Origin of the sequence: uncultured Imperialibacter sp. (assembly GCF_963974565.1) — a bacterium.
Lineage (GTDB): Bacteria > Bacteroidota > Bacteroidia > Cytophagales > Cyclobacteriaceae > Imperialibacter > Imperialibacter roseus.
The window spans coordinates 57,672-168,239 of record NZ_CAXBCJ010000014.1 but is presented as its reverse complement, the minus strand read 5'-3'; the positions used below and the strand labels follow the sequence as shown (position 1 = coordinate 168,239).

The 110,568-nt window shown below is 47.3% G+C and carries 76 protein-coding genes, 1 tRNA gene and 1 pseudogene (1 of these 78 cut by a window edge); 38 read left to right on the top strand and 40 right to left on the bottom strand.

Annotated elements, in window-relative coordinates; genetic code table 11:
• Window positions 1-300: 300 nt before the first annotated feature.
• Window positions 301-1,236: an NAD-dependent epimerase/dehydratase family protein gene (locus AAC052_RS19130; RefSeq protein WP_339815063.1), complete on the top strand. Its 936-nt coding sequence runs from the start codon at window positions 301-303 to the stop codon at window positions 1,234-1,236.
• Between the two features lie 5 nt (window positions 1,237-1,241).
• Here AAC052_RS19130 and AAC052_RS19125 read toward each other — a convergent pair whose 3' ends face one another.
• The 3 genes from AAC052_RS19125 to AAC052_RS19115 all read right to left on the bottom strand — a co-directional run bounded on the left by AAC052_RS19125 (window position 1,242) and on the right by AAC052_RS19115 (window position 5,942).
• Window positions 1,242-3,164 (bottom strand): AAA domain-containing protein, encoded by a 1,923-nt coding sequence (locus AAC052_RS19125; RefSeq protein WP_339815062.1) that lies wholly within the window; start codon window positions 3,162-3,164, stop codon window positions 1,242-1,244.
• A 136-nt stretch (window positions 3,165-3,300) separates the two neighbouring features.
• Window positions 3,301-5,469, bottom strand: a complete 2,169-nt coding sequence (locus tag AAC052_RS19120; RefSeq protein ID WP_339815060.1) for a molybdopterin cofactor-binding domain-containing protein — start codon at window positions 5,467-5,469, stop codon at window positions 3,301-3,303.
• 5 nt (window positions 5,470-5,474) lie between these two features.
• Entirely contained in the window at window positions 5,475-5,942 is a 468-nt protein-coding gene (locus AAC052_RS19115; protein ID WP_317489793.1) for a 2Fe-2S iron-sulfur cluster-binding protein, read from the bottom strand.
• Between the two features lie 186 nt (window positions 5,943-6,128).
• Between AAC052_RS19115 and AAC052_RS19110 the strand changes: the two genes are divergently transcribed.
• Window positions 6,129-6,530 carry a hypothetical protein gene (locus tag AAC052_RS19110; RefSeq protein ID WP_339815058.1) on the top strand — a complete coding sequence of 134 codons (402 nt, stop codon included), beginning with the start codon at window positions 6,129-6,131 and terminating at the stop codon, window positions 6,528-6,530.
• Between the two features lie 4 nt (window positions 6,531-6,534).
• A complete protein-coding gene (locus tag AAC052_RS19105; RefSeq protein ID WP_151997250.1) occupies window positions 6,535-6,744 on the top strand; it encodes a helix-turn-helix transcriptional regulator in 210 nt (69 codons plus the stop codon).
• 48 nt (window positions 6,745-6,792) lie between these two features.
• Here AAC052_RS19105 and AAC052_RS19100 read toward each other — a convergent pair whose 3' ends face one another.
• The gene (locus AAC052_RS19100; RefSeq protein WP_317489790.1) at window positions 6,793-7,191 is read right to left on the bottom strand and encodes a TerB family tellurite resistance protein; all 399 of its coding nucleotides are present in this window, start codon (window positions 7,189-7,191) and stop codon (window positions 6,793-6,795) included.
• Between the two features lie 211 nt (window positions 7,192-7,402).
• On the opposite strand from AAC052_RS19100, the gene AAC052_RS19095 reads away from it, so the two are divergent.
• The 6 genes from AAC052_RS19095 (at window position 7,403) to AAC052_RS19070 (ending at window position 11,956) form a co-directional block, all read left to right on the top strand.
• Window positions 7,403-8,005, top strand: coding sequence for an ACP phosphodiesterase (locus tag AAC052_RS19095; protein ID WP_339815057.1), 603 nt, complete (start codon window positions 7,403-7,405; stop codon window positions 8,003-8,005).
• 9 nt (window positions 8,006-8,014) lie between these two features.
• On the top strand, window positions 8,015-8,455 hold the full coding sequence (locus AAC052_RS19090) for a hypothetical protein (RefSeq protein WP_317489788.1): 441 nt from the start codon (window positions 8,015-8,017) through the stop codon (window positions 8,453-8,455).
• Complete coding sequence (gene crcB, locus AAC052_RS19085) at window positions 8,452-8,820, top strand: fluoride efflux transporter CrcB (protein ID WP_317489787.1); 369 nt, start codon at window positions 8,452-8,454, stop codon at window positions 8,818-8,820. Before AAC052_RS19090 ends, crcB begins: the two co-directional genes overlap by 4 nt.
• 107 nt (window positions 8,821-8,927) lie before the next feature.
• The gene (locus AAC052_RS19080) at window positions 8,928-9,974 is read left to right on the top strand and encodes a hypothetical protein (protein ID WP_339815056.1); all 1,047 of its coding nucleotides are present in this window, start codon (window positions 8,928-8,930) and stop codon (window positions 9,972-9,974) included.
• 3 nt (window positions 9,975-9,977) lie between these two features.
• A complete protein-coding gene (locus tag AAC052_RS19075) occupies window positions 9,978-10,838 on the top strand; it encodes an HAD-IIA family hydrolase (protein WP_317489785.1) in 861 nt (286 codons plus the stop codon).
• A 71-nt stretch (window positions 10,839-10,909) separates the two neighbouring features.
• Window positions 10,910-11,956, top strand: a complete 1,047-nt coding sequence (locus AAC052_RS19070) for an MBL fold metallo-hydrolase (RefSeq protein ID WP_339815054.1) — start codon at window positions 10,910-10,912, stop codon at window positions 11,954-11,956.
• Between the two features lie 67 nt (window positions 11,957-12,023).
• On the opposite strand, the gene AAC052_RS19065 is transcribed toward AAC052_RS19070, so the two are convergent.
• The 3 genes from AAC052_RS19065 to AAC052_RS19055 form a co-directional block, all read right to left on the bottom strand.
• Window positions 12,024-15,119: a hypothetical protein gene (locus tag AAC052_RS19065; protein WP_339815053.1), complete on the bottom strand. Its 3,096-nt coding sequence runs from the start codon at window positions 15,117-15,119 to the stop codon at window positions 12,024-12,026.
• A 62-nt stretch (window positions 15,120-15,181) separates the two neighbouring features.
• Window positions 15,182-15,907 (bottom strand): hypothetical protein, encoded by a 726-nt coding sequence (locus AAC052_RS19060; RefSeq protein ID WP_317489782.1) that lies wholly within the window; start codon window positions 15,905-15,907, stop codon window positions 15,182-15,184.
• Window positions 15,908-16,060: 153 nt separating this feature from the next.
• On the bottom strand, window positions 16,061-18,475 hold the full coding sequence (locus tag AAC052_RS19055) for a TonB-dependent receptor (RefSeq protein WP_339815052.1): 2,415 nt from the start codon (window positions 18,473-18,475) through the stop codon (window positions 16,061-16,063).
• A 548-nt stretch (window positions 18,476-19,023) separates the two neighbouring features.
• Here AAC052_RS19055 and AAC052_RS19050 point away from each other — a divergent pair.
• Window positions 19,024-20,019, top strand: coding sequence for a helix-turn-helix transcriptional regulator (locus AAC052_RS19050; protein WP_339815051.1), 996 nt, complete (start codon window positions 19,024-19,026; stop codon window positions 20,017-20,019).
• 51 nt (window positions 20,020-20,070) lie between these two features.
• Here AAC052_RS19050 and AAC052_RS19045 read toward each other — a convergent pair whose 3' ends face one another.
• Window positions 20,071-20,400: an iron-sulfur cluster assembly accessory protein gene (locus AAC052_RS19045; RefSeq protein ID WP_151997262.1), complete on the bottom strand. Its 330-nt coding sequence runs from the start codon at window positions 20,398-20,400 to the stop codon at window positions 20,071-20,073.
• Window positions 20,401-20,404: 4 nt separating this feature from the next.
• Window positions 20,405-20,815: a hypothetical protein gene (locus AAC052_RS19040; protein ID WP_151997263.1), complete on the bottom strand. Its 411-nt coding sequence runs from the start codon at window positions 20,813-20,815 to the stop codon at window positions 20,405-20,407.
• Between the two features lie 155 nt (window positions 20,816-20,970).
• Here AAC052_RS19040 and mce point away from each other — a divergent pair, with 155 nt between their 5' ends.
• From mce to AAC052_RS19025, 3 genes are read left to right on the top strand one after another with little or no spacing between them, the layout of a single operon-like run.
• The gene (gene mce / locus AAC052_RS19035) at window positions 20,971-21,372 is read left to right on the top strand and encodes a methylmalonyl-CoA epimerase (RefSeq protein WP_317489779.1); all 402 of its coding nucleotides are present in this window, start codon (window positions 20,971-20,973) and stop codon (window positions 21,370-21,372) included.
• 2 nt (window positions 21,373-21,374) lie between these two features.
• Window positions 21,375-22,409, top strand: a complete 1,035-nt coding sequence (thiL, locus tag AAC052_RS19030) for a thiamine-phosphate kinase (protein WP_339815050.1) — start codon at window positions 21,375-21,377, stop codon at window positions 22,407-22,409.
• Between the two features lie 37 nt (window positions 22,410-22,446).
• Entirely contained in the window at window positions 22,447-22,998 is a 552-nt protein-coding gene (locus AAC052_RS19025) for a Uma2 family endonuclease (RefSeq protein WP_339815049.1), read from the top strand.
• Between the two features lie 70 nt (window positions 22,999-23,068).
• Here the strand turns inward: AAC052_RS19025 and AAC052_RS19020 are convergent, their stop codons facing one another.
• Complete coding sequence (locus tag AAC052_RS19020; RefSeq protein WP_339815048.1) at window positions 23,069-24,025, bottom strand: DUF1080 domain-containing protein; 957 nt, start codon at window positions 24,023-24,025, stop codon at window positions 23,069-23,071.
• Window positions 24,026-24,171: 146 nt separating this feature from the next.
• On the bottom strand, window positions 24,172-27,051 hold the full coding sequence (locus AAC052_RS19015) for a PVC-type heme-binding CxxCH protein (protein WP_339815047.1): 2,880 nt from the start codon (window positions 27,049-27,051) through the stop codon (window positions 24,172-24,174).
• A gap of 181 nt (window positions 27,052-27,232) precedes the next feature.
• Here AAC052_RS19015 and AAC052_RS19010 point away from each other — a divergent pair, with 181 nt between their 5' ends.
• Both AAC052_RS19010 and AAC052_RS19005 read left to right on the top strand, forming a co-directional pair.
• Entirely contained in the window at window positions 27,233-28,045 is an 813-nt protein-coding gene (locus tag AAC052_RS19010) for a LytTR family DNA-binding domain-containing protein (RefSeq protein WP_339815046.1), read from the top strand.
• Between the two features lie 78 nt (window positions 28,046-28,123).
• Window positions 28,124-29,335, top strand: a complete 1,212-nt coding sequence (locus AAC052_RS19005; protein ID WP_339815044.1) for an intradiol ring-cleavage dioxygenase — start codon at window positions 28,124-28,126, stop codon at window positions 29,333-29,335.
• A gap of 159 nt (window positions 29,336-29,494) precedes the next feature.
• Here AAC052_RS19005 and AAC052_RS19000 read toward each other — a convergent pair whose 3' ends face one another.
• From AAC052_RS19000 to AAC052_RS18990, 3 genes are read right to left on the bottom strand one after another with little or no spacing between them, the layout of a single operon-like run.
• Window positions 29,495-30,814 (bottom strand): M56 family metallopeptidase, encoded by a 1,320-nt coding sequence (locus AAC052_RS19000; protein ID WP_339815043.1) that lies wholly within the window; start codon window positions 30,812-30,814, stop codon window positions 29,495-29,497.
• Between the two features lie 24 nt (window positions 30,815-30,838).
• Window positions 30,839-32,188: a M56 family metallopeptidase gene (locus AAC052_RS18995; protein ID WP_339815042.1), complete on the bottom strand. Its 1,350-nt coding sequence runs from the start codon at window positions 32,186-32,188 to the stop codon at window positions 30,839-30,841.
• Window positions 32,181-32,558 (bottom strand): BlaI/MecI/CopY family transcriptional regulator, encoded by a 378-nt coding sequence (locus AAC052_RS18990; protein WP_339786627.1) that lies wholly within the window; start codon window positions 32,556-32,558, stop codon window positions 32,181-32,183. The genes AAC052_RS18995 and AAC052_RS18990 overlap by 8 nt, the downstream gene beginning before the upstream one ends.
• 188 nt (window positions 32,559-32,746) lie before the next feature.
• Here AAC052_RS18990 and AAC052_RS18985 point away from each other — a divergent pair, with 188 nt between their 5' ends.
• Together AAC052_RS18985 and AAC052_RS18980 are read left to right on the top strand one after the other, a co-directional pair.
• The gene (locus tag AAC052_RS18985) at window positions 32,747-33,214 is read left to right on the top strand and encodes a hypothetical protein (protein WP_339786630.1); all 468 of its coding nucleotides are present in this window, start codon (window positions 32,747-32,749) and stop codon (window positions 33,212-33,214) included.
• A gap of 60 nt (window positions 33,215-33,274) precedes the next feature.
• Window positions 33,275-34,549 (top strand): M14 family metallopeptidase, encoded by a 1,275-nt coding sequence (locus AAC052_RS18980; RefSeq protein ID WP_339815041.1) that lies wholly within the window; start codon window positions 33,275-33,277, stop codon window positions 34,547-34,549.
• Here the strand turns inward: AAC052_RS18980 and AAC052_RS18975 are convergent.
• Window positions 34,546-34,908: a hypothetical protein gene (locus tag AAC052_RS18975; RefSeq protein WP_339786635.1), complete on the bottom strand. Its 363-nt coding sequence runs from the start codon at window positions 34,906-34,908 to the stop codon at window positions 34,546-34,548. The two genes, AAC052_RS18980 and AAC052_RS18975, sit on opposite strands and share 4 nt — an antisense overlap.
• A 220-nt stretch (window positions 34,909-35,128) precedes the next feature.
• Between AAC052_RS18975 and AAC052_RS18970 the strand changes: the two genes are divergently transcribed.
• Window positions 35,129-36,172 (top strand): Fic family protein, encoded by a 1,044-nt coding sequence (locus AAC052_RS18970; RefSeq protein WP_339815040.1) that lies wholly within the window; start codon window positions 35,129-35,131, stop codon window positions 36,170-36,172.
• A gap of 28 nt (window positions 36,173-36,200) precedes the next feature.
• On the opposite strand, the gene rlmD is transcribed toward AAC052_RS18970, so the two are convergent.
• Together rlmD and AAC052_RS18960 are read right to left on the bottom strand one after the other, a co-directional pair.
• A complete protein-coding gene (rlmD, locus tag AAC052_RS18965; protein WP_339815039.1) occupies window positions 36,201-37,601 on the bottom strand; it encodes a 23S rRNA (uracil(1939)-C(5))-methyltransferase RlmD in 1,401 nt (466 codons plus the stop codon).
• A 62-nt stretch (window positions 37,602-37,663) separates the two neighbouring features.
• Complete coding sequence (locus tag AAC052_RS18960) at window positions 37,664-39,910, bottom strand: S9 family peptidase (RefSeq protein WP_339815038.1); 2,247 nt, start codon at window positions 39,908-39,910, stop codon at window positions 37,664-37,666.
• A 179-nt stretch (window positions 39,911-40,089) separates the two neighbouring features.
• Between AAC052_RS18960 and AAC052_RS18955 the strand changes: the two genes are divergently transcribed.
• Both AAC052_RS18955 and AAC052_RS18950 read left to right on the top strand, forming a co-directional pair.
• Window positions 40,090-40,314 (top strand): hypothetical protein, encoded by a 225-nt coding sequence (locus AAC052_RS18955; RefSeq protein ID WP_317489764.1) that lies wholly within the window; start codon window positions 40,090-40,092, stop codon window positions 40,312-40,314.
• Window positions 40,315-40,427: 113 nt separating this feature from the next.
• A complete protein-coding gene (locus AAC052_RS18950) occupies window positions 40,428-43,007 on the top strand; it encodes a gliding motility-associated C-terminal domain-containing protein (RefSeq protein WP_339815037.1) in 2,580 nt (859 codons plus the stop codon).
• On the opposite strand, the gene AAC052_RS18945 is transcribed toward AAC052_RS18950, so the two are convergent.
• Window positions 43,008-45,542, bottom strand: a complete 2,535-nt coding sequence (locus AAC052_RS18945; RefSeq protein ID WP_339815036.1) for a DUF5686 and carboxypeptidase regulatory-like domain-containing protein — start codon at window positions 45,540-45,542, stop codon at window positions 43,008-43,010.
• On the bottom strand, window positions 45,529-46,689 hold the full coding sequence (locus AAC052_RS18940) for an aminotransferase class I/II-fold pyridoxal phosphate-dependent enzyme (RefSeq protein WP_339815035.1): 1,161 nt from the start codon (window positions 46,687-46,689) through the stop codon (window positions 45,529-45,531). The genes AAC052_RS18945 and AAC052_RS18940 overlap by 14 nt, the downstream gene beginning before the upstream one ends.
• A gap of 303 nt (window positions 46,690-46,992) precedes the next feature.
• On the opposite strand from AAC052_RS18940, the gene AAC052_RS18935 reads away from it, so the two are divergent.
• Together AAC052_RS18935 and AAC052_RS18930 are read left to right on the top strand one after the other, a co-directional pair.
• Entirely contained in the window at window positions 46,993-47,340 is a 348-nt protein-coding gene (locus tag AAC052_RS18935) for a helix-turn-helix transcriptional regulator (protein WP_339815034.1), read from the top strand.
• Window positions 47,340-48,635 (top strand): type II toxin-antitoxin system HipA family toxin, encoded by a 1,296-nt coding sequence (locus tag AAC052_RS18930; RefSeq protein WP_339815033.1) that lies wholly within the window; start codon window positions 47,340-47,342, stop codon window positions 48,633-48,635. Before AAC052_RS18935 ends, AAC052_RS18930 begins: the two co-directional genes overlap by 1 nt.
• A 9-nt stretch (window positions 48,636-48,644) precedes the next feature.
• On the opposite strand, the gene AAC052_RS18925 is transcribed toward AAC052_RS18930, so the two are convergent.
• From AAC052_RS18925 to AAC052_RS18900, 6 genes are read right to left on the bottom strand one after another with little or no spacing between them, the layout of a single operon-like run.
• Window positions 48,645-49,733, bottom strand: coding sequence for a GTP-binding protein (locus AAC052_RS18925; RefSeq protein ID WP_339815032.1), 1,089 nt, complete (start codon window positions 49,731-49,733; stop codon window positions 48,645-48,647).
• Window positions 49,734-49,783: 50 nt separating this feature from the next.
• The gene (locus AAC052_RS18920) at window positions 49,784-51,952 is read right to left on the bottom strand and encodes an FtsX-like permease family protein (RefSeq protein ID WP_339815031.1); all 2,169 of its coding nucleotides are present in this window, start codon (window positions 51,950-51,952) and stop codon (window positions 49,784-49,786) included.
• A gap of 26 nt (window positions 51,953-51,978) precedes the next feature.
• Window positions 51,979-52,410, bottom strand: a complete 432-nt coding sequence (locus AAC052_RS18915) for a permease prefix domain 2-containing transporter (protein WP_339815030.1) — start codon at window positions 52,408-52,410, stop codon at window positions 51,979-51,981.
• Window positions 52,403-55,042, bottom strand: a complete 2,640-nt coding sequence (locus tag AAC052_RS18910) for an ABC transporter permease (protein ID WP_339815029.1) — start codon at window positions 55,040-55,042, stop codon at window positions 52,403-52,405. The genes AAC052_RS18915 and AAC052_RS18910 overlap by 8 nt, the downstream gene beginning before the upstream one ends.
• Window positions 55,043-55,055: 13 nt before the next feature.
• Complete coding sequence (locus tag AAC052_RS18905; protein WP_339815028.1) at window positions 55,056-57,713, bottom strand: ABC transporter permease; 2,658 nt, start codon at window positions 57,711-57,713, stop codon at window positions 55,056-55,058.
• A gap of 7 nt (window positions 57,714-57,720) precedes the next feature.
• The gene (locus AAC052_RS18900; protein WP_317489754.1) at window positions 57,721-58,047 is read right to left on the bottom strand and encodes a PadR family transcriptional regulator; all 327 of its coding nucleotides are present in this window, start codon (window positions 58,045-58,047) and stop codon (window positions 57,721-57,723) included.
• A 140-nt stretch (window positions 58,048-58,187) separates the two neighbouring features.
• Between AAC052_RS18900 and AAC052_RS18895 the strand changes: the two genes are divergently transcribed.
• The 7 genes and pseudogenes from AAC052_RS18895 to AAC052_RS18865 all read left to right on the top strand — a co-directional run bounded on the left by AAC052_RS18895 (window position 58,188) and on the right by AAC052_RS18865 (window position 65,141).
• Window positions 58,188-58,394 carry a hypothetical protein gene (locus AAC052_RS18895; protein WP_339815027.1) on the top strand — a complete coding sequence of 69 codons (207 nt, stop codon included), beginning with the start codon at window positions 58,188-58,190 and terminating at the stop codon, window positions 58,392-58,394.
• A gap of 1 nt (window position 58,395) precedes the next feature.
• A complete protein-coding gene (locus tag AAC052_RS18890) occupies window positions 58,396-59,784 on the top strand; it encodes a sodium:solute symporter family protein (RefSeq protein WP_339815026.1) in 1,389 nt (462 codons plus the stop codon).
• A gap of 102 nt (window positions 59,785-59,886) precedes the next feature.
• Complete coding sequence (locus AAC052_RS18885) at window positions 59,887-61,248, top strand: glycosyl hydrolase (protein ID WP_339815025.1); 1,362 nt, start codon at window positions 59,887-59,889, stop codon at window positions 61,246-61,248.
• Window positions 61,249-61,528: 280 nt separating this feature from the next.
• Window positions 61,529-61,990: an IS200/IS605 family transposase gene (gene tnpA, locus AAC052_RS18880; RefSeq protein ID WP_339815024.1), complete on the top strand. Its 462-nt coding sequence runs from the start codon at window positions 61,529-61,531 to the stop codon at window positions 61,988-61,990.
• Between the two features lie 123 nt (window positions 61,991-62,113).
• The gene (locus AAC052_RS18875; protein WP_339815023.1) at window positions 62,114-63,559 is read left to right on the top strand and encodes an NADH:flavin oxidoreductase; all 1,446 of its coding nucleotides are present in this window, start codon (window positions 62,114-62,116) and stop codon (window positions 63,557-63,559) included.
• 1 nt (window position 63,560) lies between these two features.
• Complete coding sequence (locus AAC052_RS18870) at window positions 63,561-64,337, top strand: 3-ketoacyl-ACP reductase (protein WP_339815022.1); 777 nt, start codon at window positions 63,561-63,563, stop codon at window positions 64,335-64,337.
• Between the two features lie 90 nt (window positions 64,338-64,427).
• Window positions 64,428-65,141: pseudogene (locus tag AAC052_RS18865) on the top strand (DUF1080 domain-containing protein).
• A 69-nt stretch (window positions 65,142-65,210) separates the two neighbouring features.
• Here AAC052_RS18865 and AAC052_RS18860 read toward each other — a convergent pair.
• The 7 genes from AAC052_RS18860 to AAC052_RS18830 form a co-directional block, all read right to left on the bottom strand.
• Complete coding sequence (locus tag AAC052_RS18860) at window positions 65,211-65,627, bottom strand: hypothetical protein (RefSeq protein WP_339815021.1); 417 nt, start codon at window positions 65,625-65,627, stop codon at window positions 65,211-65,213.
• A 69-nt stretch (window positions 65,628-65,696) separates the two neighbouring features.
• Window positions 65,697-66,881: a VCBS repeat-containing protein gene (locus tag AAC052_RS18855; RefSeq protein ID WP_339815020.1), complete on the bottom strand. Its 1,185-nt coding sequence runs from the start codon at window positions 66,879-66,881 to the stop codon at window positions 65,697-65,699.
• Window positions 66,882-67,128: 247 nt separating this feature from the next.
• On the bottom strand, window positions 67,129-70,236 hold the full coding sequence (locus AAC052_RS18850) for a PVC-type heme-binding CxxCH protein (protein ID WP_339815019.1): 3,108 nt from the start codon (window positions 70,234-70,236) through the stop codon (window positions 67,129-67,131).
• A 133-nt stretch (window positions 70,237-70,369) separates the two neighbouring features.
• Window positions 70,370-70,618 carry a helix-turn-helix transcriptional regulator gene (locus AAC052_RS18845; RefSeq protein WP_339815017.1) on the bottom strand — a complete coding sequence of 83 codons (249 nt, stop codon included), beginning with the start codon at window positions 70,616-70,618 and terminating at the stop codon, window positions 70,370-70,372.
• A gap of 155 nt (window positions 70,619-70,773) precedes the next feature.
• Complete coding sequence (locus AAC052_RS18840) at window positions 70,774-70,959, bottom strand: hypothetical protein (RefSeq protein ID WP_339815016.1); 186 nt, start codon at window positions 70,957-70,959, stop codon at window positions 70,774-70,776.
• A 222-nt stretch (window positions 70,960-71,181) separates the two neighbouring features.
• Window positions 71,182-76,608, bottom strand: a complete 5,427-nt coding sequence (locus AAC052_RS18835; protein ID WP_339815015.1) for an MBG domain-containing protein — start codon at window positions 76,606-76,608, stop codon at window positions 71,182-71,184.
• Window positions 76,609-76,903: 295 nt separating this feature from the next.
• Complete coding sequence (locus AAC052_RS18830) at window positions 76,904-77,542, bottom strand: hypothetical protein (protein WP_339815014.1); 639 nt, start codon at window positions 77,540-77,542, stop codon at window positions 76,904-76,906.
• 204 nt (window positions 77,543-77,746) lie between these two features.
• Between AAC052_RS18830 and AAC052_RS18825 the strand changes: the two genes are divergently transcribed.
• Window positions 77,747-77,819 (top strand) — tRNA-Lys (locus AAC052_RS18825).
• A gap of 72 nt (window positions 77,820-77,891) precedes the next feature.
• Here AAC052_RS18825 and AAC052_RS18820 read toward each other — a convergent pair.
• A complete protein-coding gene (locus AAC052_RS18820) occupies window positions 77,892-78,695 on the bottom strand; it encodes a hypothetical protein (protein ID WP_339815013.1) in 804 nt (267 codons plus the stop codon).
• A 3-nt stretch (window positions 78,696-78,698) separates the two neighbouring features.
• Window positions 78,699-78,920 (bottom strand): hypothetical protein, encoded by a 222-nt coding sequence (locus AAC052_RS18815; RefSeq protein ID WP_317489737.1) that lies wholly within the window; start codon window positions 78,918-78,920, stop codon window positions 78,699-78,701.
• Between the two features lie 291 nt (window positions 78,921-79,211).
• Here AAC052_RS18815 and AAC052_RS18810 point away from each other — a divergent pair, with 291 nt between their 5' ends.
• The 3 genes from AAC052_RS18810 to AAC052_RS18800 all read left to right on the top strand — a co-directional run bounded on the left by AAC052_RS18810 (window position 79,212) and on the right by AAC052_RS18800 (window position 83,861).
• On the top strand, window positions 79,212-81,797 hold the full coding sequence (locus AAC052_RS18810) for a c-type cytochrome (RefSeq protein ID WP_339815012.1): 2,586 nt from the start codon (window positions 79,212-79,214) through the stop codon (window positions 81,795-81,797).
• A gap of 126 nt (window positions 81,798-81,923) precedes the next feature.
• Window positions 81,924-82,934, top strand: a complete 1,011-nt coding sequence (locus AAC052_RS18805; protein WP_339815066.1) for a TIM barrel protein — start codon at window positions 81,924-81,926, stop codon at window positions 82,932-82,934.
• 141 nt (window positions 82,935-83,075) lie between these two features.
• Window positions 83,076-83,861 carry a 3-oxoacyl-ACP reductase family protein gene (locus tag AAC052_RS18800; RefSeq protein WP_339815011.1) on the top strand — a complete coding sequence of 262 codons (786 nt, stop codon included), beginning with the start codon at window positions 83,076-83,078 and terminating at the stop codon, window positions 83,859-83,861.
• A 51-nt stretch (window positions 83,862-83,912) separates the two neighbouring features.
• On the opposite strand, the gene AAC052_RS18795 is transcribed toward AAC052_RS18800, so the two are convergent.
• Complete coding sequence (locus AAC052_RS18795; RefSeq protein WP_339815010.1) at window positions 83,913-85,241, bottom strand: GntP family permease; 1,329 nt, start codon at window positions 85,239-85,241, stop codon at window positions 83,913-83,915.
• A gap of 83 nt (window positions 85,242-85,324) precedes the next feature.
• The gene (locus AAC052_RS18790; protein ID WP_317489732.1) at window positions 85,325-86,731 is read right to left on the bottom strand and encodes a hypothetical protein; all 1,407 of its coding nucleotides are present in this window, start codon (window positions 86,729-86,731) and stop codon (window positions 85,325-85,327) included.
• Window positions 86,732-87,061: 330 nt separating this feature from the next.
• Between AAC052_RS18790 and AAC052_RS18785 the strand changes: the two genes are divergently transcribed.
• From AAC052_RS18785 to AAC052_RS18770, 4 genes are all read left to right on the top strand, one after another.
• Window positions 87,062-90,502 carry a ThuA domain-containing protein gene (locus AAC052_RS18785; protein WP_339815009.1) on the top strand — a complete coding sequence of 1,147 codons (3,441 nt, stop codon included), beginning with the start codon at window positions 87,062-87,064 and terminating at the stop codon, window positions 90,500-90,502.
• Between the two features lie 389 nt (window positions 90,503-90,891).
• The gene (locus AAC052_RS18780) at window positions 90,892-96,228 is read left to right on the top strand and encodes an Ig-like domain-containing protein (RefSeq protein WP_339815008.1); all 5,337 of its coding nucleotides are present in this window, start codon (window positions 90,892-90,894) and stop codon (window positions 96,226-96,228) included.
• A complete protein-coding gene (locus AAC052_RS18775; RefSeq protein ID WP_317489729.1) occupies window positions 96,229-97,143 on the top strand; it encodes a type IX secretion system membrane protein PorP/SprF in 915 nt (304 codons plus the stop codon). It begins immediately after the preceding gene.
• A 1-nt stretch (window position 97,144) separates the two neighbouring features.
• Window positions 97,145-99,349 (top strand): carboxypeptidase regulatory-like domain-containing protein, encoded by a 2,205-nt coding sequence (locus tag AAC052_RS18770; RefSeq protein ID WP_339815007.1) that lies wholly within the window; start codon window positions 97,145-97,147, stop codon window positions 99,347-99,349.
• Between the two features lie 5 nt (window positions 99,350-99,354).
• Here the strand turns inward: AAC052_RS18770 and AAC052_RS18765 are convergent, their stop codons facing one another.
• The 4 genes from AAC052_RS18765 to AAC052_RS18750 form a co-directional block, all read right to left on the bottom strand.
• Window positions 99,355-99,693 (bottom strand): FKBP-type peptidyl-prolyl cis-trans isomerase, encoded by a 339-nt coding sequence (locus AAC052_RS18765; RefSeq protein ID WP_317489727.1) that lies wholly within the window; start codon window positions 99,691-99,693, stop codon window positions 99,355-99,357.
• A 5-nt stretch (window positions 99,694-99,698) separates the two neighbouring features.
• Window positions 99,699-102,332: a GH116 family glycosyl hydrolase gene (locus AAC052_RS18760; protein ID WP_339815006.1), complete on the bottom strand. Its 2,634-nt coding sequence runs from the start codon at window positions 102,330-102,332 to the stop codon at window positions 99,699-99,701.
• Window positions 102,333-102,454: 122 nt separating this feature from the next.
• Window positions 102,455-103,417 (bottom strand): D-2-hydroxyacid dehydrogenase, encoded by a 963-nt coding sequence (locus AAC052_RS18755; RefSeq protein WP_317489725.1) that lies wholly within the window; start codon window positions 103,415-103,417, stop codon window positions 102,455-102,457.
• A gap of 87 nt (window positions 103,418-103,504) precedes the next feature.
• Window positions 103,505-107,398 carry a PVC-type heme-binding CxxCH protein gene (locus tag AAC052_RS18750; protein WP_339815004.1) on the bottom strand — a complete coding sequence of 1,298 codons (3,894 nt, stop codon included), beginning with the start codon at window positions 107,396-107,398 and terminating at the stop codon, window positions 103,505-103,507.
• Window positions 107,399-107,565: 167 nt separating this feature from the next.
• On the opposite strand from AAC052_RS18750, the gene AAC052_RS18745 reads away from it, so the two are divergent.
• Window positions 107,566-110,568 carry the 5' portion of a family 78 glycoside hydrolase catalytic domain gene (locus tag AAC052_RS18745; protein WP_339815003.1) on the top strand. The gene runs 657 nt beyond the window's last position, so 3,003 of the gene's 3,660 nt are visible here — the first part of the coding sequence; the start codon lies at window positions 107,566-107,568; its stop codon lies off the right edge, out of view.

Here is a 110,568-nt window from a genome sequence, read left to right as displayed (position 1 = left end):
TCATGGAGATTTCATCTGTATAAAATTTACTTTTTAGCGGCCAGATGGAATAGCCTGTACCATTAAGGAATAGATCTTAGTCTGTTGACAGATTATTCATTCCGATGGGTAGGGTATTCCTTATGGCTATTTCATGTCAAATGATGTTACGTTCTCAAAGCTACAAAGTGGGCGGTCAATGAATAACATCATTTGACCATTTAGCACTAATCAAGTTTCAGCGGCATAACGACTGTTAACAAAACGATCACTTGGTTTATAAAAAGCGAAGAATTAGCTTTTGACATAAATCAAATTTCCATGCAAACCATACTCGGAGCCAACGGGGCCATAGGCACAGAGCTCGCCAAAAACCTGACTTCATACACCAAAGACATCAGGCTTGTTAGCCGTAACCCAAAGAGGGTCAACGAAAAAGATGTCCTTCATCCGGCAGACCTGACAAGGAGAGACGATGTTTTTGAAGCAGTGAAAGGCAGCGAGGTGGTGTACCTCACCGTGGGCTTCAACTACGACATTAAAGTGTGGAAAGCAGTTTGGCCGCCGCTGATGAAGAATGTGTTGGATGCCTGCGAAGAGTATGGCAGCAAGCTGGTTTTCTTCGATAATATTTACGCCATCGGGAAAGAGCATATTCACCACATCACGGAAGACTGCCCGATAAGCCCATGTAGCAAAAAAGGAGAAGTAAGGGCCGAGGTTGACAGGCTGGTGCTCGCTGCCATGGACAAAGGAAAAGTGCCCTCTATCATTGCCCGCAGCGGCGATTTCTTCAGCACCATGCGAGGCACCAGCATGCTGATGATCATGGTGTATGACAACCTCATCAGGGGAAAGAAAGCCCAGTGGTTTTGCAATGCTAAGGCCAAGCATTCGATGACGTATTGTCCTGATGCAGCCAAAGGCACTGCAATGCTGGGTAATACGCCAACAGCGTTTAATCAAATATGGAACCTTCCCACAGACAAAAATGCGTTGACGGGCGAGGAGTGGGTAAAGCTATTTGCGACCATCATGGGCACTTCCGACAAGTGCCAGGTGCTTCCCGGTTGGGGAATAAAAGCCCTGGGTATTTTCATGCCTATCATGAAAGAGCTTCATGAAATGAGCTATCAGTTTGCATCGGACTACTTCTTCGACAGCGCCAAGTTTGAAAAGTTCTTTAACTATACGCCCACCAGCAATGAAGATGCGGTGAGAGAGACGGTGGCAGCGCTGAAAAATATCAAGGGATAGGTTGCCTAAGAGTAAATCAACTCAAAAGCGCTCTGGTACGCATCGGTGGCCGTACAATGCTCCACCAACTGGTTGTAGAAATTGTTAGAGCCGAGGGTGGCAGAGTCTCCGATCATGATAAGCTGTCGTCGTGCCCTGGTCATGGCTACGTTGGTCCGGCGAATGTCTTTCAGAAAGCCTATTTCACCATCTTCATTGGAACGGGTGAAGCCAATAAAAATACTGTCTCTTTCCTGCCCCTGAAAGGAGTCGACGGTGTTCACGTCAATCAAGTCCATCAGTTCCTTACTTAGCCCCTTCTGCAGCAAAACCTCTTTTAGTAATTCAATCTGGGCCTTATACGGCGCAATCACACCAAATGTAATTTGGTTCGAAAGCACATACTCTTCGCCCATGGTTTCAATATTGGCAAGCAACTGATCGATCAGCAACCGGCCTTCCTCCTCGTTATAGGTACTTCTCGATTCGGGATTTACCTTCTCCTGATAGCCGCAACCAGCTGTATCGATGAACTTCATAATGGCCACATTGGGCAGGGCCTCTCTCTCAATGGCAGAAGGAGCAGCTTGCAACTTATCGTTGTAGAAGAATTTACTGGGAAAAGCCATGATCTCTGGCTTCATCCGATACTGTTCTTCCAGCATCACATCAGTCGAATGATAACCAACGTTCTTTTGAAAAAGGGTGTTCTCCAGCCCTTCCTTGGCCGCCTCAAACGACTTTACCGTAGGTGGCAGCTGCTGGTGATCGCCAGTCATAATCACCCTGTTCGCTTTCAGAATAGGAATCCAGCAAGCGGGTTCCAGCGCCTGTCCGGCCTCATCAATGAAAACAGTTTTAAACACCCGATCCTTCAGGAGATAATGATTGCTACCTACCAGCGTGCAGGCGATTACCTGAGCATTGTCGAGCAGCGAACTGGTGATGTAGTTCTCCAGCATGTCGGCCTCGTCCCTAAAGCGGCCAGCCTCCTGCAGCAACAGCTTTCTCTGCTGGCGCTCCGCATGGCCAAAGTTTCGTTTGTATTTAAAAGCCACATTTCGGTACTCCTCGTACTTCTTGCGAACAGTCCGCAATTCCTTGAAGCTATCGTGCGCCGCTATGCGGGCATCAAGGCTATTTTCTATTACTCTGTTGGTTACCCTGGCCGGGTGGCCAAGTCGAAGTACATTGATGCCTTCCTCCGCCAGCTTTTCTACCATCACGTCGACTGCAGCATTGCTCGGCGCTGTCACCAGCACCTGCTTCTCCAGCTTCACAACTTCTTTAACTGATTGAATGAGCGTGGTGGTTTTGCCTGTTCCCGGAGGGCCGTGGACGATGGCCAAATCCCTGGCCTCTATGATCACTTCAAGGGCTTTATTCTGAATGGCGTTTAACGAGGGTAGCACTGGCGCAAAGGCTGGCTCCCGCTGTGGCGACTTTTTGCCCAGCAGTATTTCACATAGATCAAACAGTCTGCCTGCCTCCTGCTTACCCAGCACTTTAAGTGTTCGCTCCATCTCCCTGTAGGAGGCTTCATCGAACATCAGGTCAATGCCCAGCTTGCCATCATTGATCCAATCAGGCAGGTCATCGTCGTTCAGCACGATACCCATCTTACTTTTGCGCACATATTTAATCACACCCGTGATGGCACTACTGCCCTTGTCCTTTTCACCGGTGTTTGCATAAAAACTGACCGTGCCACCACCCTGGAACATATGGGCTTGCTCAAGGTCGGTCGTTTTTTCCAGCTCCAGTACAAGCTTCTCCCCTGTACCAATGTGGTGAGAGTTCACCACCACAGGATACCAGCAAACCCCTGACTTCTTTTTCTCAGGAATAGCGGTATAAAGAATTTTGTCTTTGTACTGCTGCAGGTCTTCCTGCCATTCTTTTCTAAGGAGAGAGGTGAGGTTGGTGAAGTAAGATTTGGTATCGGTCATTGAAAGCGGATTGACGGGGCAAAAGTAGTGAAATGTTTCCCCCGCCAGGCTTTTTCAACCATTTTTGTCAGGCAATTGCCCCACACCTCACAGAATAGATGGCCCCCAAATCAATTTAACTATCCAGGAATTAGTTTTACCCAATCGCCCCCAAATCCAGCGGCAACTTCCTCACCCTCACCCCTGTCAGATCAAAAATAGCATTGCACAGCGAAGGTGCCACATTGGCCAGGCCGGACTCACCGGCGCCTTCGGGCTTTTCCTCATTTTGAAGGATGTAGGTTTCGCAAGGTGGGCATTCTTCGAAAACAAGCATGTTGTAGTCGTGGAAATTGGATTGCGCTACTGCGCCGTTCTCCAGCCTAATACCGCTTTTGAAGGTAGCCGTTAACCCCATCACTATGGAGCCCTCGGTTTGGGCCCGTACCGTGTCCGGATTGACGCAGATGCCAACATCCACCACGGTGGTGATTTTCACCGGCTTCACTTTTCCATTTTCCTTTTTCGCCTCAATGACCATCCCGGTAAATGCGCCTGACCGCTCAAGAATAGACACTCCACGTCCGACTCCTTCTTCCTTTGGCGCATACCAGTTAGTTTTTTCTGCCAGAGTTTGTAGCACCTTCGTGTATCGGGGGTGGCTTTTAAGCATATCAAGTCTGAAATCCAGCGGATCCTTTCCTGCGGCTATGGCCAACTCGTCGATAAACGACTCGTGAGCAAAACAGTTGGTGGTGTGATACACGGCCCGCCAATAGGTAATCGGCACATAGTGTTTCTGCAGCACACCACTTATCCGGAAATTGGGAATCTCGTACTCTGTATTGATGCCCCCCATGAGCTGCCGACCAGCTTCCATTTTGTCGCCAGTCTGGTTTTGGATTTCCTGAGCCACCACTTTATGCTCCAGCGTCACAACTTTTCCGCCTGCCACTTTTCCCCGGCAAACATTCAAAGACGCTGCCCGGAAAGGCCCCTGCGTGAGGTCGTCCTCTCTGGTCCACACCACTTTAACCGGCGCTCCTACCTGCAACGAAATATCAGCGGCTTCTTCGGCGACGTCCGTCATCGACCGACGACCAAAGCCGCCGCCCATAAAGGTGTAGTTAATGGCTACATTTTCAGGGTCGATGTTGAGCTGACGTGCCAGTTGTGAGCGTATGCCGTTTGGGTTTTGCGTTGAGCCCCAGAACTCTGCTTTGCCATCCTTTACGATCACTGTAGCATTCATTGGTTCCATGCAAACATGGCTCTGATAGGGCGTTTCATAGGCCGCTTCCACCACTTTTCCTTCACCACCAACGCTGCTCACATTTCCAGCTTCCGCCAATGAAACTCCCTCGTTAGCGGCATCGGCTTTATACTTCTTGAGGATAGTAGCTGACGAGTTGTTCTCAAGACCGCCGGTGTCCCATTTGACTTCGAGGGCTTTCCTTCCCTGGTTCGCCGCCCAATAGTTGTCGGCCACCACGGCCACACCCTCTCTGGTATGCCCCCATACATTCCTTTGCGTTTTCACCACCGCCTTTACACCCGGCACCGCTTTAGCCTTTTCGTCATTGAAGCTGATTACCTTTCCCAAAAACACTGGTGACCTTTCCACGGAGGCGTAAAGCATTCCTGGCACCTGAATATCAAGTCCGTAAACAGCAGATCCATTTGTCTTTACCGGAATGTCTCTTCGGGCTGTAGACTGCCCGATCACCTTGAAGTCAGCAGATGCTTTCAACGGAGGGCTTTCCGGCGGCGTCTGTTTTGAAGCCTCCTCCACCAGCTCTCCGTAGGTGAGCTTTTTGCCAGAGTTATGGATGATCTCACCCAGACTGGCTTTGCATTCGCTCACCTCCACCTGCCACCTGTTAGCTGCCGCCTGTTTCAGCATTTCACGGGCGGCAGCTCCCATGTTTCGGAGGTTGGCATATTCTGTCTGAATACTCCTGCTTCCCACGACCATTTGGCTACCATATCTTTTCTCATCAGCGGCCGAGGGCAATATTTCAATTTGCTCCACATCCACTTCCAGCTCCTCAGCCAGTATCATAGGAATAGCCTGAAACGTACCCTGCCCCATCTCTGGCCGATGGTTGTAAAGCAGCACCCGCCCGTTTGTGTTGATAACAACAAACTGATTGAGGGATATGTCGGAGCCCCCGGCAGGGTCAATTGTTGTAATTTTGGAATCGCCACCTACCCCAGGCGAGCAGCCTACTGCCAAAAAAGCTCCTGAAACGGCAGTTAGCCTTAGAAACTCTCGTCTGGGAAGCTTTCCTGACCTTTCTTGTGTGTTAGTTGGTATCGTTTTCATATGGGCTAGGCTTTCTGGTTGATTTCAATGGCCTTGCTAACGGCCTTTTTTATGCGAACGTAAGTGCCGCAGCGACAAATGATGGGCGACATATAAGCACTGACCTGCTCCTCACTGGGCTGCGGATGCTTTCTCAGCAAGGCCGCAGCTGTCATAATTTGGCCCGACTGACAATACCCGCACTGCGGCACCTGCTCTTCCTGCCACGCTTGCTGAACAGGATGGTCGTTATCAGCCGACAAACCTTCGATAGTCGTTATTGATTTCCCCGTGGCGCCCGAGACTGGCGTAACACATGAACGAACCGGCTCGCCATCGATATGGACGGTGCAAGCGCCGCATTGCGAAATGCCGCAGCCAAATTTGGTTCCTGTCAACTGAGCGAAGTCACGAATGGCCCAGAGGAGAGGCATTTGCGGATCGACCTCCATAGGGTAGTCTTTGTTGTTGATGCGAAGGGTGAGAGATGCCATGATCAGACTTTTAGTATGCTTTAAGTTAGCCATTTAACCGGAGAAGTTAAAAACCGTAACCACCCAGTCGCTATCCCTCTCTTTCAGTGTTCACATGTGCTTATCATAATAAAAATCAAATTTATTTGTCTTTATGTAAAGTTAACTTTACTTTTAGTCTTCTTTTAACGACTAAATATGTGAATCATGCAAAAATCGATTGTTCCAAGCTTTCTATATCCGTATTGGACAAAAGCCCTCGGTGGGGTCACCATCCTTTTTGGACTCATCGTCTTTTTTCACAGACTGGCAGAGTATCAAATAATGGACTTTGCAGGACTCAGCTTTCCTCTTGCTATGGGCCTCGTCATGATTTTTTTCTCACGGGAGAAGGTATATGATGAAAGAATTGCTTATCTCAAATTCAGGTCATTAGCAGCAGCTGTTCCTTTAGGCGCTACAGCGACAATGTTGATTAATTATATTCAAAACTACGAGGGCTATTCCATTGAAACAGATAGCTGGTATTCCATTTCGGCATTTGAATATCTTTCAATCACGCTCATAATTGCTATTGGGTGGTTTCAATATTTAAGGGTAAAGGAATAGCTACATGACAAACTCAATAAAAGTAGAGCGAGCCAGGAACAATTTCACCCAGGCTGATCTGGCTGACAAGGTGGGAGTTTCACGGCAAACTATTAACTCTATTGAGACCGGGAAATTTATCCCCTCCACACTCTTATCGCTCAAGATTGCCCACGTGTTCAATGAGAAAGTTGACAATATATTCTCCCTGGAGGACGACGACTGGGAAGAATAGTGCCTTGCAGCTATTTTATGAGTATCGCCAGAGAGACGAAACGGAGTACTAGTCTTTGATGAGGTATTTCTGCACTTTTTTCTTCAATGCATCTTTGTCGGCCGATACGTGGGGGTCGGAATAGATTTTGGTGATGAGATGGTACAGCACATCTTCGTTGTAGCCCATTTTGGAGGCCATCTTGGCGCAATAGGTGATCTCCTCCTTGTATAGTCGACCGTCAATCTTCATGAGTTGCACTACACGGTACATGTACTCGTACTTCTCGTCGTCTGTAAGGTCAGCAAGGTTGCCTACTTCATGAGTCTCGTCGAAGGCAGTGGCAATATCTTCCTCAGTGAGCCCATTGGCTTTTCCTACCTGCCTAATCAGGTCAATTTCATCCTGCGACACGACCCCATCTATTTTGGCCAGCTGCACCAAAATCTGGAGCTGTGAACGGGACATATACTGACTTGTAACGGTGCCCATGGCGGATTGACTAGTACTGCTTAGGTCGAACTAACTCGCTTCCGAGTTGTGAACCAGTAAAAATAACAAATTATGTGAAATTAAAAGGATATCAGCGAACAGGAGCACGTAGTTGTTTTAAAAATGCTTTTCTTTATTCATTAAGTACAAAAACCTAACAGGGGAATGACTAAAATCTGTCAATGAAATGAATTTTTTGGCCCATATACATCTTTCCGGCCCCGAAAGGGACATTCAACTGGGCAACTTTATTGGTGACTTTGTGAAAGGTAACCAGCTCACAGAGTTTCCTACCCCCATCCAGACTGGCATCATGCTCCACCGGCACATCGACACCTATACAGATACCCACGAAGTGGTGAGAGAAAGTAAGTTAAAACTGCGGGAAGATTTTGGGCACTATGCCCCCGTTATTGTTGACGTTTTTTACGACCACTTTCTGGCAAGGGACTGGCAAAAGCATCACTCACAAGATTTGAAATCATTCACTGAAGATTTCTACAAGTTGGCCAAATCGAGAGAAGCTGACCTGCCACCAAGAGCCTCAAAAATGCTGAGTTACATGAGCGCCGATAATTGGCTGTACAACTACCAATTCATAGAAGGTATTAAATGGACCCTTACCGGCATGTCGAGGCGCACTTCATTCAACTCGCACATGGAGCTTGCCCACAAAGCACTTGAAGCGCACTACGACTCTTTCGAAAAAGAATTTAACATCTTTTTCCCTGAACTCATCCATTCATCTAATCAATTCCTTGATGAGCTCAAAAACAGGTTTTCCTTGTAACTTTGCGCCATGATTGTTTGCAAACCTAAAATTAATACTTACTTCAGTATTGCCGTTTTTGAAGTAGTGGCCGGCGGCCTCCTCGGGCTTATTTATTACCAACTGCCTAACATGGGTCAGTGGAAGTGGCTGGGTCGCTTGCTGCTTCCTATTCTTATAGGCATTATGCTGGCTATCCTTATCAAAGTGATTTGGTCGCTCAAAAACGTGAAAGTGGCCAAAGAACGTTTTGAAGTGTTTTTCCCCATTAGGCGAAAAAAATTGACCTACACAGGCAAGAATCTCCAAAAATGGAAGGAGGAGACAATCAAAACGGCAGGAGGGGTTTACAAGGAAGTAACGCTTATATTTGATGACGGCAGGAAAATAAGCGTGAGCCAGCAGGAGCACACCGACTACGCACAGCTGCTAAAATATATGCATCAAAAATTCAGCAGGGCAAAAACATGAAGGAGGTATTACTTGTGGGCGCAGGCGGCTTCGCCGGGAGCATAGGGCGCTACCTTTTGGCTCTTGCGGGCACCAAATGGCTTCCAATGGAGTTTCCTTTGGGCACTTTCACTGCCAACGTGTTGGGTTGCTTTATCATCGGCATACTCATTGGCGCCGGCGTGAAAACTGAATGGATGACCAGAGATATGTTTCTTCTCCTCGCTACGGGATTTTGTGGTGGATTCACCACCTTTTCAACCTTTTCCGCCGAAAATATCAACTTTATTACCACAGGCCATTACCTGATGGCGGCGTTTTATTTTCTTGGAAGTGTGATCATGGGCTTCCTGGCTGTGCTTTTTGGTATGTCGCTGATTAAATAAGTGGCACTGCAACTATCTGCGACAATTACGTTATTATAATACATATGGCTTTATAGGCTGATAAGATTAATCAAATACCATTGTAACAACACATAACCCTAATTCAATTGCAAAAACTTTTTGATTTTACAACGATTATAAGAGAGGCCTGGCACGAATACGATCCCAGCCAATGCATCAAGTCCATTGCGGACATAAGTGCAAAAGTCTCTACCAATTATGTATACCGAGTAAAGCTAGAAGATGACAGCCTGGTGATTGCCAAGCTTTCCTATTTTGGGCGTTACCAGCACTTTGTAGAGGATCATACCATCATCAACGCCCTGGCCAACAACCTGCCCGACCCTTTTGAAAACTTTGTCGCAAAGTCACTCACCAAGCACGGACAGCTATTTACCTACCGGTATCAAAACAGCCTTCTGGATGCATGGGTTGTGTTTTATAATCCCATAAAAATTGATCAAAAGCCTCCCAAAAGACTTAACGAGACTCAAATTGGCATTTTGGGTGAAGAGCTGGCCAAATTTCACAAGGCCTGTAAAAAAGTCAGAAATACGCTACCCCGCAACTTCAAGCAAGCCAAGGACGACCTTGATCAGCTGGTGGACATACTAGACACTGCCCCTGGCCGCTTTGAATACCGTGGTCAAAGAGACACCATTCTTCAGCAGTGCGAAATGCTTTATGAGAACAGCGATAAGCTGAAAGCTCAAAATTTTGATACGATTCCTGTTTTTATCGACTGGAACATCGGAAACTTCTCCGTCACCAAGGACTTTCGGTTTTATTCCCGCTGGGACTACGACTGGTTTAGGATGAGCAGCAGGGTCATGGACTTCTACTTTTTCAGCCGGGTAACGTCAGATATCGGAGATCGTACTATCTTTAGCTATCTGATTGATCCGTTGATGGAAGATCGTTTCTTGATTTTCCTTAAAGCCTATCATGCAGTTTACCCATTATCCAAAGATGAAGTTTTATTCATGAAGGAAGCCTACCGCTTTTTCATCCTCAACTATGTTGTAAAAGATGGTCGCTATTTCTTTCATGAGCTTTATTCCAGTCGCTTGCGACAGGAAGCCTTCGAAATTTATTTTCCCAGCCTGGACAAGACCTTTGATGCTGATAAGATCTGCCGGGCATTAAATCTGTAGTTGATGCGTATTAGAAGTTTTAAGTCAGTTGTTTCAAAATACAAAACGGTCTTTTTCGATGCATTTGGGGTGTTGAAAAACTATAAAGGACTCATCCCTGGTATAGAAAACACCTTCACCTACCTGGAAGAACAAGGCATCAATTATTTCATCCTCACCAACGATGCCTCCCGAAGCCCGCTGCAACTGGCCGAAAAGTACCAAAAGCTTGGTATACCCAATATTACAGAAGACAGGATAGTGTCGTCGGGTATGCTTGCCAAGGAGTACCTTACTCTGAAGGTGAAAAAAGGATCGGTTGCCTTTCTGGGCACGGAAGAGTCGGCTCACTATATCGAAACCAATGATTTGAAGACAGTTCCCATTTCCCAGCTGGATATTGACAACGCCGATGATATTAATGCGCTGGTGTTTCTCGACGACGAAGGATTTGATTGGAACCATGACATCAATAAAGTGGTGAATCTGCTGAGAATGAAGAATATTCCGGCTATTGTAGCTAATACGGACTATGCCTACCCCGTAGCAAAACACGAGGTGGCGATTGCAGTAGGAAGCCTGGCCGATATGGTGGAGACTATTGTGGGCAAACAATTTATAAGGTTTGGCAAGCCTGACGCACAAATGTTCAATTTTGCTTACGAGCATGCGATCAATAATGGTATGAAGGTTGGCAAAGATGAGATACTCATGGTAGGAGACACCCTGATCACAGACATTATTGGAGGTAACAAATTTGGTCTGGATACTGTGCTTGTGCTAACGGGGAATATCTTGCCTGAGCAAGCAGACTTGAGGATCAAAACTACGGGTATCATCCCCACCTACATTTGCGAGTCGGCCGTGATAGAAAAAGAAGAATAGCCGAACACTCTTTAGTGAAAAATAAAGTAAAACCGACCTTTGATCGTCTTCATAAGTAAAACATTGCTAGCATGATAAAAAGCTTCGGTAAAGCCCCCGAAAAAGAGGTCATCAATCGATCAGATCAATTCCAGAAAGGAAGGTTTCAAAACCCGGTAAGCACCACCGCAGCGTCTCTCAAAGACATGCCTCATGTAATGGGGCGGTACATGAGACGAAAAACAGAGAAAGCGCCAACCAGTGCTTACAAATTTGAAGAGGCCAATCGTGACATCATCAATGTGCTGGACAAGACCGGCATTTACCTCAACTGGCTTGGCCATGCAGCTGTGCTCATTCACGCCGGAGGTAAATACTTTCTGCTTGACCCTATGCTGGGAGAAAGGGCTTCACCCTTCCAATGGATGGGGCCGAAGCGCTATGCCCCGTCGCCCATCGACCCGGGAAAGTTACCAGCTATAGAGGCAGTAGTGCTGTCGCACGACCATTATGATCACCTCGACTACCCGACTATCCTGGCCTTGAAGGGTAAAGTGAAAAAGTTTATTGTCCCAGTTGGCGTGTCATCTCATCTGGAGCATTGGGGGGTGCCGAAAGAAAATATTATTGAAAAAGATTGGTGGGAAAGCTTCGAGGGCGACGGCTATACTTTCACAGCGGCGCCAGCCCGCCACTTCTCAGGCAGGCTGTTTACCCGAGACAATACCCTTTGGTGCTCATGGGTGTTGAAGTTCGGAGAAAGCAATATCTACTTTGCGGGAGACTCTGGATATTTTGATGGTTACTCTGAGATCGGGGAAAAATATGGTCCATTCGATATGTCGCTCATGCCGATTGGCGCCTACGACCCAGCCTGGCACGATATTCACCTTAACCCGGAAGAGGCGGTCGAAGCTTTTCTTCAGCTGCAGGGCGGGCAGTTCTACCCCACCCACTGGGGCACTTTTGACCTGGCCCTGCACAGTTGGTACGAGCCCATTAAATGGTTAAACGAATTGGCAGATACACACAAAATAAAAACCGTGACCCCGGCTCCTGGTGAATGGGTGCATTTATTCGACAACCCAACCGATAAGAACTGGTGGCGGAAATACTCCAGTGAGCTAAGTTTAAAGTGAGAAAAGAAGACTAGTGATAAATAACTGCCCTGCTTTCACTTTTGGAGCAAACAGGGCAGTTTTTCATTTATTCACTCGCTTTGAATGCCTCAAAACTCGGCACCTTCAGTGCCTCTGCTCCTGCTTTTTCAACAGCCGAATTTAATTTCTGCAGCTCTTCGCCAGTCAAGGCATCAAACTTCAGCTGTTCGACTTTAAAATCAGCTTCCAGCGTGGCTATTCTATCCAGGTGAGACTGTGAAGGACTGCCGGGATAGCGGGTGATTGTACCATAAATTTGACTTATCTTCTCACTGAGTCGTTCGTCCTCATTGACATAGAAATCCCCTCCGAGGAACACCAGATTGTCTTTAAATGCCTGAACCGACCTGGCGTAGGCTGTTGCCTTCTTTGCCAGCTTAGGCTGGCTCCTGGCCAAATCTTCAGCTTGCTGCTGCAACTTCGAAGACACATCGTATACCCAGGCCATCTGCTCTGTCATGTCATAAAGTTTCCGCACAGTTTGCTCCTGCAGCTTTCGGTCTTCGACAGAGTGCGGCGACTTGGGGTCGTAGCCAACAGTGTAAGTAGTCTCAAACGTTTCCTTGCCCTTCGTCACCACTGCCTTATAGGTGCCGCCAGGCAGGTCAGGGCCAAATACATTACCAATCAGCGACATCCGGTTGTTGGTCGGAGCTGCCTTTGGCTTATCCATTCTGGTGGGCATGTCCACAATATTGACACCGGCCGACTTGCCAGCCGGAAGTTCCTTGATCATATCACCCGCCTCATCAAACACCTGAATGAACATTTTGCCGAATACATGTCGCTTCTGCTGAAAGTAGATAATACGAGGAGCCTCATTAGGGTTCTGCCCCACGAATTCGCCTGCTCCACCAAACCAACCACCACCAAAATCAAAGCCTGAAGTATAGGCTTGAGGACTATCAAAAAAAGTAAAAGGTTTGTCCATGACCTCCGGAGTAAGTGCCCTCAGCGCTGGCAAATCATCGATGATGATAACACCCCGGCCATGGGTTGCTAAAACCAGGGCATTGTCCCTTGGGTGAATCACCATGTCTCTGACGCCAACTTTCGGCACGTTGTTGGAGAACCTACCCCAATTTGATCCGCCGTCCACTGAAATGTAGAGCCCGAATTCAGTGCCAAGAAATATGAGATTTTGATTCACTAAATCTTCCCGCACCGACAAGGCATAGCCAGAAATATCAGGTGTTGCAAGTGAAACCCATGTTTTACCAAGATCAGCACTCTTAAACAAGTAAGGTTGTATATCGCCCATCCGGTGGTGATCGAACGTGACATATATGGTGTTTTTATCGAAGTGACCAGGCTCCACGCTCGTACACCAGCTTTTAGCGGGCAATCCTGAGATGTTGGGAGAAACATTTGTCCATGTAGCTCCTCCATCGGTGGTTACCTGCAGGTTGCCATCATCAGTACCTACCCAAATCAGTTTTTCATCGAGCGGCGACTCGGCAATGGCAAAAATCGTTGTGTTGTTTTCAGCCGCTGAGTTGTCGGTCGAAAGGCCGCCAGATTGCTTTTGTTGTTGACGGGTTGGGTCGTTGGTGGTCAGGTCGGGAGAAAGTCGCTTCCATGATTCTCCCTTGTCTTCCGACATAAACAAGAACTGGCTACCAAAGTAAAGTCGTTTCGGGTTTGACGGGCTTTTGTGAATCGGCGCATTCCAATTGAAACGAAACTCCGCTTCGCCTACCCTTGGGTAAGGTTTGATATCTTTGCTGTCAGCAGAGAGTAGGTTCACCCGGCTTATCTCGCCGCCCTGAGCTTCGGCATACACTACATTTTTGTCTTCTGAATCGACATGGGCAGCAAAGCCATCGCCCCCCAGCACAAACTGCCAGTCTTTGCTGGCTATACCTCCCTGACTTTTGGATGGCCCCCTCCACGAGCCATTGTCCTGAAGCCCACCATAAATATTAAAAGGCTCCTCCATATCAACGCTCACATGGTAGTATTGTGCCAGCGGCAGGTTCATGAACATCGTGTATGTATTCCCATTGTCGAGCGTTCTGTAAAGCCCGCCATCAGTGCCTGCCAAATTGAATTTTGAATCGGTAGGATGAATCCACACAGCATGGATGTCGGAGTGCATGCCGCTGTCGATGATTTTAAAGGTAGCACCGCTGTCTTCCGACATGATCAATTGCAGCCCGCATTTATAAACAATTTTTTCGTTGGAAGGAGAAACCGTCAACCTGGCAAAGTAGAAAGGCCTCACTTTATTGTTAAAGTCGCCATTGACGAGGGTAAATGATTCACCGGCGTTATCAGACCGGTAGAGTCCCTTTTCCTCTTCCCTGTCCGCCTCCACTGATAAGTAGATAATATTGCGGTTAGACGGCGCAATTTCCACTGCCAGCCTGCCCAGTGTGCCTTTAGGCAGGCCCTGGGTTACTTTAGTCCAGGTCTTGCCGCCATCGGTAGTTTTATGTAATCCACTTCCCGGCCCTCCTGATCTAAACGAATACGGCGTACGGCGGAAGTCCCACATGGCTGCATACAGTGTATTTGGATCTTCCGGATCCATTGTGAGGTCAGCACAGCCAGTTTGAGGGTTGACATAAAGCATCTTTTGCCATGTTTCTCCACCATCGGTTGTTTTATAAACCCCACGCTCTTCGTGGTCATTCCAAAGATGGCCCAGCACGCCCACATACACGGTATTTGAATTGGTGGGGTCAACAATAATATCGCTGATCCTTTCGGAGTCTTTCAGCCCCATGTTTTTCCATGAAGAACCTCCGTCAGTGGTTTTGTAGATGCCATCGCCAACCGACACACTGTTTCTTACCCAGGTTTCGCCCGTTCCGACCCACGCAGTGTCGGGGTGGTTTTGATCAATGGTCACCTTGCCAATTGATTGGGTATGCTCGTCAAAAACCGGTGTAAACAAAGCCCCGGCACTCTGTGATTTCCATACACCCCCTCCGGCGGCTCCGACATAAATTACTTCGGGCTTGCTGTTGACCACGTCGATATCAGAAATTCTTCCGCTCATCAGCGCCGGGCCAATGTGGCGTGCCCTGATGTCTCCAAAAAGGTCACTCGTTTTTATAGAAGACTGGGCAAATAGAGAAAACGGAGATATGACAATGGCCGCCAGAACAGGCAACCACACAGATATAAGTTTTTTCATAGAAATGGGGTTAACTGAATGCAGGAAATACAGAGGCCCGCTGGAACGCAGGCCTCAGGATATTATTTAGGAAGTGCAAACACCGAGTCGTCCAATGTGGCATTCAGGTCGTAGCTGTCTACAACTATCTGCATCACAGTTTGACCTTGAAACTTAGTCGTCATCGAAAACGGAAGCATAAAATCACCAACAGCATCGTAGTCACTCATGAAAGTTTCCACTGGCTGACCTTCAGTAGGGCCTGATTTGGCAAAAGTTCTGACCATAATAGGCACGTTATTGTCTTTATCGAAAAAGTGATACTCAATATCCCCACTTTTCTTCGTGAGCTTCACTTTAAAGCAATCAGTTCCTTCAATGTTCTCCTCTCCGTCCAATGCTACAGCGTGTCCTTTGCTTTTGTAGTCAATAAACTCATCTTCCATCTGGTTGTCTTCCATTTCTTTCACCTCTTCGGCAGTAAGCACTTTGGGCTCAGTAATTTGGGCCAGTGGATTGATCATCCATCCTTCTTTTCCGTCGTAAGCCTGAATGATCTTCTTTCCCTGAATGTCGATATCCATTCTAAACTTGTTGGGGTACTTCTGCGACATAACAGCTGGGAATTCCAGGCCACCCTGCAGCATTTTACCGGTCATTTTCATGCTCTTCAGGTTTTTCCAGTTGCTAAGCCCACCCGTGATTTCGAAGTAGCTAGCCAGTATATCGTCAACATTCTGGGCCTGAGCGGTTGAAATTCCGGTGCAAGTGAGGGCCAAAATGATGACCAAATAAGATAAACGTTTCATAATTAGTTTGATTAATGGTTCAGTATATTGAATTAGTAGCCTTTAAATAAAGGATATTACAGCTCAAAAGCTATTTTTTCCGTTTATACCAACTCAACAATTTCTTACCAGCCTTAGACAAAACCCATCAGCCGCCGAGCACGGTCGCTTCGATTAAAGCGAAAAATCTACCCGATAGTAAAACAGCGGTAAAAACCCGAGTTGATATTCCCTGCGAATGGGGTCAGCAGAAGGGTCGGTTTGATCAGGTGCCCAGCTTAACTTCAGCACATTTTTGATGCCCAATATGTTGACAAGGTCCACTGCAATCTCGTGGCTTAGCTTTGGTCTGTTAATGCGGTAGTTGATGCGAATATCGGCTCGAAAATAAGGCGGAAATTGAAGTGAATTTCTTGTTTCGTCAACATAAATCACCTCTTTTTCTCTCTCCGAAGCTACAGGGTCTGCCGGACCATACCTTCTACCCCCAGCGGTGGTGATTTTGGTTCCCAGGCCAATCAAATTGTCTTTCATGATAGTCCATTCTTTTGTGAAAAGTGCGTTGACTGCATAATTCCCATTAAAGTCAGTGTCTCTCAGCACACCATCGCTGCCTTTGTATTTTGATTCAAACAGGGAAGTGGTGAGCAGGAAAAAATAACCACCCGTAAAAGCCCTGTCGAGTGTAAATTCTATGCCATAATTTCTACTCTTCCCTGTGTTTACCAGGGAGTCGGGGAAGAATCGGGAAAAGCCTGCCCCCGTGTTGACCAGAGAAAAAGAGGAGCTGTTTCTCTCAACAGGAATATTAAACAAGTACTGATAATACACTTCGGTTTTGAACCGGATATTGGCAGTAACCATCTTAGCATACGAAGCCACATAATGAATGCTCTTTGTAAAGTCCATCTCCCGATTGTAAAGACCTGAAGCCCCCGGCTTGGAATAAAAATAAAGGTAGGTTGGCTGTATTTGACTATGAAGCCCTACTCCTGCATTGAGGCTCTGACCTTTTCCCATTTGCCAGGCCACCCCTGCTCTTGGTTCTATGGGTGAAAAGCTTTTGCTGAGGCTAAAGTATTGGCTATGCAGCCCCGATACCAAGCTCAGTCTGTCGTTGAACTTGTGCTTCCACTGCACATAGGGCTGAAGAAGGACAGCCTGCTCCTGCGAGTTCCACCTTGTCGTAAACTCACTGAAGTCGACTCCACTATCCTGAAGCACTCTTGCGCTGTCAAGAAAGTTGAACCTGTACAGGTCGTTGTTGAAGCCGTAAACAAGAGAGTTTTTTGCGTTCAGCTTTTGATAAAAGGTGAGAATTGCTGAATATTTTGCCTGGTTGAACTGATAGCCAAGAATCTGAGGCAGGGAATCGACAGCATAAAATCCTTCGGCATCCACATGCCTGTAGATAAAATAGTGCTGGGCATCCTGACTACCAGCAGAGGCCGCCAGCGTTGCCTTCATTAAAGTGTTGCTGCTAAGTGGCTTTGTGTAGCTGAGTCCCGTTACGCCCATTTTGGTACTGAAATACTGATCCCGGTCGTTTTCACCATACAAGTTACGCTCCGGCTTTTTCTGCTCGCTGATCAGGATATCAATGTCGCTATCCCCACCAATGCCAAAAGCTGAGATGCTCCCACCGCCTTTCAGAGGAAAATTCAAACGAAAGGCCATGTCCTGGTATTTGGGGACTGCTGATGTGCCGATATCAATTCCCAAGCTACTGAACAGCGACAAGGTGGAATACCGGTAATTAAAAAGGTAAGAAGAGGTATGCTTCTTCGAAAGTGGTCCTTCCCCAAAAACCTCCGTACCCAAAAAGCCCAGCTGCCCGCTGAACTCGTGCCTTCGGTTGTTTCCATTTCTCATTCTCAGGTCAAAAACACCCGCAATGCTATTGCCATATTCGGCGGGAAAAGCCCCGGTATAGAAATCGGAGTTGGCCAGGATCTTATTGTTTATAATACTCACCGGCCCACCGGCTGTGCCCGGAATGGAAAAATGGTTGGGGTTCGGGATATTGATGCCCTCAAGTTGCCAGAGTACACCCTGTGGGGAATTGCCTCTGATAACGATATCATTCCGTGAGTCGTCGGCACCCTGAACGCCGGCAAAGTTGGACGCCATACGGGCCGGGTCGCCCCGGCTTCCAGCATATCGGTCGGTTTCTTCTACCGTAAAAGCCCTGACGCTGACAACTGCCATGTCGTTCATTGGCTCGTTGCTTGCCGATGCCTGAATGACAACTTCCTGCAGTGCTTCCACCGACTCCTCCATTTCAACAGCAAGTGAAAGCTCTTTACCGGAAGTAACCAGGATGTTGCTGAGTGATGTCTCTTTATAGCCGATAAACGAAAACCTGAAAGAACGCCTGCCAAGCGGCACATTTCTCAAAATAAACACCCCATTCAGATCCGTGACGGTGCCTACAGCTCCAAGCGTATCCGCCAGCAAAACATTGACACCAGGAAGTGGTAGTTTGGTTTCTTTCTCAATCACTGTCCCAGTTACAGTTTGTGTAATCTGCGCTTCAGCAAGCATCACACAAAAAAGCAAAGACAGGGCGCATAGCAATTTCTTTCCCATTCAGATGGCATTAAAATAACCCTTTTGCAATAATAAATGAATTTATGCGGATTAGAGCTTTGTCCTCCGGCCAATACTTGTTAGAAAAACAGCCTGTGAATTTTGAATAATCTGGATAGCTGGTTAAGAAAAAATCTCTGGGGAAAGTGAAATTTAACTACAAGCAACATAGCCATTGCAGCCAAAAAGTAAAAGATCGTCACTACCGAAATATCATAATTAGCTTCCATAATATTTTTGTTTAGTAGCCCGAAACAAAAGGTGCCGGCGGAATAGCTGATAACCTTAGATGGCGGTTTTAAAAAATAAGTGTGGGTTTAAAAAATAACCACTCCACCGGCTTCCTTTTTCGTTTGATGATATCAAAGTAAGGGAATAGCGAAATGAATGTCATCCGGTTGTGTGCTGACAGGAAAAGAATGATTTGCAAAAAATCCAACAGCAGGAGTCAGCAGGAGATAGGATTTGCATTTTTTGCAAATCCATGTCCAAATGGAGATATTAGAGGGTCGAAAACGACAATTTCAATACTTATCAGCCTTCAAACCTTGAGTGAAACACCCAACATACAAGCGTCGTTCCTTGGACAAATCCGACTGAAGCTCCCGGCCAATATCGCCTTTGCAGAAGAACTGGCCGATTTGTTAAATATCAGCAGAGACAGCGCTTACAGGAGAATTCGGGGAGAGACTCTCCTCAGCATTGAAGAAGTCACTCTGCTTTCCAATAAGTTTGGCATTTCGCTGGACGCCCTGCTGGCTCAGACGTCAGAAACTGTCATGTTCCACGTAAGGCAGGTATCCACCACGGGCTTTACTTTCGAAAAATACCTGGAAAGCATAAAAGGCAACCTGGAAACGATCAACAGTTTCCCTGATAAGGAGTTAGTGTATTGCGCCAAAGACATTCCCATCTTCTATTATTTCCCCTATCCTGAGCTGGCTGCATTTAAGATGTTTTTCTGGATGAAGACAGTGCTTCGCTACCCCGAGCTCGAAAACAAGAAGTTTTCTTCCTCCCATGTCTCGGGTGTGCTCAAGGGAATAGGTGATAAAATCTGGTCGCTTTACTCTAAGATACCCAGCACTGAAATATGGAGCGACGAAACGATCATTGTGGTGATCAAGCAGCTTCAGTTCTATCTTGAGTGCGGACTGTTCGAGGACAGCAAGTCTTACAAAGTCATTCTTGGCCAGCTCAATGATATGATAGGCAATATCAGGCATTTTGCGGAGGTAGGATCAAAATCGACTAAGCCTGGAGAACAGGGAGGGGCCTTCAGCCTCTATAAAAATGAAATTCTGATCGCCGACAATTCTATATTTTTCAAAATGAGCGACAAGCGGGTGGCATTCCTAACATACAACACTTTCAACATCCTTTCTACGTCCGACCCTTCTTTCTGCCGGTCTACTGAAGATCACCTGGCCAATTTGATCAATAAGTCTTCCCTGATCAGTAGCACTGCTGAGAAAGAGCGAAGTAAGTTTTTCAATAGAATGGAAAAAGAAATAAAGCTGGCAGAGGAGCACTTGGAGGAATAAAAAAAGCCGTCAATTAACGGCCTTATATTTTCACATTCCAGGCTCAAGGGGCTAAACAGCGAAACTCTCCCCACAACCACAGGTGCGGGTCGCATTGGGGTTCACAAAGTGGAATCCCTTGCCATTTAAACCGTCGCTGAAGTCAAGCGTGGTACCTATCAAATAAAGCAGGCTGCGCTTGTCGACAAGAATCTTAACTCCCTTGTCCTCGAAGATTTCATCAGTTGGTTTCAACTCTGAATCAAACTCCAGGTTGTACATCAAACCCGAGCAGCCGCCGCCCTGCACTGCCACACGGATGTTGTGGTCGTTAGTGTGTCCTTCCTTCTCACGGAATTCAACAATCTTATTTTTGGCTATGTCAGTGATACCTATGTTCATAATTTTAAGTCATTGGGTTCAAAACGCAACTGTAAACTGTCATTGTGTTCACATCTCGTCCGTAATACAATTTGTCGAGCGCATCATACATGTTTTTGGCCCGGAAGTAAGAAGTTTGAAGCTCACGCATTTCCTTGGAAACCCACTGAATGGTGTAGCTGTACTCCTTTTCACGATAGCTCTTGACATAGTCGAGCATTTTGATGAGAGCCTCTACTTTGTCAAGCCCAATCTCTGTGCGAAACAGAAACGACTGATTGTGTCGGGGGTTGACGGTAATAAGATCCAGTTTGGCCTTACCTCCCTCCAACGTAGTATACTCAAAAATCAACTCGCTGCTTTTGAGGCCAAGGTAGGTCTTTATTTCATTTTGTACCCTGGCAGCATCGGCATGCACATCGGTTCTTATTTCCATCCAAACATCAATGTTTGATACTAGCTCCTAACGCATTTTTATAGCAAGTGATCTATAAATCAGCATTACTAGAAACTTTTCCGTAAGAAGAAAAGTTTCTTCAACTTTGCAAAAGTAATCAATCGGCCATCGGTTTCAAACAACCCTCCACTTGAATGACCAACGTAGAACATATTGGAATTGCTGTAAAAAACCTCAGTGAGGGGAATGCTGTTTACGAAAAGCTTTTGGGTGTTGCTCCGTATAAGAGCGAAGAAGTGGCCTCCGAAGGTGTAATGACCTCGTTCTTCAAGGTAGGGAGCACCAAAATAGAACTGCTTGAAGGCACTAACGACCTGAGCCCCATTTCAAAGTTCATAGAAAAACGAGGAGAAGGTATTCACCATGTGGCTTTTGAAGTGAATGACATAAAAACCGAGATGGAGCGCCTTCGAAAAGAAGGATTTGTGCTATTGAATGAAGAACCAAAAAAAGGCGCTGACAACAAGTTGGTGTGCTTTGTACACCCAAAAGGAACAAACGGTGTGTTGGTGGAGCTTTGCCAGGAAATAAGATAATCATGAGTGAACAACCCAAAAGAACAGAACTAGCGGAGCTAGGCGAGTTTGGCCTTATCGACAGGATCAGCGATCGGTTCAAAAATAATAATGCATCAACCTTGAAGGGGATTGGCGACGATGCAGCTATCGTCAAAACGGGCGACAAAGTGATGCTTGTGTCTACTGACATGCTGATGGAAGGCATCCACTTTGACCTTTCTTACATGCCTTTGCAACACCTTGGCTACAAGGCAGTGGCGGTAAATGTGTCGGACATTGCGGCTATGAATGGTATTCCCACGCAGATCACAGTCAACATTGGGCTGAGCAACAGGTTTTCGCTTGAGGCCATCGATGCGCTTTATGAAGGCATCAGGATGGCATGTGAAAACTACAAAGTTGATTTGGTAGGCGGAGACACCACGTCATCAGCATCGGGACTGGTAATTTCTGTTACGGCTATTGGTGAAGCTGACCCGGAAAAGGTAAGCCTGAGAAGCGGCGCCAAAAAGGGTGACATAGTATGCACCACAGGCGACCTGGCGGGTGCTTATATTGGCCTGCAAGTGCTGGAGCGGGAGAAGCAGGTTTTCAAAGCCAATCCGGGTATGCAGCCTAACCTTGGTCCTTACGATTACATTGTCAAGCGGCAGCTTAAGCCGGAAGCACGCATGGACATTATCCATGAATTGAGGGAGCTGAACATCGTACCTACTTCAATGATCGACATTTCAGACGGGCTGGCGTCGGAGCTTTTTCACCTCTGCAAGCAATCGGGGCTGGGCGCAAAAATTTATGAGGACAAACTGCCTATCGACACGCTGACCTATAACACAGCCGTAGAATTCCAGCTTGACCCCATTACCTGCGCTCTGAATGGTGGAGAGGACTATGAGCTTTTGTTCACCATTGGTCAGGAGGATTTTGAAAAGCTGAAAAACCACATGGACATCCACTTTATTGGCTATATGACTGACGCCAAAGAGGGCAGGCATTTGATTACCAAAAACAGCAATGCGGTTGAGCTAAAAGCACAAGGCTGGAAACACTTTTAGATGTTTGCATCGTTTTGTATCTTAGTTGCTCTTGATTATGGAAACAGCAAAGATTGATAAAACGAAAGATTGGACTGTTGATGATTATCTCCTTTTAGGAGAGACAAATACTCCATGCCAATTAATCAATGGAGAACTGATCATGAGCCCATCACCTACCCCTTTACACCAAATCGTATTAAGCAACCTAAATGATGTTATTAAAGCTTGCAGCAAGAAGGTAGGTGGACTGGTTCTATTCTCTCCGCTCGATCTTTATATTGATAATAGAAATGTATTTCAACCTGATCTTATTTTTCTCTCAAAGAGCCAAAGTGCCTATGTAACAGAGCGGGGTATTGAAGGGCCACCTGAGCTTCTGGTCGAAGTAATATCACCCTCCAATAGCTATACGGACAGGTATGAAAAAAAGAACGCCTATCAAAAATTCGGTGTCTTAGAATACTGGATTCTAGATCCAGCCAACCAAACGTTGGAAATTTATTATTCTACAGACTGGGTAAAGCCCACGCTGTACCTGGCAGGCGAAGGCATAGTCACGTCATCCGTGCTCAAAGAGCTGAACTTTAACCTAAAGGATTTATTCTGAAGTAAGAAGAAAAAGCCGTTTCCCCGGTCTGAGAAACGGCTTTTTTATGGCCAGCGGAGCTTTAGTGACCTTACTCTGATTTTTTACCTTCCACCCTGGGAGTAATAATAATGTTTCTGAATTCAATAGCTCCATGATCTCCCTGAAACATTAGCGGTCCTGGTTCAGCCTCGTTGTTATCAAGAGCACCACCGGTCATGCCGGCAATGGCCTGGTCGCTGATAATTGTTTTGCCATTGAGCACTACTGTCACCCTCCTGCCTATTAACGTGATATCGTATGACTGCCAAGTACCGGCCTTTTTCGCCACCATTTGGTTAGGTGTAATCAGGCCGTAAATGCCGCCCAGCAACCCGCTGGATGGATCCATTCCATAGCTATCTACAATCTGTACTTCGTAGCGACCCCGGAGGTACACGCCACTGTTGCTTCCTTCCGGATAACGAAACTCGAGATGCAGTTTAAAATCGTTGAATTTTTGGTCAGACACCAGGTTGGCACCTGACTTTTCACTTGTCAGTACACCAGACACCACCTTCCACTGATTTTCGCCCATGGCATGCCATCCACTCAGGTCACGACCATTGAACAGGGTGATGGGCTCGCCCCATTCGGGGTTGTCTACATAAGCCAGCTTGGGAGCTCTTGTGCCTGTCCAATTATATTTCTTTCCGTCAGTATAGCGCATGGTACCTTTCAGTTGGCCACCCGCTAGCTGACCTTCAAAAGCCATGTCACCTTCGCCCGGCTCCCATTGCACAGGAATAGCAAAATTGAACTTCCCGTCTTTTGCCTTCACCTCAGCAATAGGCCGGGCACTACCAAAAGCATAGCAAAACCTGCCCACCAGCGTATGGCTACCTGAGTGCTCAATTTCCAGCCAGGAGCTGAGCTCTTCTCCATCCTTAGTAATCTTTAAGTTCCATCTTCCCTCAAGTGGATTGGCCTCCTGGGCGTGGGCAGTATCAATAGCTACGAGGAGCACAAGGCTCAATAGCGAAATAGTAAATTTGGATAGTTTATTCATGGTAAAGGATGTTTTAAAGTCTAATGGTACCGTTCTGTAAAAGTCGAAGTTATCGACGGAAGAGTAGAAATCAAACAAGAATGAGCTGGCAGTCACTTTCAGCCAACCAGCTCTCAATGTGTAAATTCCAATTACCAACTAATAGGCTACTTAAGAGTAAGCAAATAACTGGTCAGATCAGCCAAATCTTGTTCATTCAATCCCAAAGCCTGGCCGCTGGGCATAATACTGGTAGCCATAGGCTTTTTGGAGACCACCTCTTTCGAGTCAATAACAGTTGGCTTGCCTGCTACGTCTCTCAGTACGGTCGTTTCTCCTTCCGACACCAAAAATCCGAAATACGAATTGTCGTCTTTGGTTTTCACTTCCACCATCGTATAGCCGAAAGCGAGGGCTGCGCTGGGTTCCAAAATAGCATTGAGCAAGCCGCTTTGATCAAATTTTGACCCTATCTTACTCAAGTCGGGACCAACCTCCATGCCAGTGCTGCCTACTTTGTGGCAAGTGGTGCATTTCTGCACAAAAAGGTCTCTTCCTTTTGAAACAACTCCTCTTAATGCGGTTATCCGCTCATAGGAAATTTCAGAAGTAGCTAATTCTTTGAAATACTCTCCAGCCATTGTCCTCACGGACTGGTCAGGATTGCTGAAGATTGTTTTGCCTGCCTCCGCCATCAAAGGCGCTGTGAGTTGGGCCGCTGATGCAAGAGCGATGAGCATTTTCCCTCCTTCGGCATCTTGCGCAAGCAAGCGGATAGCTGCCTTTTTTTCGTCCATTGTCTTTTCTTCACTGAGAATTATTGCCTTCTGATCAAGCATAACCTGACTTTGCGCAGGCAGTATTTCCCTCTCAAGTTCATCCCAGTTCACCAGTGAAAACCAGCTGTTGGACTTTCTGTAATTGAGCAACCACGCTGCCTCGTCAGCCACTTCCTTCGAGGGTGAGGCTGCCAAATCGGCCATGAGTTTTACAGCATCGGTGTTGTTGATATTGCTCAAAGCCACGAGGGCTTTCGATCTTTGGTCATCTGGCAGGGTAGTCGCCAGCGCCCTTTCAGCAAAGGCAGTTGCCGCCACATCAGGATGCAACCTCCAGGCTATGTTGGCAAAAGCAGGCGACCAGTTGGCTGCCACTGGATTTTGCTTTTCAAGCAGAGCCATGTACAGGTCGGGCTCTTTGCCTAGGGCCCCAATGCCCAACGCCTCTAAATAATAGGCATCTGCTCCATCGTATCGACTTGCAAGCGCCACCAGAATTTCCCGTGATCTATCCCAGGATATGTCTCTCATAGAAATGGCCACTTCTCTCAAAACTGCGAAAGAAGGGTCATCGAGAGCGATCTTTGCGTAAGTCATGATATTGCTCTCGTCCTTCTTTAAAGCTCTGTAGGCTGCTACACGAAGCGAGGGGGATGGATGAGCGGTCAATATGTCTTCGACCTCTTCCACGCCCTCTTCCCCAAGTTGAGCCATCAGCCAAACAGCCCTTGCCTGAACAAATGAGTTACTGTCGCTAAGAAGCTGCTTTACTTCCGGCAATACCGATTCGCCCTGCTCAACCAATTTTACAAATCCCTGATTTCGCACGTTAATGGCCGGGCTTTTCAACGCTTCCATTTGGCCAGCCGTAGTGGTCAAATCATATACAGGCCTGGGAAGTTTTTTTCCTTTGGGTGTAATCCGGTAAATCCTGCCGTAGCCTTTTTCGTCGGTCATTTGATGACCTCCTACAATGCGGTCGTACCAGTCAGCCACATAAATGGCTCCGTCCGTGCCTACCGACACATCGCTGGGTCGGAATAGCTTTGTTTCATCAGGCCCCACATCATTCCACACGTAATCTTCGGTTGATGTACCGACCGAAGAAATTAAATCTTTTCTAGCGAAAGTATAGCCAGCCCCCGTTGGTTTGGGCTGATAGGCAAAAACCTCATTCCTCCCGGCATCAGCACTTAAGAACATGCCCCGAAACATATCGCCAAATGCATCACCCTCATACATCACCACGCCAGTAGGTGCGCCGGCTCCGGTGCGGTCACCCACGGGAAGCACTCCAGGGTCTTCCTGGTGCCAGTGGGCTGTAAAAATCTCCTGGCCGGGTCTGCGATCGGCTTTCCATGTCCGGCTACCGTCGGCACTGAAATATCCCGCATTGCTACCCTCCATGACCCAGCTTACCCTACAGGCCACTACCTCATCATCGTTGTCGTTCTGCCACATATTGCCATAGGAGTCTACCGCCAACTCATAGGAGTTTCTGAAATTATGGGCCAGTACCTCCAGCCCTTTGCCGTCGGGGCCAATTCGCAGCGCCAAACCGCCTACCCACACCTTGCCGTCGTCACTTACCTGAGCTGGCTTATTTTCTTTGTTGTAGGGTGTGCCTCCTGTGTAGATGCTGCCCGACCGAAGCGCCCAACCAGTCTTGTCGGTCACATGGTGAGGTCCGGCATTCCCGGTATTGAAATACCAACTACCATCCGGGCCAGCGACAACGGAATGCAGGCTGTGATCGTGGTCCAATCCACCAAAGCCTGTAAGAAAGATTTCCTTTTTATCTGGCTTGTCGTCGCCATCCTCATCTGTATACACAATGATGTTGGGTGCGCAGGAAACAATCACTTTGTTACCTATCACAGCAATGCCTAGCGGAGCCACCAGGTCTTTGTCCTGCACAAAAACCTTGGTTTTATCAGCCTTCCCGTCGTCGTCGGTGTCCTCAAGGATAACCACCCTGTCGCCCTCTTCAAAGTGAAGGTGCGATTCCGGGTCATTATTGAAGTTTCTATAGTTCACCGCCTCTGTCACCCAAATACGACCTCTGGCGTCAACATCCATATTGGTGGGATTATAAAACTGCGGCGATTCTGCCCACAAGGTAGACTCCCAGCCTTCTGGCAGGAATAGCTGTCCATCAAATTTGGTTTCGAAAGTGAGGGGCGTGTAGGGCTCTTCCGCTTTACGGGTATCGGTGCAGGAAAAGAAAATGACCGAAAGGACGGCTGGAAGCAGTTTGTAGGTGTTCATCGCCAAAAGTGTTGAAACATAAGATAGATCGCTTTCTTACTAAATAAAAGTGCCAGCAGAGCGAAAGCATTTTTTTTGAACAGGAAAGTTCACTTTGAGGCACTTGGGTTCTCCAATTTAGGCGAACGTCTGCCATTTTATTTTTACCTTACTCCGAATGTTGAAAACGGTGATTTTTGATATGGCATCATCAGAGGGTGATTTTTGGGCTTCACAGCGCTGGAAAATAGTGAAGGTCGCAGGGCTGCTGATGGTATTTGCGGTGCTCCTCAGGCTCATACAGGATTACCTTCATGCTTATATAAATGACTACCACTTTTACTTCTCTGAGTCCATCCTTCATAAAGGCTTTTGGTTCGTTTTCTTTCCGGTCTCCGTTCTACAAGGCTACGTTATCGGAAAATTTTCTAACAGATTTTCCAGAAAGGTCAAATTAGCTTTTCTCGCAGTCCTGACCATCCTGGCCACCCTGGTACACCTTGTGTCTTTTGCATTCATCATCTCAACAGCATATTCCATTTTCCTGAATCATTCTTATTCGTTTATCAACCTGCTCAAATATTCATTTTCTGAGGATACCTACCTGTGCCTTCTCATCTATGGCATTTCAACGCTGGTGTTCAGTCGCCTGGATGGAGAGAAGCCAAAAGTGCCATCGGAAAATCGCTATTTATCCGTTGTGATGGTAGGCAGTGGCGCAAAAACAACAGCAGTAAATGTGAATGATATTTTTTACATCAGCAGCGCAAGCCCCTACATCGCACTACACACAGCCACACGGAAGTTTCTTCATTCCGAAACGCTAAAAGCGCTTGGTGACCAGCTCAATCCGGGGCAATTTGTCCGAATTCACAAGTCCACCATTGTCAATATAAAAGAAGTTGAGTCTTACCAATCACGCCTGAATGGTGATTACGATATCACGCTGAAGAATGGTGAGGTAGTACGAATGAGTAGAAATTACTCGACATCGTTCAAGAGTCAATTCAAATAGTCCACGGGTTGAATCAAAAAGTCATCAGGTTAACGTATTCAGGTTTGTTTCCCGGAAAAGGCACATGAAATTGTGGCTATGAAAACTAAAACTTTTTGCCAGGTACTAATAGCGACAACCCTCACAATGGGGTTGTTCAGCTGCCAGGGTCAGCCCAACGTTAGCGGTCAGAAACAAATTGCTAAAAAAGCCATTGTAGGAGGTGGGTGCGACGGGTGCGAGCTTATGTTCGTTGGTATGCCAGCATCCATCGACGCATCCGACACCAGTGCTGGCTGGTTCGAGGAAGGGCAAAAGCTGCTCGTCACCGGCAAAGTCTTTAAAGTTGATGGCATCACTCCTGCCAACGGGGTTGTTATCTACTATTGGCAAACGGACAATCAAGGTTTTTACGCTCCGGTTGAGGACATGCCCGCAGAAGCAAGGAGACATGGACATATCCGGGGCTGGGTGAAGACAGACGAGGCGGGCAGGTATTCGATCTACACTGTGCGGCCCGCCCCCTATCCGGAGACAGACGAGCCAGCCCACATCCACACCTCGATCAAGGAGTCTGCTGTCGACGACGAATATTATATCGACGCATTTGTTTTCGACGATGATCCATTGCTAACAGGTGCCAAAAGAAAGGAAATGGAAAACAGGGGCGGGAGTGGCGTGCTCCGAGTATTGCTGGACAAAGACCTGCAGGTTGCTGAACATAATATTATTCTTGGCCGCAATATTCCCAATTACCCAACCAATGAGCAGCCCGCAGAAGCGTCCGGGCTGAAGATTGGTGAAGACAGCCCCTCCTTCACCCCTTTTCACGCCTGGGGGCCCGACAAGGGAACTAAGGCCTGCCCTGTTTGCAAGTATGGCCGTTATCATGGCATTCTGTACTTCGTGGGCAACAAGCCTGGTTGGGAAGATATAAGAAAGTGGCTGGCCTTTCTGGAGCGGGAAAGCGTGGAACGAGGCAAGTATTTGAAGGTCTATTTCGTGTATGGAAACGAAGCAGCCTACAGCAAAGAAGCAAGGCAAAAGGAATTGGAGAGTATCGGAAGAGAACTTAATTTGAAAAATATCGGCGTTACATTCGTTCCCTCGCTGACCGACAAGCCAAGTGAAGTAAACCTTAACAGCATCAACCCGGACGTAGCAAACACATTTATTGTTTACAGACAGCGAGCTATCCAGGCCAAGTTTGTCGGCCTTGAAGCATCGGCTGAAAACCTCAAGCTTATCTCAACAACCCTTGACAAAACAAAAGGTGAGTATTTCGACTTGCCCGAACCAGCACACAATTAGTCACGAGCTGCACAGCAACAAAAAACCTCCGCCATTGATGACAGAGGTTTTTCATGCTTACAAACACCGAAAACCTGCTTCAAAAAGCTGGTTCTCCGGAAACAAACTTACGTTCTAAACTCCTTTTGTGAGGAGGTGAATCCGATAAAGCTACGGAGCTTACTTACTTGGATAAGACACCATCACTACCTCATTCAAATTCGGTTCCTCAGTGATTTTAATATCGAGATCACCTACTACTCTCTCCTCCCCTTCAGGGTGAGCCAGCTTAAAGCTGATCGGCAAAATCATTCTTGTCTTCACCGCTCGTCCTCCATGTCTTCCAGCGTTCCATTTCGGCGAACCAGCTATCACCGTTTCAGACTCCAGATCGCAACCTGCCCCTATGCCCTTGATGGTTTGGATGTTGGATATCGACCCGTCCTCTTCGACAACGAACTGCACGAAAACCCTCCCTTCAACACCCAACCGCCTTGCTTGTTGCGGATATCTAAGTTCTCTGGCAACATAGGTGTAAAAAGCTTGCATCCCACCAGGAGGGGATGGCATTTCGTCGACCTTGACAAAGACATCTTCTCCACCGGAATGCGAAACGGCCGCAGCCTGAATATTGATTTGGTCTTCTTCTATGCCAGGAAGTTCACAGCTCACTACCCCGAAGACCATGACCATGGCCAGTACCGGTAGCACAAATTTACCCCAGTACACATTGTTGTTTTTGTTTGTAAGCATACGTAATCGTTTTAGTGTTTGCGATTGATTGAAATGGCTGCCTAGCTCCAACCCATACTGGTTGAGTACCTGCTTCGCCAAAAGCTTTTGATAAGCCTCTATGTCCCTGCCCTCGGTAGCCTTGTCGTCAGCTTCAAACTCATGAGTCATTACCAGGGCATTCTTGATAGCATAAACTATTGGGTTGAACCACATGATAGCGTGAGCTATTTCGATGAAAAGGATATCCCCCGAATGCTTCTTGCGGATATGCGCCAGCTCATGCTTCAATATTTGCTGTTGTTCCCTTTCTCCTAGTTCCTGGGTATCGTCCCAAAACAGATAGTGCATGAAGCTAAAGGTGGGTAGTTTGCCCTTGGTTCTGACCAAAACATAGTCCTGATGCGTTTCCTTTTCGGCTGAGATGATCAGTTTCGCCACCGAAATTACTTTCAATACCAACTTGGCTATGAAAAAAACGATACCAACAGTATAAACAACTTCCAGCCACGAAACGCCACTGTAATAGTTGGCATAAGGATCCACGACCATTTCCGGAAGTGTAATCACAGCAGTAACTTCTTCACTCAGCGCCCAGGGCGAATCGATTCTGACCAAAGGAAAAACTGCCGAAAATGCGACTGACAAGAGCAGGTAATACCTGTTGAAGGTGTAGCACGACTCATTGCGTAGCATCAGGTAGTAGATAGCATAGAAAATCATGCTGCACGCTGCCGATTGGAAAAGAAATATGAGTAGGTTGTTCATAATTATTACTTTCTGGATTTTATATTACCACAAGCCAACTAAGAAGTCTGCCCCACGTACTGTGTCAACTTTCAACTCGCCCTGCTTATAATTAAATTGCAGATACGAAAAATCTTTGGATTGATCGAGGTAGTTGCCTTCCTTATCTATGAAAAGCTTGAAATGCACCGGGTAAATGATTCTAGTACGCACTGGCTCATTGTCGACTCTACCCGGAATCCAATCTGGGCAGCTTGAAATCGCCTTAATCACTTCGGTATCCAGCGACTCATGAAGGCCTTCAATAATTTCTGGATGTGAAATGCTGCCATCCTTTTCTACAATAAACTGTACATATACCCTTCCATCAATCTTCTGATCTTTTGCTTCTTTTGGATAAGAAATTTCTGATTGTAGCCAGTCAGAAAGATGTATGATACCATTCGATGGTCTCGGTTGGTCATCAACCATGTCAAAAACATCTTCCTGCTCTTCCGAATCGATTATGCTTTCCAAAGTGCTTACCTTTTCAAAGTCCACCGCAGGACTCTCACAGCTCACCGCCAAAAAAACAAGAGTTACCGCTAGCGAAGGAAAAAAATAAGATCGCCAATGAATCTGATGGCTAGGCTTGGATAGCATCTGTAAACGCTTCATAATGCTGGAGTAGCTAAAGTGACTTTGTATGAATTGCGCCGGGCTGGAAAAGAAAGTCTGACTGACCAATAACTTCATGTATACTTCGGTCGCAGATTTTGATGCCACCTGATCAGCGAGGTATTCATGTGTGTTGACGATGGCTTTTCTGAAAAAATGAATAAGGGGATTGAACCAAAGCAAAATCTGCATTATCTCGATCACTAATAGATCGACACTGTGCTTTTGTTTGATATGAACTAATTCGTGATCAAGTATTTGTTGATTCTCTATTTCGTTCAAATCCTGACTATCATCCCAAAAGAGGTAATTCAAAAAACTGAAGGTTGGGAATCTCCCTCTCGTATGAACCAAAATATACCCAGCAAAAGATTCCTTTTCTCCATTAATGATAAGCCTGGAGATGCTAACAATTTTGATAATCAACTTTATCGAAAAGACCAGGATGCCACAAGAGTATAAAAATGTTAGCCATGAAAAGCCTGCTGATGAGACCTTTTGGAATTCCTCTCCAATCACCGTTTCAGGCAAGATGGTAACAGCCGTTATCTCCTCGCTCAATCCCAAGGGAGAGTCAAACCTCACAAGTGGGAAGACAATAGAAAAAGCTACGGACAGCAGTAGAAAATACCTATTGAAGGTGTAGCAAGATTCATTGCGCAACACCAGATAGTAAACGGCATAGAAAGCCAGGCTACAGGCTACCGATTGGAAAAGAAATAGGAGTAGGTTAGTCATCGTCTTTATGTTTAATGTCTTTTTCTACATACTTCATCAGCTCCTCCATGTCCTTTACATCCAGCTTGTTTTCACTGGCAAAGAAGGAGACGAGCTTCTGAAACGATCCGTTGAAATAATTGCCCATAAAGTTTTGAAGGAAGAAGCTCTTGTATTCATCCTTACCCACTTTGGGGAAATACTGGTGCGTTTTGCCAAATGCTTTGTAGCCAACAAAACCCTTCTTTACCAGTATCCTGATAATGGTAGACACCGTGTTGTAGGCAGGTTTAGGTTCGGGCATTTCTTCAAGCACTTCGTTCACAAACCCCTTGTCAAGCTTCCATAGGATTTGCATGATTTGTTCTTCGGCTTTGGTCAGTTCTTTCATAATGTTCTATACGTATATTCAAATGTAAAACGAATAGTTTAGTTTAACAACTAATAACTTAGTTTTTATTTTTCTTGACTAATTCGTCCGCTCAAAATAGCATTTCGTCGTTTCCGGGATTCGATGTTTGCTTGCGACTAAAATTTAATTCAAATTTACTAGTAACCACCTACTTAACTACCGTTTGAATGCTTTCAATTTCTTCTCTCATTAAAGAATCTAAAACCTACCTTGACAAACCCTACATCAAGGTGGCGTGGCATCCACAACTCAATTTAATCATTCATGACTGGAAAGGCTTTGCGACTTTCGAAGAGATTCTGGAGGTAGGTCAAAGAACACTTTCAGCCGTTCAAATGGAGCATGCCACAAAAGTACTGTACGACACCAGGGACATGGAAGTGCTTGACGACAGATCCAGGAACTACATAGCAGGAGAGTTTACAGTTAAAATGATACGGGCAGGCATCCACTACTCAGCCACCATTCTGCCGGAGGATCCCTTTGCACAATGCACCATTCAGGCCATTAAAGGGAGCATGGAAAGGCATTTACCAGAAAGAGTGCGATACTTTAACGCTGTGAACAAGGCCCTGGATTGGGTAGTTTCTCAACAGGTTATCCCAAAATCCGGCGTTCGCCTGGTGCACCAGTAAATAATTTCGATTTTATTTCTCCCCTCTATTTCGTAGCCTAGCGTACTCAAAGCAAGGCTCATGCAAATACGTCTCTTTCTCATCTTTCTGGCTCTTCCGCTGATTGCCTACCCACAAGAAAAACAATTTCGTTTTCAAGGTCAGGGGCCAACACAAATCGTCGAAACTTCCTCCAAAGCCATCCAGCTCCAGGAAAGAAAAGTTTGGCTATTTGAAGAGGAGGGGATTGGTTTCAGCAATGACTTCAGAGGGGCAAGGCTGAATAACGCAGTACCCACTGACGGTTCAACTTTCCAACTGACCATTGAGGCAGAAAACTACCCGGTCAATCCGAGCCCCTGGTACGCCTTCAAAGTATGGAGCAGCACCGACAAGCAAGTCACGCTGTCGTTCAACTACCCGCAAGGCAGACACCGTTATTTTCCTGTGGTAAGCATGGACGGTAAAAAGTGGGCCAATCTTGATTCCGCCCGTTTTATTGCCAAGTCGGACACCACCATCGCCTTTTATAATTATCGACTGCTACCGAAAGAAGCCAGTATGGTACTTGACCTGACTGCTGGTGACACTTTGTGGGTGGCAGGGCAGGAAATGTGGACTTCCAAAGAGGTATATGCCTGGATGGACTCCGTTGGAGAGGCATACAAGTTAAAACCAAAGACAATAGGAAAAACCACGCTTGGCCGGGACCTGAAAATGATGCGGGTGTCGAAGGGGAAAGACAAAAAAGTGGTAGCGGTCATTAGTCGACAGCATCCACCGGAGGTAACGGGTTTCTTTGCCATGAAGGCCTTTATTGAAAGGATACTCAAGGATGACTCGCTGTCAAATGCCTTTAGGAAACGCTATGATGTGCTGAACGTGCCGCTGATGAACCCCGATGGCGTGGATGAAGGCCACTGGCGGCACAGTGCTGGCGGTGTGGATCTCAACCGTGATTGGGAAGCACAAAACCAGCCGGAGGTAAAACAGGTGGCAGACTACTTCAAAGCGTACATGAAGAAAAGGAAGGGCACCATGGTATTTTTTATGGACTTCCACAGCACCTGGGACGATATCTATTACACCATCGACCCCAGTCTTCCGACCAACACACCTGGGCTTACCACCAACTGGTTGGCGGGTATTGAGGCTGGTATCCCAGACTATTACGTCAATCACCGCCCGTCAAAAGTGGACAATGGTGTGGTGTCGAGAAATTTCTTTTACAGAACCTTCAATACAGACGGACTAGTCTTTGAATTTGGCGACAATACCAGTCGTGCTTTCCTGAAGCTGAAAGGTACTGTTGCCGCCGAGGTATTGATGAGGTTGCTTCTTGAAGAAAAGGGTTAATCCTCAGGATAGGGAACAAAAACGAAACTGGTCAGCTTTTCGTCCACCACAAAAAGGCAGCAAAATTCGTCAGGGTCTTTGTAGGCAGCTTTGAACTCGTCTATGCTTTCAATCAGCTTCCTGTTAACAAACTCATCAATATAGGTGGCGTAGTAATTCCATGACAAGTTTAAATCTTCTCTCGGGATCAGCAATTGGCCAATCGGAATTTCCACCTTGGCAATGGGGAAAATGGGAAATTCTGAAAACCCTTGTTTGCGTATCTGGTAAGAGGCTTCTTTGATGCTGTCGGCCACCACCACGAAGTCTTTGGTGATGGTGCCAAGGTATTTGCCACTTAGTTCGGGATCGTTTTGCATTTTACCTGCTTTTCAAAATTATTTGACTACCCGCAAAAGTACGACATTCTCCAAAATGTATTTGCTGATTCAACAGTCGCCTGTACTGCCTCAACGGGCTTGAAAATAACGCAGGTCAATCGATGTTATTAGCCGAGCAACTAAACCTATCATTTTTCTAGCCTAATCCTATCACTTATGATAGGATTAGGCTAGTTTAGTGATAGAAAAAAGTACAGTGATGAATCTTACTCCACGCCAAAAGGAAATAATTGATATTATAGCTACCCAAGGACGGCTATCTATATCAGCAATCAAAGAGCTGCTTGACAGGAAGCTAAGCATCCCTACACTCAACAGGGACATGGCAAAACTTGTTGAGGCCAACTACCTGAAAAAACTCGGCGCAGGACGAGCAATCACCTATGTTATTTCTCCCGATTATCAACTGTTTGCTCCAGTCGATACTTCTGACTATTTCGATCTTGATCCTGACAGAAGAGGAGCCAGGGTCTTCTTCAACCATGAACTTCTCCAATCATTAAGAGACGTTCGCCTATTTACTGACAAAGAGATGGCTAGTCTTCAAAAGTTAAGGGATGAATATCAACGTAATATCGCAAGCCTTTCGCCAACACTCTACCAAAAAGAATTGGAACGACTAACTATTGAGCTTAGTTGGAAATCCTCCCAGATTGAAGGAAATACTTATACCCTATTGGAAACGGAAAGGCTATTTAAGGAGAAGCAGGAGGCCGACAACAAGACCAAAGAAGAGGCCATCATGCTACTGAACCATAAGGAGGTTATTACATACCTGATGGAGCATAAAAACCTTGCCCAGGCCCTTACTTTACGCACACTGGAAGAAATTCATTCACTACTTATCAAAGATTTGAATGTTGGTTGCAATATTCGTTCCCGTGCTGTAGGGATTACCGGAACAGCTTATAGCCCTTTAGATAATGAATACCAGATCAGGGAAAATCTCGAACTGATGTGTGGCCTGATCAATAGCAAGGACAATGGCTTTGAAAAAGCGCTTCTTGCTGTAGTGCTGATTTCATATATACAGCCTTTTGAAGATGGAAACAAGCGCACGGGCCGGATGATTAGCAACGCCCTGCTCATCGCAGACGATGCTTGCCCTTTGTCTTACCGTAGTGTTGACTCGCTGGATTACAAAAAGGCAATGCTACTCTTCTATGAGCAAAATAATCTGACGGCTTTTAAAACCATATTTATAGAGCAAAACGAATTCGGAGTAAAAAACTATTTTCGTTAGAAAGCTCGACGCCTGATGGAAAATCGTTTTAGTCTCTCAACCTCAATAAACAAACATTCTCCACATGATGCGTATGCGGAAACATATCTACCGGCTGCACTTCAACGACCTTATACCTTTCTGCCAATAGCTGGATGTCTCGTGCCTGGGTGGCAGGATTACAGCTTACATACACAATTCTTTCGGCTCCGGAGTGATACAGAGCGTCTGTCACGTCTGTGTGCATCCCGGCCCTTGGTGGATCGGTAATAATCACTTGGGGACGACCATGCCTTTCCATAAATTCTTCGGTCAGCAAGTCTTTGATGTCACCAGCCTGAAAATGCACATTCTCCAGGTCGTTCAGTTTCGCATTGATCCAGGCATCCTCAATGGCGGGCTCCACGTACTCCAACCCTACTACTTTTGCGGCACTCCGTGCAGCAAACTGGGCCAGCGTGCCCGTGCCGGTGTAAAGGTCGTAAACCAGCTCTTGTGGCTGGATATTGGCCATATCGATCGCCACTTTGTAAAGCTGCTCTGCCTGCTTACTGTTAGTCTGGTAAAATGATTTCGGCCCCACCTTAAAATGCAAGCCATCCATTTCTTCCATGATATGATCTTGCCCATGAAAAAGCTCCACTTCCAGGTCCTGGAAAGTATCATTACCCTTGCTATTGATCACATACATGAGCGAGGTGATCTGAGGAAATGCCTCCTTGATTTTGCCGAGCAGGTTGTCCAGGTCTTCGTTCTTGTAGGCCACTTGCAGAATGACCATTAGCTGCCCGGTGCTGGCGGTGCGAATGATCAGGTTGCGCAGCCAGCCTTCGTGGGTAAGGATATCGTAGAAAGGATAGCCAGCCTTCATGGTTTCTTCCTTCACAAATGTCCTGATGGCGTTGCTGGGATCTCCCTGAAGATAGCAGGTGTCAATATCGACGATCCTGTCGAAGCGCTTGGGCACGTGAAAGCCCAGAGCGTTTTTCTCCAAATCGGCGCCCGATTGAATTTCTTCATCCGTCAACCAACGGTGGTTGGAGAAGGTGAACTCCAGCTTGTTGCGGTAATATTGCGTATCGGGAGAGCCAAGAATAGGGTTGATCTCGGGCAAAGGTACTTTGGCAATTCTTTCCAGGTTGTCCTTTACCTGCTGCCATTTGAACTTGAGCTGTTCGTCGTAAGGCAAGCTCTGCCATTTACAGCCACCACACGTCCCAAAGTGTGAGCAGAAAGGCTCTACTCTTTTAGGAGAAAGCGTATGGAACTTAATAGTCCGGGCTTCCATGAAGCCTTTCTTCTTCCGAAAAACCAGCAAATCGACGACATCGCCGGGCACTACCTGCTCCACAAATATCACCTGCCCTTCATGCCTGGCAATGCATTTGCCTTCTGAAGCTACCGCCTCAATCGTGATACTTTCCAGTATTATGTTCTTGCCTCTACCCATAGGGCCGCAAAATTACGCTTTGCCCAAAAGGAAAACTAAGGATGTAGTAAAAATTGCCTTCTTTACCTTGGGCCTGCAGGCAGATTGTTCTTCAGGTAGTTTGTCAAAATTTCCCTCACGTGTCTGCTGGTATTTCGCCCTTCGTAAATCCCGTGGGATCGGTTGGGGTAGCTCATCATGGAAAAAATCTTGTTGTACCTGATCAACTCATTCACCAGCACCTCGGTGTTTTGATAATGCACGTTGTCATCGCCGGTGCCATGCATCACCAGCAGATTGCCCTTCAGGTTTTTTGCAAAATTCACCGGTGAACCTTTCTCGTAGCTCTCCGGCATCAGCTGAGGCACGCCTGAGTAGCGCTCCTGATAAATATTGTCGTAGAGACGCTGATCAGCCACCGGAGCCACCGACATGCCTGTGTGGTAAAGGTTCGGGTAACGGAACATCATATTGAGTGTCATGGAGCCGCCACCGCTCCAACCCCAAATGCCTATTCTGTCTCCATCTACAAACGAATATGTCTCCTTGATTTTACGGAGTGCTGCCGCCTGGTCTTCAGAGGAAAGCACACCTATCTGCCCATACACGCACTTGCGCCATTCTCTTCCTTTTGGGCCTGGTGTACCTCTGTTGTCGACGCTCATGATAATGTAACCCTGCTGCGCCAACATCAAATGCCACAAATAGCCACTGCCGCCCCATGCATCACGCACGGTTTGGCCAGCTGGCTCGCCATACACATGAAAAAGCACCGGATACTTTTTAGACGGATCAAAACCGACCGGCTTGATCATGTAAGCGTCCATGGTAACGCCATTGTCACCGGTTACCTGGAAGAACTCAGTTTTGTTTTTGCTCAGCGCCTCCACTTTGGCTGTGAGTAGTTTATTAGTCACAAATGTTTTGATGACCTTATGATCGGGCAACGACACCAGGTCCATAATAGGAGGCACACCTTCCCTCGAATAGGAATGCTGAGCATACTTGCCATTGGGAGCAACCTCATAACTATGCGTGCCTGGCTGATCGGCAGGCGACAACCTTTCAGCTTTACCTTTTCCATTGAGCCTTATTCGGTAAAGATAATTTTGAGTCGCATTGTCGGGTGAAGCCATGAAATAGAGCCAACCTCCCTTCTCATCGATCTGCTCGATATTGATCATGTCGAAGTCTGCCGGAGAAATAAGCTTCTCCTCAGAGCCGGTTATCAAATAAGCAGACCGCCATCCGCTTTTTTCACTCACCCAGGTAAAAGACTTCCCTTTGTTCATTAACTGAAAGTCGTCAACGGCATCGAGCCAGGCTGGGTCTTTTTCTTCATACACTTTCTCTACCCTGCCATCGGCCACAAAGCACTTAAGCACCTGGTTGTGATTTTGCTGACGGTTAAGTTGCTGCACCAGCAACGATTTCGAGTCGGCGTTCCAGATCATGCGAGGCACGTAGTTGTTAGTGGGGTCGCCGGCAATGTTCATCCATTGGGTTGGCCCACCTGCTGCACTCACCACCCCAATCTTTGCTTCCGAAGGCTTCTCACCTGCTTTCGGGTACTCTACAGGAATTGTGTATGAGTAGATCGAATCCGTATTGTTAATCATCAGGAAGTTGCGGATAGACCGGGCATCAATGCGCCAATAAGCTATTTTGCTTCCATCGGGGCTCCACTGAAAACCATCACGGCAGCCGAACTCCTCTTCGTACACCCAATCGAAGGTTCCATTGATGATACGGTCAGTGCCGTCAGTAGTAAGTGCAGTAATTTTGCCATCCGCCAGCGATTCCACATACACATTGTGCTCTCTCACGTAACCCACTTTGTTGCCATCGGGAGAGAACTTGGCAAACATCAGGGTAGATGGCTTTGCATTGCTTCCTCCCAACTGTGTCAATTTTTTTGTAGCAAGGTCAAGCACCCAGTAATCGCCTTTGGTATTGAGTCTCCATACCCTGGCAGAATTGGTGTAAATAAGCAGTTTGCTCTTGTCGTCAGACCAGGTATAGTCTTCCACCTCGAGTGGCTGCTGACTTCCGGCAGGCACCAAATCAGATGCTTTTACGAGCACAGACCTTTCGCCAGTCGCCGTGTTGTTTTTGACTATCTCATATCCTCCGGGCACAGCTTCCGACTGCTCCAATGTGGTATAAGCGTTTCCTTCCTCAAACCAGGTAAGCTGCCCAAACCACTCGCCTCTAAATTCATTAGAACTAAATATCCTTTCGAGAGTGAGCGTCTTAGCGTCCTGGGCTTTCGCAGCAAACCCAATAATCAGGAGCATCGACTGGAAAAGCGCACCAACTAACTTCTTCATGGCAATTCGATTTAATGACTCCAAAAGTAGGAATATTCGACCAACAGCAAATGCCAATGATGTAACAATAGCATTTGCTCATTTTATTTTAGATAAATCTAAATAAAATATTAGCTATGACTAAACAAAATAACGTCCCGCTCGTAAATACTTTTAAAAACGCAAACAAAATGAAGGCAATGAAGAATCTTTCCCGTAACACCGTACTTCTAATGGTAGGCTACGTCGTTCTCAAATGGACAATCATCATCAGTGCGGGCACGTACTTGTATTCGTCCGAAAACTGGAGAAATGAGTACTTTCTCGTCTTCCCCCTGCTGGCAGTAATCGTTATTGGTATCAAAAACAGAAAGCGGTTGTTTGGCAAAAAGAAGGCAATGGAAGAGATTGACCAGGGTCGATAGTTACTGTTTAACACAGAGGGGCGAAAAGCTTTCTTCAACTATTGGTCATTATTTGTGGTCTTTCATCTAATTTTAGGTACAGGGGATTCGAAGAGTAGATTGTTTAGCATCTGATGATTAGACCGTTCCACACAGTAAAACTCGCAATAGTTCTTTTTACACTTCTTTGGTGGCTATGTGGTGGGTCGTCATTAGCCAACCACATCGTCGGCGGCGAGTTGGAGTTGGTTCACGTACAGGGCTTCAGGTACAATCTTAACCTTATCCAGTACTTTGACCAGGCTCAAAGTGCTAATCCAGGGCCTGAGCCACAACTGCTGGCTTATATTTACAGAAAGTCGGACAATGTCTTCATGCGGAGAGACACACTCTTCCTGACCGACCAGGCAACTGTACCTTATACAAATATCGAATGCTCTCTGGATGAGCTAAAGACTCTACGGGCGTTCTATACCCGGGAGATTGAACTCCTTCCGGAGAATTTTGACGACCCAAATGGCTACTACGTGGTATGGGAAAGGTGTTGCAGAAATGCCGGAATTGTCAACATCGTTAATTCAATTGGGGCTGGGCAAACTTACTACCTCGAGTTCCCACCTGTGGTGAAAAATGGCAGACCATTCATCAATTCTTCGCCCTCCTTGTTTCCACCGTTAAGCGACTATGCATGTGTTAACCAATTGTATTACACGGATTTTGCTGGTGTTGATCTGGACGGCGACTCATTGGCCTACACACTTGTCACTCCATTGAACAGCTCTGCCTTACAGGCGTTGCCGATCCCCCAGCCAGCCCCACATCCAGAGGTCATATGGTCCCAGGGCATAGACCTGGCCAATGTGATACCCGGCAATCCATCGTTAAGAATCACCAACAGGGGGTTTATCACCGTGAAGCCGGAGAAAATTGGCTTATATGTATTCTCAGTTTTGTGTCAGGAGTTTAGAAAAGGGGTGAAAATCGGCGAGGTGAGAAGGGATTTTCAGATGCTGGTGGTGGATGGGTGCAACCCGGAGCCCCCGCCAAACCTTAAAGTCCGTGTGCCTGGCTCCCTAAGTTTCAATTCCGTGATAAGAGACACCCTGGTATTCCGGGCGGGCGACAACAAATGTTTTGACATACAGGTGACTGACCCTGTTGGGGATAAAAATATCAAAATGAGAGCTGTTGGGGTAAACTTTGAAGGTGAGGTAGAAGGCATATTCACCCTTAAAGAAGGCTATCTGGCTACTGCTGACGACATTTTCAACCTGCAGGTGTGCTTGTCAAAATGTCCTTACGTTAGTGAGGGCCCTTATTTAATCGATATCATTGCGGCTGACGATGCCTGTCCACTGCCACAAATGGACACAGTCAGGCTGGCAGTGATTATGGAGCCACCACCCAACCAGGCCCCCCGCTACGTCAACCAGACAAGCAAAATGATCAACCTGACACTTGATGAGGGAATTAGCTACAGCCTGCCATTGGAGGGGATTGACCTGGATGACGAAACGATGGTGCTTGACATTGTGGCAAGTGATTTTGACCCCGAAGAGTGGGGCATGCAAGTCGCTATTGGTAAAGATGAAGCAGGGTCGATTGAGGCAGTATTTGAATGGGAAACTGGCTGCGGAAGCTTTCCCTTCGGGGTGAAAAATCAGTTTGATTTCACACTTCGGCTGTCGGACAATGACTTCTGCATGGACAACTCCCGGGATGAAATTCAGGTCTCGCTTACTGTCAATTTACCTGTTAACAATCCCCCTGAGCTCTCAACTACGCTGGGCTCTTACGACCTACAGATTCCTGTTGGCACCAACTTATCCTTTCCCGTGACTGCTACCGACGCAGATGGCGATGTGATCGACCTGATAGCAGTTCCCGTGAACTTCAGCTTTGAAGATTACCTGATCAACTTCTCACCCGTATCCGGGCCTGGCGAAGTCAGTAGTACCTTCAGTTGGAACCTGGGCTGCGACCTGATCGACACGGAGGTGCAGGACTACTTTGAATTGAATTTTGTTGCTGCTGACAATGACTTTTGCCTGCAAACGGAAACTGCTGTCATTAGCCTCAAGATCAATGTGTTTCAGGAAACCAATGAATCGCCAGTGATTACCGTCGCTGGTGTTGAAAACGACAGGGTCACTATCAACAGCCTGGAGTCCATTGAACTGGAGGTAACCTCCACAGACCCTGATAATGATTTTCTTTCCATCGACCTACTCGATGGGGTGCCTTTGCCACCGTCAGAAACATTCGAATTCAACCGTGTGGAAGGGCAGGGTCAGGCAAAAGGTTTCCTCCGCTGGGCACCGGAGTGCTTTCTCTTTGATGAAGCCAGGGAGGTTTCCTACAAGGTTTCCTTTCTCTCCTGGGACACCCGCTGCCCCAACCCAAAATTTGACACTTTGTCGATTTTTATCGACCTGATTGATAGAGAAAGTCCCGGCGAATTTCTCCCGGCCAATATCTTCACCCCGAACGGTGATGGTATTAACGACACGTACTCTATCCCCGATTTACCGGTTGACAACTGCGATGACCAGTTTCAATTTTTTAAAGTGATGACCAGGGAAGGAACCAACGTGTATATGACGAGGCAAAGGGATTTTGTCTGGAACGGTGACAAGCTTCCCAGTGGAGTGTACTATTACATGGTAAAGTATTCGCAGCGATCCTTCAATGGTGTGCTATCTATCGAACGTTGACTAGAAACCCAGTCCCCCTTTGAAACCGATAGCCTGGTGTTCTCTGCCAATAAAAGAAGTGTAGAAATCTACCCTGAGAATTTTGAGAATATGCTCAAGTCCGATGCCGATTTCAACGTAGTTGTCGACAGTGCCGGCACGCAGGTAATTGACCGAGCCTACTGCTTGTAGTTTAGTTTTACGAAGAAGGGGGAGTTTATTGACAATGAAGCCGTCAAAGTGATGTTCATACTGGCCCATAAAGTAGGGCTTCAGCGAGCTGTATAGATAGTAATCAAGCAGTTGGAAGTTGCCAGGTTCAAACCTGGCATAGAGCGTTGCGTTACCGTTGAATTGCCTGTAGTCCATGAAGTAGGCTACTTTTTTGCCGGGGAAAAAGCCCGATTCGAGCGTCAGTCTTCCCATGCCAAACAAGCCTTGCGAAATTTCATCGCTGATTTTGGCTGACACCCTGTCGTAGTCGACATCCGATCCCAGCAATCCGTTCAGACCCTTCACGTAATTGAAAGTAAAAGATGGCCATTTGTTGACCAACAATACTTTTTGATCGGGTCGTGAAATATATCGCTGGCCCGGGTGATAAATGATAGACAAATCGACAATGGCTGCCTCATGCGTGGGGAAGCTCGTATCGGCCAGTTCCAAATTTTTAGGAGCGTTCGGGGTAAAAATACGATTCTCTTCTTTCAGAATCGACAGGAACGAAGTGTTGTACAACTGTACTCGTTTTTCCCAGCTAAACCGCCCTGTGAACAAGACGCCGTTCCACAACTCTGTGCGGTATCTCGTGCTTACATAGGTCTTTTCAAATAGCTTTATCAGGTTCCTGCCCCCGACCAATGTCTCGGCGGTATTTACATAGGAAACTATCGGATCGGCCTGATTGAATTGATAGACAAACTGTCCAAAATCCACCTGAGCGCTGGAAAATTTCTTTGGATCATAATAGTAGGTCGCTCCCAGTCGCCCGTAGAGCTTTCCTGAGCTAAATCCGTACCTGACGGCCGGAGTGATTCGGTAAAATTTGTTGTTCTCATAGTATCTGGTATAGTTCACATCCAGATTGGTTACCACGCCTTCAACTGTGTTGTACTGAATAGCTTTGATTAGCGGATCAAATGAAAGGAAATCTCGCTTGTAGCTTCGGTTGTATCTGTAACCTGAAACAAAAAGTTTGACAAGATTAAGATTGTTTCTTTTGTCATCCATAGAGTCTTTAAATGGCTTTGACTCTTTTATCACCAGCAAGCTGTCCTTGATTTTATAGTCCTTCTTTTCGTAGTCGTTGAGGGGTATGGGCCTTATTTTCTCCCAGTACACATCCTCCCGTTTATTGGCATCCTCCTCTATCACCAGCACCTCCTTACCAAAACTCTTTTTTGGCTTAGGAAACAGCTTTACATCATTTTTTGGGAGCGTATCGACCTGTTCGACTGTTGGGCCGGTCAATTTATTTACTGCGTCGAGCTTGTACCGTGGCTCTATCTTATAATTGGAGTATACACCAACAAAATATCCATTGCCATGAAAACCGAATGCCCCAATTCTAAAGTCAAATCTTTGAGACAGCATCATCCAGATGCCCTGATCCAAAGGTGCGTACTGCTGACGGATGCGAAGGCTGTCTACAAATTCGATTTGCTTCTTCTGTGGTAGCACAAGGTCAATGCTATGAATGCTCCAACTGTCTTCCACGATATAAATAAACCCACTGAAAACAGGGTCATTTGCCCTCTTCGGTATTACTTCAATCTTATTGATTAAATAATCTCCTTCCTGAAAGGCACCTCTCAGCTTATAGTCATAAAAGAAAAAAGCGTTGTTGGCAATGGGGGAGACAAAACCCCTTTCAGTAAGGCCCTCCATTCCGAGCAGGTTGTTGTAGAAGTTGACATACATTTCGGAGGCCATATTGAAGCTGAAGGCCTTGCTTTGCCCACTGACCCTCGAGGAGATCATGCGCTCACTGTACTTGTCCGGATAGATGTAAGACAGATCGGAGACGGACTCCGACAAATAAACGATACCGGTATCCAGAGGCACTGTGTACCCCAGCACGCTGTTGGGTATGTCGTCGAGGTGCTGATTGCCTTTGATATAAACCCTGCATGAAAATGCGTTGACCTCGGTCAAATGATATTTCCTTTTCCTGATAGCCTCCCTTATTACAGCGTATGCCGGGTCTCTGTCCTTTGAGTTGACCACCACCTCCAGCAGCTGATAAGCTTCAGGAAGAAGCTGCACATTCAACATGTAGGTCTTCCCGGGAATGACAACAACCTCCTGGATCTGGCGTTTGTAGCCCACATACTGGAAAACGATGTCGTAGGGGCCCGGCGCCAGAGAAAGCTCGTAGTTGCCATCCTGATTGGTGGATACTCCTGTCGAGGTGCCGCCCACATATATAGTGGTAAATGGCAGCGGCGCACCATGCTCGTCAATCACAATTCCTTTAATGCTTTGGGCATACAATGCCCCGCCAACCAAAAGATTGACTCCAACAATAAGGAATGTCAGAACTTTAGATCTTGTCAAACGCTTGCTTTAGGTCAGCTATAAGGTAGTCAGTTTCTTCCAGGCCGACATAGAAACGAATCATGTTTAGTGGTGTTGTAGCATTTTTGTAATTCATTGACGTGACCATGGCAACGGCCGGAAATATCAATGACTCGTGCCCACCCCATGAACAAGCAAGGTAGAAAGTCTTCAAAGAGTCGCAAAAGCGAATGATCTCATCAGGATTTTCAGTTTTTAGCTGAATCGTAAACTGCCCGGTTCCTTGTTTCATCTGCTTTTTGGCCAGCTCATACTGCGGGTGACTAGGGTGGAAAGGATAGTATATTTTGCCTACTTTTTCGTGTGAAGCAAGAAAATCAATGATCGTGGCAGTTGATTTTTCCGCCCTTTCCATGCGGATAGGCAAGGTGCGAAGGCCACGCAGCATCAGCCAGGCATTCATAGGTGAAATGATCCCTCCAAGTGTCATAAACTCTGACTTGAATATTTTGGTGGTCATTTCTTTGGTAGCACAAAGTACGCCGGCCACCAGGTCGCTGTGTCCATTGAGGTATTTGGACGCCGAGTGGGTGACTATATCAACGCCCATTTCAGCGGGATTCATATTGATTGGCGAAGCATAGCTATTGTCGATGATGGTGAGCAGCCCATGCTTCTTGGCTATTTTCACTACCGCCTCTATGTCTTGCAATTCGAATGTCCAGGAATTGGGGCTTTCGAGATAAAGAATCTTCGTAGAGGGCCTGATAGCCCTCTCGTAATTTTTGGGGTCAGTGCCATCTACCATGGTAGCGGTTACACCAAAGCGGGGAAGCAACTGGTTGAGTAATTTGTTTGTCCAGCTGTAAGGCTTTTCGACACACACCACATGATCGCCCTGACTCAGATTGGCCATCACAGCAGCGCCGATGGCAGCGCTTCCGCTGGCGAATATGAGAGCATCTTCCGTCTTTTCCAGCGCAGCAATTTTCTTTTGTAAAATAGCCGTAGTTGGATTTACCCCACGGGTGTAGAATGGAATTTCGTGTTCAAACTCCAGGCTTTCCTGCATGTCTTTGATGTTGTCGAAACAAAAGTTGGACGACATCATGATCGGTGGCGACACGGAACGATAATAGTTTTCTCTGTCTTCGCCTAGTTCGTTGATGATATATGATAAATCCATGGAGCTAAATTTTGGGCTGAAGATAGGAAAAGGAGGTGGGGTTGGAAAGGAGAAATTAGCAGAGTGAAAATAAAGATCACAGTAGCATCTCCCTACCCCCTGGGCTATAAATAGTAAGCCACAGAACCAGACGACTCTCACCTGTGTTCATTTAGCAAATACAATTTTGTTGGATTTAACAAACATTAACAATAGTCAACCACATCAAAGATGGATAAAAACAACAATAGAGCCTTGAGATTTAATCTAACTATCTGTAGATTTGTTGGACATAACCAACATTCTTAATATATTAATAATATAATGATGGATAAAAACAACATTCAATCAAAATACATAAGCGACGCAGCTTTGCTGTCCACCATTGGAGAGTTTGTCAGGCATCATCGGCTGGAGCAGAACAAGACTCAAAGTCAGCTTGCAGAAGAGGCGGGCATCAATCGCACAACACTGGTCGAATTTGAGCAAGGCAAACGATCCAACACCCTCACGCTTATCCAACTGCTCAGGGCGTTGAACCAGCTACAGGTGCTGGAGTCATTCAGGGTAGAGAAAAAGCTGAGCCCACTTCAGCTGGCAAAGCTGGAGCAAACCCAGCGCCAGCGGGCATCTAAAAGAAAAGATCCAGAGCGCTCCTCATCCGACTGGTAATGGTAACAACAGCGTTTGTCAATATCTGGGGAGAAAGAGTGGGTGCCATCGCCTGGGATCCAACCAACGAGATAGGAGCGTTCGAATACGAGCCCAGCTTCCTCTCCCACAACTGGAACCTCGCACCGGTGAAGATGCCACTTCAGGAGGCGAAGGGTCGGATATTTTCATTTCCAGAACTACGAAATACCAGCACATTCAAGGGGCTGCCCGGTTTGCTGGCAGATATTTTGCCCGACAAGTACGGCAATGCGCTGATCAACACCTGGCTTACCCGACAGGGGCGCCCCACCAATAGCCTGAACCCTGTAGAAACTCTTTGTTTTATCGGCTCCCGAGGCATGGGCGCTTTGGAAGTGGAGCCAGCCTTTCCAAAGGCAGACGATAGGGCCACAAAAATAGAGATAGAAAGCCTGATAGAAGTGGCAGAGCATATTCTGTCGGGGCGGCAAAAATTTGGTACCAACGTAACTACTGATGAAGAAAAGGCGCTGGTCGACATCCTTAAAATTGGGTCGTCAGCTGGTGGAGCGAGGGCAAAGGCACTGATCACCTATAACTCATCAACAGGTGAAATCAAGAGTGGTCAAACCAATGCTCCCAAAGGGTTCACGCACTGGATCATCAAGTTTGACGGTGTGACCGACACACAATTTGGCTCATCCAGTGGATACGGCCGGGTGGAAATGGCCTACTACCTGATGGCCCTGGATGCCGGTATAACAATGACTGAAAGTAAGCTACTGGAAGAAAACGGCAGAGCTCATTTTATGACCAAACGGTTTGACCGGATACCTGATCAGGGCAAAGTGCATGTGCAAAGCTTTTGTGCGATGCGGCATTTCGATTTTAATGAGGTGACGATGTACAGCTACGAACAACTGTTTGAGACCATGAGATTTCTGGGGCTGCCTTATCCGCAAGCTGAGCAGCTATATAGAAGAATGGTTTTCAATGTGATGGGGAGGAACTGCGACGACCACACCAAAAACTTCGCCTTCACGATGGATAAAGCCGGGCAATGGGCATTGGCGCCGGCATTCGATGTTTGTCATGCTTACAGGCCCGACAGCGACTGGGTAAGCCAGCACGCCCTGAGCATCAACGGCAAAAGAACAGGTATTACCAAAAGTGATTTGCTATCTGTGGCCTATCAAATGAACGTAAAAAAAGCCAACAGCATCATTCAGGAAATTGCGGAAGTAGTCAGTCATTGGGATAAATATGCTGAGCGGGTTGGCGTGGAAGAAGTGCTGCAATCAGGCATTGGCAAAACCTTGCAAATCATCCGCTGATCGAGTTTGTCAGCTGGTTATCTGATGAGTAGGTGTTGGAAAACCTGGACTAAAAAAAGCAATATTCTCTTCCGAGATAATGGCACCGGCTGTTCTCAGCAACCCAAGCTCAACCTCCAACAGACCTCTAAGGACTTCGGGAGCGGTTTGAACCCGGGCATTCACTGTAATTTGCACTTCATTCGAGTCTCCGAAAAAAGACTTGAGTTCGTTAGTTTCGGCTGCGCCGGATGATACAGTGGTGAAACTAATTTTTCTCTGCGTACCATTCGATGTGATCATCAACTTAAGATGCCCGATAGGAAGCTGCTCTCGTTTGATACCACTAATAAGACCTTCGATGAAATCGATCGCTACTTTTGTTGCCGTGCCGTCGGATGTTTTGATCGTAATCTGCTCATCCAACCAGGCGAGTTCCGCTTCGCCCTTGCCATATTTGGCATAGTCGAGATCAAGTGATATGAGTTCATTGGCTTCATACCTATCTAACTCATCCAGCCATTCACGAACCGAGCCCTCGTGAAGCGAGTTTTGGAAAAGAAACTTTTTATGGGGGTATTTAGCGGTCAGCACCTGCTCGAAAGCCGGAAGATCAGGGGTGTTAATCAGGTCAATTTTGTTAACGACAATTAAACGGGCTTCCTCGATTTGTTTCTCCCAAATGTAGGTGGTGTCGGCGCTAAAGGGCAGTCTTTTATTAGTCGAATGCATCATTAGCATCCTGGCATCAACGAAGCAGGAGAGAGTCATGCCTTCCATTTCTTGTCCACGAAACTTCAGCAGGGGCTTGAGCACCGTGGCAACAAGATCGGTGCAGGAGCCTACTGACTCAGCGAAAATCACATCGGGTGAAATACTGTCGGTCATTCGTTGAATCTGCTCATCGAGCTGGTCGTAGTTACAGCAAAAGCAGCCACCAGTTACCTGTGCCGACGAAATACCCTCGGCATCAAGAAACTCACTATCCACCAGGTATTGACCCTGATCGTTGGTAATCACGCCGACTTTTAGACCTTGCTGCTTGAGGTGCTGACATGCGTTGCCAATGGCAGTTGTTTTGCCGCTACCCAAAAACCCTCCGACAAGGTGAATTTTCATTATTTACATGATTGATACCGAACTTAATGTACAAAGACTCGGCTTAATTGTTACTCATATTTCAGGCTATCCACAGGATTGGCTCTAGCAGCCCTCGCCGTAAAACTCCCTGAGACCAGAAAGGTAATCAACAGCACAACTATCACCGGCAGGGCAAAATGCCACCACTGAAGAGTAATAGTATAGGCAAAATTCGCCAACCACTCTCTCACTGCAAGTAAAGACACCGGCGTTGCAATTGCCACTGCTACAAGCACAAGCCGAAGAAACCTCCAAGACAAGAGACTAACAATTCCATTCACCGAAGCGCCAAGTACTTTTCTGATGCCTATTTCTTTTCTCTTTTGCTCTGCAAGGAACGACACCAGCCCAATGAGTCCCAGGCAGCTGATAAAAATGGCCAATGCTGAGAAAGAGCCAATCAGCAAAACGGACCTCTCTTCGTTCCTGTACATGCTTTGGATGTGATCATCCAGAAATTGGTAAGTAAGGGGATAGCCATTGGCCAGGGCCTGCCATTCATCATCAAGAAGCGCAAGGCCACTTCGACCGCCAGAAAGCTTTATCATGCCATACTGCTCCCAGCCTGCATCGCTTAGCCACATTACCATGGGTTCAATCTTTTCTTTCAATGACCTGGCGTGGAAATCTTTGACCACACCGACAATTTTACCTTCGGGATAGTTTTCGCTCACTAGTCGAAAGCTGGCTCCCACTGCACCCCCAGGTCGTTTATCCAGCCCCAGAAACCTGACCAGTGCTTCATTGACAACATAGGCTTGATTGGCGTCTGTAGGATATTCTTTTGAAAAGTTTCTGCCGTCTGCCAGGTCGATTCCCAGTGCATTTAAAAAATCGTAATCAACCGCTACCGTCGTAAAGGCTTCAGTCCTCTTCGTGTCCCCATCAGGTAGCTCATAAATAAAATGACCGGTGATATTCCCAGGGATGTCGCTGCTTTTCGATACTTCTGAAATGGCAGTGTTACCCAGCAAGCGCTGTTTCAGCACCCCGAAATTGCTCCCACGCATAGCTGGTGGAAGATAGAAATACACCACCTGATCTTTGTCGAAGCCCGGGTCTGTAGCTTTCATATAAGTTGTTTGACTAATGACAACAAGTGTAGCTGTCATGAGAAAGGCTGCGATAGCAAACTGGGTTACTGTAAGAACATTCCTGAAGAGCGAAGATGCATTCCCTGATGCCCTACCTATCCGAAGTGCTCTTGAAGGCGTGAATGACGACAAATAGAATGCGGGATAGCTCCCTGCGACAATTACAGTTACTAAAACAATGAGGCCCAGCTGCCACAAAAAACCCATGTCGGTGAGGGAGGCAAGCGTCAGCTCCATCTCCATTTTATCGTTGAACACCGGAACGGCCAGCCAGAGCAGTCCAAAGCCTGCAATCGCCGCCATCACGACAATCAGGATCGACTCCGTTAGAAACTGGAATACCAGCTGCGTCCTGACCGCTCCCATCGTCTTTCGTATGCCTACCTCCTTTGAGCGCCGCACGGCCCGGGCAGTCGACAAATTCATAAAATTGAAACAGGCAATAAGAACAACAAAAACTGCGATTGCCGAGAATATATAAATGAAGCCAATATCTGACGTTGGTCCGTCACCTCGTATTCCCTGAGTAAAATGGATCTCCGTCAGGGGTTGAAGCCAGTGGTGACCAGCGGCTTCATCAAACCCTACTTCCTTCATCTTTATGGCCATCGCCTCCTGCACTTTTTCAGCAAAAGCGGCATCGTCCTGAATATGTGGCACATACAGATAAGTACTGAAACTCCAGTTGTACATGCTGGTAAGCGCATCAGCACCCTGGTTATACAAGCGTGGCAATGACGACATGGAAAAGAGATAGTCAAATTGAAGATGGCTGTTGGCGGGAATGTCTTCAAATACACCGGTTACCTCAAATTGCAGGTTACGGTCGTAGCTGATGACCTGCCCTATTGGGTTCTCCTGACCAAAAGTACGCTCTGCAATGCTTTTTGAAATCAACATCGACAAAGGTCTCTTGAGCACTTCGTCTTTATCGCCGGCAGTCAGTTTGAAAGAAAAAAGCCTGAAAAAGCCTGAATCTGCGATGGAAACCGTGGCTTGTGGCAGTAACTGCTCTTTCCATTCCAGTTGAGGGAGGTCGTCCCATTCCGTATATCTGACAGCCTCTTGTATCTCAGGAACTGTAGCTTGCAAAAAAGGCGCCATGCCTGGTGCAGTTTGCACCTGCATTGTCATTTTGCCATCCTTGGTGTAGCGGGGAATATATCGGTAGATGTGCTCTCTGTTTTCATGAAAAGCTCGAAGCTCGTTTCGTACCTCACATAAAATCCTATGACGAAGCAACTAGCAAGGCCAAGCGCAAGTCCGATGACGTTCAGCGCTGTGTATCCTGGATTACGGGCAATATTTCTATTGGCAATCGTAAAATAATTCCGTAGCATACCTACATTGGTTAAGCGATTGTTAAACCTATTTCTCATCAAAATCCCCAGCCTGAAAAATCGGAGGACATTCCACTTGAATTTCCAGCTGGCTTTCTTCAACCCAAACTGCTCCGCATCTATTTCATATTGCTCAAGCAAATCCCCTTCTACCCCTTCATAGAGATCGGAAGGGCAAAACCAGCGCAAAAAGCGGAGCCAGTTGGAAGAGGGTTTATTCATAGCGCAGGCTGTCAGCCGGGTTAAGCGCACTTGCTTTCAGCGCATGATAGCTTACAGCTGTAAGAGCAATCAGTACTCCCAGTGCCATGCTGATGGCAAATACCTGCCAGTTTATTTCGATGGCGTAGGCAAAGCCTGACAGCCACTCACTCATGGCATACCACGACAGAGGAGCGGCAAGTATAAACGCTATCAGGGCAAACCCGATATACTGTTTGTTGAGCAGCATAAAAACCTGTGCTACCCTTGCACCAAGTACCTTTCTGATTCCAATCTCCTTTGTCTTGTTGACGGCATTAATCCCGGCAAGACCAAAAAGACCCAGCGCAGCAATCACCACAGCCAAACAGGTAGCAATCAGCATAATATCCATCCAGCGCTTGTACTGTGCGTACTGGCGCTCAATTTTTTCATCGAGGAAAGTGTATTCGAAGGGCTTCCCAGGAGCGGCCTCAGAAAAGTCATCTTCCAAATGGGCCAGCGTGGTTTTCATATCTCCCGGGCCAAGCCTGGTGACGATATAGCCCATGTTAAGATCACGCCCCTCATACAAAAACATCGGTTTTATTTCATCCTTCAGCGAAAGGAAATTGAAATCCTTTACCACTCCAATGACCCTGGCCCCAGGAGCATTGGGCTGTGAGGCATGAAAATTCATCCTTTCATTGAGTGGGTCTGTCCAGCCAAGCTCTTTGACTAACGCCTCGTTAACGATAATGCTCTCTTCCGCATCAGACATCATAGCAGCGTCAAAATTCCTGCCCTGCACAATCTGCAACTCCATGGTTGGAACAAAATGTTCGTCGACCAGGAAGCCGAAAGCGGTACGGGGCACACCGTCAACTTTGTACCCCCCAAATACCATATAATCCTCTCCGAAAGCCACCGGGTTTCCGGATCCGGCAACAGACAATACCTCAGGACGCCGACTGGCCGCTTGTCGGAATCTCTCCAGAATTTTATTGCTTTCATTGTCGTTCCAGCTACCATGCGTTGGAATCACCACGACTTGCTCCTGGTTGAAGCCAAGGTCTTTGGAAGTGATAAAATCCATCTGGCGATACATAACAACAGAACTGATCATCAGAAATGAAGACAAGACAAATTGCAGCACAACAAGTGGCCTCAGCAAATAAGTTTTGGCACCAGAAGCCACGCCGTTCTTCAAGGCCACTGTCGGCAGTAATCCTGACAGAAAAAATGCCGGGTAACTTCCAGCGAGCAGGCCAATCAACAGTGTGGTAGCAAGGCTAAATCCAATTAGTGGCAGCCAGTCAGCGGCAGAAACAGAAATGGCTTTGCTGGTCAGGTCGTTGAACACCGGAAGGAACAGGAAAACAAGACCCAACCCAAACAACATAGCAAGAAAGGTAAGAAAGACTGACTCGAAGGTAAATTGCGCTACAAGCTGTCGCTTGTGTGCGCCGGTTACTTTTCTCACCCCCACTTCCTTCCTGCGGCTTGCCGAACTGGTCATGGCCAGCGAAATATAATTGATGCATGCTATGACCAGGATCAGAAGCGCAATGCCGCCAAGGACGTAAGAATATTGTGGGTCACTCACTTTGTCCCAGCCAATCTCCTTCTGAAAGTGCATGTCTGTCAGCTTTCCAAAACTCAGCTTATAAATCTCGGTACCTTCCGGTGCGTTCAGGTGCTGGCCCCACTCAGTCATCTCACTGCTCATGTAGTTATCCACAATCAACGGAAGCTTTGATGCCATTTCAACAGCAGAAGCGTTTGGATATAGTTGAATAAAAGTTGGGAAGCCCTGATTCAACCAGTGCGTCAGGTTGTGCTCGTTAAACCCGTTCATGCTCTCCACCGGGAGCAACATTTCGAAGTCAAGGCTAGAGTTGGCTGGTGGATCCTGAATGATGGCTGCCACTTTGAAAAGTTTATCACCATTGGCGCCTATTTGCATCACTTTCCCAATAGGGTCCTTCGATCCAAAATATTTTGTGGCTGCTGAGGCCGTCAGTACCAGCTCTTCTTTACTCCCGAACAGGTTGCCGGTTCCACCTTCTATCATGTCGAACGAAAACATATCGAAGAAGTCCTTGCCCACGTAAGCAAACTTGCTCTTGAAAATTGTTTCCTCATGTCTGAAGAAATCTGTTCGCTGAACAAAATGAGTGGCGTACTGAACTTCAGGCACCTCGTCCTTCAGGGTTTGGGCCAAAGCGAGCGACATATAACAATGCTTGTAGTATAACTCAGGCGCATTCTGATCGTACATTTCACCCTGCATCCTGTAGATCAGGTCTTTATTGGCATGAAACTGATCAAAACTTCGCTCGTCCTGAATGAAAAGGTAGATAAGAATGCACGAGGCGATGCCCAGGCTTAGCCCGAGAGCGTTGATCGAAGCATACAGCTTGCGCTTCATGATATTGCGCACGGCTATTTTAAAATAACTTCTAAGCATAATGGTATTGATTAGTCCTTTTGAAAATGAGTTTCGTAGTATAATTCCCGGCCTGAAAAACCGAAGCACATTCCAACGAAGTAGCCACCTTGCCCTTCGTTCACCAAAGACCTCGGTGTCGGCCTCAAACTGCTCCAGCAAATCGCCTTCTACCCCTTCGAAAAGAGAAGGCGGGCAAAACCAGCGCAGGAAGCGCAGCAACATATTTTCCCGATTGTCATTCATCCTTCAGCACCCTGGCAGGATTAGTTGAGGCAGCTTTCAAAGACTGTCCACTTACTGTGAGCATGGCCACCACCAGCACGATCAGTCCCGGAGCAACCAAAATCCACCAGCTTATTTCTGTGTGATAGGTAAAGTTTTCAAGCCAACGCTGCATAAAATAGAAGGCGGTTGGGGCAGCAATCAGGAAGGCAATACCCAGCAGCTTTAGGTAATCACGACTGATCAGCAGCAAAATGCTTGCGACACTGGCACCAAATACTTTCCTCACGGCAACCTCTTTCTTCTTCTTGTGTACTACGAAGGAAATAAGTCCGTAAAGTCCCAGACATCCGATAGCCAAAAAGACCATGGAGAATAGCTGAAATAGCGTAGAAAACTTTTTTTCTTCCTCATAGTAGGATGCCAGGCTCTCATCAAAAAAGTCATACTCAAATACTGAAGCTGGATAGATGTTGGTCCAGTTAGTTTCAAGTTTTGCCAGCGCTGCAGCCAGCGTTTCAGTACTTTTTATTGACAGCTTTACACTGGCCACCCCATACCGCTTTGGAAACTGGGCTAACATCACTTTGTCCATTCCGTCCCGCAGCGATTGTGTGTAGAAGTCCCTCACCACTCCCACAATCGTTCCCCGATCATTGCCCACAACCACCTGCTGGTTGACAGCATCTTCGGGAGTGGCAAACCCCAGCTTATTTGCCAGGGTTTCATTAATCAATACCCTGTTGATCGAATCAGATGCATGAAAGTTTCTGCCTGCAACAATGTCGATACCATACACATCAACATATTTCTCATCAGCCCATTGAAATTCAAAAACAAGATTTTGGCTGGGATCCCAATCAAGCCTCCGGATATCCATATGTGATGTATTTCGTCTTCCTCCTGCAGGTACTGTCGAACTCAGGCTAATTGAGCCGAAAGCCGGATCATCGGCTAATGTGCTTACAAAAAGTTTCTGAGTGGCTTCATCGCCAGGCAAATTGATATTTACTATAGCATCCTTGTCGTAGCCCAGGTCAGCAGAGCTCACAAAGTCCATCTGGTTGATGATAACAAAGGTGGCAATAACGAACACCTGGGTGACAGTAAATTGGAAAACGGTAAGTATCTGTCTTAATTGGAATCCTCCACCTGCCCCTGAAAACTTTGACCTCAGTGCCGCCAGAGGGCTAAAGCGGGAAATAACGAGCGCCGGGTAAAACCCAGCCGTCAGCGTAATGACAAGAATAATAGCTAATAGAGCCGCCATCAGTGTCAGGTCTTGAAAGAGAAACCCGCCAGCCTTCACGCTTAACAAGCCCTGTATGTTGGCCACGCTGAGTTCGGCTACAAGCAGCGCCAGGAGGCTCGACAAAAGCGCCATCAAAAAGGCTTCGCACAGAAACTGCACCATCAAGCCTTGCCTCGCACCGCCGAGCGTCTTCCTGATCCCCACCTCTTTGGCCCGAATCGACGATTGTGCCGTAGCCAGATTGACATAGTTAATGCAGGCTACTAATAAGAGAAACAGTCCAACCACTCCAAGCGTCCAAAGCCTTTCGTCGCTGACAATTCGGCCCTGAAAGCTCCCAAATCGCTGGTCTTTGTGCACCTCGGCCATCGGCTGTAGCCGGTACTTCCGCATGGCTGCTATCTCTTCACTCACGTGAGCAGCGTGCACTTTATCTACTTGAGCTTCAAACTCACTTTTAGAGTATTGGGAAGGAAGTTTAACGTAAACCTGATGGCTGTCGCTGACCGACACCCAGTCGTTTGAATTAAACTCTGCACCTTTTCGGCGAATGCTGGCATATGAAAGAATGACTTTGAAGGGAAATTCAGTATTAGCAGGAAGATCCGTGATCACGCCAGTCACCTTGTTGTCACCGCCATTGATTCGCAGTGTTTGGCCAACAGCCTCCTGACCAGGAAAATATTTTGCAGCAGCGGATCGGGTAAGGACTACAGCATTAGGCTCTTCCAATGCGGTATTTCTATCACCACTTAGCCATTTAAACCCAGTATCTCGATAGTCAAATACGTCGAAGAATGATCCGGAAGCAATCACAAAGCCGGAGTTCTCTTTGAATTTTCTGACAGACGAGCCGTCAGGCCCAACCACATCTATTTGTACACTGCCCCAGCTCCAGTAAAGCATAGAGGTGATATGGTCAAGCCCTGGGATTTCATTTTCCAATGCGACAGGCACAGGGTCGGAAACGCCCGTACGAAACTCGTCCTGGCCTTCCACCTGGCTTACTCGCACCAGTCGGTAAATCCGGTCGGCTCCAGAATGAAAAGAGTCGTACGAAATTTCAAACTTGATGATAGACAGTATCAGCAAAGCAGAGGCTATGCCGATGACCAGCCCAAAAACGTTGATCGCTGTGTGCCCCGGGTTTCTTTTCAGAAAGCGATAAGCAATGATAAAGTGATTTCGTAGCACAACTGTATTGATTAGTCGTATTGTAAATGAGTTTCTGAGTATAATGCCCGGCCTGAGAAACCGAAGGACGTTCCATGTGAGCTTCCGGCGAGCTTTTCGCTTACCAAAGGCTTCAACATCCGCCGCAAACTGCTCCAGCAAGTCGCCCTCTATACCTTCGTAGAGAGAAGGCGGGCAAAACAAGCGGAGGAAGCGGAGCCATCTATTGACTTTTTCGTTGGGCATAATTCACTCAACCAAAGTTCAATTGGGGGATAAGTTTCCAAAGGTCCATTCTCGATTCCTTCATGTCTTTGAGAATAGCCAGCCCCGCATTGGTGATGGTGAATATCCTTTTGCGTCGGCCTCCTCTTTCATTGGTGGCACCGCCCATGTCCGATTTCACATAGCCCTTGTCCTCCAGTCGGTAGAGCGTCACATGCACTGCGCTGAGGTTTACTTCTCTGCCTGCCTTGCTTTTTATTTCGTTAACTATGGCATTCCCATAGGCGTCATCCTGTAAAATGGCTACGATGGTGAGTACCAGCTCTTCAAATTCTCCTATGTATGATTTACCCATTAGTATATAAATTGTAAAACAAATAAAAACATTTCTATATGAATTGTAAAAGAAATATCAATTTAATTTTGTCCCGGTACATAATTGCAAAAGCCCCTTTATTTGCCAATCTTCATTCCGCTTTAAAACCTACTTATATAATGAAATCATTTACCGCCTGGCGAGTCGTTGTCGCCGCAGCCATTTTGCTTCTTCTGTTGAGCTTTGGCATAGTCTTCCAACCGGGCCAGCCTGAGCCCTTTCTGCTCTCCCTGCCTTACGTCCTTTGGAGCAGCATCCTCATCACCGCACTAATGGTGATTCTCACATTTGTAGGCACACGGGTTTTCCCGCACAAAGAAGACTAACATGACCACCTGGCTGATTATTTTCTTCATCATCTTCATTGGCCTGCTGGTGCTGGCCTCTGTGAAATCCTATCAAAAAAACCGAACCTCCGACGAATTTATGCTGGCAGGTTCAGCGATCGGAGCGTTTCTTGGTTTCATGACCTTCGCCGCTGCCCTGTTCAGTGCCTTTACGTTCATGGGCATGCCCGACTTCTTCCGTAACCACGGCGTAGGTGCGTGGATCTTTCTGGCGTTCTCCGATGCGCTCATGGTGTTTTTCATCATTTGGTTTGGATACAAACTTCGTAAGCTGGCCAAAGCCAAAGGTTTCAAGGGCATTGCCGGGCTGCTTGTAAAGTGCTATCACTCACCCTGGGCTGGCTATTTATTCTTCCTCACGGCCTTTTTGTTTCTCATTCCTTATGTCGCCATACAGATCAGGGGCATTTCCATCTTTCTCAACGCAGCTTTCCCCGATGCTATCCCTTCCTGGGGCTGGTCGGCCGGTACGGTGGTAATCATGCTGGTGTATGCGGAAATCGGCGGACTGAAAGCCATTGTGTACAGTGATGCCATCCAGGGGATATTGCTGTTGGTTGTGATCTGGATCATTGGCCTGGCATGCCTCGAAATGTCGGGCGGCCTTGGTCAGATGATGGCGAATGTGGGCACGCAGAACCCAGACCTGCTTACTTTGCCTGGCCCAAAAGGGTTGTTCACTACACAGTTTCTCATCGGCTCTGCCATCGCTATTGTGATGATCCCGGTAACCCAGCCACAGCTCACTACCCGACTGATCGTCATGAAAGACCTGAAGTCGGTACATAAAATGACGTACGCCGTGGGGCTCTTTGCCATTCTGGTGATTCTACCCACCGTATTTATTGGTTTGTATGGAGCGCTGAAATATCCAGATGCATCGACTTCTGATTTTCTTTCGTCCGCTTTGCTTTTTGATCAGGCCAATCCAGTGGCAGCACTGGCAGTAGTTGGACTGTTCGCCGCCTGCCTTTCTACCACCAATGCGCAGATTTTCGCCCTCGGCTCTGAGCTGCGCTCATTGCTTTCCGGCGAAGACAAAATGGTGATGCGTTATACGAAGATTTCGCTGATGGTCTTTTCTCTCGTGGTTTTGGTTTTCTCCATCTATATGAGTGATCAGCTGGTGCTGTTGGCTCGCCTGAGCTTTACCGGCACCTCGGTAATGGCTCCACTAGTATTGGCGGCGGTCATCTTCGAAAATCCACCCAAAGTACTGATGGTCACCTGCGGTCTGGCGTTACTAAGCGTTATCCTATCGATCGCCTCTGTGATACCTGCACAAATCGGTGGATTCAATTTCGATATTGTCCTGTACATGGTGCATGGCGGTTTGAGCGTCTTGATAATGGCTTTACATAAAAAGTAAGCAGGCCACAGCAGGAAAGTCCACTCACGCTAATAGTGGATCTTTGTCGGGCAGTGAAAAGGCTGAACAGCGCCTCGTTTTAAATAAACATACACACACGAAATGAAAATAGACAACCAACTGAAGGTTGAACACTTAGAAAAAAGCCTCACCCAATTTTGGGAATTGTCAGGTCAGAAAATAATAGCCATCGAGAAGCAGTATGATGGACAGGCTGGCACCCCAGTTTTTACTGTGGAGGGGAAGTACACTACAAAAGGCTGGACAGAATGGACGCAGGGATTCCAGTTTGGGTCAGCGCTGCTACAGTATGATGCCACAGGGGAAATGGAATTCCTGGAAATAGGAAGGAAAAATACGCTGGAAAAAATGGCACCCCACCTCACCCACAAAGGAGTGCACGACCATGGGTTCAACAATATCAGCACTTACGGCAATTTGCTTCGGCTAATGCACGAAGGGAAAACCAAGCACAACGAGTGGGAAAAGAATTTCTATGAGCTGGCGATCAAAGTAAGTGGGGCTGTGCAGGCCATGCGTTGGACAACCACCAAAAATGGGGGGTTCATTTATTCTTTTAACGGCCCTCATTCCTTGTTTGTCGACACGGTTCGCTCTTGCCGCATCCTCATGATGAGCCACGCCCTGGGCCACTCGCTGATGGCGGAAAACGACGAGAAAATTAGCCTGCTAAAAAGAACTGTCCAGCATTTGATTTCCACCGCCAACTATTCGGTGTTTTATGGCGAAGGTCGTGACCTGTATGACCTTTGGGGACGCACCGCCCATGAAAGCATTTTTAATACCAACGATGGCAATTTCCGCAGCGTGAGCACACAGCAAGGCTACACCGGCATGAGCACCTGGACAAGGGGGTTGGCCTGGGCCATGTGCGGCTTTCCGGAAGAGCTTGAGTTCTTCGAAAAGGTACCCGAGTCGGCATTGGAAGGCATTATCTCCAAAAAGGAGTTGATGGCATTGATGCTAAAGGCAGCCAAAGCTACCTGCGATTTCTATATTGAAAATTCTTGCGTCGACGGTATTCCCTACTGGGATACCGGAGCACCTGGCCTGGTACACATGGGTGACTTCCTGGCAAAAGATTCAGATCCTTTCAATGCTTACGAACCGGTGGACAGCTCTGCAGCGGCCATTGGCGCACAAGGGCTTCTGAGGCTTGGCAAGTACCTGAACGAACCAAAATATACGCAAGCGGGGCTAACGGCCGCAAAGGCGCTTTTCAGCGAACCTTATCTTTCCACAGACCCATCCCACCAGGGATTGACGCTGCACTCTGTGTACCATCGCCCCAATAATTGGGATCATGTGCCCGCAGGACAAAAGGTGCCGTGTGGCGAATCGAGCATGTGGGGGGATTATCATGCCAGGGAATTGGCCCTGTACATGACCAAACAGCTGAAAGGTGAAGAGTATTATACGTTTTTTAATGGATTAATAGATTGATGTTTCATCCCTACGGGATTATCAAAATTTCGGATGCCCTTGTCAACCGAAGTAAAGTCCCTAACGGGACTGAAAATGATTTGTATGACTTTAAAAGACGGCTTAGCTGCTAACTTGTACACAACGAGGGTATAGAGGTCGCCGAATACGGTCCATCAAGTTTTTGACTATGTATTTAACTAAGCAGAAATGCACTTGAGCTCCGTTAGGAGCCAAAAATCGGTAGACGTTAATAATAAATCAATGTTCGGAAGTCCCTTAGGGACGCAACATTAAATTCATGGCAAATACATACACCCAAATTCATATTCAAGCAGTTTTTGCAGTGAAGAACAGAATCGGTCTGATAAGAAAAGAATGGAAAAATGATCTATACAAATACATAACAGGAATTGTTCAGACTCATAAGCACAAAATGTTATCCATCAATGGAATGCCTGATCACATCCATGTATTCTTCGGAATGAGACCCACACAATCTCTATCCGACCTCATGCAGGATATTAAAGGCTCTTCGTCAAAATGGGTGAACACCAATAAGTTTACCAGAGGAAAGTTTGAGTGGCAGGAAGGTTACGGAGCCTTCTCTTATAGCAAATCTCAGGTGTCGAATGTGATTGACTATATCGAAAATCAGGAAATCCATCATCAGAAAATTACATTTCTCGATGAATACAAAGAGTTCCTTAATAAATTCGAAATCGACTATGATGAAAGATATCTTTTTAAAGATCTTGAATAATGTTTCATCCCTACGGGATTATGAAAATTTCGGACGCCCTATTCTACCGAAGTAATGTCCCTTACGGGACTGGTTGAAGACCCAAAACAGCGCCTTAGATTGTATTTGATTAAATGAATTTAGATGTCTACAAAACACAGACCAACCTACAAACGTATAGCGCAGCTCAAAACTGCCGACGACCTTGCCAGCTACCTGGGAGAAATTGGAGCAGACATTCCATTTGATGCTGAATTGGCCACCACTAATTCTCCATACGGCCAACCCTATTCGCTGAATTCGGGCAGAACCATCGGCAACCGCTTTTGCATCCTGCCCATGGAAGGCTGGGATGGCACCACAGACGGAAGACCTTCGGAGCACACCAAAAGACGCTGGCATCATTTCGCCATCAGTGGTGCTAAACTGCTATGGGGCTGTGAGGCGGTAGCTGTGCATCCGGAAGGCAGGGCCAACCCCAATCAGCTGATGATCAACGATGATACCTTTCCAGAGTTTGTTAGCCTTTACGAGTCGTTAATCAAAGATCATCAGGAGCAGTTTGGCAGCGCCGACGACCTGGTTATCGGTCTGCAGCTGACCCACTCAGGCAGGTTTTGCAAACCTTTCGATAAAAAAAAGCTACAGCCAAAGATACTCTACGCCCACCCTGTCCTGAACAAGAAATTCGGACTGGGCGACGATTATCCGGTAATGAGCGACGAGGACATTGACAGCCTCATTGAAGATTTTATCAGGGCAGCCGTGCTGGCGCAAAAGGCGGGGTTCCATTTTGTAGACATCAAACATTGTCATGGCTATTTAGGTCATGAGTTTCTAAGCGCCATTGACAGGGGAGGCAAGTACGGCGGTTCCTTCGAAAACAGAACCCGCTTTCTCACCTCGATTGTAGAAGGCATTCGAAATGAAGCGCCCGGATTAGAAATTGGCGTGAGATTAAGCGCCATTGATTTGTTACCGTTTACACAGGCCGAAGACAAAGTGGGCGAGCCTTACGAAGTAACAGGCAACTATAACTATGCCTTTGGCGGTGAGAAATCGGGACTCAGCTACAATCTGACCGAAACAAAAAAGTTTCTGCATCTGCTGGAGGAGCTCGACATCGAACTGCTTTGTATTACTGCTGGGAGCCCTTACTACAATCCCCACGTAACAAGGCCTGCTCTTTTCCCTCCTTCCGACGGCTACCTGCCGCCAGAAGATCCCCTGGTAGGCGTTGCCCGTCACCTTGAGGTGGTAGCTGCACTCAAAAAGGATTTTCCCAATCTCGCCATCGTTGGGTCGGGGTATTCCTACCTGCAGGAGTGGCTGCCCAACGTAGGGCAAGCTGTACTGAAAAATGGAGATGTCGATTTTGTGGGCATTGGACGGATGGTGATCTCCTACCCAGAAATGCCGGCAGATGTATTGTCAGGCGAAGGGATGAAAAGGGCGAAAATTTGCCGTACTTTCTCCGACTGCACCACGGGCCCACGCAATGGCATGATCTCAGGATGCTTCCCGCTTGACCCTTACTATAAGCAAATGGAAGAAGCCAAGCTGATCAAAGAAATCAAGAAAGAGCTCTGATATGTCGGATAAAAAAGTAGCGCTGATCACCGGAGGAACACGAGGCATTGGCTTCGGTATTGCGAAATCCCTTGCAAGGGAGGGATATGACCTGGCCCTGAACGGCATGCGGCCGACAGAGGACATCAAAGAAATGATTAATGAGCTGGAAAAGCTGGGAGCAAAAGTTGCCTACGTGCAAGGCAACCTGGGTGTGAAAGAAGACCGGGAAAAAATGGTATTTCAGACCCTGGCTCATTTTCAAAGGCTCAATTTGCTGGTGAACAATGCGGGAGTGGCACCCAGGGTTCGCAAAGATGTGCTGGAGATTGATGAGGACGACTATGATTACATGCTCGACATCAACCTCAAAGGCACCTTTTTCCTTTCCCAGCTGGTGGCCAATCAAATGCTGAAAGAAAAAGCCGCATCGACCGCCTTCGAAGGAAGCATTATTACCATCTCCTCCATTTCAGCCGAAGTTGCTTCCATCAATCGGGGAGAATACTGCATGGCCAAGGCTGGGCTGGGCATGATGACCAAACTGCTGACAATCCGCCTGGGCGAGGCTGGTATTCCGGTTTACGAAGTACGCCCCGGCGTGATCGAAACTGACATGATCAGCAAGGTGAAAGGCAAGTATGAAGACATGATAGCCAATGGTCTGACGGTAGAAAAAAGACTCGGCCAGCCGGAAGACATTGGTCGCATTGTAGCCTCCCTGGCAACCGGCGGAATTCCTTATTCTACTGGCCAGGTGATTACGGCCGACGGGGGGTTGACGCTGAGGAGATTGTAAGACGTAGGCCTTTCAGGGGACAGGCCAAGATGGGCTATACTCGAAAAAGTAGTTATCTTTAAGAAAGCTTGTCCTTGATCTAAAACTACCATGAAGAAATTACTCCTTTTTCTAATTCCTGCCGCTCTAATCTCAGCGTGTACTGAAACTAAAAAAGCAGAACAAAACGAAGTCTCAGAAAATGAATGGGTGGTTCTGTTCGATGGAACATCCACTGACTCATTGAGAGGATATGGAATAGATGTATTTCCTGAAGGAGTATGGCTGGTTGAAAAGGGCATGTTGGTCACCAACCCGGATACTGCCAACCGTGATCTGCTGACCAAAGGTCGTTACAAAAACTTTGAGCTTTAATACGAATGGGCGGTGGACACCGCAGCCAACTCAGGCGTGTTTTTTCATATGCAGGAAAACCTAACCATGGAAGCTGGGAATGGCAATAGCCCCAACTGGCTGGACAACTTTGAAATTCAGGTATTGGACGACATTTATTTCAACGATACCGCAGCAGTTAGGTCTGCCGGATCGCTTTACGACCTTATTATTCCTACCAATAAAAAACTTAAGCCCATCGGTGACTTCAACCAGGCAAGACTTATCCACAACAATGGCCACGTAGAACATTGGCTGAACGGTGCCAAGGTGTTGGAGTTTGAAATCGGAAGCCCTGAAATGACAAAATTGCTGGCAGAAAGCAAATTCTCCAACAACCCGGGTTATGGCTCAGACAAAGAAGGCCATATTATGTTTCAGCATCATGGACAAAGGGTGTATTATAAGAATATTAGGGTGAAGAGGCTTTAACTTAAAAGTCGGACGTGTTGAGAAAAGCCCTGTCGGGGGACAGGCCAAGGGGATTGGAGGAAGTAGAATTTAGAGGTCAACCCCCTCTCTGAGCATCTGTAGGTATTTTAAGTTCAGCCCTTGCATGTGGGCGTATGCGGCCATTGAGTCATAGTTTGCAAGACGATCGAGAATCATTGTTTTAGCATCACTACCAATAATTCCATTCTCATGCAGGTATTGCACATTTGTAAGATACTTATCAAGCCACCCCACTAGTCTGGTACTCAAAGGTACTGCGTAGTATCCATCTTCTCCTGAGAAAAACTCCTTTGATTCCTCCGGCAATTCCTCATATGCGTTGGCAATTAGTAGGTCGAACAATTTTAGCTTGTTAGTAATACTCCCCTGCAAAATCTCCTGCACTAAAAGTTCTGCTGATCTTTCAGACATTATGCCATCTGTCTTAAGGCTACCTATCACTACTAAAAATAAGTTGGTATTCATACAACTTAAGGAGAGTCTGTTTGGCTCTAGGCCTGCCTATTAGTATACACTTTTCAGTTGAACGAAACCCTACTTCTCCCCCTGCACAAACACAAAAATCCCCTTCTTGTTCGCTATCACCACGTCGGTCAGGCCGTCTTTGTTGATGTCTTCAGCTACTACGTTGAGGCCTACGCCTGAGTCGTCATCGATTTCGTGAGCGATCCATTTGGGCTCTTTGCCTGGCACGTATTCAAACCAGTAGAGGTAAGCTGGCTCCAAAGCCCCAGTGCCCTGGCGCATGTGGGCATAGTAGCGCTTGCCGGTGACAAAGTCCTTTTTGCCATCGCCGTTGATGTCAGAGAAAGCTACGGCATGAGTTTCTGACATTTCGTCGGTGATGAGGTGTCGGGTGAACTTCTGATTACTACCGTCTCCTTCGTTTTCATACCACCAGATGCCTCTCTCGTGGGCAGAGGCAGAGAAAACATCCAGGTTTCCATCTTGCGTAAAATCCACAGTATACATGTGGGAGCATGGCTCGCCAAGGTTGGATGGATGCCAGAACCAGGCCGCCTGAGTAACATCGCTCGGCGCTTCCCACCAACCTTCTCTGATCACCACATCCTTCCGTCCGTCACCGTTCACGTCGGCATGACCGAGGCCATGGGAGAAGTTTTCAGAGCCAGGTGTGCCCGGCAAACTAATGGTGTATTTTGTCCAGTTGGTATCCCCTTTTTTACCGGGCGACTTCAGCCAGATCATTTGCTTGTTGGTTACATCTCCGCACAAGATGTCCTTTCGACCGTCACCATCCATATCATAAAATCCGGGAGATTCGTTGCCCACGGTTTCATGGATCATGTACTCCTTCCAGTAGCCTTCCTTTCCCTGGGGGTTCTCATGCCAGTAAACAGCCTTGCCCGGAAAATCGACCCGGATAAAGTCGATCCAGCCATCCTGGTTCACGTCCAGCGAGAAGTTAAGCATGGAGTTGCTCCATTCCTTTTCGGCAACGTAGAGTTTTGGTTCGTAGATTTCGTGCCGGATCCAGTTGGGAGCTTCGAACCAGAACGGCCCGGCCATGATGTCGGTGAGGTCGTCGTTGTTGACATCGCCTACGGCCACTCCTTCAGAGACGAATTTATCGAAGAGGACGGTTTTTTTGAAGGGGATATCGTCGGCCACGATGTGGTCCTTCATGGGCTGGGCATGGGACTGCACCGATACTAATAAAACGAAGAAAGGGATCGTAACTCTTTTAAATGGCTTCATATCATCAATAGTTTCGTTCTATAAGAATGATCACCCTCAAGCCGGGTGGGCTCCTACTTTTTAAAAGACAAAAAGTAGGCAAAAGTCTTTGAAGAATTAAACGCACTGGCCTTTATGCGCATCGGCCCACCAATTCTTCACCTACCCTCCTGGAAGGGCTCGATTCATCCTTAAGATTAATTATACAATCGAGTCTCATTTGCTGCTAACCGAGGTCTGTCCCCTGACAGACCTAAACACAATTGCCTTACTTCTGGGTAAGCAAATAACCAAGCAGCGCATCAAAGTCTGTTTCGCTGATGGACTCACCGAAGGCGTCGGGCATCAGGGTGTATTGCGATGCTTTTTTCTCCTTGATATCGGTTTTGCTTACGGTAAACTCCTGCCCGGCTGCGTTGGCATACACTTCCAGCTCGCCTTCGTTCCGCCTGAACAAGCCGCTCAGCACTTTTCCGTCATTCAAGGTAACTGTGTATGTTTTGAATGCCTGCGAAATGTTCCTGTTCGGATCCAGAATCTTTTCTGCCAATGCTCTCCTGCCCCAGTTGCCAATACCGTCGAGCTGTGGCCCAATCACACCGCCATCGTTATTGATCTGATGGCAGACATTGCAGTTGTTCATAAACACAGCTTTGCCAAGATCAACATCAGGCTTGGGATCAAACCTGGCTAATCTGGCATCAATCAGTTTTTGTCTTTCCTCCAGCACAGACTCCAAACCGGTTGTTAGTGCATCATATTCTTTTTTCTGCGTGGCAGTCAGCTTTGATAGTAGCTGTTCGTTCACCCTTCTGTCCATGAGTATTCTGGGTGGGATGAAGCCATCCTTCGCTGCTTTCAGCAGGCTGGCCCGTCCTTCAGCTGAGTTCACAAACACCGATGCGATAGCTACCTGCAATCCGCTGGGCGCATCTTTCAGTGACTTATTCAGCAACGGCGTTACACCGGCATAAGATGATGTGCCAATGGTTCTGGCCAGCTCTTCCCGGAAAGCAGGTTCTTCCTCAGCGCTAATTAATTTGGCCTCCACCATATCAATATTGCCTTTGCCATTGATGTCCAGTAATGCTTTGGCCGCAGCCGCCCTGGGTCTGCTTTTTGCCCACGAGGCATTCAGCAGGTCACGGAGACCTTGTTCATAGCTTGTCAGTTTATTTTGACTAGCGATGTTAGCAGCAAACACCTGGCGCTGAGAAATCTCTTCAAAATACTCATACTCCTCATCCGCATGGGCAGACGGTTGGTCAGCCACCAGTTGCGGTTTTGTCTCCAGATTTTTCAGGAAGTCACCGGCAAAGCTTGTCGCCCAGTCGGTCATCTGTTTGGCATTAGCAGTGCCGCCTCTCTGACCGATACCAGTTTGGATCGTGTTGTACAACGTATATTGCCCGGCCGCATCGCCTTTGAATTTCTCTTTAATAAAATCAATCGCCGAAGTAAGCTGTGCTTCCGGAATGAAACGCCCTACGTGCTGCAGATACACCACCATGCGGTCGTGTGGAGCATCGTACTTCTTTATGTTGTCGTAGATGAAACCCGAGGCGATGGCAGAAGGCACGTCGGTCATGGCGTCCATCAGGACTTTTGTTTCTGCTTCGTTCCATGTCTGTGGCACTGTAGAAGTGAGAATCTCTGGATTTTTGAAATGATCACGCAGGCCAATCATTAAAGTGTAATGAAGGTGCGTGTCGGTCGAGGGTACTGCTAAAGCGGCCGTTACAAGCGGTTTGATGCTGGCGGCATGATGATGTCTCACGAATACATCTGCCGCAGCTCTCTGCGTATGAGGATCGCTATGTTTTAACCCATCCAATGCCAGGCTTCTCATTTCGTCATTCAACGATTCATATTCTGTCAGTATACGGTAGGCATGCACTCTGACCTCCTGATCGCTTCCTGTAGCAGCACTTTTTAACTCTGTGTCCGACAGCGCTTCAAGCCTCTTTAGCGCCCACATGGCATGGACTTTCTGCTTGGAAGAAGCTTTACCATCCGACAAAAGTGCTTTTAGCGGCTGCGCCGCCTCATCAGCCTTGTAGTCTACCAGTCGGTTCGACGCCATCATCCGCTGCGAAAAAGTACTCTGGCCAAGACCTTTGATCAGCTCGTCAAGGCTTGCTTTTGACCAATCCACCTGATCGGTTGTCTCCCCTTTGTAAGTAATTCTCCAGATGCGACCACTTTTCCTGTCCCGGCCAGGGTGATCTAATGGCACCTCATAGTGACCAATGATACGGTTATAAAAATCTGCGATATAAAGGGCACCATCCGGCCCAATTTTTACGTCCACGGGACGAAACCACGGATCTTCGCTCACCAAAAAGTCTTTTTGAAGCGTCGCTACTGGCGTCGATCCGCTGTAGGTAATCGTATTACGACTCACCCGGCAGGCTACCACATCGCCGGAGTAGAAGCTGTTTCTGTATTCCTCAGGGAAAGCCTCTCCGTTGTAGTAGTCCAGTCCGGAAAGGGCAGTGGAACCAATCTGGTAGTTCATCATCTGTGGTCCAAAACCGAGGCCGGGCGGCTTTTTACCAAAGTGTGGATAATCACCCTGACTGATGATCTGGTAAATGGGCATGGTGTGGCAGTCGGCAGAGTAGACGTAGCCAAAATCATCCACAGCAAACCCAAACGGGTTGACCCGGCCGAAAGTAGTTTGCTCCACCCGGCTGCCATCGATACGAAAGCGGAAGGTATTGCCGGAGGTCATGCTTATTGAATCGTTGTCAGCGCCAGATACTTTAGAGGCATTTCGAAAACCATGGGAGGAGTGGATCCAGCCGTCAGGTGCCCGAAAGAAATTGTTGATCATGCCATGTGTATCCACATGATCAAACGGGCCAACAAGTACTCTCTTTTCGTCATACTTGTCATCTCCGTCTTTGTCTTCGAAATAGTAGATATTGGGAATGCTATAGGCAATAGCCCCACCTTTTACCGGCATAATGCCAATGGGGATATTGAGGTCGCTCGCAAAATCAGTGAATTTATCTGCCTTCCCATCGCCATTGGTATCTTCGAGAATCGTTATTTTGTCCTGACCCGAGCCAGTAGAAGCCTCATTGGGATACTCTATGGAGTGGGTCACCCACAGCCTGCCATGGTCGTCAAACTCCATGTTGATGGGCTTGGTGATATCGGGTTCAGAAGCATAGAGATTGATTTCAAACCCAGGAGGCAGGTGAAAGCCTTTCATTTCTTCCTCAGCGGTTTGGAAATCAGTCACCCGAATGTGGTCTTTAAAAAGCTCTGGGTCAATGAAGGAGTCGGGATCGTAGGGCTCTTCTTTTTTATTTTCCTGACAGGACGAGACAAAAAGAAAACAAAGGAATAGTAGTAGGTAGGCTCTCATAAAAAATTGAGTACATTAAGTTTGGTTTAATTTACACCCTCCTTACCTGCCGCACAAAATCAGGTATAAGTTATTTTAAATAGTTGGAATCTCAAGAAGGTTTTTGTGAGGCGGTTGGAAGGAAATTGAAATGCTACCTCCTCGAAGCAATAAACTTCACCACCTCGCCCCGGTTATTTACTCCCAGTTTGTCGTAGAGGTTTTTTAAATGGCTTTTGACAGTATTGATGGAAAGGAACAACTCATCGGCAATTTCCTGGTTGGTCTTTTGCGTGAAAACCATTTTTAACACATCATACTCCCGTTCAGAGGTCGGGGTCGACAGTCGATCATTGAGCTCCTCCAATGACACGCTAAAGTCTCCTTCATATTTTCCCAGCATTTCATTGAGTCTTATCCGGTATTCGTTGAGCTGGCCTTCCAGAATCTCATGTCTCAGGCTGGCTTTCCCCCTTATCCACCACCGGTGAAACTGCTACTAGCCGGGTGGCTATTTTTTTCAAGTGACTGAAAACAAGCAAGTCAACAAATGGCTATTTAGTTGTGGTGAACTTTAAAGCGGCCGGTGACTTTGATTACGTTGGCCATAACCAAATCAACCGCTAGTTTGGGGTTCCAGTCGGCGGGTAGAATCGATGTGCCAGCGTTTACCGTAGTACCTTGTGCTCCAACCCGGACACTACCAGCGAGCACAAGGACAAAAATGATTAGGTGTTTCTTCATCAGTAGCCTAAAGGTACTTTGTACTGATGACACCAATAACCGCAATGTGACCATTGGCCATAATCCCATATTTCTACCGGCCCACTCATATATTTCAAGAGAATTACTCACCCCAACCGCTTCAAGCTCCCACTCCTCACATACACTTCGGCATCGTGCCAGAGGATTTTGGTTCAGGTTTAGCCGACCGTCAATTGCTTTGCTTACTACAGCGAGATGCGCTTATTCCTTCCTCACCTTCACTCTCTTCAGCACTTCACCCTTTTCATTTTCAACAATAAGAAGGTAGATGCCAGTTGGCTGATAGGTGAGGTCAATCGTACTTATATCCCCAACAAAAGAGCTTCGAAGTGACTCTCGCCCCAGCAGGTCAACTAGTCTGACGACCTTTCTGGTCACCTGAGTTCCGCTCGCAGAGCCAGTCATTTCAACGGTGAGATAATCAACAACCGGAATTGGGTATGCCTTTATGTCAAGCTCCAAGTCTCCGTGTTTCACAGCCAATGCTTCCGATAGCACAAAAGTTTCACTAGCGCTACCCTGATAATTGGTATCTTCTACTTCCACCACTACCTCATAGCTCCCGGGTTGCACAGGCTCCTCCGATCCACCATCGAATGTAATTACATAAGCAACGAAAGGAGGGTCAACAGCTACAGTTGGAATTTTCGGAGTGCCATCAACTCTCTGCTGCAAGTTACTCAGGGTGATAGTCGCCATTGCCTTGTCCACTATAAAAGATTGGATTACTTCAAGGGCTGGAACGTATTCCTCATTCCCTGCCTGATTAGCAGCAATAGTTACGCTGCCTGCCCCTGTTAATGTGACGACAGAACCTTCAATTGTTGCGGGGCCATTTTCGACTGTGAAAACAATGTCCAAACCTGAAGATGCCGTTGCCACTAATTCGAATGGATCATCTCTAAAGGTCTTGTCTTCAATTGGAGAAAAAGAAATGGTTTGCTCCGCTCTCTGATTGGTATCATCAATCACCTCAAACCCTATCGTGAAATCTTCGGCGGGTAGATAGTTTATGTTCCCTCCTTGAGTAGCCGTAACTTCAACCTGACCAGGAGCTGTTAAAGTCAATACTGTGCCTAAAAGAGAAGCAGGGCCCATTACCTTGTAGGAAACACCCAATCCCGACGAACTTGTCGCTGAAAGTGTTATGGCACCATTGGATATACCTACGGTAGGGCCAATTTCTGAAAAGGTTATTACTTGGGATGCTTTATTGATAACAATCACTTGAGTCGCCGTCGCCGAATTGTAATTGTTATTTCCTTGTTGAAACGCTGTAATAGTTGCTTCACCCGTAGACTTAATATTTAGCATTCCATTTTCAATAACCGCCACAGCTGTGTTCGAGCTGGAGAATGACACCGGCAACCCTGAAGACGATGTCGCCGAAAGCGAAAAAGCTTCTTCGCCATAAGTCCTTTCAGTAAGCTCAGCGAAATCAACCGTCTGGGTAGCCTTGTTGACTATCAACTGCCTTTCGACTAACGCTTCTTTATAATTATCGTCGCCTTCCTGGTACGCCGTTATAGTGGCTGTTCCCGCTCCTGCTATCGTCAGCAAATTGCCTTCTACAGTCGCCACTTCAGAGTTACTACTCGAAAAGGCCACTGGATTTCCCGATGCCCCACCGACGGCTACCAACTCAAGCACACCATCGCCAAATGTCTTTTCAGGAAGTGGATCAAATGTCAGTGTTTGCGATGGTTTTTCAACGGTAAGAGTACCCTGGATATGTGAAATATTGTAATTGGCTGCTTCGCCACCACTGGTAACTATATCATAAGTACCCACATTCGGGATTTCACTGGCATTGGTTGAAATGGAGATTGTCCCGGTGATAACCTCTTCAGTTTCATCGTTTACAAACCCGCTTATTGAGTATGTCAAATTTGGCAAAGGATCACCATAGGTAATAGTTTTGTTGGCCGCCTTAACTATCAGGGGAGCGGGGTTAACTGTGAAGCTTCTTTGGATAGGCACAGCCGGATTGAAGTAATAATCACCGGCTTGACTCGCTTCTATGACAACTTCTCCCAGGCCGGTTACAGTAAGCAACGAACCGTCCAAAACGGCAGGGCCCGAGATGACTTCAACCAATACATCCAAGTCCGAGTCGCTGGTAGGCAATATATCGAATTGGCTTCCATAGGTTTTGTTGCTAATTGCGTCGAAAGTGATAGTCTGATCAAACGGCTCCACATTGGAATCGAAGGTAATCGTCCAGTCAAACCCGTCTATACTGTTGCTATCATCCCACAGCATCCATATTTCTTCTCCTCTGGCAAGGCTGGTAACAGTTATCTCACTTTGAGAGGTGCCTCCAAAATCGTCGTTGGAAGCAAAACTGCCAAGCCCGCAGGATTGATAAAGCCTCAGGTAGGTGTCGGTTGTTGTGGTGCCCACTGAGGAGATAGTAAGGTCGCCTTCTGCTGGCACAGTGAACTTAAACCACTTGGGAGCTGAATCGGTGGTATTAGCTCCTACTACCGCATCGAGTGGATCGGTACAAAAGTCGCCAGTTTCGTAGGGTACAAATTCCAAATTCCAATCGAAATCCGAGTAGTTACTAGTATTCCAGCTTAAGTATATTTGGTCTCCTTCGGCGAAACCTGTCACAAATGCACTACCATTTCCATAACCTTTGTAAATCAAGCTTCCGCACTCTCCAGTGTAAATGGATACCCCGGTGCTACTGTTTGAGGAAATCGTAAGCTTGCCGTCAGCTGGAGCTGTGTAACTGTACCAAAAATTGGATAGACCTGTGGTCGGAATATGATTCACACCGTCCTCAGCAGGATCCGACTGGCTACAGTCATCCCCAGGTGTACTTTCTTCAACGCCTAACGTCCAATCGAAACCATAGCCATATTGCGGAGCCCACCTAACAAAAAGTTGGGTGCCCTCCGTTAGGGAAGGAATATCTATTTTTCCGTTATAGGAATTGCCCTTGTAAAAAAGTTCGTCGCATGAGTTTGAGTAAACATATAAATAGGCATAGGAGCTTGAGTTAATTGTCAGTTTACCATCCTGAGGCATCGTATAGCTGTACCAGTAGTAATATGCGTAGGTATCTGGTACCGTATTGACCCCCTCAACTGCCGAAGCTGCCAAAGAGCAGAGGTCGCCCGCTGACACATCCTCATAGCCCAGTGTCCAGTCGAAATCGCCACCATTATTATAATCCCATCGGATTAGAATATTGTCGCCTATCGCCAGACCCGCTACATCTATGTTTTCGTAGCCGTTAGCCACTTGGTTCAAGAACTCACAACTTCCTTTATAAACTGTCACGTAGCTATCACCTGAGGATCTTAAGCTCAATTTCTTATCTTCATTAATTGTGTAGCTGTACCAGTAGTAGGTTGATATTTCTGGCACCGAATTGGTACCAGATACGGCTACTTGCGACAGCGAGCATAGGTCACCGAGCTGGGGTTCTTGCACAGATATATCCCATGTAAATCCGGCAGGATCGGCATTCCATCGGATAATAAACTCATCTCCCATTGATACCTCAGGCAGTGTCAGGTCACCGTACCCAGAAGCCTGCCACGATCTACTATTGCAGGTGCCGGAATAAATTTCAACGTATTTGTTGGTCAAAGAGCTGATGACGAGTTTACCGTCTGAAGGAACCTGATAGGTGTACCAGAAATATTGACTTGAGGTTGCTGGTAGTTCGTTTGAGCCATCAGCTGCCGCTTGGGCAATTTCGCAATAGTCTCCTTCAACATAATCTTCCAAAGTGAGTAACCAATTAAAGTTATTACTTTCATACCACACAATCACGACTTCTTCCCCTGCTTCAAGTCCCGTCGCTGAAGTACCTTTTTGGCCAGAGCTTTTATGATATAAGCTTCCGCAGTTACCTGAATAAATGCTACAACTGGCATACCCACTCGAGCTGGTTACTGAAAGCTTTTGAGTACTGGGCATGACGAAACTATACCAGTGCTGACCGCTCCCATTTGCCGTACGCACATTTATACCTTCAACCGCATCAATTGGTATTTCACAGACGTCTCCGGTTATATAGTCATCTACGCTTATGCTCCAATCGAAATTGCCTCCACTGCTTGTATGCCATCTGATAAAAAGCTGTGTACCAGTCTCAAAGACTGGCCTGGACACTCCTCCGTAGCCAGAAGCAAAGCCATAGAGCAGTTGGCATGAGTTGTACATAACATCCACCCTATTGCCTGTTTCAGATGCGATCACCAATCGGCCCGTACTTGGCACAGTATAGGAGTACCAAAAATATTCTAAGGTGGTTTCAGGGGCATGATTCGCCCCTTCAAGCGCTATAACTGCTAATGAACAGTTGTCACCTGGCGAGAGCTCTTCCACGCTCAACTCCCAATCAAAGTTGTCGTAGCTAGCCGTATTCCAGACAATCCAGACTTTTTCGTCAGAGCTCAAACCAGTTGCAGTAACTAGCCCAGAACCACCAGTTTCATAAACAAGAGAACTACATGCTCCAGAATAGATTGTCACTTGAGCATTATTTTCAGAGGATACTTGCAACTTGCCTTCTCCTGGCATAACAAACTCATACCAGTATTCACGGTATTGAGTTGAAGGAAGTGTATTCGCCCCTTCAACTGCCAGAACAGTCGAATTGCAGCCATCTCCGGGCTCCAAAGGCTCAACACTGAGAGTAAGATCGACCACTTCATCAAATTGTGGGTAAACCTTAACAAATATCTGCTCGTCAATTGCTACATTGGTGAGCAATATCTGCCCCCATCCGCCTTTTATATAACTCAAATTTTCGCAGGTATTTGAATAGGCTGATACACTTCTGTAAGGATTGGTTTCTATAACAACCTTACCTTCAGTGGTTTTGGTGTACGTATACCAGTACTCATATGTGGTTTCCTGCGGGTTCTCGTAAGTTCCTTCCATCACTTCCTTGGCAATCTCACAAGTGTTACCTTCTTCCAGGTCTAAAACGTTGAAGCTCCATGTAAAATCTCCACCTTTCTCTACTCTGAAACGTAGAAAGATGTTTTCGCCTTCGCTAAAAGCAGCTGAAATATTATCATATGCATTAATATGTCCGTAGAGGTTGGCGGGGCAATCACCGCTGATAATATCAAAGCCAGCCAGACCAGGAGTCTGTGCTACGAATCGACCATCGCTGGGCATAGTGTAGGTGAACCAATACTCACCGTACGTTGGAGGCAAATAATTTTCCCCTATAGCCAATACCTTGGCCAGACTGCAATTATCACCTTCCTCCAGATCGACTATGCTTAAATCCCATTCAAAATCGCCTCCACTACTGCCCAAATCCCAATAGATAAAAATTTCTTGTCCCTCCACGGCACTGGCATAACTCGCATTCCCTATGCCCGCTCCTGCATAATATCGGTTAGCACAAGTATTGTAGCTCAGACTCACATAAATGTCGGTTGACGAGGAAACAACCAGCTTACCATCTGCGGGAATTGTGTAGGTATACCAATAGCCATCTAGTACTGTTGCAGGAATAGCGTTGGTTCCGGTACTAGCCACCACAGCCTCGGAACAACTCGGAGCATTCTGCCCGAACGACTTATTTGAAGTAAAAAGTAGGAGTAATACAGCAATTGCGGCCAGATTACTTAGGGTAGAAGTTTTTTCCATAAGCTGAAGGCTTAAAAGACAAATAGACTCTAATAACTTGGATAGAAGCGACGCATAAATATGTGAATTTTAGAATAAAATCAGCAAGATATTTTAGGAAAACAAGCCGAAAATTATAGTTCCCTCATTTGGCTTCCATGTGATGCATCTAACAGATATGGATCTAACTGGACGAAAGATAGATCCTTGACAAAAATCAGCAGAATAGGATCACTCACAACAAATCAAACATGATATGAAAAATACGAAGGCGACCATATAGAAGCCGAAAGGATATGGAAGTATTGTCGTTTCTTTACCCCAACCGCTTCAAGCTCCCACTCCTCACATACACTTCGGCATCGTGCCAGAGAATCTTGGTCCAGATTTGGCCCGCATCGAGGACTTTCACTTTGTGGCCCTGGGAAACAATTTCCAGCATAGGAGCACCTGCAGAAGGGCCTTTCATGAGGTAAGTGGCTGATTCCACAATAATAGCCTCCGGTTTTGAGAACGGGTAATTGACAACAACAGCGAGGAACAACCCGAATACCAACTGCCAGGTCATAAGGCCTGTTGAAAAGCCTTTCTTTTTAAGGAAACGGTAAACTTGCAAAAGCAGCAGCACAAAAATCACCGACATCACTACTGTAAGAATGAGATCGTAGTACAACGAGTACCACGACATAATAAAGTCGGCATCGGTCACGTCGTAGCCAAGTAAGCCCTGCTTTTCGGCGATTTCATTGATCTTTTTAAGCACAAGATTATTGTGAGTGAGATCGTAATACTTCGTCAGGTAAAAAAGTGCCTCGGGGTACTCATCGAGCCCTTCTTTGATAAACGCCATCTTCATCAGCATTTGAGGTGATGCCATTCCCTTGTCAAACACTAGCTGATATTCGTCGAATGACTCTGTGTACTTCTTTAGTTCAAATAATGAATCTGCTTTCACCAAATCAGTGCTAACTGATTGAGCAGAAGAATATTCTGACGTCAGAAATGTGCTTACGAAAAAACAGAAGAAAATTTTTATATGCCAGCTTTGCAAATTATTCATAGAGTACTACCTTTGCAACCTCATTTACGGGCGCAATTAAGGAAAGGCTGCCAAATAAAGCAAAATTCCTCCTTATTTGATGGTTAATAAATGTTAAAAGATTCCGTAGCTCAGCTGGTAGAGCAATACACTTTTAATGTATGGGTCCTGGGTTCGAGCCCCAGCGGGATCACTCAAAAGCTCAAGATTAATTTCTTGAGCTTTTTTATTTTCCATCTCATCAGGTCGCTGTCGGCCAATATGCTCAATTAGCGATCACCTCTTCCTTGTGAGAAAACTCAACTCCATCTTCTGGTGTGAGTTTATCGACGGTTACCCAGTGCCAGCGGGCATATCCCACCTGGCAAAGACCATAGCTTCTGACGGCTATATGTAGCCGAAATTGATGATCAGCCTCCTGAACGAATTGACGAAATTCAACATGGCCTCCTGGCCAGCATCCGCCTACCATGATCTTATAGCCAAGCAGCGTTTGGCTTTCAAAATCTACAGGGGCCCCCATGGTTGCACCGGTTTGTTGGCTGACCGCTTCCCACTCCGAAGTTGAATTAATGACGTAGCCAGTATAAAATGGACCTTCAACTTGCGAAATGTTAATATCAGCAGTTGACACACCGTCACCGTTTCTCGGATCTTTATCCAATTGATCTTTTAAGAGCGCCACTTCAACCAAATCAATTGTTGAAACACCAAGATTGGTATCGGCTGCTGTTTTATCAGAAATGGTTATCAGCAATTCCAGGCCCTCCTGTTTCAGGCTATCCGGGAAGCCGTTGCAGATATTGGGCATCCAGGCACCCAGGTATTGTCGCATGCGAGTGGTGTCTACAATACCTGGCTTGTAACTGAAACCGCCGCCGTCGGGTATATTTGATACTATAGCATATAGATCTCGCTTCAGCTCTCCGGAATGTAAACATTGCTCCGCTACGACGTTAACCGAGTCTTGATCCACCTCACCACTTTCAGTATTGTCATCTTTTTCACCGCAGGCGAAAAAAAAGGATGCAGCCAATAAAAGCCCTATCGCTTTGTTTATTAGGTTCATATATCATCGGTTAATTATGATTTTACTTTGTTCAAATAATCCATCGCCATGAACTTCCAACACATAAATACCCAGTGGTATATCTTTAACATCTACCTCAACAAAACTCCTATCCTGGTTGACGATTGTTGGGACAAATACTTCTCCTGTTAATCCAATCAGACGAACCAAAGCAGCTTCTGTGCCTACCTCATTTGACTGTTTTATAATTAAGTTTTTGTCCACCGGATTGGGGCTACACTGCAAGTGCCTGAGTAAACACCAAACGTTATGTCACGATAAGCCGAACACCGACTGCTATTATCCGCAGTCACCCTCAATGTAAATATCCCATAACCTGTAATATTTATATTACAGAAACTATCTCATCAAGCCGCCATTGGCTTAATCCTACCACCATACCGTTATTGTAAAACATACTTGTGTATCCAAACAAGATGTGTCAAATTGTAGCTAACCACGCAACAATACATTTGTGTGGCCGGTTATACCTGCTTAAACATAAAATACATTTCCTTGAGAAAGCTTTGCGATACAACGCCTTTGGCTCGTTTGTTCTCTTTTGCCATTTCACTCTATTTCCTCGCAGCTTGTTCCAGCACAAACAAGCCCGCCAACAAAGACGATTCATCAGTAAAAACACCAGAAGAAGAGCTGGCCACCTTCCAGCTGGAGCCTGGCCTGAAAATCCAACTGGTAGCCAGTGAGCCTATGGTTCAGGAGCCGGTATTTGCGGTATTCGATGAAGACGGTAAACTTTGGGTAGCTGAAATGCGTGGCTATATGGTTGACATCGAAGGCCACGATGAGACCAGCCGCCTGGGAAGAATTTCTATTCTGGAAGATATTGATGGAGACGGCTCCATGGACAAAAGCACCATTTATCTCGATAGCCTGGTGCTGCCAAGGTCCATAGGACTGATAAAGGGCGGAGCACTGATTTCTGAAAACAAAGCGCTTTGGATTACCCAGGACACGGACGGCGACTTCAAGGCAGACAAGAAAATCCTACTCGACTCCACCTATTCCAGTAACGGTCTGGTGGAGCACTCAGACAACGGGCTTTTGCTCAACACAGACAACTGGTACTACAGCGTCAAATCAAGACTTCGGTACCGTTTGGTAAACGACGAGTGGGTAAGGGACAGCACCGAATTCCGGGGGCAGTGGGGCGTGAGCCATGACGACGAAGGCCGGCTTTTCTACAACTACAACTGGTCACAGCTCCATGGTGACCTTGTGCCACCCAACTACCTTAGCCGAAACAAAAACCATAAGCCATCAACGGGCATAGACCACGGCCTCACTATTGACCGGAGAGTTTATCCCATTCACCCCACTCCAGCAGTCAACAGAGGCTATATCCCCGGAACGTTGGACAAGGATGAGAAACTGGTGGAGTTCACCGCAGCCTGCTCGCCATTGGTGCTCAGAAGCACCCTTTTTCCTGCCGAATACTATGGCAATGCCTTTGTGTGTGAGCCAGCGGGCAACCTGGTGAAGCGCAACGTGGTAACAGAAAATGGTCTCATTTTGAGTGCAAACGACCCTCATCCTGGCACCGAGTTTCTGGCTTCCACCGATGATAGATTCAGGCCGGTAAACGCCATGGCAGGCCCGGACGGCGCATTGTACATTGTCGACATGTATCACGGCATCATTCAGGATGGAAAATACGCCACACCTTATTTAAAAGAAAAAACATTGGAGCGTCGCCTGGATCAACCCATCCATATGGGGCGCATTTGGCGCATTGTTCCTGAAGACGGGCAGCCAGTCAAAAACCAAAAACTGTCTTCCGCATCATCCACAGAGCTTATTAGCTTGCTTTCTCATCCTGATGGCTGGCAAAGAGACATAGCGCAACGGCTGCTAGTGGAAAGAGGCGACCTATCAGTAGTGGCAGGTCTTATTGGCGTTGCAAAAAATGCAAAGACCAACCTGGCTCGCTTCCATGCCCTGTGGACACTGGAAGGTCTCGGTCAAACCAACACTGATTTACTTCTCAGTCTATTATCTGACAAAAGCCCACTGATACAATCATCCGCACTCCGAATTCTCGAGCCTATTGCCGAGAAAAATCCTGGAATTCAAACGAAGCTGGAAACCGCTCTGCTCAATAGCAACCAATCAGCAGACATTAAGCAGGTGCTGCAAATAGCGCTTAGCGCCAGTGCTCTTACGTCGAATGCGGCTCAGCAAGTTTTGGAAGAAATAGCAGCAAAGCACTCCGATTCGCCACTGATTCGTGACGCTGTGATGAGCAGCCTGGAAGATCAGGAATTTGCCTTTCTACAACGGCTTTGGAAGTCACCCAACTGGAAGGATCAGTCGCAGCCGAAAGAAATATTTCTTGAAATGCTCGCCACCTCCATCGTCAATAAAAGAGATTCAAAGGAGCTCGGCGCACTCCTGGCGATGCTGAATGTGAACGAAGCAGCATTCGGCTGGAAGGAAAAAACAGTGCTGACAGGCCTTGCCATACAACAAAGCAGCACAACTAAAGCAGGCCCTATTCAGCTGGCTTCTGCCCCCGCTATTCTCACAAAACCACAGGTGGCTGTTGATCCGGCAAGGCTTACTTCACTCAATGCGATGTTTGAGTGGCCGGGTCACAAGGTGGAAACCGTTACTCAGGCTGCCGGAAACACGCTGACTGAGCAGGAGCGAGAAGCATTCGCCCTCGGTCGGCAAAATTACCTAACCACCTGCGCCGGTTGCCATGGCACCGACGGTGCCGGAATAAGCCGGTTTGCTCCGCCTCTTGCTGGCTCCGAATGGGTGACGGGTAGCGACAAACGCCTGGCATTGATTATATTACATGGTATCGAGGGGCCCATTGAAGTAGCTGGAAAAACATACAACACGCCTGAGATACTGCCTGTGATGCCCGCACATTCGACCCTGGACGACAGAAGCATTGCCACTATTTTGACCTATATTAGAAATGAGTGGGGCAATAGCGCCAGTGCCGTCAGTGGGCGCTTTGTGGGAGGAACGAGAGTGACTTCACAGGGTCGTGTAGTGCCATGGACAGCTGCTGAGCTAAATACCCATATAGAAATGCTCGAACAGGAAGAGGCAAAAACAAAAGCTCAATAAACCTACTGACACTTACACCCTACTACCATGAAAGCTTATGAAAAAGTTCTAGATCAAAAATCTACTGGAGTGAACTCCAGAAGGGAATTTCTCCAAAAAGCGAGCGTTGGCGCTCTGGCATTAAGCATGCCCTTTCCAGCTATGCCGGACTTTCTAAAAGATGTTCCCATGGGCGTCGTAGTTCATTCCTACGCAGCCCGGTGGAACTCTAAAACAGACAGCAAGAAGTATCCACCCATGACTGACGCTATTCAGCTCATGGAGCACTGTGCCAGCATAGGAGCCGGTGGCGTGCAAACAGTGGTTCGTGGTTGGACATCCGACTTTGCTAAAAAGGCCAGAGACAGAAGAGAAAAGCTTGGGCTCTACCTGGAAGGATCAATTGGCCTGCCCAAGAAAGCAGAGGATGTAGCTGACTTTGAAAAAGAGGTGATCGCTTCAAAAGAAGCTGGAGTGAGTATTTTAAGAACTGTGTGCCTGGGCACAAGGAGGTACGAAAGTCTCCACTCGCAAAGTGACTTTGACGAATACACAAAAAATTCTCTTGCCTGGGTCAGGTTGGCCGAACCGATAGTTCGCAAGCATAAAATGAAGCTGGCTATCGAAAACCATAAGGACTGGATGGCTCCGGAGCTGGTTGACTTTATCAAAACCATTGGAAGCGAATGGGTAGGTGTAACCGTCGACTTTGGCAATAGCATAGCGCTGATGGAAGACCCGATGAATGTAGTGGAAACACTGGCACCTTACGCTTTCTCCACCCACGTGAAAGACATGGGCGTGATGGAATACGAAAAAGGATTTCTGCTTTCTGAAGTACCTCTCGGTACCGGCATCTGCGATTTGAAGAAAATGGTGGATGTTTGCAAAAAGCATAATCCCAAAATCAGGTTCAACCTGGAAATGATCACCAGAGACCCTCTGGAAATCCCATGCCTGACTGACGAGTACTGGAATGTTTTTGAAGGGGTTTCGGGCAAGTACCTGGCAAATACTTTGAGCATGGTGAAAGAAAAGACTTCGCAAACACCTCTACCAACGGTGGCTGGACTCACAGCTGAACAGAGGCTTGCATTTGAAGAAGAAAACAACCTGGCCTGCCTGAAATACAGTGCAAGCAATTTGAATATTAGATAGGTACATGGTTCTCGTTTGCAACGAGAACTTATGAGGCTTGCGCTTGAGGCGCACTTCATAAAATATTCTTACTCAATGCCTACTGAAATAGACCCTGAGGCAAGTGCTTTTTGACCATTATTAAAACTTGACAAATCTCTGATGACTACAGAAAAACTACCCGGCATTAAACTATTCGATCTTACAGGCAGAACCGCCATCATCACAGGAGGCTCCAAGGGCCTGGGGCTGGCCATTGCTGAAGGACTAGCCTCTGCTGGTGCCAATATCATGTTGGTGAACCGCACCGAGAAAGACGGCGAAGAAGCCGCCAAAACAATCAGCAGCTCCTACGGCGTCAAAGCCATTTCATTTGCTGCCGACGTGACCAACCAGGCGCAAACTGAAGCCATGGCCAAAGCGGCTATGGACACCTTTGACCGCATCGACATCCTGATCAACAGTGCCGGTATTAATATCCGTGGCCCCATCGACGAGCTTTCCCTCGCCGACTTCAATAAAGTGATGGAGGTAAATGTGAATGGCACATGGCTTTGCAACAGAGCAGTAACTCCCTACATGAAAAAGGCGAAAAGAGGCAGCATCATCAACATGGCAAGTACACTTGGCCTGGTGGGGGTTCCAAACCGCACGCCGTATGCTTCAAGTAAAGGAGCTATTGTACAAATGACTCGTGCCCTGGCGCTTGAGTTTGCCCCATTCAACATCACGGTAAATGCCATTTGCCCAGGGCCTTTCCTCACAGAAATGAACGCTCCCATTGCCGGCACAGAAGATGGTAAGAAATTCATTATCGGCGCCACGGCCCTTGAGCGCTGGGGCGAGCTGAAAGAAATCCAGGGAGCAGCCATTTTCCTTGCCAGCGATGCCGCCACCTATATGGTGGGCTCTTTGATTGCTGTTGACGGCGGATGGACAGCCAGGTAGATCATATTTCAACCCTCCAAGGGTTTGCAACCACTTGGAGGGTTGGAAGTTTTAAATGAAAAGTGTGATCAAGTAGATCATCATAATGGCCGTGAACGACATAATGAATGTGCCCAGGCTGTGCGACTGATTCCCTTGTTTAATAGTCATGCCTGAAAGCTGCGTCATGGCCCAGAAGAAGCTGTCGTTGGCGTGGGAAATGGCGATGGCACCAGCGCCTGTAGCCAGCACGGCAAACACCCGCATCGTTTCCGAATCAAGACCAAGAGTGCTTAGCAATGGCGCTATAATAGAGGCCGTTGTGATCATGGCCACAGTGGAAGACCCTTGAGCCGTTTTTAAAGAAAAAGCTATCAGGAAGGGAAGGAAAATCCCCCAACTGGCTCCACTCAATCCAGTGCTTACAAGGTCGGCAATGCCTGAGTTCTGTAGCATCTTTCCAAACACGCCGCCAGCACCTGTGATTAAAATTACCGGAGCAGCAATTTTCAAGGCCTCACCAATCCAGCCAGTTGAGGACAAGACCTTTTTATCAAACTTCTCCGGCAGCGCAAAAGACAAGAAAGCTCCGAGCAGAAGTGCAATCACAGGGCTTCCTATAAATAATATCACTGTGATAACAGCACCTTCACCCAGCGGCTTGGTAGGATACTTGGCTATAGAGGCCAATACAATCAACAGTAACGGAATGACGATGGGTAGAAACGACTTGATGGCCGACGGGTGTTTGCCAATTTTCTCCTCGGTTTCGCTGGCTGCAAAAACCGGCTCCAATGGAATCTTCATCACGAACTTCTTCACAAAAAAGTAGCTTGGAATCAGTGTGGTGATGCTGATAATCAGGCCCCAGAAAATAACCATACCTAAATCAGCATTAAGAATACCAGCTGTTGCTATCGGGCCGGGGGTTGGCGGAACCAGCGAGTGACTGGCCGTTGCACCTAACGTAAGGGCGACGGTTGTGGCTGCGTAAGGTACCTTCCCTTTAAAGGAGAGCGACTTACTTATTGGGTTCATCATGATGAACGTGCTGTCACCGAAGACTGGTATTGACAGGATATAGCCGCAAATCATCATGGCCAGCATAACTGACTTTTCTCCAATCCACGAAAGTATTTTTTGAGCAATCACCAGGGCACCGCCTGTTTTTTCCAGGAAGGTGCCAATCATTACACCTAGCAGGATCAATAAACCAATGCTGCCGAGCACTCCGCCAAAACCATCGGTGATGGATTTCAGGATGAGGTCGGGCGACATACCGGACAGGAGCCCGTAGCCGATAGCACCAACAAAAAGTGCAAGAAAGGGGTGGATGTCAAACTTTGTAATGGCAATCAGTATGAAAGCCAGCGCCACCAGAATAATTAGTAGTGTAAGCATGTGTAGGTATAGGGTATGTGTTTTGTTAACAACAAAATCTTAAAATACCCTTTCCATCAGTACAACGCAAACCGCCCCTCAAATCACAGGCCTTTCTTCTGTGTAAGTTTGCTTATGAACAGATAAAGAAAGCCACAGAGCAACCATGCTGGAAGTGTCAAAAAGCTAAGAAACACGCCTTTTTGAACAGATATAAAATAAAACAAGCCGACACTAAATACCCATGCAACAAATACTGCAATGTTGAAGCCAATGCCTGATTTCTCAGCATAGAATGTTTGTATGCCCCAATTTTTAGCAAAGAAGTGTTCAAACACGATGATAGCTCCTACCGGCGCTAGTATAAATCCGTATACTGCCACAAAGTCCAGCAGCTTCATGGCAAACGCCGGAAACAGACCGGCAATTGTTGCCAGTGCGCCTGCCAGGATCGTCACCCAAAAAGTTGACACCTTCGGCATGATTGCCTGGAAAGCCAGTCCAGCTCTATAGATGGTGGGGTTAGCTGTCGTCCAGCCAGCAAGAATGACCACGATGACGCCAAAAATCCCAAGTGCATTGTACGCCAATGGCCCGGGCGCTACCGACGGCGCCTCGCCACTAGCCAAAATGGCCTGTGTTTCAGGGGCTCTCAAATACACCGCATAAAGCAAGCAGGCGGCTATCCATGCCATGTAGTGACCAACGTACATTCCTGCCGCAGTAGTCCAGCCTGAACTTGCCTTTTTCGCAAATCTGAAAACTGTAAGATCCGACATACCAATATGAACGGCAGCGTTGCAAAACCACGACCAGATGGCTACGTGCCAGAATGTGTATTTGATTTGGCCAGGAAAAGGCTCAGTGCCTTCTCCCCAAATATTCCAAAAGTCTGAAAAAGAGCTTACACCAAGCTGATTGGCTGCCACAATGCCCGCTGCCACAAAACCCAGCACGATCACCGGCGACATCCAGTTGGCTGCTTTGGATACTGTGTTATAGCCTTTGGCAGCAATCAAAGAAATAACGACACCCAGGCCTACCACGATCACCACCCACGTAATTCCATTTGGCATCGTGTCAGTAAGTTTGGGCATGTCCATATTGAAAGGAATACCAACGGCGGTGGCCGACACAGTAATCATAGAGCCGGCCAGGAAGCAGAACAGAATACCGTTGGCCAGGTTGTAGACAATGACCAGATTTCTTCCACTTATTTTCTCCAAATGGAAATATAGCGTGGTGCGGTATTTCACCGCTAGTTCAGCAGTGAGATAACGCCAGCTCAACACCGCCATGAAGTTGCCCAGCAGTAGGCCAATGAGCAAATCAAAAGCGCTAACCCCAGCTGTAAGAAACAAAGGGCCGATGACAAACTCTGTGCCTGCGGCATGCTCCCCGGCATACATTCCCAGGAAGCTTGTCCATCCCTTCTGTGCCGATGCAGGCACTGGCTCTCTTTCGTATTCCTCTGAAGCTGCAGCCGGTGTTGCCTTTGATTGATTCGTCATAATGTAGGTAGGTGTGTTCTAAATCTTTTGAAGCTAGAAGATAGAGAATTTGGAAGCATCCTGCACTATCCTGACGGGCGGGCGGCAAGTATTTAATTTCAATGCTTGAAAAACATTTTTACCTGACAGAATGTAATACCGCAGAAACTTGATGAGTCACCCTGAAAATGTCACCATTTGTAAAAAAACCGTTTTGTGAAATGCAAAAACGCCATTTTTACGATCCTATCTTTTATCTTGGGAAGTTTTTATACATAATTTCGGTTTATTGTGTTGATGAAACATATTAAGCTAAGTTCAATCGTCTCATACCCATAAAAATTACGTTCGATGAAACACCCTTTGTCTATCATAAAAAGCCTTTTCCTGGTGGCTTTTTTAGCGCTGACTTTCCTTTCCTGCTCAAAAAAATCAGGGCCTGCTAAAGTTTTAGTCTTCAGTAAAACCGCCGGTTGGCACCACACTTCCATTCCTTTTGGCATAGCAGCCATACAAAAACTGGGTGTTGAAAACGGTTTTGAAGTGGATACAACTACCAATGCAGATTACTTCAACGAAGACTCCCTGAAGAACTACTCAGCCGTTGTATTCCTCAGCACCACTGGTGATGTGCTCAATCACTACCAGCAAGCTGATTTTGAAAGATATATCCAGGCCGGCGGAGGTTACATGGGTATCCATGCCGCTGCCGACACTGAATACGACTGGCCATGGTACGGCAGATTGGCGGGCGGCTACTTCCTCGATCACCCAGGCATCAATGACAAGAGCCCCAATGTGCAGGAAGGTGTACTCAACATCGTCGACAAGTCGCACCCAAGCACAAGCTTCTTGCCTGAAAAGTGGACAAAAACGGATGAATTCTATAGCTATAGAAACCTGAACCCCGACACTCATGTGCTAATGACAATTGACGAGGATAGCTACGAGGGCGGAGCGAAAATAGGCAACCACCCGATGGCGTGGTACCACGACTATGACGGAGGCCGTGCCTACTACACAGCCCTGGGCCATACAGATGAGTCCTACACAGAAGACCTCTACCTTAAGCATATACTGGCAGGCATTCAGTACGCCATTGGCGACAACAGCGAACTTGACTACTCAAAAGCAACCAGCCTGAGAGCACCCGAGGAAAACAGGTTCACAAAAACAATGCTTGCTGAAGGTGGTGTTTTTTACGAGCCCACCGAAATGACCATTCTCCCTAACTTTGACATTTTAGTTGCCCAGAGAAGGGGTGAAATACTGCTCTACAAAAACAGTACAGGAAAGGTTACTGAGGCGGCTAAGCTTGACGTTTATCATCAGAGCGGCGTGAAGGGAGTGAATGCTGAAGAAGGCGTGTTGGGCATTCAGAAAGACCCCAACTTTGCTACAAACAATAATGTGTTCATTTTCTACAGTCCGAAAGACACTTCGGTCAACAGGCTCTCCCGATTCAAGTTTGCAAATGACAAGGTAGACCTGGAATCAGAAGTCGTTGTACTTGAGTTCTACTCTCAACGCCAAATATGCTGCCACACTGGTGGCTCAATTGCCTTCGACAAAGACGGGCTACTCTATGTTTCGGCTGGTGACAACTCTACACCCTTTAATGAACCAGGTGGCAAATATGTAAACAATGGCTTTGGCCCGCTCGACGACAGACCAGGGCATGAGCAGTATGATGCAAGAAGAAGCTCAGGCAATGCCAATGACCTGCGTGGAAAAATCATGCGTATTCGGGTGAAAGAAGATGGATCTTATGAAATACCTGAAGGCAACCTTTACCCTGTAGGCACTGAAGGTACCCGGCCGGAAATATATGTTCAGGGCAATAGAAACCCCTACAGAATATCAGTCGATCAAAAAACCGGCTTCCTCTATTGGGGCGAAGTAGGACCTGACGCTGCCAACGACAGCATGGAAGTGCGGGGCTCACGTGGTTATGATGAACTGAACCAGGCCCGCAAGGCCGGAAACTTTGGCTGGCCAATGTTTGTAGGTAAAAACTACCCGTACAGGGAATATGACTATGCCACAGGAAAATCGGGTGAATTGTTTGACCCCGAGCATCCGGTGAACAACTCAAGAAACAATACCGGCATCAAAGAATTGCCCCCGGTAGCACCACCATTTATCTGGTATCCATATGCTGCTTCAAAGGAGTTCCCACAGGTAGCCACCGGTGGAAGAAACGCAATGGCCGGGCCCGTCTATTATACTGACATGTTCCCCGCCGCCACGAGATACCCTGACTACTACAATGGCAAACTTTTCATCTACGACTGGATCCGTGGTTGGATCAAAGCTGTGACCATGTACCCTAATGGCGACTATGAGAAAATGGAGCCTTTCATGGAGCACACCAAATTCAATTCACTCATTGATATGGAAGTAGGGCCTGACGGAAAATTCTACTTGCTTGAATATGGCAACGGCTGGTTCGCAAAAAATGCTGATGCTGCACTTTCCAGAGTGGACTTTAACGGCGGCAACAGAGCACCTTCGGTAGAGCAAATAGCTGTTAATAAGAGCTCGGGCACGCTGCCGCTGGAAGTAACTGTAACTGCAAAAGCCAGCGACCCTGAAAGAGACAAGCTTTCCTATACATGGGATTTTGGCAACGGAGAAACGAAGCAGACAACGGTTCCTGAAGTTACCTATACCTACTCTAAAATTGGCGACTATGCCATCACGGTAGAGGCGAGTGACCCGGCAAAACTGACAGCGAAGAGCAATTCAATTTCGGTTTATGCTGGCAATGCAGCTCCTGACGTAACAATTAGCGTGAAGGGCAACAAGTCATTCTATTTCCCCGGAAAAAATGTGGAGTATGCCGTAAGCGTGAGCGACAGTGACGACGCCTCGGAACCAGATATGGCAAGCCTGTTTGTTTCGGCAGATTACATTGAAAGCACCGACCAGGCAGAAGCCACACAAGGCCATCAGGTAATTTCCGAGAACATGATCGGAAAGAACATGATGAACTCCCTTGACTGTAAGGCCTGCCATAAAGAGGCTGAAAAATCGATTGGCCCAGCCTACGTGGATGTGGCGAAGCGATACAAAGACGATCCGGATGCCATTAACAAACTGGCTCAAAAAGTCATGAACGGTGGATCTGGCGTGTGGGGTGAAACTGCCATGGCAGCTCATCCTGGGCTTTCAGAAAGTGATGCGAAAACCATCATTTCATGGGTGCTTTCCCTTGCCGATGGTGGCAAGACAACCAAGTCACTTCCTGCAACCGGATCGCTGAAGCCTACGCTGGACAAAAAGCCAATGGACAATGGGTCATTGATCATTAGGGCCAGCTATACCGACAAGGGTGGTGCCAATATCAAACCTCTGGTTGGCTCATCTACTTTGAGACTGAGAAGCAGTAAATTGGATTTGACAAAGGCGAGTAAGCTTGACGGCTACACAACCATGTCATTCAATGGTATGAATCTGCTGCTATTGCCTAATGCGGCAGGATCATTCAGCCTTAGCAAAATAGACCTGACCAATGTTACCGGCGCCGACTTCATGACTGGTAGCCAGCAACCGATGGCCAAAGGCTATACGTTCGAAGTTCGCCTTGATGCTGTTGACGGCAAAAAAATCGGCGAAGCATCGTCGACATCAGGAACCTCATCTGCTGCTGGAATGAACGCCAGCATGTTCACTATCAATTTCGAACCAGTAACTGACGGAAAACTTCATGACTTGTATATCATAAGCAAGCCAAACGACGGAGAGGACGTAACTGGTGCAGTGGTTGGCATAACTTTAACCTCTAAATAGTTATTTGTCATTTATCACTACGCATTAAAAGTCCCTCTTTTCCAAGTGGGACTTTTTTTATGTTCAAGAAACAAAACTTCACTGCGCCCCATGACTTGCCGGTTTCATTAATATTACCTAACTTTCACTGTACATACACCAACTATGGCGCTTGATTTTAAATAAAGCCTAAGTAGTTGGCGAAAACGACTGGTAATTTTTACAAACGGACTGGCTGGAATATTTATTCATTTTTGTTCACCAAAATCTCACAGTCGCTAGACTTCTGATTCTTTTCTGATTACTAACAAGAAGAAGCTGCAATAAAAAGGCTTCAAACTGTTGGTATATGAGCAGATTTCTGCACAGATCGAATTTACGGTAGTGGCAAGGTGTGAAGTGATAACTGAATGTTCCGCTATAAGATACTATTGACCTTGGCATTCTTTTTGGAATGCCTGACTGCACATGCTCAGTTTGGCCAAATCGAACTGCACGGAAACGATGCTGTGTTCGATCCAAATGGTGACGGCTATGTCTCCGCCACTACTGCTGGCTTCGACGCAAACGCTGGCTACACACCTGACCAGTTTGAATTTGCTATGTTTGGTTTGCCCAAAGTTGGAGATGGTGACGTGATTGGCGATGCGGCGGGCCCTTCATGCAGCAACACTGACTTGACTCCAGATTCGCAAGGCTACTCGGCTTATGCAATTCTCAAGGACGGCAACCTTATCTTTCGCTTTAGGGTAGCAAACAATAAGCAAAATGTTCCGGGTTATTCCGTGCTGATCGATACAGACGGGCTACTCGGCCCCTCCGATCCTGATTATGTGGAGGGATCAAGAAACCCTGGCTTTGAAATTGACATTACCTTAATAAGGGGGCCTTCCGCAGTCTCCCATGGCGTAAGGGTGTACGATATTGATGGAGGCAACAACAATTGCTCGGCTGTGTTGTCTTACCCAATTGGCACTTATCACCAAAGGGCTATTGGCGATATTGTTAGCTGCAATCAATATTCTTATTTCTACGATTTTTACGTCCCTTTCGCTGACCTGACCTCTCAGTTTGGTATTACCACAGCCACAGAAATCAGGTTTATTGCACTAACAAACAACAACGCTACCTGCGCCATGAGTGGCAACATTTCGGATATCGGCGGAGTGAATGACGAAGACTATGCGTCGCTATTTGATGCGATGACAGCATTGTCGGAGAACCAATGCCCTACCAACCTTGGCAATCTTTCCGAAGGAGGAGGAGGCTTTTTGGAAGGAGTAACAGAAAAGCCTGCTTTTGATACCCCAATCAGGGAAGGGGATGACTTTATCACAGGCACCGCTGAGCCAACGGCCACAGTAACTATAAAGCTTTATCAGGATGCGTCTGCCAGCACTCCTATTGATACCAAGACAGCTATTGCTGATGCCGAAGGACTATGGTCTATTACATTTGACGATTCGTTGGTAGGAGGCATGTTACTTTCTGCGGTCGCCCAACTGCCAGGCACTTGCGGTTCCAATACCAACAACACCGATCCTGACAATGAAGTAGTGTTGGTAGAAGTGGTGGTTGTACCCAACTACCCCCCTGTTTTGACGGCCAGCCTCACTGATGCCAGCTTCACAGAAGGAGATGCAGCCCTTATCATCGATCCGGCCATGGCGGTATCGTATCCTCCTGAAGCCGACTACCCTGTCGGAACCACCGTCATAGTTGACGCTCAGATAACTATCAGCGGTAATTATGTGAGTGGAGAAGATGTGCTTCAGTTTACAAACCTCCCCGAAATTACCGGCGTTTTCGATGGGGGCAGCGGTGTTTTAACGCTTACCTCATCCGAAAAGGTAACGCTTGAGAATTATGCGGCAGCCTTACGAAGCATTAAATACTTTAACGGCAGTCAAAACCCTTCTTCGGCCACAAGAACCGTACAATTCGTGATCGACGATGGTTATCCTGGTGGTGTGAGCAACACAGTTCAAGTCAACATTGCACTGGTGCCGGTAAATGACGCCCCGGTGACAGGAGGCAACAATCCAAATACCGTCACCTATCCATCCGGGGGTGGGACTATCCAGGCAAATCAATCCGTCACAGTTTCTGATGTTGACAATACCACGTTTGAAAAAGCAGAAATAAGGATCATCAACTTATTAGACGGCGCTTTCGAAGAACTCCAGTTCACTGACATCAACGGCATCATCAACGCAACCAGTTTCTCCGGCGGAATTTTGACAATTGAGGGAACCGCCTCAATAACGGCCTATCAAACCGCACTTCGGGAGGTTGTCTACGTCAACACAGCTCCCGTAATAAACCAAGTCGCCCGACAGCTATCCTTCAGGGTCTTCGACGGCCTTGCATGGAGCAACACCTATTCAAACAGCTATATCAATTTCGATGGGTACAACAACCCGCCGGTAGTTTTGGACGAAGACGGCAACTCTGTAACTGAGCTTTTTTTTGAATTTGACGAAGACTCACCGATCGAAATTTGCCTCGACATACAGGATCCTGAGTCCGATTTAGTTGTAATCAATTCTAATACTCTTCCTGTCAATGGCCTGGGAGTAGTGACCAATCACCCATCAAATTCCCTTTGCCTGATTTACACCCCAAATGACGATGTGAGTGGTACCGATCAATTTACAGTAAATGTATGTGACCAACCGACGCCTGGTGTTGATGGCCAATGCATTGACATTACAATTCACATTACTATCAATCCTGTCAACGACCCACCGGTGGTTGTGGAGAAAACGGTAGATGTAAATGAAAAGGAAACCACGGGTATTTCATTCAACGTAACCGATCTGGAGTCCGATCCTCTCACTTTCACTTCCGCCACTTCCGCCAATGCCACGAGCACTATTACAGGCAATTTTTCTTTTGACTATACCCCAAACAGCGGCTTCCTTGGCAATGATGAGGTAACTGTGAAAGTGAGCGATTCGGGGGATGCAACATTGTTTGACGAAGGCATTATCACCATCAACGTGTTAGATGTTCCTGAAGAGCCCGTCATCCTCGGTGATGATGGAGTGGCTGGAGAAGACCTTAGCGTTACAACAAACAAAAATCAATACGTGGACTTTTGCTTCACTGCCAAAGATCCCGATGCCGGTGATATCATTTCGTTTGCCAGTGCTTCCCAGCTCACAACTGACGCTTCAACAGTTGAATACCTCTCTGGCTTTTCAGGGTCGCCTTCAGCAAACAGGACATTTTGCTTCAGGTTCACCCCCGAAACCGGCTTTGTTGGTCAATCAGAATGGACTTTGACAATCTGTGACGATAGCGATCCGGTCACTCCAAAGTGTGGTGAAATCAAAGTCATTGTCACTGTGAATCCATTTAATTATCCACCGGAGGTCTTGATCAATGGCAGTACTGACCTTACGGTAGAAGTGCCGGAAAAAACAACCTCCTCTATTTGCGTAGAGGTTAATGACCCGGAAGGTGACGATCACTATGTGACCAGTGGGTTGTCGGTGGGAAGCATCGGCACAATCGGCCTGGGGACGGCTCAGAGCTTGTGTTTCGATTATACTCCACCCACCGATTTCATTGGAGAAGATGAAGTAGAGGTAATAGTGTGCGACATACTCGACAATTCGGTATGTACAACGGCCTACATAACAGTAATTGTGGTTGATGTCAATGAACCGCCGGTTCCCGAGGTCAATTCGTTGCCTGTGGAGACACTAAACCTGACAACCCCGGAAGATGTACCTTTGTTGCTGTGCTTCGACGCTACCGACCCTGAAGGTGATAACATTTCTGTACAATCCGTGTCAAATACTTCAGGAGGAGGCACACTGGTGGCAGCTGAAGGCGAGGGTTTCTGCTTCACATTTTCACCAGCCGCCAATTTTTCCGGCACCTCAACATGGGACATAGAAATTTGTGATGATGCGTCTCCATCACTTTGTGGCACACTTCAGGCAATTATAGAGGTAACACCGGTCAACGACCCGGCCGTTCTCGTAACCCAGGAATTTGAGGTTAACGAGAAAATGACCACTCAAATATGCATTGAGGTAACCGATGTGGAAGGAAATACAAATTACCTGACCGGCGCAACGTCCACCGGCGCTATCGGAACCATTGCTAATGGGGCATTGGATGACTTGTGCTTCGACTACACGCCACCTGAGGGCTTTATTGGCGAAGATGAAATTGAGGTAACCATCTGCGACGAATCGGATAACTCAGTTTGCCTGGTGGCACCCGTAAAAATCACCGTTGTGGATGTGAACGAGCCGCCCGTTGAGCTGGTCAATGGCGTTCCGGCAGACACTTTGATCATCAGCACTCCCAAAAACATCCCCGTGGACTTCTGCTTTGACGTAGTCGACCCGGAAGGCAACAATGTGGCGCTTCAAAGCATTACCAACAAAGAGGGCGAGGGTTCTCTCGTAGCTAATAACACCGGTACTTTCTGCTTCACTTTCTCTCCCGTGAACGACTTCATCGGTCGTTCGGTATGGGATGTTGTGATTTGCGATGACGGGGTGCCTTCTTTATGTGGCAGCCTCATAGCTATTATCGACGTTACCCCCGAAAACACCCCTCCAACTGTGGTAAGCAAAACAGTAGATGTGCCAGAAAATGTGACGACACCAATTTGCATTGAAGTAACTGATGAAGAAGGCAATACACATGTATTTACTTCAGGCACTTCGGTAAGCTCAATCGGGTCAGTGAACAACAGAGTTGCGAATGATCTTTGCTTTGACTACACCCCGCCTCAGGACTTTATCGGCGAAGATATTGTGGAAGTCACTATTTGTGACACGGCCGATGCTTCGATTTGTGGCACTGGGCTGATTACAATAAATGTTATAGAAATTAACAATCCTCCTTTGGGTTTGGTTAATGGCGCTCCTGCCGACACGTTAAGGGTGTCCACACTGGAAGACATAGCAGTCAACTTTTGTTTCGAGGCCCTGGATCCGGACGGAGATCAGATTTCCCTCAATCGGCTCGACAACATCAGCGGCGGTGGTGCGCTGACCAGGTCTGGCGCTAATACATTCTGTTTTGATTACATGCCCTCAACTGACTACAATGGGACAGCCTATTGGGAAATAGAAATATGCGACGATAGAAACCCTGCTCTTTGCGGAAAGCTCGTCATTGAGATAGCAATTGCGCCAGTAAACGATGTTCCCCTGGCCAACAGAGATACGCTAAGAGTACTGCGAAATCAAGACTTCTCTATCAACATTCTGGAGAACGATATTGACGTGGAGGGTGATGATATTCTCCTGAGCACAACCCCTGTAGTAGAGCCGGGCAACGGAAGCCTGACTATGTTCCAGGATGGTTCAGTATCATACCGATCAAACTCAACATTTATGGGTATTGATTCGCTTGTTTATCAAATCAGTGATACGGCCGAGCCAAACAACTTTAGCCAGGGTGTAGCTGTGTTTATCGTCGAAGACCTCCCGTTCACTGTGTATGAAGCGGTTTCCCCTAACGGAGACGGTATTAACGACTACTGGCGGATTGAGGGGATTGATTTCTACATCAACAACCAGGTCAGGATATTCGACCGATTCAACAACATAGTTTTTGAAACAACCAGTTACGACAATAACGAACGGGTATGGACGGGCCAATCGAACAAAGGGCTTGGAGGTGACAAGCTCGCCGACGGCACCTATTTCTACGTGATCTCCCTTGGCCAGTCGGGTAAAACTTACAGTGGATTTGTAGTTCTGAAGAATAATTGATTGAGAAAAGTCATCTATATACTCGGTTCCCTGCTGTGGTCATCTGGATCATTGCAAGCGCAGCAGGCGGCCTCCTATGCACAATATATGTTCAATGGATTGGCCATTAACCCTGCTTATGCAGGCAGCCATGAAGTGCTTAGCGCCACGGTCATTTCCCGGTTTCAAAATGTTGGGCTGGAAGGCGCCCCCAATACCCAGACTTTTTCAGGGCACGCTCCGTTGTTTAACAAAAACGTCGCCCTGGGAGCGCTCTTCATTCACGACAAATTTGGTGTAATCAGTCAAACGGGCGCACACCTTGCTTACGCTTACAGGATAAAGTTCGGCGACAGAAAATACCTGTCAATGGGAGCCCAGGCTGGGCTGATTTCCTACAGAGCCAATTACAGCCAGCTAAATCAGTTCCAATCATCTGATCCGGTATTTCAGGAAGATATCAGACAAATGCGCCCCAATTTTGGACTAGGAGCATTTTTTACAGATGAGAAGTATTATATAGGTCTCTCAATGCCACACCTCGTCAACAACGTCTTTGACAGGGGCACAGACTTAAAGACTGTGTACCAAAATTTTCCTATCATTTTAACGGGAGGTTATATGCTAACACTTACCAACCAGATAAAATTTAAGCCCAATTTTTTGTTTAAAATGTTAGACCAAAGACCTATTGAGCTTGATGTGAATGCCAATTTTTTACTCGACGAAATTCTCTGGGCAGGATTGTCTTACAAAGTTGGAAACGCATTGGATCTCATCGTGCAGGTGCAGGTGACTGACCAGCTGAGTGTCGGGTATTCTTATGCCATCACTACTAGTCCAATCAGGTCGGTGGAGCTGGGATCTCATGAAATGTTACTCAATTATCGATTTAAGTATAGAAAATATGGCGTAATCACGCCACGATACTTCTAACATGAAGCACCTAGCCATCACCATCGTTTTGATGAGCTGCCTGACGCAATTAATGGCACAAGGCGCCAACATCTCTTCACTGTTTAAAAGCAACATGTCTAAGGCTGATGAAGCCTTTCACTACCTCGACTACCGAACAGCGCAATATTACTATTTGAAGGAGCTTGACAAAGTTCCTGACAATAAGCAGGCACAGCTAAGAGTGGCGGAATGCTACATGAAGCTGGACGATTCGTCATCTGCCGAATCATGGCTGGCAGCACTCGTTGACAGTGCGGGCACCGAGCCGAAAGTGAAGCTATTATATGCCGAAGTATTGAGAAAGAATGGAAACTATTCGGAAGCAAAAAAATGGTATCAGCGAATTCTGGAAAATCACGGAAATATGATGGGAAGTGAGCTTAAGCTAGCCTTTCTCAAGAATATTGACTACTACCAAAGGAACCCTGAACTGTACGAAATAAACAGTCTGGCAATTAATTCACCGCAGTCTGAGTTCTCACCACAACTCAAAGGAACCCAGCTGATCTTCGTCTCTTCCAGAAAACAAGAGACAATGATCCAATACCAGCCCTCCACCGCCCACAACGACGACGAGGTGATGCTCAAATACTTTGAAGTACCGCTCGACTCTATCGAAATATTAGAAAGCGTCCACCCCCTGGCATACGGAGACCTGCTGAAATCAAAGTTTCATGATGGCCCCTTGTGGTTTTACAGTGAGAAAAAAAAGGTCGCCTTTACAAGAAATAACCCTAAAAACACCTCCGTAAAAAACGGTGCCAGGCTCATCAATCTTGAAATCTTTTTTGCCGACTGCAATGCGGACGGCACCTGGGACAACGTCCAGGCATTTCCGTTCAATAGCGAAGATTACTCAGTAGGCCATCCTACCCTGAATGCCAATGGTACGAGCATCTACTTCGCCTCCAACATGCCGGGTGGATTTGGAAAGTCCGACATCTATGTCTCGCATTTGAAAGACGGGAAATGGTCAGCTCCTGAAAACCTGGGGCCGGAAGTCAACACGGCAGAAGAAGAGTTTTACCCCTACATGCACAACGATTCCACACTTTTCTTTGCCTCAACAGGCCTCGGGGGATTTGGAGGTCTTGACGTTTATATCAGTTACAGACAACATGGTTCGTTTACCAACGCCGTAAACATGGGGGCACCACTCAATTCCGCCCACGATGACTTCTCGATTCTGATTGACGACAGCGGTAGAAAGGGATATATAGCCTCCAACCGTCCGGAGGGTGCTGGCCTCGACGATCTTTATGCCTTTACAACCAACTACTACTTTGTTACTGGCAGTGTGTACGAACTTGTTGACAGTGCCAAAACAGTTTCAGGTGCCAGCATCTCAATCTCTAATGCCGAAGACGAGCAAACGACCAATATTACTGCCGATGAGAACGGAGAGTTCAAAATTGATTTGTTTTATGATAAAAACTACACGTTCTCAGTAAAAAAGGATGGATATTCTCAACTGGAATCACTTGTATACTCGACCTACGACAAAGGAATTGGCTACGACAGCATCAAACTGAAACTCTGGAAGAATGAATTGTTTGTAAAGGGAAAAATTTACAGCAACGAGTCGCAGTCGGTCATTGAAGGTGCTCTGGTGACAATAACGAACACTGCCACAGGCACCCAGCAATCAGTACAAACGGATACTGAGGGAGTATATGCGTTTTTGGTCTATCCGAACGAAAAATACAGAATAGATGCCACCAATGAAGGCTTCCTTCCCGAAGGATATAAACTGAAAACAGATAATATCTACTATGGCGAGCTCCTCAACGACCTGGTGCTCGAAGAAGTTTTTGTTGATAAGACCACAGTATTCTTTGACGTTGACAAATACCGGTTCAGCACTGAAGCTTACCCAGAGCTTGCTGACATACTGAAAACGCTCAAGCGATTTCCTAAATCAACACTTAATGTGACAGCCCATGCCGACTCCCGGGGAACGGTAGAATACAACCAAAAGCTGTCCGATCGCAGGGTTGCCACCGTACTCGACTATTTTGCTGCGAATGGTGTCAACAAATCCCGAATGAAGGGCAAAGGATTTGGTGAGTCTCTTTTGCTGAACACTTGTTCTGATGGAGTAGATTGCGGCGAAGACGACCATTCGAAAAACAGACGAGCAGAGATCAAAGTACAAATGACAGCTCCTCCTAATGAAGTGCAATAAAGACACTACCAGCAATCACACCCTGGCCCACAGTCCTTATTTTCTTTCAACCCTTCAGGTCTTCCATTTGCGATCTCATTATCGGTAGCTTTTCGTACACCTTCAACCACCACCTCAAAAAAATAGGACACCAATGAGCTGCCGAGCTCTGTAGAGAAGCTAAGGTTAGCCACGTCACCGGGTGCCATTCCCGACAGGTTGGATTCGAGCTCCGGCAAGATGTCTCCTGAACCATATAGAAATTCAACGGGCCTGCCGCTCATTCTGTCCTCCAGCAGCACTCCCTGATCATCTTTCATGGTGTAACGCAGGGAAATAATATGTTCCTTCTGAACAGTCAACATCTTTATTAGGCCAGAGTAACTTCTTTGCCCGATACCATCACCTTATCCACTGAAATTTCCCCATAAACTACATCCAAAGACGGCTGACCACCCTTTAGAGTAACAGTACCAAAGCCGTTCTCCGTCGAAAGGAAGCTGGTAAAGTCACCTATTCTGGAATCTACATAAAGCGTTTTGTCGACAGCATCATAGCGCACGCCTGTCAACCCTTGCAACATGCCGTAGCTTGAGAGTGCCCTGGCGTACCAACTTCCACATTCATATTCGTTGAAAGGATTCCTCACCCGGCCATCGTACCGATCCCGGCACGTGCGAACAATCTCAAGCCCCTCCTCCACGGCACCCATTTCCATCAGGTGAGCGGCCACCTGGTATTCGATACCTGTCCATACCTCATCGCTGTAGACAAAAGGCAGTGAAAGCTTTCCTCCCTTTGGCCACGAGCAGAGCAACAGCCCCCCATCGTTTCCCAGAGCAAAGGTGGGCCGCTGGGGATTGGCATGGTCGCTTAGGTTGTCTTTTAGATTGTATTTATGCACCGCCAGCAAATGGCTCTTTAGCTTGCCAGGATCAATAGGGTCATCGAGCCCGCACACCCTGGCAATCCATGCACCCAGTACACCATCCGAAAGGCAGCCATTTCCATATTGATACTTCGGCCCCTCCTCTTCCAGCAGTTGTCTGGCCTCATCAGAGTATTGGCCTCCCATACTGATCGCTGAAGCTTCAATAGGGTTCGGGGCCTTAAGCCCATCCACCTTTATTTTTTGAATGAAATATTCCCCATCGTACAGCTCACTTTCCATAAAGGCCTTCCCCTGACCGGCCAGTTGTTCATACTTTCCAACATCTTTGCCCAGGAACTTACCCATAGCCACCAGCGCATTGAGCGCTCCCACATAAAAGCTCATGTGCATGCCATCCGGCCCCCAGAATTCAATATCGTAGGTGTTGTGATGTGGCTCTTCCAGTATCCCCTTTTCCGATGGATCCCACGTACGAATACAAAAGTCCATACTAGACTTCACCAGCGGGAACATTTTGCCAACCCACACATTGTCTCCGCTAATGCGCCACTCTCTGTACACTTTCATAATGCCTCCAAGCTGGCCATCAGCTGCCGCATGGAAATTATGATCATTTACTCTGATAGGTGATGTTGCCCGAAAATTCTGATGACCCTGAGCATTTTGATTTTCAAAGAATTCCGTGTGCCTGAGGCTTCTTTCCAGCGCTGGAAAAAGATGTGGTATGGCCTGTGCGTAGTTCCACACATGGGTGCAAGAACCGTGGCAGCAGCCCCACGAATCGCCACAACCTTCGAAATTCCAGAGACGGCCATCGAATTGCCTTTGCACTGTAGGCGATTTGAGAATGGACAGGTTTGCTGCCACTGCCTCAACCACCTCTGGCGGCAATGTGCTGGCATAAAAAGCCTTTGTGAACAAATCGGACTTTCTGTACAGGTCATCGTAGTTATCTTTCCAATAGCTGCTCACCTCATTTACACTTGAGAACCTGCTACCGTACCACGGCTTGAAAAACTTTGCATCAAAATTCTTATCGTATTTATCCAGCTCATCAGGTGAATCAGCGCATCCATCTTCGGGCAAACAGTCTTCCGCACGAATGCCCATTTTCCCAAACGACTGGTCGCTGTCAGGGCTGTACCATGCCATCATTACCTTGATCGTCTTTTCCTGCCCTGCTGCGAGGGAAAAAGGAACGTACAATGAAGCACCGGGAGCACCCAATTCTACGGGCTTCACCGGCCTCACTTCAGCATTTTTTATCGTGTTCCAGGCGATAGTCAAAGGATCCCACCAGCCTCCACGAAACCAGCAATGATCAACAACTGTCGCAGCGTCGTTTGTAAAAATCGCAAAATCACACTTTTTGGAAGGCTCCTCCTTTGTACCAGCTTCCGACAACACAAACCCATTGGTGATGGGCTTCACTGTGTTGGTACCCTTGTCGACCTTCAGGAAATTCTTTGAGTTAAACGAGAATACAGCTTCTACCGCACCAGGGCCTGTGTTCTTAAGCTTGTATTCAATGGCGCCAATTGGCAGACTGGAGTTGTCATCATCGCCGGGAATAAAAGGGCTCCAGCCAGTGATCTGAACCTTCAGTGGCAAATCGTCATCTTCAAGTTCAATACCCGCAAATGGAAATCGGGTTTCAAAAGTAGCCTTCTTGAAGTGCGGCAACCCCGTAATTGCTCCACCAAGACCATTGCCTGCATCCCTCAGCCCAAACTTTTTCCAGTCAGGAACCGGGCCTTCCAACACTTTGGCTCCTTTGTCCATTCCTTTAATAGAAATGGCTGCAAACATGCCCGGCTCATTGAATATATCAGGCTTGTTCCTCACCGACACATGCGAAATAGCACCTGCGCCTTCCAGGCAAAACATACCAGCCCCCATGCCCCCAATGGGCATGGCTATTCGTTTCAAATAGTCGTCCCTGTATTTGCCATTGTAGGCCCTGGTTGATCGCTCGCCAATGGGCTTGTTGTTTTCGGCTATCCCTTTCCTCTCGTTGGGGGCACACGACATTTCGGCTGAGAGCAGGCCAGCGCCTACGCCCCCCATTCCGAGGTTCTTTAAAAATCGACGACGATCGGCTTTAGTTTTCATAGTAGGTATAGGTAGGTCAGTTAAAAATTCTCCTTTTCAACACCAAAATTTACACATTTGAAAAAACAGATCACATGATCCAGTGCTTAATATTCACTCTTCCAGCCAATTAGAAAGATTGTTCAACTTTTTAAATAACCCTGGTTGACTACATGAATCGGATTTCCCTTTAGTGCCTCCTGAATATTTTCCACCGTAGTAGCCATCATTCTTTTCCTGGCTTCGAAACTCAACCAGGCATTGTGAGGGGTAATCAGGCAGTTTTCCAGGCCTACAAGTGGATGCCCTTTTGGTGGCGGCTCCTTGCTAAGCACATCCAATGCAGCCCCGGCAATAACACCCTTCTGCAAAGCGTTGGCAAGAGCCTCTTCGTCGATCAGCTGGCCCCTGCTCGTATTAATGAGAAAAGCCTTTGGCTTCATGGTTGCAATCAGTTGTTCATTGATAAACTTCTCGTTTTCGCTGGTTAGTGGGCAATGGACTGATATGAAATCGCTTTCCTTAAAAAGCTCTCCGACAGTTCGTGATTTCCAGCCTACCTTTTTGGGGCTTCTGTTGTGGTAAATGACTTTCATCCCAAACGCTTCTGCCATTCTCGCTACCTGCTCGCCAATTCTTCCCAAACCCACAATGCCTATCGTTTTATCCAAAAGCTCAATCAATGGGCCGCTTGTGAAACACCAATCTTTAGCCTCCGACCATTCACCTTTGCTTACTCTCCGAGAGTTTTGCCCCACCCGGTTTGTAAGCTCAAGAATCAGTGCGAAAGTATGCTGGGCCACTGAATGCGTCCCGTAAATGGGGACATTGCAAACGGGCACTCCAGCCTTTCCGGCCGCCTCCACGTCCACAATATTGTAGCCAGTGGCCGTTACAGCAACTAGCTTCAAATGTGAACAAGCTTTTATGGTCTCGGCTGTCACCGGCGTTTTGTTGGTGACAATGACATGAGCCTCTTTGCACCGCTGAATCATTTCCTGCGGCGACGTTCGATCATAGTATTTCACTTCACCCAACTGATGAAGTGCATCCCAGCTAAGGTCTCCGGGATTTAGGGTATATCCATCGGTAATGACTATCTGCATAACTTTTTCTTCTATTGACGGAGATCTACCAGCTCCGACATTCCTTTATGTATACCAAAAATGACTAATGTGCCCAAAAGAAAAAGATCACTCGGCACTGGGAGCTATCTGCTGTGATGTTCTCAGGTAGCCCACCAAATCGATGACCTCTTTATCGGTCAAGGTCTTGAACAATCCCGGCGGCATCATCGAATTGGCCGATTCCTCCCTCGACTGAATGTCGGACTTATTGATCACTACTGCATCCTGCCCCACAACCCTAAGGGTTAGTTGCCGCTCATTTTCCGCATTCACGTTGCCTGAGTAGGTGCGACCGTCCCTGGTAGTGATGACCACCATTTTGTAGTCATCCTGAATCTCCCCGCTGGGGTCGAGCACATTGCTCAGCAGATAATCCAGATTGGCCCGGTTGGAACCTGTCAACTCTGGACCAATGATGCCTCCTTCGCCGTACATTTTGTGACAGGCACCGCAGGTGCGCTGAAACATCATTTTACCATTGGCAACATTGGCTCCTCCAATCGCTTTTTCAGTCAATAAGCTTGTGTATTTCTTATAATCGGCGGCAATGTCGGAGCCTAATTCATCGATGGGGCCCCACACTTCGACAAACCCACTTCCAACCACACGCCTGAGCTGGCGAGCGACATAAGCCGGGACGTCGGGTTTGGGGATGACTTCATTTTTCAAAGCCTGGGTGAGCGACCATCCATATTCAGGCCTGGAGGCCAGCGTTTGCACAGCCTCCAGCTTCTCCTGCCTGTTGAAGCTTGCGTACTTATCGATGAGCAGCTGGCCCAATGAGTTGTCGTCAAAGGCAGCCACGGCCCTGATCACATCGATTCGCAAAGCCTCCTCATTCAATAAAGTCGGGATTTCCCGAACAAGCTCCTCCCGCTGCTGATCGGCGAGAGAATTCAACGCTTTCAGCCGCTGGTCAATCGGTGTGTTTTTGTTTTTCAGCGTGGCCAGGTATTGTTTGGCGGCCTCCGTGTCTCCATAGAACTGCGCTACCTCCAATGCCAGCTGCTTCACCTTCCCATCCCGGGAGCTCTGCAGGTTATCATACACTTTCTGCCAATTGGTCGGCGCACTCAAATCGGTGCGTCCCTCCAATCCATTGCGCATGCCCTCCAGCATACTCAGCGTTGTTTCAGGCTTCTTTCCAATGGCTGCGATAAGTTTCTCTGTGGCGTCTGCATCTACCACCCTTCTGGCAATGTACTCTGCCAGCATCGGGATTTTGCTTTTTGCTGCAAGCTGGAGTGCCCTGTCAGGATTTTCAGCTACGAGGGGCTCCGTACCAAACCAGATCATTTTTGGCAGGTTATGGTCTTCCACGTCTTCAGCGTGACTCATCAAAGCTTCGGCAACCGCCCACTTTTCCTCCGGCTGAATGCGCTGAAGCGCCGAGGCAAGGTAAAGCCTCACCACGGCCGATTTATCTTTTTCGGCCATGGCCACAAATTTCTCCACGGCCTGCACGGGCGCCTTGTCTTCGCTTAGCAATTGAACAGCCCAGCCACGCACGTATTCGTCCTTATCGCCCAGTGCATCTATTAGCTGAGCTTCGGTAAAGCCCCTGGTCACGTGCAAGGCCCACATCGCATTCAGGCGGAAGTAAGGATTTGGGTTGCTGGCGAAAATCTTTCTGAGCTGATCGTGCACCTCTTTTGGCAAAGGCGACTTCGCTGTCCTTCCTTGCAAAATCAGCCTGGCTCTTCTGGCATGCCATGAGCTCTTATTTGTTTGGAGTGCCACAAGCTGAGCATCGGTCATTTTGCTCAGGTCACTATATCGTCCATCCCAGTTTTCTGCCAGCGACTGCTCAGGCGCAATGCGGAAAATGCGGCCAGTTTCTTCATTGAGCACCTCCTTGCCGCAAATATCTGCGTCGTGCCAGTCGAGCACGTACAGCGCTCCTTCAGGCCCCAGCTCCATGCTGAACCCTACCCACTGCGCATTGTTGGCCATCAAAAACTCCTCACCATGGTGGCCAACGAACCCAGAGCCTTTGGGTTCGAGCACATCCGACAACACGGCATGCTCATGTATATTGGCCATGAACAGGCGGCCTTGCTGTTCCGCTGGAAAAGCGTCAGATTGGTATATTCTCAGGCCACCATGCGCCGAGCGGTGCCTGTGATCAGCAATCGTTTTTATGTCGTTGTAAACGTAGGGATTGAAATGCTGCCCCCCCTGGCGATGGTAAATACCTCCGGGAATCACATGCCAGAGGTGTGGTATAACGCAAGCACTGATAAACAGCTGCCCTTTGGCGTCAAAGTCGATGCCCCAGGGATTGCTGAACCCATGCGATACTACTTCGAATTTGTCCTTCGTAGGATGGTAGCGCCAAACGCCACCATTGATGTCAGTTCCCTCTCCTTCGAATATGTCTTCAGGAAAAGGATCATTGTGCTTGTAAACCCGTCCCTTTCCTTTGGCCAGCTTCACCTTCGATGGTGTGGCAAAGCCCTGCAAGCCATACAGCCAGCCATCGGGCCCCCAGTGAAAGCTGTTCAAAGTTTCGTGTCTGTCACGGATGCCCCAGCCTGTCAACCGAACTTCTATGTCATCCATTTCGGCTTTATCATCATGGTTTTTGTCAGGTACAAAGAGCAGGTTCGGCGGTGCACCAACAAATACGCCATCGAAACCAACGGCTATTGCCGAAGGAAATGCAATGCCTTCCAGAAACACCTTGCGACTGTCAGCGACGCCGTCGTGATCAGTATCTTCAAGTATCAGTATGCGGCTGTTTCCGGCTTTAGAAAAGCCATAGCCCCTCGACTCATAGTCTTTGTTTTCTGCAATCCACAGCCTCCCTTTGTCGTCCCAGCAAAAAGCCATTGGTTGCGACATCATAGGCTCGGCCGCCCACACGTTTACGTCGTAGCCATCTTTGACTGTCATGGCCTCCACTGCCTCTTCGGGCTTCAGGAATTTGGCATTTCTTCCCTCTTCCTGCGCTATGCCCCAAAGCACGGCTGTGGAGTACATATTATGATCACCAACGTAGTCTTGCCATGTTTCGGTCATTTCCACATCATTGAGTTCGCCGGTGTAGACAACAATCTCATGTTTGATGGTTTCTGTTTCGCCTTTAGCAATTGTCCAGTCGCCCATGCGGGCACGGGCCGGGCCAATACCTAGCTGGCCATCCACTCTCCATGTTTGTGGGAAGCCTTTGTTGTCTTTGTGATCGAGAATGGCCATGTGCGCCAGGTCATCACGACCAGCTACCTGCATGCCGGCGTCCACCCAGTATGCCCGCTGACCTTCGGCTTTTTCATTCTTCTGACGGGCGGCATTTACCACTTCCCCTTTGATACCCTCTACCCATGGCATCCGAAGGAATAGTCCGCCGTAGTCATACTCGCCAATAGTGACGTCTGTTTTGCCAAGTCCGTTCCATTCAAGGTCAAGCAGGAACTTACCTCCCGTTTCCCGCATCGACCAGTTTTGGGTTTCCGTAAGCACCGCATTACCCTGCTCATCAAGCAGGTCGTACACCGTTTGCCACTTCACCACCTTGCCTTCGCCTCCAGTCACTTCCGCAGACACTTTTCGCCAATAGTCCCCTTCGGGATGATGGAAGTAGTCCCGACCATTTACCCTGGTAAAGCCCCAGTAGAGCCCCGTTTGGTGCTTGTGGTGACCAGGGCTGTATTCCGTGAGCTGACCCTTGCCGTCGGGGGCTACAATGGGATGCAAGTAAGGGCGGAAATCGGGTCTTACATTTTGCGTAACGATAGGCTCGCTTTCTCCCGCCCGAAATATGGAAATGGTATTGGCTTGATTGTCCTGCACCACTTTTAAGATGGTGGAATCAGCAGTGGAAACAGTTGTGTCTTTTTGCTCCGTAGTTTTTGTTTGACAGCCTTCGAGCACCGTAAACGCAACGATCACAAAGGCAAATGATCGACAAAAAGGCGTCGCCAGACCCTGAATGCGGGTCTTCAATATTGAGTAGTTCATTGTAGGTAATGTATAAGTAGTATAAGCACATTCAATTTAGTGATTTATGTGATCATTCATAACCAGCATAGTGCAGGACACGGCGGCTATTTCATTATGTTAATTTGACACTTTAAGCGATCTGGAAAAGCCCAAAAGTTGTATATTACTTTCCAACATCTACTTACATGAAAAACCGTTACATCAAAGGAGTGCTTTTCTCTCTCCTACTCCTGACAACTCATGCATTATTATCGCAGGGCTCGTTCCAAGTTGTCAACCTCAAAACAGAGTATGCCTCCACCCCCCTGGGCATTGACGTGGAAAAGCCTCGTTTCAGCTGGCAAATGCAGAGTTCAGACAATTCAAGGGGGCTGAAGCAAACGGCCTATCAAATCGTAGTGGCTTCGGAAAAAGGAAATGAGGTATGGAACTCTGGCAAGATCGAGAGTGATAAAGCGTTAGGCGTTACATACGGCGGTGCCATCCTCCAGCCCACCATCAAATATAACTGGACGGTAACCTTATGGGACAACCAAAAAACAAGTGCCTCGGCATCTTCATGGTTCGAAACAGGTCTGATGAATGCCGACCCGAATCTGTCAGCCTGGAGCGGAGCCACCTGGATTGGTGGCAGCGATGATGATTTGGTCTTCTACTCCCATTACCTGTCGGTCTTTAAACTAAGCTACCAACTTCAGCTAGATAAAGCGTCCGCTTCAACAAAGGCTGGATTCATTTTCGGTGCCAACGACAGCCGCCTCATGGACAAAGACATGAACATCCTGGGCGTGCACAGCGGTGAAAATGAAAGCTATATCAAGTTCGAACTGGACATTTCAAAAGTAGATGGCACACCAGCAGGTTTGGCGAGCTTTAATATTTACAGGGTAGGTTATTCGCCGGAAGATAAGGCAGGCGTCCCCTTTAAAATCTATCAGCTTCCTCTTTCGCTCGTTAACAACGCCAATAAGTACGCCGCACACACACTTTATGCCGACTGCAACTTTGGTGTCTTCGAAATTTTTATTGATGGCGACGACACAGACCACCTGATCACCAAAAGCGACGACCCCAACCCAAGTCCATTTGCTCCGAGAGGCTTGAATCTTAATCCAGTCGGTGTTGGAAACAACTTCATTAGTTTCCCGATGGTCGCTGATATTGGATTCTCCGCCGACAAGGGGCAAAAAGCTTCTTTTTCCTCCGTTGAGATAAAGAACTTTCGCTTTCCCTCCAATGCTCTTTTCAAAGAAAATCTTGCTTCCATCTCAAGCTACAAAGGCGTGTTTTCAGACTTCATTAACGGCACAAAAACAGGCTTTAGCATTGCGAATGCTGCCTATGTTGTAGATGGGGTCACGGTGATAGCCGATCCTAGCCAAAATGCGACACCTATGCTCCGAACCAAATTTTCGGCAGAGAACAAACCCATCGCCAAAGCAAGGCTTTATGTGACAGCCCGGGGCATTTACGAAATGTATATCAACGGTCAGAGAATCAGCAATGACTACTTCAACCCTGGTCTTACACAGTACAACAAAACCCACATGTACCAAACCTACGACGTCACGGATAAAATGATGGCGGGGAAGGCAAATGCAGTAGGTGCCTGGCTGGCAGAAGGCTGGTGGAGCGGCAACATTACGTACAGCGGCGAAAGCTGGAACTACTTTGGAGACAGACAATCGCTGCTCGCTAAGCTGGTAGTTACCTATGCCGACGGAACTGAGCAGGTGATTACGACGAAGCCTAACACCTGGAAGCTTTTCACTGATGGGCCCATTAGAGTCGGGAGCTTTTTCCAGGGCGAAGTGTACGATTCATCGAAGGACGCCGCTGTAAAAAACTGGGCGACCCCTGACTACAATGACGCTAATTGGAAGCCAGCAGTGAAAGTTCCTTTGGAGAGCACAGCCTACATAGGCACCTTCCCAGGCAGAGGCGGGCCAACTACCTTCGACTATGACGACCTTCAGCTAGTCGGTCAAATGGGAGCCAACCCATCAATCGTGAAGACGCTGACTGCTAAAAGTGTGGAAGAAGTAAGGCCTGGTGTATTCGTGTACGACATGGGCCAAAACATGGTCGGCTTCCCCAATATTTCACTGAATGGAACTGCCGGGAACAAAATCACTTTGAGGTATGCAGAAGTAAAATACCCGTCACTTGACGAATACGGCAACAACGTGGGCATGATCATGCTGGAAAATATTCGGGCAGCACTAACGCAGGATATTTGGATATTGAAAGGAGGCGACGAAACCGTCCAGCCAAGGTTTACTTTCCACGGTTACAGGTTTCTGGAGATCACGGGCATTGAAAAAGCACTGCCGCTGGAAAGCGTAAAGGGTATGGTAGTGAGTTCCATCCAGGAGCTTGCCTCCAGCTATCAAACCTCCAACGATCTGGTGAACAAGCTCTGGGAAAATATTACCTGGTCGATGCGGGGGAATTTCCTATCGATCCCAACGGATACTCCGGCCCGGAATGAAAGAATGGGCTGGAGTGGGGACATCAACGTATTTTCAGGTGCTTCCACCTATCTGGCCAACAACGACCTCTTTCTTCGCAGGCATTTGCTGGCCATGCGGGATATCCAAAGAGAGGACGGCCGCTTTACTGACGTAGCACCTGTGGGAGGTGGCTTCGGCGGCACCCTTTGGGGAAGTGCAGGTATCATCGTTGCCTGGGAGAGTTACAGGCAGTATGGCGACGTAGAGTTGCTGAGAGAGCACTACGACGCCATGAAAAAATACGTGGCCTTCCTTCAGTCGAAGACTGATCCGAAAACGGGCATTATTAACGAGGGCCCTTTGGGTGACTGGCTGAGTCCGGAAAACAACAAAAACGACAACACGCTATTTTGGACCGCCTACCAAATATATGACCTCGAAATAGTGGCAAAAACAGCCAATATCTTAGGTCACGCCGATGAAGCCAAAACCTTTCTGGCACAACGTGAAGAGCGCAAGGCTTTCTTCAATTCCAAATATGTCGACAAAGTCACGCACAAAACAGTTAAATCTGGATTCAGAGCGCCCCGATTTGGCCCCCCTGGCCAAACCCCTGACGAAGACACCTCCGACGAAGGACAGCCTATGGACACACAGGCGAGCTACGCTATTCCCTTAGCACTGGGTGCCTTCAATGCAGAAAACGTACCCTACGCCATCCAATACCTGGCTGCC

Coding starts and splice junctions, on each gene's coding strand:
- AAC052_RS19130 (WP_339815063.1), top strand. CDS start 301: ATGCAAACCATACTCGGAGCCAACGGGGCCATAGGCACAGAGCTCGCC.
- AAC052_RS18785 (WP_339815009.1), top strand. CDS start 87,062: ATGAAACACCCTTTGTCTATCATAAAAAGCCTTTTCCTGGTGGCTTTT.
- AAC052_RS19120 (WP_339815060.1), bottom strand. CDS start 5,469: ATGAAAACGATACCAACTAACACACAAGAAAGGTCAGGAAAGCTTCCC.
- AAC052_RS18840 (WP_339815016.1), bottom strand. CDS start 70,959: ATGAAGAAACACCTAATCATTTTTGTCCTTGTGCTCGCTGGTAGTGTC.
- AAC052_RS18870 (WP_339815022.1), top strand. CDS start 63,561: ATGTCGGATAAAAAAGTAGCGCTGATCACCGGAGGAACACGAGGCATT.
- rlmD (WP_339815039.1), bottom strand. CDS start 37,601: ATGGGTAGAGGCAAGAACATAATACTGGAAAGTATCACGATTGAGGCG.
- AAC052_RS19045 (WP_151997262.1), bottom strand. CDS start 20,400: ATGAACATAGGTATCACTGACATAGCCAAAAATAAGATTGTTGAATTC.
- tnpA (WP_339815024.1), top strand. CDS start 61,529: ATGGCAAATACATACACCCAAATTCATATTCAAGCAGTTTTTGCAGTG.
- AAC052_RS18935 (WP_339815034.1), top strand. CDS start 46,993: ATGATGGATAAAAACAACATTCAATCAAAATACATAAGCGACGCAGCT.
- AAC052_RS18860 (WP_339815021.1), bottom strand. CDS start 65,627: ATGAATACCAACTTATTTTTAGTAGTGATAGGTAGCCTTAAGACAGAT.
- AAC052_RS19055 (WP_339815052.1), bottom strand. CDS start 18,475: ATGGGAAAGAAATTGCTATGCGCCCTGTCTTTGCTTTTTTGTGTGATG.
- AAC052_RS18950 (WP_339815037.1), top strand. CDS start 40,428: ATGATTAGACCGTTCCACACAGTAAAACTCGCAATAGTTCTTTTTACA.
- AAC052_RS18800 (WP_339815011.1), top strand. CDS start 83,076: ATGACTACAGAAAAACTACCCGGCATTAAACTATTCGATCTTACAGGC.
- AAC052_RS18820 (WP_339815013.1), bottom strand. CDS start 78,695: ATGAACCTAATAAACAAAGCGATAGGGCTTTTATTGGCTGCATCCTTT.
- AAC052_RS19105 (WP_151997250.1), top strand. CDS start 6,535: ATGACAAACTCAATAAAAGTAGAGCGAGCCAGGAACAATTTCACCCAG.
- mce (WP_317489779.1), top strand. CDS start 20,971: ATGACCAACGTAGAACATATTGGAATTGCTGTAAAAAACCTCAGTGAG.
- AAC052_RS18845 (WP_339815017.1), bottom strand. CDS start 70,618: ATGCTGGGAAAATATGAAGGAGACTTTAGCGTGTCATTGGAGGAGCTC.
- crcB (WP_317489787.1), top strand. CDS start 8,452: ATGAAGGAGGTATTACTTGTGGGCGCAGGCGGCTTCGCCGGGAGCATA.
- AAC052_RS18750 (WP_339815004.1), bottom strand. CDS start 107,398: ATGAACTACTCAATATTGAAGACCCGCATTCAGGGTCTGGCGACGCCT.
- AAC052_RS18765 (WP_317489727.1), bottom strand. CDS start 99,693: ATGTTGACTGTTCAGAAGGAACATATTATTTCCCTGCGTTACACCATG.
- AAC052_RS18855 (WP_339815020.1), bottom strand. CDS start 66,881: ATGAAGCCATTTAAAAGAGTTACGATCCCTTTCTTCGTTTTATTAGTA.
- AAC052_RS19005 (WP_339815044.1), top strand. CDS start 28,124: ATGAAAACTAAAACTTTTTGCCAGGTACTAATAGCGACAACCCTCACA.
- AAC052_RS18995 (WP_339815042.1), bottom strand. CDS start 32,188: ATGACTAACCTACTCCTATTTCTTTTCCAATCGGTAGCCTGTAGCCTG.
- AAC052_RS18900 (WP_317489754.1), bottom strand. CDS start 58,047: ATGGGTAAATCATACATAGGAGAATTTGAAGAGCTGGTACTCACCATC.
- AAC052_RS18760 (WP_339815006.1), bottom strand. CDS start 102,332: ATGAAAACTAAAGCCGATCGTCGTCGATTTTTAAAGAACCTCGGAATG.
- AAC052_RS19065 (WP_339815053.1), bottom strand. CDS start 15,119: ATGAAAAAACTTATATCTGTGTGGTTGCCTGTTCTGGCGGCCATTGTC.
- AAC052_RS18780 (WP_339815008.1), top strand. CDS start 90,892: ATGTTCCGCTATAAGATACTATTGACCTTGGCATTCTTTTTGGAATGC.
- AAC052_RS19040 (WP_151997263.1), bottom strand. CDS start 20,815: ATGGAAATAAGAACCGATGTGCATGCCGATGCTGCCAGGGTACAAAAT.
- AAC052_RS19115 (WP_317489793.1), bottom strand. CDS start 5,942: ATGGCATCTCTCACCCTTCGCATCAACAACAAAGACTACCCTATGGAG.
- AAC052_RS18970 (WP_339815040.1), top strand. CDS start 35,129: ATGAATCTTACTCCACGCCAAAAGGAAATAATTGATATTATAGCTACC.
- AAC052_RS19095 (WP_339815057.1), top strand. CDS start 7,403: ATGAATTTTTTGGCCCATATACATCTTTCCGGCCCCGAAAGGGACATT.
- AAC052_RS18920 (WP_339815031.1), bottom strand. CDS start 51,952: ATGGCGCCTTTTTTGCAAGCTACAGTTCCTGAGATACAAGAGGCTGTC.
- AAC052_RS18835 (WP_339815015.1), bottom strand. CDS start 76,608: ATGGAAAAAACTTCTACCCTAAGTAATCTGGCCGCAATTGCTGTATTA.
- AAC052_RS18925 (WP_339815032.1), bottom strand. CDS start 49,733: ATGAAAATTCACCTTGTCGGAGGGTTTTTGGGTAGCGGCAAAACAACT.
- AAC052_RS18990 (WP_339786627.1), bottom strand. CDS start 32,558: ATGAAAGAACTGACCAAAGCCGAAGAACAAATCATGCAAATCCTATGG.
- AAC052_RS18985 (WP_339786630.1), top strand. CDS start 32,747: ATGCTTTCAATTTCTTCTCTCATTAAAGAATCTAAAACCTACCTTGAC.
- AAC052_RS19070 (WP_339815054.1), top strand. CDS start 10,910: ATGATAAAAAGCTTCGGTAAAGCCCCCGAAAAAGAGGTCATCAATCGA.
- AAC052_RS18955 (WP_317489764.1), top strand. CDS start 40,090: ATGAAGAATCTTTCCCGTAACACCGTACTTCTAATGGTAGGCTACGTC.
- AAC052_RS18960 (WP_339815038.1), bottom strand. CDS start 39,910: ATGAAGAAGTTAGTTGGTGCGCTTTTCCAGTCGATGCTCCTGATTATT.
- AAC052_RS18975 (WP_339786635.1), bottom strand. CDS start 34,908: ATGCAAAACGATCCCGAACTAAGTGGCAAATACCTTGGCACCATCACC.
- AAC052_RS19015 (WP_339815047.1), bottom strand. CDS start 27,051: ATGAACACCTACAAACTGCTTCCAGCCGTCCTTTCGGTCATTTTCTTT.
- AAC052_RS19025 (WP_339815049.1), top strand. CDS start 22,447: ATGGAAACAGCAAAGATTGATAAAACGAAAGATTGGACTGTTGATGAT.
- AAC052_RS18980 (WP_339815041.1), top strand. CDS start 33,275: ATGCAAATACGTCTCTTTCTCATCTTTCTGGCTCTTCCGCTGATTGCC.
- AAC052_RS18875 (WP_339815023.1), top strand. CDS start 62,114: ATGTCTACAAAACACAGACCAACCTACAAACGTATAGCGCAGCTCAAA.
- AAC052_RS18885 (WP_339815025.1), top strand. CDS start 59,887: ATGAAAATAGACAACCAACTGAAGGTTGAACACTTAGAAAAAAGCCTC.
- AAC052_RS18940 (WP_339815035.1), bottom strand. CDS start 46,689: ATGGATTTATCATATATCATCAACGAACTAGGCGAAGACAGAGAAAAC.
- AAC052_RS18770 (WP_339815007.1), top strand. CDS start 97,145: ATGAAGCACCTAGCCATCACCATCGTTTTGATGAGCTGCCTGACGCAA.
- AAC052_RS18805 (WP_339815066.1), top strand. CDS start 81,924: ATGCCCTTTCCAGCTATGCCGGACTTTCTAAAAGATGTTCCCATGGGC.
- AAC052_RS19060 (WP_317489782.1), bottom strand. CDS start 15,907: ATGAAACGTTTATCTTATTTGGTCATCATTTTGGCCCTCACTTGCACC.
- AAC052_RS19110 (WP_339815058.1), top strand. CDS start 6,129: ATGCAAAAATCGATTGTTCCAAGCTTTCTATATCCGTATTGGACAAAA.
- AAC052_RS18755 (WP_317489725.1), bottom strand. CDS start 103,417: ATGCAGATAGTCATTACCGATGGATATACCCTAAATCCCGGAGACCTT.
- AAC052_RS18795 (WP_339815010.1), bottom strand. CDS start 85,241: ATGCTTACACTACTAATTATTCTGGTGGCGCTGGCTTTCATACTGATT.
- AAC052_RS19125 (WP_339815062.1), bottom strand. CDS start 3,164: ATGACCGATACCAAATCTTACTTCACCAACCTCACCTCTCTCCTTAGA.
- AAC052_RS19020 (WP_339815048.1), bottom strand. CDS start 24,025: ATGAATAAACTATCCAAATTTACTATTTCGCTATTGAGCCTTGTGCTC.
- AAC052_RS18905 (WP_339815028.1), bottom strand. CDS start 57,713: ATGCCCAACGAAAAAGTCAATAGATGGCTCCGCTTCCTCCGCTTGTTT.
- AAC052_RS18850 (WP_339815019.1), bottom strand. CDS start 70,236: ATGAGAGCCTACCTACTACTATTCCTTTGTTTTCTTTTTGTCTCGTCC.
- AAC052_RS19090 (WP_317489788.1), top strand. CDS start 8,015: ATGATTGTTTGCAAACCTAAAATTAATACTTACTTCAGTATTGCCGTT.
- thiL (WP_339815050.1), top strand. CDS start 21,375: ATGAGTGAACAACCCAAAAGAACAGAACTAGCGGAGCTAGGCGAGTTT.
- AAC052_RS18790 (WP_317489732.1), bottom strand. CDS start 86,731: ATGACGAATCAATCAAAGGCAACACCGGCTGCAGCTTCAGAGGAATAC.
- AAC052_RS18895 (WP_339815027.1), top strand. CDS start 58,188: ATGAAATCATTTACCGCCTGGCGAGTCGTTGTCGCCGCAGCCATTTTG.
- AAC052_RS18890 (WP_339815026.1), top strand. CDS start 58,396: ATGACCACCTGGCTGATTATTTTCTTCATCATCTTCATTGGCCTGCTG.
- AAC052_RS19100 (WP_317489790.1), bottom strand. CDS start 7,191: ATGTCCCGTTCACAGCTCCAGATTTTGGTGCAGCTGGCCAAAATAGAT.
- AAC052_RS18915 (WP_339815030.1), bottom strand. CDS start 52,410: ATGAATAAACCCTCTTCCAACTGGCTCCGCTTTTTGCGCTGGTTTTGC.
- AAC052_RS19010 (WP_339815046.1), top strand. CDS start 27,233: ATGGCATCATCAGAGGGTGATTTTTGGGCTTCACAGCGCTGGAAAATA.
- AAC052_RS19075 (WP_317489785.1), top strand. CDS start 9,978: ATGCGTATTAGAAGTTTTAAGTCAGTTGTTTCAAAATACAAAACGGTC.
- AAC052_RS18930 (WP_339815033.1), top strand. CDS start 47,340: ATGGTAACAACAGCGTTTGTCAATATCTGGGGAGAAAGAGTGGGTGCC.
- AAC052_RS19000 (WP_339815043.1), bottom strand. CDS start 30,814: ATGAACAACCTACTCATATTTCTTTTCCAATCGGCAGCGTGCAGCATG.
- AAC052_RS18910 (WP_339815029.1), bottom strand. CDS start 55,042: ATGTTGCTGCGCTTCCTGCGCTGGTTTTGCCCGCCTTCTCTTTTCGAA.